The sequence below is a fragment of the Mesorhizobium sp. LEGMi-168a genome, assembly GCF_058312955.1.
Window position 1 is genome coordinate 1 of sequence record NZ_JBZEGV010000024.1, and the last position, 104,103, is coordinate 104,103.

General features: G+C 60.3%; 100 protein-coding genes. 66 read left to right on the top strand and 34 right to left on the bottom strand.

What is annotated here, in order from left to right; translation table 11 throughout:
- Window positions 1-614, top strand: a 614-nt coding sequence (locus AC4FWB_RS25405; RefSeq protein WP_491028980.1) for an SDR family NAD(P)-dependent oxidoreductase, incomplete at its 5' end; no start/stop codon positions are given.
- A 932-nt stretch (window positions 615-1,546) separates the two neighbouring features.
- The gene (locus AC4FWB_RS25410; protein WP_491028981.1) at window positions 1,547-1,876 is read left to right on the top strand and encodes a hypothetical protein; all 330 of its coding nucleotides are present in this window, start codon (window positions 1,547-1,549) and stop codon (window positions 1,874-1,876) included.
- A 269-nt stretch (window positions 1,877-2,145) separates the two neighbouring features.
- On the opposite strand, the gene AC4FWB_RS25415 is transcribed toward AC4FWB_RS25410, so the two are convergent.
- On the bottom strand, window positions 2,146-2,484 hold the full coding sequence (locus tag AC4FWB_RS25415; protein ID WP_491028982.1) for an exopolysaccharide production repressor protein: 339 nt from the start codon (window positions 2,482-2,484) through the stop codon (window positions 2,146-2,148).
- Window positions 2,463-2,819 carry an SAM-dependent methyltransferase gene (locus AC4FWB_RS25420; protein WP_491028983.1) on the bottom strand — a complete coding sequence of 119 codons (357 nt, stop codon included), beginning with the start codon at window positions 2,817-2,819 and terminating at the stop codon, window positions 2,463-2,465. The genes AC4FWB_RS25415 and AC4FWB_RS25420 overlap by 22 nt, the downstream gene beginning before the upstream one ends.
- 987 nt (window positions 2,820-3,806) lie before the next feature.
- Between AC4FWB_RS25420 and AC4FWB_RS25425 the strand changes: the two genes are divergently transcribed.
- The 8 genes from AC4FWB_RS25425 (at window position 3,807) to AC4FWB_RS25460 (ending at window position 9,712) form a co-directional block, all read left to right on the top strand.
- A complete protein-coding gene (locus AC4FWB_RS25425; protein WP_491028984.1) occupies window positions 3,807-4,769 on the top strand; it encodes an ArdC family protein in 963 nt (320 codons plus the stop codon).
- Window positions 4,766-4,969 carry a hypothetical protein gene (locus AC4FWB_RS25430; RefSeq protein WP_491028985.1) on the top strand — a complete coding sequence of 68 codons (204 nt, stop codon included), beginning with the start codon at window positions 4,766-4,768 and terminating at the stop codon, window positions 4,967-4,969. Before AC4FWB_RS25425 ends, AC4FWB_RS25430 begins: the two co-directional genes overlap by 4 nt.
- A gap of 36 nt (window positions 4,970-5,005) precedes the next feature.
- Window positions 5,006-5,404, top strand: a complete 399-nt coding sequence (locus AC4FWB_RS25435; RefSeq protein WP_491028986.1) for a DUF2958 domain-containing protein — start codon at window positions 5,006-5,008, stop codon at window positions 5,402-5,404.
- A gap of 102 nt (window positions 5,405-5,506) precedes the next feature.
- Window positions 5,507-7,237, top strand: a complete 1,731-nt coding sequence (locus AC4FWB_RS25440; protein ID WP_491028987.1) for a ParB/RepB/Spo0J family partition protein — start codon at window positions 5,507-5,509, stop codon at window positions 7,235-7,237.
- Between the two features lie 538 nt (window positions 7,238-7,775).
- On the top strand, window positions 7,776-8,099 hold the full coding sequence (locus AC4FWB_RS25445) for a DUF736 domain-containing protein (RefSeq protein WP_491028988.1): 324 nt from the start codon (window positions 7,776-7,778) through the stop codon (window positions 8,097-8,099).
- Window positions 8,100-8,247: 148 nt separating this feature from the next.
- Window positions 8,248-8,493 carry a helix-turn-helix transcriptional regulator gene (locus tag AC4FWB_RS25450; protein WP_491028989.1) on the top strand — a complete coding sequence of 82 codons (246 nt, stop codon included), beginning with the start codon at window positions 8,248-8,250 and terminating at the stop codon, window positions 8,491-8,493.
- Window positions 8,490-9,038, top strand: a complete 549-nt coding sequence (locus AC4FWB_RS25455) for a S26 family signal peptidase (RefSeq protein ID WP_491028990.1) — start codon at window positions 8,490-8,492, stop codon at window positions 9,036-9,038. Before AC4FWB_RS25450 ends, AC4FWB_RS25455 begins: the two co-directional genes overlap by 4 nt.
- Complete coding sequence (locus AC4FWB_RS25460; RefSeq protein WP_491028991.1) at window positions 9,026-9,712, top strand: lytic transglycosylase domain-containing protein; 687 nt, start codon at window positions 9,026-9,028, stop codon at window positions 9,710-9,712. The genes AC4FWB_RS25455 and AC4FWB_RS25460 overlap by 13 nt, the downstream gene beginning before the upstream one ends.
- A gap of 45 nt (window positions 9,713-9,757) precedes the next feature.
- Here the strand turns inward: AC4FWB_RS25460 and AC4FWB_RS25465 are convergent, their stop codons facing one another.
- On the bottom strand, window positions 9,758-9,967 hold the full coding sequence (locus tag AC4FWB_RS25465) for a hypothetical protein (RefSeq protein WP_491028992.1): 210 nt from the start codon (window positions 9,965-9,967) through the stop codon (window positions 9,758-9,760).
- A gap of 307 nt (window positions 9,968-10,274) precedes the next feature.
- Here AC4FWB_RS25465 and rlxS point away from each other — a divergent pair, with 307 nt between their 5' ends.
- The 8 genes from rlxS (at window position 10,275) to AC4FWB_RS25505 (ending at window position 17,483) form a co-directional block, all read left to right on the top strand.
- Complete coding sequence (gene rlxS / locus AC4FWB_RS25470) at window positions 10,275-12,245, top strand: relaxase/mobilization nuclease RlxS (protein ID WP_491028993.1); 1,971 nt, start codon at window positions 10,275-10,277, stop codon at window positions 12,243-12,245.
- Between the two features lie 266 nt (window positions 12,246-12,511).
- Window positions 12,512-12,748: a multiubiquitin domain-containing protein gene (locus tag AC4FWB_RS25475; protein ID WP_491028994.1), complete on the top strand. Its 237-nt coding sequence runs from the start codon at window positions 12,512-12,514 to the stop codon at window positions 12,746-12,748.
- Entirely contained in the window at window positions 12,748-13,125 is a 378-nt protein-coding gene (locus tag AC4FWB_RS25480) for an E2/UBC family protein (RefSeq protein ID WP_491028995.1), read from the top strand. The genes AC4FWB_RS25475 and AC4FWB_RS25480 overlap by 1 nt, the downstream gene beginning before the upstream one ends.
- Window positions 13,122-14,477 (top strand): HesA/MoeB/ThiF family protein, encoded by a 1,356-nt coding sequence (locus AC4FWB_RS25485; protein ID WP_491028996.1) that lies wholly within the window; start codon window positions 13,122-13,124, stop codon window positions 14,475-14,477. Before AC4FWB_RS25480 ends, AC4FWB_RS25485 begins: the two co-directional genes overlap by 4 nt.
- Window positions 14,467-15,969, top strand: a complete 1,503-nt coding sequence (locus AC4FWB_RS25490) for a hypothetical protein (RefSeq protein ID WP_491028997.1) — start codon at window positions 14,467-14,469, stop codon at window positions 15,967-15,969. Before AC4FWB_RS25485 ends, AC4FWB_RS25490 begins: the two co-directional genes overlap by 11 nt.
- Window positions 15,970-15,986: 17 nt before the next feature.
- On the top strand, window positions 15,987-16,526 hold the full coding sequence (locus AC4FWB_RS25495; RefSeq protein ID WP_491029076.1) for a ubiquitination-like system serine protease family protein: 540 nt from the start codon (window positions 15,987-15,989) through the stop codon (window positions 16,524-16,526).
- Window positions 16,527-16,851: 325 nt separating this feature from the next.
- Window positions 16,852-17,007 carry a hypothetical protein gene (locus AC4FWB_RS25500; protein ID WP_491028998.1) on the top strand — a complete coding sequence of 52 codons (156 nt, stop codon included), beginning with the start codon at window positions 16,852-16,854 and terminating at the stop codon, window positions 17,005-17,007.
- Window positions 17,008-17,120: 113 nt separating this feature from the next.
- Window positions 17,121-17,483: a DUF433 domain-containing protein gene (locus tag AC4FWB_RS25505; RefSeq protein ID WP_491028999.1), complete on the top strand. Its 363-nt coding sequence runs from the start codon at window positions 17,121-17,123 to the stop codon at window positions 17,481-17,483.
- Between the two features lie 149 nt (window positions 17,484-17,632).
- On the opposite strand, the gene AC4FWB_RS25510 is transcribed toward AC4FWB_RS25505, so the two are convergent.
- The gene (locus AC4FWB_RS25510) at window positions 17,633-17,764 is read right to left on the bottom strand and encodes a hypothetical protein (RefSeq protein WP_491029000.1); all 132 of its coding nucleotides are present in this window, start codon (window positions 17,762-17,764) and stop codon (window positions 17,633-17,635) included.
- An 819-nt stretch (window positions 17,765-18,583) separates the two neighbouring features.
- On the opposite strand from AC4FWB_RS25510, the gene AC4FWB_RS25515 reads away from it, so the two are divergent.
- The 5 genes from AC4FWB_RS25515 to AC4FWB_RS25535 all read left to right on the top strand — a co-directional run bounded on the left by AC4FWB_RS25515 (window position 18,584) and on the right by AC4FWB_RS25535 (window position 24,403).
- Window positions 18,584-20,026 (top strand): hypothetical protein, encoded by a 1,443-nt coding sequence (locus tag AC4FWB_RS25515; protein ID WP_491029001.1) that lies wholly within the window; start codon window positions 18,584-18,586, stop codon window positions 20,024-20,026.
- A 61-nt stretch (window positions 20,027-20,087) separates the two neighbouring features.
- Window positions 20,088-20,837, top strand: a complete 750-nt coding sequence (locus tag AC4FWB_RS25520; protein ID WP_491029002.1) for a hypothetical protein — start codon at window positions 20,088-20,090, stop codon at window positions 20,835-20,837.
- Window positions 20,837-22,150 carry a hypothetical protein gene (locus AC4FWB_RS25525; RefSeq protein WP_491029003.1) on the top strand — a complete coding sequence of 438 codons (1,314 nt, stop codon included), beginning with the start codon at window positions 20,837-20,839 and terminating at the stop codon, window positions 22,148-22,150. The genes AC4FWB_RS25520 and AC4FWB_RS25525 overlap by 1 nt, the downstream gene beginning before the upstream one ends.
- A complete protein-coding gene (locus AC4FWB_RS25530) occupies window positions 22,147-23,193 on the top strand; it encodes an OmpA family protein (RefSeq protein ID WP_491029004.1) in 1,047 nt (348 codons plus the stop codon). Before AC4FWB_RS25525 ends, AC4FWB_RS25530 begins: the two co-directional genes overlap by 4 nt.
- A gap of 58 nt (window positions 23,194-23,251) precedes the next feature.
- Entirely contained in the window at window positions 23,252-24,403 is a 1,152-nt protein-coding gene (locus tag AC4FWB_RS25535; protein ID WP_491029005.1) for a DUF4236 domain-containing protein, read from the top strand.
- Window positions 24,404-24,474: 71 nt separating this feature from the next.
- Here AC4FWB_RS25535 and AC4FWB_RS25540 read toward each other — a convergent pair whose 3' ends face one another.
- The gene (locus tag AC4FWB_RS25540; protein WP_491029006.1) at window positions 24,475-25,068 is read right to left on the bottom strand and encodes a thermonuclease family protein; all 594 of its coding nucleotides are present in this window, start codon (window positions 25,066-25,068) and stop codon (window positions 24,475-24,477) included.
- A 261-nt stretch (window positions 25,069-25,329) separates the two neighbouring features.
- On the opposite strand from AC4FWB_RS25540, the gene AC4FWB_RS25545 reads away from it, so the two are divergent.
- From AC4FWB_RS25545 to AC4FWB_RS25615, 15 genes are all read left to right on the top strand, one after another.
- Window positions 25,330-25,608, top strand: coding sequence for a hypothetical protein (locus AC4FWB_RS25545; RefSeq protein WP_491029007.1), 279 nt, complete (start codon window positions 25,330-25,332; stop codon window positions 25,606-25,608).
- A 230-nt stretch (window positions 25,609-25,838) separates the two neighbouring features.
- The gene (locus AC4FWB_RS25550; RefSeq protein ID WP_491029008.1) at window positions 25,839-27,053 is read left to right on the top strand and encodes a hypothetical protein; all 1,215 of its coding nucleotides are present in this window, start codon (window positions 25,839-25,841) and stop codon (window positions 27,051-27,053) included.
- On the top strand, window positions 27,050-27,496 hold the full coding sequence (locus tag AC4FWB_RS25555; protein WP_491029009.1) for a three component ABC system middle component: 447 nt from the start codon (window positions 27,050-27,052) through the stop codon (window positions 27,494-27,496). The genes AC4FWB_RS25550 and AC4FWB_RS25555 overlap by 4 nt, the downstream gene beginning before the upstream one ends.
- Window positions 27,493-29,352, top strand: a complete 1,860-nt coding sequence (locus AC4FWB_RS25560; protein ID WP_491029010.1) for a DUF3732 domain-containing protein — start codon at window positions 27,493-27,495, stop codon at window positions 29,350-29,352. Before AC4FWB_RS25555 ends, AC4FWB_RS25560 begins: the two co-directional genes overlap by 4 nt.
- A gap of 226 nt (window positions 29,353-29,578) precedes the next feature.
- The gene (locus AC4FWB_RS25565; protein WP_491029011.1) at window positions 29,579-31,609 is read left to right on the top strand and encodes a conjugal transfer protein TraG; all 2,031 of its coding nucleotides are present in this window, start codon (window positions 29,579-29,581) and stop codon (window positions 31,607-31,609) included.
- 118 nt (window positions 31,610-31,727) lie between these two features.
- Entirely contained in the window at window positions 31,728-32,141 is a 414-nt protein-coding gene (locus AC4FWB_RS25570) for a CopG family transcriptional regulator (protein ID WP_491029012.1), read from the top strand.
- Window positions 32,138-33,106 carry a P-type conjugative transfer ATPase TrbB gene (gene trbB / locus AC4FWB_RS25575; protein WP_491029013.1) on the top strand — a complete coding sequence of 323 codons (969 nt, stop codon included), beginning with the start codon at window positions 32,138-32,140 and terminating at the stop codon, window positions 33,104-33,106. The genes AC4FWB_RS25570 and trbB overlap by 4 nt, the downstream gene beginning before the upstream one ends.
- Before the next feature lie 12 nt (window positions 33,107-33,118).
- The gene (locus tag AC4FWB_RS25580; RefSeq protein ID WP_491029014.1) at window positions 33,119-33,430 is read left to right on the top strand and encodes a TrbC/VirB2 family type IV secretion system protein; all 312 of its coding nucleotides are present in this window, start codon (window positions 33,119-33,121) and stop codon (window positions 33,428-33,430) included.
- Window positions 33,427-33,699: a VirB3 family type IV secretion system protein gene (locus tag AC4FWB_RS25585; protein WP_491029015.1), complete on the top strand. Its 273-nt coding sequence runs from the start codon at window positions 33,427-33,429 to the stop codon at window positions 33,697-33,699. The genes AC4FWB_RS25580 and AC4FWB_RS25585 overlap by 4 nt, the downstream gene beginning before the upstream one ends.
- Window positions 33,693-36,143, top strand: coding sequence for a conjugal transfer protein TrbE (gene trbE / locus AC4FWB_RS25590; protein WP_491029016.1), 2,451 nt, complete (start codon window positions 33,693-33,695; stop codon window positions 36,141-36,143). Before AC4FWB_RS25585 ends, trbE begins: the two co-directional genes overlap by 7 nt.
- Complete coding sequence (gene trbJ / locus AC4FWB_RS25595) at window positions 36,140-36,865, top strand: P-type conjugative transfer protein TrbJ (RefSeq protein WP_491029017.1); 726 nt, start codon at window positions 36,140-36,142, stop codon at window positions 36,863-36,865. Before trbE ends, trbJ begins: the two co-directional genes overlap by 4 nt.
- A 35-nt stretch (window positions 36,866-36,900) precedes the next feature.
- Complete coding sequence (trbL, locus tag AC4FWB_RS25600) at window positions 36,901-38,223, top strand: P-type conjugative transfer protein TrbL (RefSeq protein WP_491029018.1); 1,323 nt, start codon at window positions 36,901-36,903, stop codon at window positions 38,221-38,223.
- Window positions 38,224-38,955 carry a conjugal transfer protein TrbF gene (gene trbF / locus AC4FWB_RS25605; protein ID WP_491029019.1) on the top strand — a complete coding sequence of 244 codons (732 nt, stop codon included), beginning with the start codon at window positions 38,224-38,226 and terminating at the stop codon, window positions 38,953-38,955.
- Window positions 38,945-39,973: a P-type conjugative transfer protein TrbG gene (gene trbG, locus AC4FWB_RS25610; RefSeq protein ID WP_491029020.1), complete on the top strand. Its 1,029-nt coding sequence runs from the start codon at window positions 38,945-38,947 to the stop codon at window positions 39,971-39,973. Before trbF ends, trbG begins: the two co-directional genes overlap by 11 nt.
- Before the next feature lie 11 nt (window positions 39,974-39,984).
- Window positions 39,985-41,190, top strand: a complete 1,206-nt coding sequence (locus AC4FWB_RS25615) for a TraB/TrbI/VirB10 family type IV secretion system protein (protein ID WP_491029021.1) — start codon at window positions 39,985-39,987, stop codon at window positions 41,188-41,190.
- 121 nt (window positions 41,191-41,311) lie between these two features.
- On the opposite strand, the gene AC4FWB_RS25620 is transcribed toward AC4FWB_RS25615, so the two are convergent.
- Genes AC4FWB_RS25620 through AC4FWB_RS25630 form a run of 3 tightly spaced genes read right to left on the bottom strand, consistent with a single transcriptional unit; the run spans window position 41,312 to window position 44,483 of the window.
- Entirely contained in the window at window positions 41,312-42,313 is a 1,002-nt protein-coding gene (locus AC4FWB_RS25620; protein ID WP_491029022.1) for a tyrosine-type recombinase/integrase, read from the bottom strand.
- Entirely contained in the window at window positions 42,310-43,245 is a 936-nt protein-coding gene (locus tag AC4FWB_RS25625; protein WP_491029023.1) for a tyrosine-type recombinase/integrase, read from the bottom strand. Before AC4FWB_RS25625 ends, AC4FWB_RS25620 begins: the two co-directional genes overlap by 4 nt.
- Complete coding sequence (locus tag AC4FWB_RS25630; protein ID WP_491029024.1) at window positions 43,242-44,483, bottom strand: tyrosine-type recombinase/integrase; 1,242 nt, start codon at window positions 44,481-44,483, stop codon at window positions 43,242-43,244. Before AC4FWB_RS25630 ends, AC4FWB_RS25625 begins: the two co-directional genes overlap by 4 nt.
- Window positions 44,484-44,645: 162 nt before the next feature.
- On the opposite strand from AC4FWB_RS25630, the gene AC4FWB_RS25635 reads away from it, so the two are divergent.
- Complete coding sequence (locus tag AC4FWB_RS25635; protein WP_491029025.1) at window positions 44,646-44,924, top strand: DUF2274 domain-containing protein; 279 nt, start codon at window positions 44,646-44,648, stop codon at window positions 44,922-44,924.
- An 82-nt stretch (window positions 44,925-45,006) separates the two neighbouring features.
- Here AC4FWB_RS25635 and AC4FWB_RS25640 read toward each other — a convergent pair whose 3' ends face one another.
- Entirely contained in the window at window positions 45,007-45,444 is a 438-nt protein-coding gene (locus AC4FWB_RS25640; protein ID WP_491029026.1) for a Ros/MucR family transcriptional regulator, read from the bottom strand.
- Window positions 45,445-45,921: 477 nt separating this feature from the next.
- Here AC4FWB_RS25640 and AC4FWB_RS25645 point away from each other — a divergent pair, with 477 nt between their 5' ends.
- From AC4FWB_RS25645 to AC4FWB_RS25685, 9 genes are all read left to right on the top strand, one after another.
- Window positions 45,922-46,644 (top strand): LuxR family transcriptional regulator, encoded by a 723-nt coding sequence (locus AC4FWB_RS25645; protein ID WP_491029027.1) that lies wholly within the window; start codon window positions 45,922-45,924, stop codon window positions 46,642-46,644.
- Between the two features lie 83 nt (window positions 46,645-46,727).
- A complete protein-coding gene (locus AC4FWB_RS25650; protein WP_491029028.1) occupies window positions 46,728-47,396 on the top strand; it encodes an acyl-homoserine-lactone synthase in 669 nt (222 codons plus the stop codon).
- A gap of 249 nt (window positions 47,397-47,645) precedes the next feature.
- Window positions 47,646-49,328 (top strand): M4 family metallopeptidase, encoded by a 1,683-nt coding sequence (locus AC4FWB_RS25655; protein ID WP_491029029.1) that lies wholly within the window; start codon window positions 47,646-47,648, stop codon window positions 49,326-49,328.
- A gap of 302 nt (window positions 49,329-49,630) precedes the next feature.
- On the top strand, window positions 49,631-51,109 hold the full coding sequence (locus AC4FWB_RS25660; protein ID WP_491029030.1) for a tyrosinase family protein: 1,479 nt from the start codon (window positions 49,631-49,633) through the stop codon (window positions 51,107-51,109).
- A gap of 227 nt (window positions 51,110-51,336) precedes the next feature.
- Complete coding sequence (locus tag AC4FWB_RS25665; protein WP_491029077.1) at window positions 51,337-51,882, top strand: copper chaperone; 546 nt, start codon at window positions 51,337-51,339, stop codon at window positions 51,880-51,882.
- A gap of 134 nt (window positions 51,883-52,016) precedes the next feature.
- Complete coding sequence (locus AC4FWB_RS25670) at window positions 52,017-52,394, top strand: hypothetical protein (protein WP_491029031.1); 378 nt, start codon at window positions 52,017-52,019, stop codon at window positions 52,392-52,394.
- On the top strand, window positions 52,394-55,057 hold the full coding sequence (locus AC4FWB_RS25675; RefSeq protein WP_491029032.1) for a caspase family protein: 2,664 nt from the start codon (window positions 52,394-52,396) through the stop codon (window positions 55,055-55,057). The genes AC4FWB_RS25670 and AC4FWB_RS25675 overlap by 1 nt, the downstream gene beginning before the upstream one ends.
- Before the next feature lie 114 nt (window positions 55,058-55,171).
- Window positions 55,172-55,852: a hypothetical protein gene (locus tag AC4FWB_RS25680; RefSeq protein ID WP_491029033.1), complete on the top strand. Its 681-nt coding sequence runs from the start codon at window positions 55,172-55,174 to the stop codon at window positions 55,850-55,852.
- Between the two features lie 434 nt (window positions 55,853-56,286).
- On the top strand, window positions 56,287-57,900 hold the full coding sequence (locus AC4FWB_RS25685) for a WD40/YVTN/BNR-like repeat-containing protein (RefSeq protein WP_491029034.1): 1,614 nt from the start codon (window positions 56,287-56,289) through the stop codon (window positions 57,898-57,900).
- Between the two features lie 174 nt (window positions 57,901-58,074).
- On the opposite strand, the gene AC4FWB_RS25690 is transcribed toward AC4FWB_RS25685, so the two are convergent.
- Together AC4FWB_RS25690 and AC4FWB_RS25695 are read right to left on the bottom strand one after the other, a co-directional pair.
- Window positions 58,075-59,802 carry a hypothetical protein gene (locus AC4FWB_RS25690; RefSeq protein ID WP_491029035.1) on the bottom strand — a complete coding sequence of 576 codons (1,728 nt, stop codon included), beginning with the start codon at window positions 59,800-59,802 and terminating at the stop codon, window positions 58,075-58,077.
- A 136-nt stretch (window positions 59,803-59,938) separates the two neighbouring features.
- Window positions 59,939-60,397: a hypothetical protein gene (locus AC4FWB_RS25695; protein ID WP_491029036.1), complete on the bottom strand. Its 459-nt coding sequence runs from the start codon at window positions 60,395-60,397 to the stop codon at window positions 59,939-59,941.
- A 497-nt stretch (window positions 60,398-60,894) separates the two neighbouring features.
- Here AC4FWB_RS25695 and AC4FWB_RS25700 point away from each other — a divergent pair, with 497 nt between their 5' ends.
- From AC4FWB_RS25700 to AC4FWB_RS25720, 5 genes are all read left to right on the top strand, one after another.
- Window positions 60,895-62,226, top strand: coding sequence for a ferritin-like domain-containing protein (locus AC4FWB_RS25700; protein ID WP_491029037.1), 1,332 nt, complete (start codon window positions 60,895-60,897; stop codon window positions 62,224-62,226).
- Window positions 62,227-62,282: 56 nt separating this feature from the next.
- Window positions 62,283-63,776: a LodA/GoxA family CTQ-dependent oxidase gene (locus AC4FWB_RS25705; protein WP_491029038.1), complete on the top strand. Its 1,494-nt coding sequence runs from the start codon at window positions 62,283-62,285 to the stop codon at window positions 63,774-63,776.
- Window positions 63,777-63,806: 30 nt separating this feature from the next.
- The gene (locus AC4FWB_RS25710) at window positions 63,807-64,889 is read left to right on the top strand and encodes an NAD(P)/FAD-dependent oxidoreductase (RefSeq protein ID WP_491029039.1); all 1,083 of its coding nucleotides are present in this window, start codon (window positions 63,807-63,809) and stop codon (window positions 64,887-64,889) included.
- A gap of 342 nt (window positions 64,890-65,231) precedes the next feature.
- Window positions 65,232-65,408 (top strand): ubiquitination-like system serine protease family protein, encoded by a 177-nt coding sequence (locus AC4FWB_RS25715; protein ID WP_491029040.1) that lies wholly within the window; start codon window positions 65,232-65,234, stop codon window positions 65,406-65,408.
- A gap of 1,089 nt (window positions 65,409-66,497) precedes the next feature.
- Window positions 66,498-67,454 (top strand): glycosyltransferase family 2 protein, encoded by a 957-nt coding sequence (locus AC4FWB_RS25720; protein ID WP_491029041.1) that lies wholly within the window; start codon window positions 66,498-66,500, stop codon window positions 67,452-67,454.
- A 651-nt stretch (window positions 67,455-68,105) separates the two neighbouring features.
- Here AC4FWB_RS25720 and AC4FWB_RS25725 read toward each other — a convergent pair.
- From AC4FWB_RS25725 to AC4FWB_RS25750, 6 genes are all read right to left on the bottom strand, one after another.
- Complete coding sequence (locus AC4FWB_RS25725) at window positions 68,106-68,441, bottom strand: 4a-hydroxytetrahydrobiopterin dehydratase (protein WP_491029042.1); 336 nt, start codon at window positions 68,439-68,441, stop codon at window positions 68,106-68,108.
- A 45-nt stretch (window positions 68,442-68,486) separates the two neighbouring features.
- Window positions 68,487-68,642, bottom strand: coding sequence for a hypothetical protein (locus tag AC4FWB_RS25730; protein WP_491029043.1), 156 nt, complete (start codon window positions 68,640-68,642; stop codon window positions 68,487-68,489).
- A 38-nt stretch (window positions 68,643-68,680) separates the two neighbouring features.
- Window positions 68,681-69,409: an SAM hydrolase/SAM-dependent halogenase family protein gene (locus tag AC4FWB_RS25735; protein ID WP_491029044.1), complete on the bottom strand. Its 729-nt coding sequence runs from the start codon at window positions 69,407-69,409 to the stop codon at window positions 68,681-68,683.
- Window positions 69,406-70,341 carry an oxygenase MpaB family protein gene (locus AC4FWB_RS25740; RefSeq protein WP_491029045.1) on the bottom strand — a complete coding sequence of 312 codons (936 nt, stop codon included), beginning with the start codon at window positions 70,339-70,341 and terminating at the stop codon, window positions 69,406-69,408. The genes AC4FWB_RS25735 and AC4FWB_RS25740 overlap by 4 nt, the downstream gene beginning before the upstream one ends.
- A gap of 141 nt (window positions 70,342-70,482) precedes the next feature.
- Window positions 70,483-71,574, bottom strand: a complete 1,092-nt coding sequence (locus AC4FWB_RS25745) for a CapA family protein (protein ID WP_491029046.1) — start codon at window positions 71,572-71,574, stop codon at window positions 70,483-70,485.
- A gap of 92 nt (window positions 71,575-71,666) precedes the next feature.
- Window positions 71,667-72,125, bottom strand: a complete 459-nt coding sequence (locus AC4FWB_RS25750; protein WP_491029047.1) for a YbhB/YbcL family Raf kinase inhibitor-like protein — start codon at window positions 72,123-72,125, stop codon at window positions 71,667-71,669.
- A 365-nt stretch (window positions 72,126-72,490) separates the two neighbouring features.
- Between AC4FWB_RS25750 and nuoH the strand changes: the two genes are divergently transcribed.
- Genes nuoH through AC4FWB_RS25765 form a run of 3 tightly spaced genes read left to right on the top strand, consistent with a single transcriptional unit; the run spans window position 72,491 to window position 74,549 of the window.
- Entirely contained in the window at window positions 72,491-73,477 is a 987-nt protein-coding gene (gene nuoH / locus AC4FWB_RS25755; protein WP_491029048.1) for an NADH-quinone oxidoreductase subunit NuoH, read from the top strand.
- A gap of 19 nt (window positions 73,478-73,496) precedes the next feature.
- A complete protein-coding gene (locus AC4FWB_RS25760) occupies window positions 73,497-74,063 on the top strand; it encodes an NADH-quinone oxidoreductase subunit I (protein WP_491029049.1) in 567 nt (188 codons plus the stop codon).
- 45 nt (window positions 74,064-74,108) lie between these two features.
- Complete coding sequence (locus AC4FWB_RS25765) at window positions 74,109-74,549, top strand: CBS domain-containing protein (protein WP_491029050.1); 441 nt, start codon at window positions 74,109-74,111, stop codon at window positions 74,547-74,549.
- Window positions 74,550-74,609: 60 nt separating this feature from the next.
- Here AC4FWB_RS25765 and nuoG read toward each other — a convergent pair whose 3' ends face one another.
- From nuoG to AC4FWB_RS25845, 16 genes are all read right to left on the bottom strand, one after another.
- Window positions 74,610-77,198 carry an NADH-quinone oxidoreductase subunit NuoG gene (gene nuoG, locus AC4FWB_RS25770; protein ID WP_491029051.1) on the bottom strand — a complete coding sequence of 863 codons (2,589 nt, stop codon included), beginning with the start codon at window positions 77,196-77,198 and terminating at the stop codon, window positions 74,610-74,612.
- 33 nt (window positions 77,199-77,231) lie between these two features.
- The gene (gene nuoF, locus AC4FWB_RS25775) at window positions 77,232-78,497 is read right to left on the bottom strand and encodes an NADH-quinone oxidoreductase subunit NuoF (protein WP_491029052.1); all 1,266 of its coding nucleotides are present in this window, start codon (window positions 78,495-78,497) and stop codon (window positions 77,232-77,234) included.
- A gap of 4 nt (window positions 78,498-78,501) precedes the next feature.
- Window positions 78,502-79,014 carry an NADH-quinone oxidoreductase subunit NuoE gene (gene nuoE, locus AC4FWB_RS25780; RefSeq protein ID WP_491029053.1) on the bottom strand — a complete coding sequence of 171 codons (513 nt, stop codon included), beginning with the start codon at window positions 79,012-79,014 and terminating at the stop codon, window positions 78,502-78,504.
- Between the two features lie 16 nt (window positions 79,015-79,030).
- Window positions 79,031-80,245: an NADH dehydrogenase (quinone) subunit D gene (gene nuoD / locus AC4FWB_RS25785; protein WP_491029054.1), complete on the bottom strand. Its 1,215-nt coding sequence runs from the start codon at window positions 80,243-80,245 to the stop codon at window positions 79,031-79,033.
- A gap of 27 nt (window positions 80,246-80,272) precedes the next feature.
- Window positions 80,273-80,809, bottom strand: coding sequence for an NADH-quinone oxidoreductase subunit C (locus tag AC4FWB_RS25790; protein ID WP_491029055.1), 537 nt, complete (start codon window positions 80,807-80,809; stop codon window positions 80,273-80,275).
- Window positions 80,806-81,309, bottom strand: a complete 504-nt coding sequence (locus tag AC4FWB_RS25795; RefSeq protein WP_491029056.1) for a NuoB/complex I 20 kDa subunit family protein — start codon at window positions 81,307-81,309, stop codon at window positions 80,806-80,808. Before AC4FWB_RS25795 ends, AC4FWB_RS25790 begins: the two co-directional genes overlap by 4 nt.
- Window positions 81,297-81,662 (bottom strand): NADH-quinone oxidoreductase subunit A, encoded by a 366-nt coding sequence (locus AC4FWB_RS25800; protein WP_491029057.1) that lies wholly within the window; start codon window positions 81,660-81,662, stop codon window positions 81,297-81,299. The genes AC4FWB_RS25795 and AC4FWB_RS25800 overlap by 13 nt, the downstream gene beginning before the upstream one ends.
- 154 nt (window positions 81,663-81,816) lie before the next feature.
- Window positions 81,817-83,256 carry an NADH-quinone oxidoreductase subunit N gene (locus AC4FWB_RS25805; protein ID WP_491029058.1) on the bottom strand — a complete coding sequence of 480 codons (1,440 nt, stop codon included), beginning with the start codon at window positions 83,254-83,256 and terminating at the stop codon, window positions 81,817-81,819.
- On the bottom strand, window positions 83,253-84,728 hold the full coding sequence (locus tag AC4FWB_RS25810; protein ID WP_491029059.1) for an NADH-quinone oxidoreductase subunit M: 1,476 nt from the start codon (window positions 84,726-84,728) through the stop codon (window positions 83,253-83,255). Before AC4FWB_RS25810 ends, AC4FWB_RS25805 begins: the two co-directional genes overlap by 4 nt.
- An 8-nt stretch (window positions 84,729-84,736) precedes the next feature.
- Window positions 84,737-86,497, bottom strand: a complete 1,761-nt coding sequence (locus AC4FWB_RS25815) for a Na(+)/H(+) antiporter subunit D (RefSeq protein ID WP_491029060.1) — start codon at window positions 86,495-86,497, stop codon at window positions 84,737-84,739.
- A complete protein-coding gene (locus AC4FWB_RS25820) occupies window positions 86,490-86,744 on the bottom strand; it encodes a hypothetical protein (RefSeq protein ID WP_491029061.1) in 255 nt (84 codons plus the stop codon). Before AC4FWB_RS25820 ends, AC4FWB_RS25815 begins: the two co-directional genes overlap by 8 nt.
- Window positions 86,741-88,195 (bottom strand): monovalent cation/H+ antiporter subunit D family protein, encoded by a 1,455-nt coding sequence (locus AC4FWB_RS25825; RefSeq protein WP_491029062.1) that lies wholly within the window; start codon window positions 88,193-88,195, stop codon window positions 86,741-86,743. The genes AC4FWB_RS25820 and AC4FWB_RS25825 overlap by 4 nt, the downstream gene beginning before the upstream one ends.
- Before the next feature lie 3 nt (window positions 88,196-88,198).
- Window positions 88,199-88,501, bottom strand: a complete 303-nt coding sequence (nuoK, locus tag AC4FWB_RS25830) for an NADH-quinone oxidoreductase subunit NuoK (RefSeq protein ID WP_292109789.1) — start codon at window positions 88,499-88,501, stop codon at window positions 88,199-88,201.
- The gene (locus AC4FWB_RS25835; RefSeq protein ID WP_491029063.1) at window positions 88,501-89,001 is read right to left on the bottom strand and encodes an NADH-quinone oxidoreductase subunit J; all 501 of its coding nucleotides are present in this window, start codon (window positions 88,999-89,001) and stop codon (window positions 88,501-88,503) included. The genes nuoK and AC4FWB_RS25835 overlap by 1 nt, the downstream gene beginning before the upstream one ends.
- Window positions 89,002-90,010: 1,009 nt before the next feature.
- Complete coding sequence (locus AC4FWB_RS25840) at window positions 90,011-90,658, bottom strand: TetR/AcrR family transcriptional regulator (protein ID WP_491029064.1); 648 nt, start codon at window positions 90,656-90,658, stop codon at window positions 90,011-90,013.
- 84 nt (window positions 90,659-90,742) lie between these two features.
- Complete coding sequence (locus AC4FWB_RS25845; RefSeq protein WP_491029065.1) at window positions 90,743-90,901, bottom strand: hypothetical protein; 159 nt, start codon at window positions 90,899-90,901, stop codon at window positions 90,743-90,745.
- Between the two features lie 37 nt (window positions 90,902-90,938).
- Between AC4FWB_RS25845 and AC4FWB_RS25850 the strand changes: the two genes are divergently transcribed.
- The 10 genes from AC4FWB_RS25850 to AC4FWB_RS25895 all read left to right on the top strand — a co-directional run bounded on the left by AC4FWB_RS25850 (window position 90,939) and on the right by AC4FWB_RS25895 (window position 103,003).
- Entirely contained in the window at window positions 90,939-91,832 is an 894-nt protein-coding gene (locus AC4FWB_RS25850; RefSeq protein ID WP_491029066.1) for an NAD(P)/FAD-dependent oxidoreductase, read from the top strand.
- Between the two features lie 499 nt (window positions 91,833-92,331).
- Window positions 92,332-93,006: a helix-turn-helix domain-containing protein gene (locus tag AC4FWB_RS25855; RefSeq protein ID WP_491029078.1), complete on the top strand. Its 675-nt coding sequence runs from the start codon at window positions 92,332-92,334 to the stop codon at window positions 93,004-93,006.
- Between the two features lie 286 nt (window positions 93,007-93,292).
- A complete protein-coding gene (locus tag AC4FWB_RS25860; protein ID WP_491029067.1) occupies window positions 93,293-94,189 on the top strand; it encodes a class II glutamine amidotransferase in 897 nt (298 codons plus the stop codon).
- Window positions 94,190-94,194: 5 nt separating this feature from the next.
- Complete coding sequence (locus AC4FWB_RS25865) at window positions 94,195-94,932, top strand: GltB/FmdC/FwdC-like GXGXG domain-containing protein (RefSeq protein ID WP_491029068.1); 738 nt, start codon at window positions 94,195-94,197, stop codon at window positions 94,930-94,932.
- Window positions 94,933-94,940: 8 nt separating this feature from the next.
- Window positions 94,941-96,269 (top strand): FMN-binding glutamate synthase family protein, encoded by a 1,329-nt coding sequence (locus AC4FWB_RS25870; protein ID WP_491029069.1) that lies wholly within the window; start codon window positions 94,941-94,943, stop codon window positions 96,267-96,269.
- Between the two features lie 25 nt (window positions 96,270-96,294).
- Window positions 96,295-97,638: a type III glutamate--ammonia ligase gene (glnT, locus tag AC4FWB_RS25875; RefSeq protein WP_491029070.1), complete on the top strand. Its 1,344-nt coding sequence runs from the start codon at window positions 96,295-96,297 to the stop codon at window positions 97,636-97,638.
- 105 nt (window positions 97,639-97,743) lie between these two features.
- Entirely contained in the window at window positions 97,744-98,997 is a 1,254-nt protein-coding gene (locus AC4FWB_RS25880; protein WP_491029071.1) for a sarcosine oxidase subunit beta family protein, read from the top strand.
- Window positions 98,998-99,013: 16 nt separating this feature from the next.
- Complete coding sequence (locus AC4FWB_RS25885; protein ID WP_491029072.1) at window positions 99,014-99,322, top strand: sarcosine oxidase subunit delta; 309 nt, start codon at window positions 99,014-99,016, stop codon at window positions 99,320-99,322.
- Window positions 99,319-102,381: a sarcosine oxidase subunit alpha gene (locus AC4FWB_RS25890; protein WP_491029073.1), complete on the top strand. Its 3,063-nt coding sequence runs from the start codon at window positions 99,319-99,321 to the stop codon at window positions 102,379-102,381. Before AC4FWB_RS25885 ends, AC4FWB_RS25890 begins: the two co-directional genes overlap by 4 nt.
- Window positions 102,374-103,003 carry a sarcosine oxidase subunit gamma gene (locus AC4FWB_RS25895; protein ID WP_491029074.1) on the top strand — a complete coding sequence of 210 codons (630 nt, stop codon included), beginning with the start codon at window positions 102,374-102,376 and terminating at the stop codon, window positions 103,001-103,003. The genes AC4FWB_RS25890 and AC4FWB_RS25895 overlap by 8 nt, the downstream gene beginning before the upstream one ends.
- Window positions 103,004-103,257: 254 nt before the next feature.
- On the opposite strand, the gene AC4FWB_RS25900 is transcribed toward AC4FWB_RS25895, so the two are convergent.
- Window positions 103,258-104,103: formate--tetrahydrofolate ligase (locus tag AC4FWB_RS25900; protein ID WP_491029075.1), on the bottom strand; the 846-nt coding region annotated here is incomplete at its 5' end.

Below are 104,103 nucleotides of genomic sequence, written 5' to 3' on the forward strand. Positions count from 1 at the left end.
CGAAGCAAAGTATCGGAAATGGCGCCGACGCGATCCGCAGCGATATTTCCAAAATGTCGGACATCGAAGCGCTTCGTGACCATGTCGAGAAAAAGCATGGCCGCGTCGATGTCCTCTTTGCCAATGCAGGCGGGGCGCGACCAAACATGTTTGAATACATGTCGGAGGAAGAATTCGATTTCACGATCGTCAACACGTTCAAAGGGACTTATTTTACAGTGCAGAAGCTCCTGCCGCTCATGACGTCCGGCGGCTCGATCATCCTGAACACCTCGACCCTGAGCAGACAGGGCCGTCCCTATGTCAGCGTCTATTCGGCGGGGAAAGCGGCAATCCGCTCGCTGGCACGATCGCTCGCCGTGGAACTGACCGGGAAGGGCGTTCGAGTGAATGCCATGGCACCCGGCTACATCGACACGGATCAGGCGCGTAAAGCGGGAATGAGCGAGGAGGTGATCGAGCAGACGAAGACCCAGGTGCATGCCCAAATTCCGATGCATCGCAGCGGCACCGTCGATGAGATCGCAAAGGCCGTCCTGTTCCTGGCCTCTAATGACTCGTCATACCTGACCGGCAGCGAACTGTGCGTCGATGGTGGCTGGGCCCAGGTCTGATCGCACTCTCCGGCGCTCTTCGTGGGCGCCGGTTGACGCCATTCGCCGCAATGGCGACCCCACCGGCCCGATGCTGTGGGCGCCGGTGGTCTGCCGGACTGCATGATTGTTGCGGCCTGGCTTTGTGGTGCGGGCGGAGATGCCCGATGAACCCGGCAGAACTTGAAGCCGACCGTCCGCACCTGCGCAATGAATGATCCTATGATTACACCCTTGATCTGACGCGGCGCGGCTGGGATGGGCAGTCTTCGGTGCAATCCGACGTTCCAGCATCATCTGGCGCGCGCATTGGCCAACACCAAATGCCTGAAACGGGCAAAGCGCACTGCAATCTTTAGCCGCCTCACGCTCAGGGAAAGGGAACGAGGCCCCATCATCGCGCCCGTCTCGACGGGCATCCTTTCCACGTCACGCGGACGGATGGGCTTGGGTAATGCCTGCAAAGCACGGCTGCTGGCAACGTCTCCCACTCTGACAATGTCAACTGGTTCACTCCTGGCGTTTCTGGCGCGTCATGACCGGTGATGATGGGAACTACGTTTACGCTATAGCTCTGCCTTGAACTCGCCGCCCGATGGGCGCTCTCCGCTACGCGGTTTGGGCACATCCGCGTGACGATCCTCTCGCGTGCGCCGTGCCGCCGGTGCGGAATCGCAGCCGTTGACGTGGTGGGAAGGCGCAGGACCGGCTGGTCGCCGGATACGGACACGGCCCCGACCGGGGCCGTGGGCTATCTCTCTCTGACTGCCCATTGTGGCACCGCCTCTCCGGCGTCAAGGACGAGCGGTCCCCCCAATTTTGCCGCCGGACGCTGAAGCGCCCGCCGACAAAATCGGCTCCCCCGCACGCCGCGTAGCGGTCGCTAAAGCGATCCTTGACCCCTCGATGCGCCGGTGCGGGCTCCTTCCGTCAGAGAACGAAAGGAGATTTCCATGACACATCGCAACATCGTCACCATCGACGGCGGCAGCGCAGAATACTGGCGGCAGCGCAAGCAGGGCTTCCGGCTCATCCGCGAGGCGGAGTGGGCGCTTTCGCGCCTGGAGCGGGCGCCGATGTATCTCCACGGCGGCTATGACGAGAACGGCGACGTCATCCCCATCGAAAACCTCAGGCCGTATGCCGACATGGAGGACGCGATCCGGGCGATCGAGGCGAACGAGACGGCTGTCGGCATCCTGGTCGCGCAACGCCGCACCAAGATCGGCGACTGGAAGGTCAAAGCGGTGATCCGGGAGCTTAAGGATCCGGACCGCGAATAAAGTCAAGACGAGAGGCGGCATCCGCCGCCTCTTGTCCTATATCGCCACCGCGGTGGCGGTCGATCCGCTCTCGGCCCAGCCGATGAACGCCATGCTGTCGGCCCGCTCGGCGCTATGGCGAGAAATATTGCCGGCTGCACGATCTTACAGGACGACAGCACCAAACGTCGCGGGCACGTTAGATCCTGGAGCGCTAGCTCCGGGTCCAGTCAGGTAAAGGTCGGCGCAGCTTCCATCACTCACGATCGTGCAGCCGAACTGCTCCGGTATCAGGGATGATCTCCAAATTCGAGCATTGTCTCGGTGCGCGGGCTACACTTGGCGCGCTCGTCTTTGCTATGACCGTCCAGGTCCGCGGGCTCGAAGGTACTGTGCCCACTGAGGCGGTCCCACCGAGCCAGTGGGGTGTCTGGATCGTGGTTTACCGCCCCAAGCCCTCGCTTCCAGACAAGACAAAGCACAGCCACCGAGTACACGATCTGCACAAGCAAAGTGCACAGAGCCGCCTGCACCAGGACTGCAGTGAATGAGCCGGTCAGATAGTATGTGGCAATCGCGAAAACGGCTAAAGTCCCGATCATGCCGGTCAAAAAGCGAGCCGCGTGCATTGATCAATCCCCCGCATTACCTTGACGGACTTGCCAGCCAGCTGAGCCGGGAATTTTGAAGAGTGCGAGCAAACAGTCTTCGTGGCCGAGTCTCTCTGACAACGCACGCGCACGACCTGAGACAACTTCTCTCCCAAGATGTCGATTGCCCTTTCCGCGCCAGCGGCACGGCCCCAGCGCCCGCAATTTGAATCGCGCGTCGATCCGAAAACGAGATGGCCGTCTGGCGAAGAGAAGAGGCCCGAGATTGTGTCCCACCACTTCCAGGATAGAACTCCGTCGCACCTGAGAGCACACGAAAAAGGACCCCTCTCTCCGCTATCTTTTCGAAGCACGGATACGCGACAACGCTCCTTAGTGCGCTGGCCGCAATGCCTGATATCCGTCTTCTAATGGAGGAGCACGCCATCGGGATAATGGATTGTGTGGATGTCAGCCATCGATGCCGCGGATGAATGTCTGTGTCAGCCAGGACCGCAGTTGACGAATCATGTTGAACTCGCTGCACACTTTCAAAAAGGGCCTGGCGACCTCACAACGGATGCGAAATCGCCTCAAGTGCTGACCGGCAATGGGCGCGTCGAGGGTCGATCGCAGCGATCGTCGCGGCTGCCGGGCACCGCCACCGCGGCTGCGCGGGCCGCGTGCTCGCGCTCGTGCGCACTCGCTGATGCGTCAGCTGGCGAACAGCTCCTTATAGCCGCTCGTCACCATCCAATTCGCCCGGTCGAGGTGGCTGCGAGCCGCGTTGAGGGCGCGTTCCGGTTCGCACTCTGGATCGATACGAGGATGGACTGCGCCATGTCCTCGCGGCGTCCAGCAACCGCATGTAGGTCGTGAAATGTTGCTTGTCGCAGGTCGTGAGTTGCGAACTGAACAGTGATCAGGCATTCAATCTTTGGGTCTGTTGTCTCAGCTGATGTCTGGCACTCCAGTTGCGACCTAAGTGGCGCCTGCGCGCCTGAAGGCGCGCACCGGGTGCTCGTGAACCGAGCCCGCTTTTCTTCGCTTGGCTCAGGCGGTCTCGGCCATTCGGCTTTGCCCCCTGGCGCGGCAGCCCTTGCGGGCTGTGCCGGTCGCCGCCCTTTCGGGCGGCGCTGTCTTTTTTTGCTTGGCCTTCCCGGCGGCGCGGTGTGGGCGGCTCTCCCTTCTAGGCCCGCCGCGGCGGCCCGCAACCCTTCGCGTTCCGCTCAGGGTCCTCCACTGGCGTTGCGGTCCTGCGGATGCAGGCCACCTCTGACGGCGGGCCTTTCCGGTCGTTTTCGCCGCCCACCCCGCTTCCGGGGAAGGGCGCGGCGAGATTGGCGAGCGGAGGTCAAGTCATGCGCAGAACCGGCGAACGCAGCGCTAGCGGAAAAGTGCTAGCCAAGAGGAGCGAGGCGCAAAGGGCGAGCCTCTATTCCGAGATCACAGACCGCATCATCGCCGATCTGGAGCGGGGTTGCGTGCCTTGGGTCAAGCCTTGGGGCAGCGCGAAAGCCGCCCTTGGATTACCGAAGAACGCCGCCACCAGCCGCAGCTACTCCGGGATAAACATCCTGATCCTTTGGGGCGCGGTGATCGAGCACGGCTATCCCGGCCAGAATTGGCTCACCTTCCGGCAAGCGCTTTCGCTTGGCGGCAATGTCCGCAAAGGCGAGCACGGCACGACCATCGCGCATGCCGATCGTTTCATCCCGAAGGACGAGAAGGAACGCGCCAAGGCCGAGGACACCGAGCCGCAGGCGGTGCCTTTCCTCAAGCGCTTCACCGTCTTCAACGTCGCGCAATGCGAGGGCTTGCACGACGAGCTTTACAGCCAGCCCGAGTCGCTGCCCGAACGCGAAATCATTCCCCAAGCCGAGGCGCTTATTCGCGCTTCCCGCGCCGATATCCGCATCGGCGGCGACCGCGCCTTCTACATGCCGAGCGCCGATTACGTGCAGCTGCCGCCGCAACCGGCATTCTTCGAACAGGTCAATTATTACCGCACCGCTTTGCACGAGTTGGGCCACTGGACGGGGCACCCGAGCCGCCTCGCGCGTGACCTTTCCGGCTCGTTCGGCACCAAACCTTACGCGCGTGAGGAACTCACCGCCGAGATCACGGCGGCCTTTGTCTGCTCGTCGCTCGGCATCGAGCCGACCGTGCGCCACGCCGATTACATCGCCTCGTGGCTCGCCGTGCTGCGCGAAGACAACCGCGCCATTTTCCGCGCCGCCAGCCTCGCCTCGAAAGCCGCCGATTTCCTGCTGGCTTTTCAGGCCGATGCCGAAAGCGAGCTAAAGCAAGGCATCGCGGCATGACCGCGCGCGGTCCTGTAGCCGCTGAAACCGAGCCGACCCCGGAAGGCGAGCAGATGCTTGTTCCCGGCGTTCGCCCGGTCACCACGCGCGACCGGCTTCAGCTTGCCATGGCCGCGCCGATGCGCCCGCGCGCGGCTCAAAAGCCGCTCGATATCGGCCTCTTCGGTGAGGCCAAACGCAACCAGCTCGACCTGTTCTGACCCAGATCGACCAGTTTCTCACAAGGAAGTTTTGCCATGATCCTGATCACCGACGAATTGCGCGCTCGCCTGCTCGCCAACGGCGCGGCGCAAGTCGAAACCGACCATGTTCCGGTCGTCAAACTATTCAACCCGACAGGCGCGGCGACGTGGCTGCTGACCGAGCTCGACGCCGATGGCGACACGTTGTTCGGCCTTTGCGATCTCGGCTTCGGTTTCCCAGAACTCGGCAGCGTCAGCCTTGCCGAACTTAAAAGCGTCAAGGGACCGCTTGGGCTCGGCATCGAGCGCGATCTCTATTTTCACGCACGCTTTCCGCTGTCTGTCTATGCCGAAGCCGCGCGGATTGCCGGTCACATCACCGAGGCCGAGCAGCTTTTGCGGCAAGCCGCCGCCGCGCTTTCGATTTCCCTTCCCGAGCTTCCGTCCGACTAGGGCGGAATGACAGCGCCGAGAGGCGCGAAAAGGAGCTCGCGCCGCTCGGCCTTCGGCCTCGCGGCGGGGGCAAAATCCCCCCGAAAAAACAGGAGAAAGACCATGCAGCTTGCCCATGTTTTGCTCGATCAATTGAGCGTCTCGGCGCTCAACATGCGCCATGCCAAACGCGCGCCCGACATTTCCGACATCCTGCCGTCGGTTCGGGCGCGTGGCGTGCTTGTGCCGCTTCTGGTGCGGCCGAACGGCACGCCCGACACCTTCGAAATCGTCGCCGGACGGCGACGCTATTTCGCGGCCAAAGCGATAGCCGACGAGCGCGGAGAGGCCGAGCCGCTTCCCTGCGCCATCATGGATGACGGCGACGATGCCGATGCGCTTGAAGCCTCGCTCATCGAAAACATCGCGCGTGACGATCCCGACGAGGTCGCGCAATGGGAAACGTTCACCCGCCTGATCAAGGAGGGGCGCGCCGTTGCCGACATTGCCGCCACCTTCGGCCTCACCGAGCCTCAGGTGAAGCGGGTACTGGCGCTTGGCGATCTGTTGCCCAAAATCCGCGAGGCCTATCGCCGCGAGGAGATCGACACCGAGACGGTGCGCCATCTCACCATGGCCTCCAAGGCGCAGCAGAAGGACTGGCTGGCGCTCTTTTCCGATCCCGAGCAACACGCACCGCGCGGCTGGCAGTTGAAGCAATGGCTGTTCGGCGGCCAGTCGATCTCGACCAAGGTCGCGCTGTTTCCAATCGAGGAGTATGGCGGCCTGATCGTCTCCGACCTGTTCGGCGAGGAGAGCTATTTCGCCGATGCGGACCTCTTCTGGCAAAAGCAGAACGAGGCCATTGCCGCCAAGCGCGACGCGTATATTGAGTCCGGTTGGACCGAGGTGACAGTGCTCGAACCCGGCCAGTATTTCCACTCATGGGATTACGAAAAGACGCCGAAGAAGAAGGGTGGCAAGATCGTGGTCACCGTCTCGCAACGCGGCGAGGTCGAGTGCCACGAAGGCTATCTGTCGCGCAAGGAAGCCCGCCGCGCCCGCTCGAACGGCGAGACCGGCGAGGACGCCGAAGCGCCGACAAAACCGTCGCGCCCGGAGCTTTCCGGCCCGCTGCAGAACTATGTCGATCTGCACCGTCACGCCGCGGTGCGCATCGCCTTGCTTGATCACCCGGGTGCAGCACTCCGCTTGATGGTGGCGCATGCGATTGCCGGTTCGCCGCTCTGGACGGTGCGCGTCGAGGACCAGCGCGCGGCCAACGCGGCGATTGCCGAAAGCGTTGCGGCAAGCAGCGCCGAGGCCGCTTTCGCCACAAAGCGCTGCGAGGTTTTGGCGCTGCTCGGCTCGGTGGACGAGGATGGCCCAGTCGCGGGCGGCCACGGCGACGACTTCGCTCTCGCCAGCGTCTTCGCCCGCCTGCTGGTGCTGTCCGATGACGATGTCGCGCGTGTTCTGGCGCTCGTCATGGCGGAGACTCTTTGCGCGGGCAGCGCCATCATCGAGGCGCTCGGCAATCATCTTGGCCTCGACATGCGCGGCTACTGGCAGCCGGACGATGCCTTCTTCGACTTGCTGCGTGACAGGGAAATCGCCAATCGATTGCTCGCCGATGTCGGCGGTGGCCATGTCGCAGAGGGCAATTCATCGGAGAAGGTGAAGACGCAGAAAAAGATCATCCGCGACTTCCTTTCCGGCGAAAACGGCAGGCAAAAAGTCGACGGCTGGTTGCCGCGCTGGATGGCGTTCCCGGTGTCCAGCTACACGGATCGGGGCGGCTTCCGCACCGCCGATCAGTGGGCGAAGGTCCAGCCGCTGTTCGTGTCCGAGTGATCCTTTCCACGGCGGGCGGCGGCGATTGGAACGCTGCCGCTCACCGCCTGCCGGGGCTGCATCGACAGCTCGGCATTCCAAGCGCGATAGCCTTCGCGCCGCCCCGGTTTTCAGCTGCGCGCACCACACTGACCTTTGAACGCACCCGGCCAGGGTCGCAATTCGGCTCCTGCTGACTGGGCACGATTGCGGTGGCACGGCACCGGAACGTCTCCATTCCCGTCCTCGCCTTGACCTCTGCTTGGCTGCAGCGACCGCGTCTTCAGCCTGTCTCCTTTTTTGCTCTCGCCAAGGACCATTCCCCTGCCGCTGGCTTGATGACCTATGGGCGGATCCGGCCCGCCCGAAACCCTCGGCCGTCAGCTTTTTTCCCCGCCGCCTGCGGCGGCTCCTCGCGCCGCTTCGCTTCAAAAAAGCTGCCCGCTCGGGTCCTCCGCTGCCGCTTCGGCCCTTCGGGTTCGGGCGGGCCGGACGCGCCCATCACGGTCCGCCATCGCAGGGGAATGGTCCCCGGCGAGGAGAAAAAGGAGACTTCGAAATGACCGCGATCGGATACGTCACCAAGCAGGATAACGGCGGCTACAAGGGCCAGTTGAAGACGCTCAGCGTCCGCGCCGACATCGCCATCGTGCCCAATCAGTCGAAGAGCGCCGACACCCATCCCGACTTCAGGGTGCTGACGCAAGGCGTCGAGGTGGGCGCCGGCTGGATCAGGACCGGCGAGGCTTCCGGCAAGGATTATGTCAGCCTGTCGATCGCCGCCCCCGAGTTCGGCCCGCGCAAACTCTACGCCAATCTCGGCCGCGCCGCCGGCCAGGATGACGACGACACCTTCGCCATCATCTGGAACCCGGCCGACTGATCGGCCGAACCGAAACCCCCGCGCCGCACCCGGCGCGGGGCCTCTTCAAGGGGCGGCGAAAACTCCCAAGCGACTCTTCGCCCGTCCCGCAGACGCTCCCGCTCGCCGATCCTCGCATCTCCCTTCCTGAACCGATGCGAGGACCACCATGGACGACGAAAACGAACGCGCCGCCCGCGCCAAGAAGGGCAGCCCGTTCCTAAACACCGCGCAGGCCGCCTTCTATGTCGGACTGTCGCAGCGCACGCTCGAAAAGATGCGGCTCAAGGGTGGCGGCCCGCAATTCAGAAAGCACGGCCGCTTCGTCCGCTACCACATCGACGAGCTCGACGCCTGGTCGAAAGGCCGGCCGCACGCCTCCGAGTCCGAGAAAAATAGCGGAGGCCGGTCATGATCGCGCGGCCTTCGCTTCATCTGATCGGCAGCCGCTTGCGGCGCATCCGCGCCGGCAAGACGCTCGCCGCCACGGCCGCCGGCCTTGCCCTGATCGGCTTCACAGCATTCGCTAGCCCGACGCCCTTGCTGGTGTGGAATGCCTCGGCCAGCGCGCCAATCGGGCTCTATGGCCTCGGCCTCGGTGCGGTTCGCAGCGGCGATTTCGTGCTTGTCCGCTTGCCGAAAATGGTCGCCGCACTTGCCGACCAACGCGGCTATCTGCCTCGCAACGTGCCGCTGCTGAAGCGCATCGCAGCACTGCCTGGCCAGCATGTCTGCGCCTTCAACGACGTCATCATCATCGGCGGCGAGATCGTCGCGCGCCGCGTTCCAACCGACGCGCAAGGCCGAACCTTGCCGTGGTGGAACGAATGCCGCGCGCTTGGGCCTGACGAGGTGTTCCTGATCAATGGCGAGGCTCCCGGCTCCTTCGACAGCCGGTATTTCGGGCCGGTGCCGGCCGCAAACATCGTCGGGAGGCTCGTGCCGCTATGGACCGAGTAACCCTCCTGATCTTGGGCATGGTGTCGTTCGCACCATGCGCCTGTTCCGCCGCGACCGGCGCACAGCCGGCCGTTATCTCCCAAGGTCCGCAACTGGCAAGATGGCAGCAGCACGTGGCCGAGGCAAGCCGGCGCTTCAGCATTCCCGAGGCCTGGATTTACGCCGTGATGGACGCCGAAAGCGATGGCCGGACCATGCTGAAGGGGCGTCCCACTACCTCCCGCGCGGGCGCCATTGGCCTCATGCAGGTCATGCCTGGCACCTACGCGGAGCTGCGTGGTGAGCTCGGTCTGGGTGCTGATCCGCACGACCCGCGCGACAATATCCTGGCCGGCACCGCCTATCTTCGCGCCATGTATGACCGCTTCGGCTTTCCGGGCCTGTTCGCCGCCTACAACGCCGGACCGGAGCGCTACGAAGCGCATTTGCAGCGAAAAAAGCCGCTGCCCAAAGAGACGGTTTTGTATCTCAAGCAGCTTAAGGCTGCCGGGGTTTCGGCGGCCGATATGGATGCGTTCCGGGGCAAAATCCATCGCCAGAACGCGCCGAAAATCCGCTCCGGGCGTGAGTTGTTTTTCCCGCGGGATGGCATTTTGACCGGCGGTTCGACCGGCGGAATTCTGGTGCCGCTTGGGTCAGGACAATCGCGATCGTCGCAGGCGGATGGCCGGTGAGGGCAGGGGCGCGAGAGGCAGGAGCCCCGACGTCCTCGCTGTGGCTCAGACTTCAGAAGCGTCCGCCTTGGCGATCACAGCTTCGGCACGCGCTATCGCGGCACGCAGTTCATCGCTCTGCCATGTTTCAACCGAAAGGCCATCATCGAATGATCGATCGCTGCCTTCCTTGGCGCGCGAAACGAGCTCACGAAGCGCGGCAATGGCCTCGGAAAGAAGGCTGGCATCTGCTTCGCTTCGGGAAGATCTCATCATCTCTTATGTCCTTGTCAGCTCGTGATCATGGACCGGGAGGCATCATCGCTGCAACCGCCATCGTTGCCCCGCCAACCTTTGCTGAGGTGCTGGCAGCGCCGGCTCCGCCCGCTCTCGGCGGAAGTTCCTCCAGGCGGCGCTCGCGGGATGAGAGGAGGGGACGACCGGAAGGCAAGATAAAGACACCGCCTCCGAGAGGCGGGCAAGTCTTTGTCTGCACATCGTTTTTCCAGGAGGCTGTCTCCTGTTCCAGCGGAGTTGATCAGCGCAAGTCGCTGATTTAGCTCAAGATTAGCCGGAGGCTATCGTGCAAGATGACGAATTCAGGCCGAGGCTCGGTAAAATCGGCTCGCGCGGCTCCAAGGCAGGCAAGCGCTTCGCCGGCCAGCTCCGCGCCGCAATCAACCGCGCCGGCGGCAGACAGCTGCGCGGCGGCCGCTTCACTGGGAGCCGCATAGGGCGCGGCGGGGCCGCTGCCGCGGTGCTGAGAGCGCGCGATCGTCATGCCGCGTTCCGTCAGCGGCGGGTGATGGTCAAGGCACGGGTTGTGAAGCTGGCCGGCAAGGGCGTTGACGGGGCGCGTGCGCACCTCCGTTATTTGGAGCGCGACGGCGTCACCCGCGAAGGCGAGCCCGGCGCGCTTTATGGCGCCGACAGCGACCGCGTCGACGGCAAGGGCTTCCTCCATCGTGCGGATGGCGACCGGCATCAATTCCGCTTTATCATCGCGCCTGAAGATGGCATCGAGTATGACGACCTCAAGCCGCTGACGCGCCGCCTCATGGCACAGATGGAAGAGGATCTCGGCACGAAACTCGACTGGGTTGCCGTCGACCATTTCAACACTGGTCATCCGCACACGCATATCATCGTCCGCGGCAGGGACGATCGCGGCGAGAATCTCGTCATCGCGCGAGACTACATCTCTTCTGGCCTGCGCGAGCGCGCGGCCGAGCTGGTCAGTCTCGATCTTGGCCCGCGTACCGATCGCGAGATCGAGCAACGCTTGCGCCAGGAAATGGAGCAGGAGCGCTTCACGAGCATCGACCGGCAGCTGCTGCGCATGCGCGACGACGACGGACATGTCGCGCCGGACGGCCGCGACACCTTTCGCCAGACGCTGCACCAGGGGCGCCTTAGGAAGCTCGAGCGCATGGGGCTGGCCGAGGAGGTGGGCTCAGGGACTTGGCGGCTGGATGACGAACTCGAAGCGACCCTACGCCGCGTCGGCGAGCGCGGAGATATCATCAAGACCATGCATCGCGAGCTCACCGGCAAAGGGCTCGCCCGCAGTGCCGCCGACTATGTTGTGGATGATCGATCCGCAGAGAATGTCCAAACTGTCGTCGGCCGCGTTGTCGCTCGCGGCCTTGCTGACGAAATCAACGACCGGCATTACCTCATCGCCGACGGCGTGGATGGGAAAAGCCACTACGTCGATATCGGCAGGGGCGAAGCGATCGAGCCGACACCCGAAGGCTGCATCGTGCGGATCACGCCGAGGAATACCGAGCCGAGGCAGGTCGACCGCACAATCGCCGAGATCGCCGCCGCTAACGAAGGCCGCTACAGCATCGACATCCATCTGAAGCACGACCGTTCCGCCACCCAACCGTTTGTCGAAACCCATATCCGGCGGCTCGAGGCGATCCGCCGCACGACCAGCGGCGTAGAGCGTGAGCCGGACGGCACCTGGATCATCAAGCCGGACCATCTCGAGCGTGTCGCCGACCATGAGCGTCAGCGCGCCAGAGCCGAGCCAGTTGTGGTCGACAAGCTCTCATCAATGCCGCTGGAGCGGCAGGTCGGTTTTGACGGCGCCACCTGGATCGACCGGGAGCTGGTCTCCGACACGCCGGAGATCTTGCGCGACTCCGGCTTCGGCCGCGAGGTGCGGGAGGCGCAGATCAGCCGGCGCCAATGGCTGATCGCGCAAGGCCTCGCGCATGAAGAGCAGGACCGGATCGTCTATCGCGCCAACATGATTTCGATCCTCCGCCAGCGCGAGCTGAACCGCGTCGCCGGCCAGCTGTCGGATGAGCTCGGACTATCGTATTCCGAAGCCAAGCCTGGAAGTCGGGTAGAAGGGACGCTGCGTCGATCGGTCGAGCTCGCCAGCGGCAAATACGCGGTCGTCGAGAAGTCGCGCGAGTTCACCCTCGTGCCATGGCGGCCGGTGCTCGAGCGGCATGTCGGCAAGAACGTCTCAGGGATCGTGCAAGGAGAGGGGATTTCCTGGACGATCGGGCGGCAGAGGAGCGGGCCGAGCGTTTCTTAAGGCGGCGGCTCCGGCTAGGTCGTTCGCATAGGATCCTCCATACAAGCGCCATCAACAGCTTTGACAGCAACTCGCAGGTGGTTGGGGGTGAAAAAATCTGCGTCTGACCCTACATAGGATGTTGTATCGATGGGGGGTGCTTGTCGGACAGGCGGGGGAACTTGATTTCCTGCTTCTGCGGCTACTCCTTTCACGATAAATACGAGGCGACGCTCTGATTCTCTTTGAAGAGCCGAGGCTTTTTGTAGACATTTGCAGAGGGAATAATGGCCAAAGAAGATCATCCGAAATTTTCCATCAATATCGATGGTGCCCACTTCGAAGCGACGAGCGAAAGCATGACCGGCGCAGAGCTGAAGCAGCTTGCCGGCAAGGACCAGCAGTATCAGTTGTTCCTGGAAGGCCACGGCCACGATCCCGATCGGCAGATTGGTGACAACGAAGCTGTTACCCTGAAGAACGGCATGCACTTCTACACTGTCCCACCGGCAACGTTTGGCTAATGTCCATCCTCGAACGGCACTTCCAGGACTTCAGTAAAAAGCACCCCAACTCCACCCTAGAACCCCAGCCCGGGGGAGCGGCGGTCGTTAGCCTGCCGACGGTGCAACTGCCAAAGGGCTGGAATCGCTCCGAGGTAGGGGTGAAATTCGTGGTGCCGGCCGGCTATCCGCAGGCCGCACCCGACTGCTTCTGGGTGGAGCCGGCGCTTGCCCTTGAACACGGTGGAGTTCCGCAGAACACCGGCCAACAGGCTACTCCGGGAATTCCCGCAGGGTGGCTGTGGTTTTCTTGGCATCCCTCTACCTGGCAACCCAACAGCGATAATCTGCTCACCTATTTGAATGTGATCCGGCGGCGGCTGGGCGAGGCGCGATGAACCGTCTGATCTTCCGAGAGGGTGAATGGGCCGCTCTCCGCGATGACCTCCTCGCACATGCTCCGCTTGAGACGGCCGCTGCGCTTATAGTTGCGGGTGGCCGTTTCGATGGCGGTACGCGGTTGATTGTTAGAGAGATCATCCGCCCGGTTGCGGAGGACTACATCGCCCGCAGCCCGGTAGAGGCCTCACTGACGCCTGTCTTCCTGGCGCGCGTGCTCAAAAGTGCGCGTCTGAAGCGAGCAGGCGTCATCCTCGCCCATTCGCATCCTGAGCAACGCAGACTCGCGTTCTCATCTGTCGATGACGCGGCGCAGCAGTTGCTGGCTCCGGTGCAGCATTTTCGGTGCCCGCAGGGGCCGCATGGATTCTTGATCGCCGGGCCGACCGGATTTCGTGGCCGCCTCTTCGATATCAATGGCGAGACCACATTCACCATCGATCGGATACAGGAAATCGGGCGCAGTGTTCGATCTTACTCGGCGGACACCGACGCGGGGGACCAGGCGCCATTTCCGGAAGTCTACGACCGCAATGTGAGAGCATTCGGCGCTGAGGGGCAGCGGATCCTCAACGATTTTGCCGTCGCCGTGGTCGGCGTAGGCGGTACCGGTTCCGTCGTTGTTGAGGAACTGGCTCGGCTGGGAGTTGGCCGGCTGCACTTGGTTGATCCTGAACAGGTCGAGCGAACGAATCTCAACCGCTTGGTGGGAGCAGAGCAGAAGGACGTTGACAGATTAAAGGTAGCAGTCGCCGCCGAAGCGTCGCAGCGCGCCAAACGCGACATCGAGGTTATGACCCTGCCGGTATCCGTTATTGACGAGCCCGCAGCCAGGACCTTGCTCGACTGCGATTTTGTCATGTGTTGCACGGATTCGCACGGCAGCCGCGCAGTCCTCAACCAGCTCGCCTATCAATACCGTTTGCCAATGATCGACGTTGGAGTGCGCATCGACGCCCGCGACGGTGTCGTCGCTGCGATGTCGACTAGGGTTCAGATGCTTGCGGAGTCACTCGCCTGTCTTAACTGTTATCCGCTTCTCGATCCCGCTGCGGTGAGACGTGATCTTCTCGCCGATTCACGCAGCGACCCCTATTTCGTCGGCCATTTCGAGCCGCAGCCCGCGGTCATCTCCCTTAACGCGACGACCTCCTCCATGGCCGTCACAATGTTCCTTTCGGCGGTGACCGGATTCCCTGGGGAGGCGCGGCATCTTGTTGGTCGGCCAATCGAAGGATCGGTACGGGCGATCAGTTCAACGTCAGATCCGACCTGCATAGTATGTGCCCAAGACAACGCCCTGGCCAAAGGAGACAGTTGGCCAATGATCTGGCGCCAGTATGAAAGCTGAAGAGCGCACGACGATCCTGGTTGACGGCGGTTCGGTGAACCCGCGACCATTTTCCGCCCGTCAACTTTCTGTGAAGCCCCTCGTTTCCCTCTCTGACCTTGATGACGGCGGCGCCCGGGCGCTGATCGTACTCGCTGGTGCCCTGCCGTCGGATGAGGGCCGGTTGGATTTAGTCAGACGCCTTCGCCGACTTGCCTCTCCGGCGGCACAGCGCGGCGTCCTCATTATAGTCGTTCCGACACAAGGCGAGGAAGCGATTGCACAAGCTGTGGCGCGTTCAGGGGCAGGAGTGTTGGCGCAGTGGAAGGAGCAGGCTGGAGTCGTGCTACGGCAGCTCGTCGTGCTTCCTGACACGGATTGGGACAATATCGCCGAGACTTGCGCGCGCAGCCACTGCGGCCCCTCCCTGAATGGCAGCCTGACGATCCGCGACAAAAAGGGCAATGGTCTGCCTACGCCGCTGCATCCTGAAATCGAGCTTCTGTTTCGTCGCGCGTTTCATGACTACTCGGGTATCCGAATTTCCCAAGAGACTGGTGGCAAGTCCTCGGCATCTGTCTGGAAGATTGAGACTGAAGGCTTGGAGCAGCACACACCCTTCATCGTCAAATCAGGCCCGGCGGCCGTGATGGAAGAGCACATCAATACCTATAGGGATGTGGTCGCTGACCGGGTGCCATATCGCGGATGCGCCCCTTTGTGCCTGGATCGTTGCGTTGTAGGTGCTGAGCATCAGCTTGCGGTCTCGCGCTTCGTCGAGAATGCTGTCCGCCTCGACAAGGTTGTGACCCACCGGGATGTAAGGCAAGTCGTCCAGGCGATCTATCAAACTGTGTTAGGGCGTTGGCGGCAGAATCCCGAAAGGAAAAAGCTCCTGCTTCTGCAAGAGTTTCTGCCCTCCGCACGTCACGCCGCGTATCTGAAGGGCCTCGAGCGCACCTATGAGCGGTTGACCAAAAGTGGATACGCTGGCCCGTCGCCACAGAGCTTTTTTGTCCGTCTGACTGGATTGGAGATAGGCGATCATCCCGTTTGTCGTGCTCACGATGACCTTAATTTGCGCAACGTGTTTGTCTGTGGCGGGGAGGCGGAAGCGGTTCTAATCGACTTCACCAGGGCAGCTCGCCGCCCACTGTCCCACGACATCGCCCGATTGGAAATTGGACTGGCCTTCGACCCCGATCTTCAGGCCGCGCAGCCCTTACCCGAAAATGTGCTCAAAGATTTTTATACCGGTGATCTCTTCGCGATGTCGCTTGGGCATCTGCTGGAAGGCAAAAAGGCCGAGCATCGCCTCAACGCCATCGTGGCATTGCGTACGATCATCCTGGATGAAGGCAACTCCCATTCATTCGATCCCAGGCGCGAGTACACGGTCGCGATCTGCGTGGGACTGCTTTACTATGCCAAGGGCAATGGGTCGGAAGCGGACACGGCATATAGGTGCGCGGCTGACCTTCTGGATCGCGTGACGAATCCTTCGCTTTGGTAAGGCCGGGAGTTCAGTTGGTGCTCAGCAAAACGCATGTGGTCCAGTTCAAGGGCACGGTCGAACGTCAGTCCGAGGCCATCGAGCAGGTCAAGCATCCGGGGGACGTTGCGCTAGTGGAGCGCGGCGTGCCGAGATCCATCGTGATGAAATGCCCTGATGGATGCGGGGACGTACTTACCGTCAATCTCGACCGTCGAGCAGGCCCGGCCTGGCGCATCTTTCAGCGTGAAGAGGGACTAACCCTGTTTCCCTCGGTTTGGCGGGACACGGGCTGCGGCGCGCATTTCATCGTCTGGGACAATGTAATTCATTGGACCAATGATACATGGGTTCTCCGACGTAATTCATTGCTCGAAAGGGCGGTCGAAGCCCGTCTCACTCCCGAGTTGGTAAGCTTTGTCGATATTGCGGCGGCGCTGGATGAAGTGCCCTGGTCGGTGCTCGACGCATGCCGATCTTTGGTTATCGCGGGCATAGCGATTGAGGGCAGCGGGGCCCAGCGCTCTAGCTTCCGATTGGCGAGTGATGGCGCACGGATGAAGACGAGGTACTGGTAACTGGACACCGATCCACCGCAGGTGCGCCGTGGCCACTGCGATCTGACAGGCGGAGACTAGAGATCGGGAAACTTGATCTTGTCCTCGTCGAAGGCTTGAATGTCAGAAAAAGAGGTCCTTTTCACGCATTGCGGAAGTAACTGGGTCTTCACGCCTCAGTGATTTCCTGAGCCGCGCAGCAGTCGATCAAGCGCTCTCACGCCCTCCCACTGTGTCGGGATGCTGCCACAACCAGTTCGACGACCCGCGCCGCGCCTCCCTTTCAAGCTATATCCCTTACTCAGGGTAGATCGCGGCTTATATATTCTCTCAAAGGAGAATGATTATGAATGCCGCCGCCCGCGTTTATATCCCGGCTGAAGCCGCCGCCGTGAGCCAGATCGGTATCAAGGCGGTTCACAACGCGTTCGACAAGAAGATCGTCGATACTGTCAGTGGAGACCCCCCGCTCCTGCAAAGAGTATTCGGCGCCGCGCGCTGACGGGGGAGGGCCTGCTGCGCCTCAAGCTCTGGTATGGCGTCGGTTCCACCCTTGCGGCGGAGCGACGTCAGCGGCTGTTCGAGGCGATCAAGGCCCAACCTGACGCCAGGACAGTGAGAGCTGACGATCTGCTGATCGTCGACGTTGCCGAAGCCCAAAAGCAGGTGAATGCCCGCATACGCGATCTCGACGAGGCCGAAGCCATGATTGGCCGGGTGAAGGGGGTGATGGGCGGCGAGCCCGTATTCAAAGGGACACGCATCCCCGTTCGCACGATTGCGTCGATGCTCGCGCAGGGTGCAGATGAGAAAGATCTCCTCGAGGGCTATCCAAGCCTCACCGCGCGAATGATCGAGCTGGCCAGAATATGGGCTACGGCACATCCAACTCGCGGTAGGCCGAAGAAGCTCTCGGATCAGGGTTTGAAGGTCACGTCTTCGAAACGCGCGACGTTGAAGGGTGACCCTCAGCTTTGAATGAGGAAGGCCCGCGTTTCGGCGTGAAGTTCCTCGTCGACGAACGCCTGCACACGTCCCTTGTTGCGGTAGTAGAGGCGCGCGGCCATGAGGCGAGACACGTCAACTGGGTCGGACTGAGCTGAGAGGACCGATTGGGATCTGATGCCTCACATCATCGCCGAGGGCTTCACCTTCGTCACCAACATGCTGGCGATTTCAGGAGACTCTATGCACGCGAGGAAGTTCATGCCGGTTTGCTCATCATCGTTCCCCAGGTAGCACCCGACAAGCAGCGACAATTATTCGAAACTCTCCTGGAGGAACTCGGCATCGACGCGGTCGTCGTGAATGAAGTTACAGAGATCGAACTCGAAGACGGCTGGCAATCATCACCCGTTACGACTTACCGGCCGCGGCCGACTAGGCGAATGCGGCCGAAGATGGGGAACCGGTTACTTCGCTCCAAAAGTATCCGTTCCCTCCGCCCAGCTGATCCATAGCCTGTGGCAGTCTTCTGCTCGTCTGTCCCGGGCAAATACGTCTTATCCAGTTTGTTTTTTCGCAATTTTGCAGCGATCATCGCCGCAGATTGCCGTCTTTGTAAATCGATGGCCTTCTCTCCGCGTTATGCTCGGCAAGCGGGGGTTGTGGAGTTGCGTCACGCATCTCCTAAACATCTGATCGCGCCGGGCAGCGCCGCTGGCACCGTTATTCCGGCATTGCAGCATCTGGGTCCTGTGCGTGCGCGGCGACGCCCTGCAGGTGGGCGCCAGCCAACTATCCGCGAACGACAAGAAGGCACTTTTCGCGGACGCCCCTTAGTCACCTGCATGGATGCGGGAGACGCTCGTCGCCATCGGCAACATCGCAAGCGGCGCCCGTGCTGGATAGGCTTGCTTTCTTGCCTCAGGCGCCGAACGAGACGAGCACAATCGGGCTTCGAGCTTGGCAACTATGGTCCGCCGCAGTCATCAATTTGTCCTCTATCACTCGACTGCTGATGCGGAATCCATCTGTGTGTCGTCCGCTGGATTCTATTTGTCGTAGTTGCCTTTGCTTCCGGCTGTGCATAGAACGCGGTGGGATTGGGTGCCGATAGTTGGGTTGCGGGGCGGTTCGTGGGGTCGAAATTCGAGAAACTGAACAGGCTGCGCGAGTCTTTGCGCGAGTCTAACCATGATTTCCGAGCAAGCACCCAGCTGTTCAGCAGTTTGGACGTCGCGAAGATCGATCGCGATATGGATCTCGCTGGCCGCGGAAAGCAGCGCGGCGAGGCGAACCAGCCTCCAAAGGTCGCTAAGACTCTGGACGATGTCGAACATGCTATCGTCGAACGCGTCGAGGACGAGAAGAAGTCGGCACATCATACTCTAGAGGACAGCCTCCAGCTCCTCAGTGGGCGCCTTGCGAGCCTCGATTTCGAAGAGCAGTTCGGCCTAATCCGTCAGGCAAATGCGGCCAGTGTCTCGGACTTCAAGGCTTCGGTCGCCGTCGGCCTGGATGAACTCCACGGATTGAGGAGGGCTCTTAACGACGCCGAGAAAGAGAACGTCTGGTTTAAGGAGAAGCACGGCCTGGTTCGCGCGGCGCGGGTGCAGCACGGCGCAGCTCACATTTTCCGCGTGTCGTTGCTGCTGTTCCTGTTTCTCATCGAGACCGCGATGAACGGCAACTTCCTTGCCAAGGGTAATGAGCAGGGGTTCTTTGGGGGTATCCTAGAGGCCGCAGCTTTCTCTTTCATCAACATCGGCGCCGCTTTGCTCCTGGCGCTATTCTGTGCTCGCCTGGTCACCCATCGGTCTTTTTTCGTGAAGCTGGTCGGGATTCTCTCGATCCTAATCTATGTCGGCCTGGCCGTGACCATCAACCTGGCGCTGGCCCATTACCGCGAGGTAAGCGGCTCACTCGCAGACGGGGCCGGTGCAGAGGTGATCCGCAATATGATCGCCAATCCAGCAGGCCTCATGGACGTGAAGTCGTGGCTGCTGTTTGCGATGGGTCTTATGTTTTCGATTTTCGCGTTTATCGACGGCTGGTTCGTGCTCGACCCTTATCCAGGTTACGCGGGCGTTGAAAATCGATTGGTTGCTAGGCGAGAGGATTACATCGATCGCAAGAAGGAGTTGATCGAGGAGCTGCAAGACGTTCGCGACGACCACAACGAAAAGGTTGAGGAGATCGTCAAGGAGCTCGGCAGTCGCCGCAGGGAGCACCGCGCCATTGTCGAACACCGTTCGAGGCTCCTGGCACTCTTTATGCAGCATCAGGATCAATTGGAGAGGGCCTGTAACCAGTTGCTCTCCAAGTACAGGGAAGCCAACATCCAGGCCAGGACCGAGCCAGCGCCCAAGCATTTCGGGGCGCCCTACAAGCTGGATCGTATCAGACCCCATGTCTCGAGCGATGGTGAGTGGAGCGAGGGAGACGTTGGCGCATCGATCCGTCAGGCTCAGGAAGAACTCAACGCTCAGGTTCGGCTGATTGGCCAGGAATGCGAGCGAGGGATCGAACAGTACCGCGATCTAGACAAGCTTCATCCCGACAGTGTCAGCAATGGCTAGGCGATCTCGTAGGAGGAGGAAAGGCCAAGCCGGCACGATCGTCGCGGCTGTCGCTCTCGGCATGCTTTCAATCGCGATGTTGGGCGGCTTTGCCTGGATGTGGTCAAAATCTGGAAAGGGTCAGATCGACGCTAACACGAATTGCCCGCTGGACGGCCCTGTCAGCCTGACGGCGGTTCTGGTCGATGCCACAGATCCGATTTCTGCGACGACGATGGCCGATCTGAAGAACGAGTTCCACAAGACCATCGGACGTGTCGAGCCCGGCGGCTATGTGAGAATTTATACGCTGAATTCGGCTCCCGGCGATCTGACCGTAATGTTCGATGGATGCAATCCGGGCGATGGTTCGACCGTGGACAGTTGGACAAACAATCCAGCGCGGCGCCAAAAGAAGTGGGAGAACGCCTTCGGCGATCCCTTGAGCAAGCTCCCGGACGAAATTCCGAATGCGGACCCCGCGAGCCAGTCTCCCATCATGGCGGGCATCCAGAAGATCAAACTGTCGCTCTTCGATAGCAGCTTGGCCAAACAGGGTAGCCGAAAGCATTTGGTGGTCGCCTCGGATATGATCGAGCATACGGCGCTCTATTCGCAGTACCGATCTGGTCTCGATTACAAAAAATATCTCAACAGCGCCGCCGATCGGACCTACGGCACCTCGCTTGAGGGGGTGGACGTCACAATTCTATATATCGACCGGGCAAAGAAGCCATTTCAGTCGCTCGACCACGCCGAGTTCTGGACGCAATGGGTCCAGAACCATCATGGCGAGTTCGAAAAGCTGGTTGGCTTGGAGGGGTTAAACTGATGGCCAGGAAGCGCGACAATTCCCTGCTGGGCCACCCGGGCCTTCCCTTGGTAGTTTTCGCGACGCTGACCCTTGGCGGCTGTGTGTTCATCGCGGTCGCCAAGCTGTCAGGTGTGAACTCTATTGTCGCGGCAGGCATACCGGTATCCCTGATGTTCCTTTATTTGGGCGCGTCGGCCTTCACGGGAAAGCTAAAGCTCCACGATGAACAGACCGGCGACAATCTCTACTACATGGGCTTCCTGTTCACGCTGACGAGTCTCGGGGTGTCGTTGTTTCAGTTCGGCTCGGAAGGCTCGACTGAGACCATCGTCAGGAATTTTGGTATTGCGGTTACGTCGACGATCACCGGCATTGCGCTTCGAATTTTCTACAATCAGATGCGCCGCGATCCGGTGGATATTGAACGAACGGCCAGGCACGAACTCGCCGATATGACCCGGCGAGTTCGGGCCGAGATGGAGAGCGTAACCAGGGAGTTTGCCGACTTTCGCCGCGTCAGCCACCAAATGCTCGAAGAAGGCTTCGCTGAGATCGCTGCTCAGGCTAAGCGGAACGGTGAACACATCAGATCGGCACTTGACACGATAGCGATGGAATCGATCAAGCCAGTCCAGGAGGCGTCAGGCAAGCTCAGCGATGCATTGAAAGACAACTTCGGGCAAGTCGAAAGTCAGTTCTCGTCGATCGCGCAGCGTGTCGAGGCTGCGGCCGATTTGCTCGACAAGGCCAACGGCACGATGTCCTCGTCGGTAAGCAAGCTCGGCGCCCAAGCTGACACAGTGGCCACCAAGCTGGAGAAGGTGATCGTTCCTGATGAGGTGCTGAAAAACGATCTGGCGCCAATGGTCAAGCTCCTGGGCAGCGCCGTCGCGCAGTATGCGGTGAAAACCGAGACGGCGTCGCAGGAGCAGCAAGCTCGGATGTCTGGTCTGGCTGAAGCAGTGGCGAAGGTGGCGACAGGCGTTGAGCGGGCGGCGGCCGCTGCAGAGAAAACCGCAGGGACGGTTCATGCGCAGCAGCGCCTGACCGAAGCGCTTGCTGCGGTCGTGCAAAAGCAAAGCAAGGATACGGCCGAACTCGTTGCGACGCTTGCGCAAAAGAGTCTTCAGGTTTCGCCTGGGAACCATTCCGCGAACGGTTCAGTAGTGATCGAGCCGGGCGGCGCATTGACACCTACGGCCGGAGCCGGTGCAGCGGCGACGATCAAGATCTCCGACAACCCGCCAGGGGATTCCTTCCAAACTTTGAGCGGCACATCGCAGGCAGAGAAGCCTGAACCGCCTAGACGAACGAGCTGGTGGGGCAGGTGAGCGAGGTCGGGGGCACATCAGTCGCTTTTGAGCGAAAAGGTTATGGCCGTGGGCTGATACTTGGCCTGACGATGGCCGAGACAATGCTCCTTTTGGTCTTCTGCCTTCTGCTTGCTGCGGGGGCGATCATTGCCAAGAAACAGAAGGAGGCTGAGGAGGCAATCAAGCTTGCTCAATCCGTTCAGGACAAAGTTCGGAAGCTCGACGAGGAAAACAAGCGGCTGCTTGCTCAGCTAAATGCGTTTAAGCCCGCGACGGGACGCAATGTGCCCGACCAGGAATGGCGTGAACTGGTCTTGGCTAAGGAGACCGTCGAAACGATCAAAAAGGCTGGGCTTACGGTCGAGGAGGTGGTGAAGAGGGCGCCGATCACCAAGGTTCTTTCCGAAAACGATATCGACGTCACCCAAGCCAAGGTGATGATGGAGCACATGAAGGTGCTGAAGGAGTATGGCTATGTCGGCGCCGGCAAGACAGCGGAGGACCTCTCGGATGCCTTGAAGAAGGCAAACGAGACCAAGGTTGCCGCCAAGCCACACGATTGGCCACCCATCATAAGCCTCAGCGAACTTGACGGCTATAATTTTGAATCTGGAAGCGCCGAGCTTTCCCACGGCTTCAAGACGAAGCTGCGTGATCTGTCGAAGACCATTGCCAACATTGCGACCGCATACGGCGTCGACGTTATCGAGGTGATTGGCCACACGGACGAGCAGGCAATGTCCGGCGAGTCATCGAACATGGACAAGGGTCTTCAGCCGGTCCTGGCTCATAAGGTGGAGATCGGAACCCTTCATCCCGCGGACAACGCCGGTCTTGGACTGGCGCGGGCGATCTCGGTGACGAGCATACTTCGCGACATGCCCGAGCTGAAAGGTTTCACCATACTGCCAATGTCTGGGGGGCAGCTGATACTGCCCGGCGACCGGCTTACCGACGGAGAACAGGCCGGCGACGTGAAGGCAAGGCGACGGATTGAAATCAGGGTGAGGCAGCGGTCGCGCGAAACAGACGTTGCGCCGGCTGGGGGATCGAAGACATAGGTCGTGGCGGGTGCTGGTGAGCTAGGTGTGCACAGCATAGAGCTGGGGGGCTGAGGGGATGAGGTTTTACGTTCGCAAATCGGTTAGCGCCGGACCGTTCCGGTTCAACTTCTCATCGGGCGGAGTTGGCGTCTCTGTCGGCGTAAAGGGCCTTCGCATCGGGACGGGACCACGAGGCCACTACATCCATGCGGGCGCCGGCGGTCTCTACTATCGCGGCACGCTTGGAAAAGCCGGCACGAAAAAGGTTGTCCAGCAGCAGTCAGCTCACACGCGTCAAGCACAGCTGCAACCGTCGGCGCCAGAATACGTCACTGACGGCGTCGTGATGAGAGAGATCGAGTCCGGCGACGTGATGGATATGCGCGATGAAACGTTTGCCAATGTGCTCGACGAAATCAACGCCGCGCAATCGCGGACACGGCTCTCCGTAGGGCTCGCGATTTTAGCGGGGATAGCGGGCTTCCTTGTTGGGGCCAAGCTCGGAGGTGCTGCACCGTTGTTGGGCGTCGCCGCCTTTCTACCGGGCATGCTGATCGGCAGATGGTTTGACGGCTATCGCCGGGTGAGCGTGCTCTATTATGATCTCGAACAGGACGCCGAGGCTGCCTACGGGCGCCTTGTCAGTGCCTTTGAAACGCTCACGCGTTGCGCGGGAAGATGGCATGTGGCGGCCGGAGGCATGATTCAGGACCTGACAACTTGGAAACGCAACGCTGGGGCAAGCATGCTGGTCGACAAAAAGACCACGACACTTGAAAGCACGTTGCCCAAAGTTGTTCGTTCGAACGTGACGCCGCCTTCAATCCATGTTGGCCGGCAAGTGCTCTTTTTCATGCCGGACCTTGTCTTGGTTAAAGACGGAAATCGCTACGGCGCCGTCGGATATGGCGATCTTCAGACGCAATTTGCTCCGAGCAAACTTATTGAGACCGGCAAGGTTCCATCCGATGCTGAGGTCGTTGGGCACACCTGGGCCCACCCGAACAAGAGCGGTGGGCCGGACCGGCGCTTCAAAAACAACAGGCAGATCCCCGTGTGCCGCTACGAAGCTTTGCGGCTTTCAAGTGCCACCGGATTGAACGAACTGGTTGAATTCTCGAAAACGAATGTCAGCCAGCCGTTCTGTCAGGCGCTCTCTGCGCTCGCGCAGCTGCACCGAAGCTCAGATACCCGGACGATAACGATAGAAGCGCATCCAAATGCATAAGCTAGGCGGAGGCGGCCTAGTCCCTAGCTAAGCTACTGCCGCTCCGGCGCTAAAAGGTGGACCACGAACAATCAGCAGAGGCCTTCACAGGGGACTCCGTCCCCATCTCGATCGAGCTTGGGGCCCCAAGAGCAATTGTTGAGATACCAGTGCGCTTCCTCACACGACGAGACCTGGGAGCAATAGCGTCGGGGTTGGCATGAATAGCTCTGCGCTACTTGGCCGGGGTTGAGGAGTCTCAGTTGACGATGCGTTGCCGGCTGCGAATTGTCGGCATGCTCCGCGCGCCAGTCCCATGGTGCTTCGAAAGTGCCAACCCAGACTCCAACCTTAGCTGACTCGGCCGCGGTCTGTTGTTTCGCGTACACCCCGTGGCTGTACCGAGGCCAGTCGAGAGCCTGGCCCTGCTCCACCATCCAGGAAGCGACGCTCATCCCGTCCGCCCGGCGACAATCACCAACGAAGCGATGGTAACGATCCCACGTCACGAAAGTGCACTCGACCGGCCGAGAGGCGGACAGGAAACCGTCTAAAGCTTCGGCAGACCGACGCCCACAAGGATACTCCACGCCGTTTGCATCCCTGCAGAACTGGCGGCTTTCAGGTGCATCGATGCCGTTGAAGCGGATGCGCTGACCATGGATTTCGATTGTGTCCCCGTCCACAACAGAGGCTACGCCCGTAATCGCCGCTGGTTTCGAGGCGGTCCAGTTTGCTATGATTGCGCCAGTTTGGGCGTGGATGTACCCGAGCCTAGAATAGGTATAGACAGCGACTATTGCCAAAGCCGCGAGAGAGAGTGCAAGTATCCAGATCTGAGATCTGCGACTAGAGAAAACTGGCCGACCTTGCTTGGAGTGAGGCCGACGCCGGCGGGAGTGACTATTGCTCCTCAATTTCAACCCCTTGCGCGAGGAAGGCGAGCCATGGATATCAAGCCTTTCCTCTCGCTACTTGCTCCTTTTTTATGTCATAGCGTTTCGGCCGAGACATATGCAAGGGAGAAGCGTTCGGGACGAGTTTTCAAAGCTATGCTTTGTTACGTCGAAATTGCCAGCACGATTCGGTGCGCGCTTGACGCCTCCATTCCAGTCGTTGAGCACGTAGTGCTGGAATCCCAGAAGCCGACACGTATGCGCACCGCGGAGGAGGCTTCCATCGGCAGCGGCCGGACGTTCGACATCCTGGATCAGATCGAAGAATAACGACCTGGTGGTCATGGCCACGGAAGAAGCGAGGGGCGAAATCATCGAGGGCATCCGGCGCTAGGCTGGGCGAGCGTCGGAAGTGAGGCGAAGTCAGCGATTGAATCGGTTAAATTGATATGGGTCTTAGCTCCAAATTTCATTGTTAGTAAATTGAAATAGCGATGTGCAGCTGCTAGGTGTGGGGGTAATAACTAGGGGCGTGTTTTCTCGAATTCTGTTGGTAGGCCATGAGCGGAAGGTCGCGTGTCGATACGACTAGCGCAGAAGATAAATCAATTGGTTTCGACTACCAGTACTATTACTTTCTAAACGAGCTGCTAAATCTAAGAATCGGCCAAGTCGTGGGCTTGGAGGTTTTAGATGATGTCCATATCGAGCGCCCAGATGGCACTATTCTACTTGTTCAGCTGAAGCACACAGTTCAGATGAGCGCACAGGGCGTTCCTATCAACCTTACGACGATGGACAGTGATCTTTGGAAATCGATTTCGAACTGGTGCAAATTGATCGTCGACCCGGCGGATGGACGGGCGTCCGTGGTTTCTCAGCTTGCCTTCCTCAAAAAGACCAGCTTCCTGCTCGCATCCAACAAGTCACAAAACGACAAAAATGCCCTCCTGATATCCATTGAAGCCTTCAAAGCTACCACTAAGAGTCATGCTGAGCTTGTCGCTGACATCACGTCGCTAAAGGCGAAAAGCAAAGACCAGGTGATTCAAGGCTACATCGATGACGTGCTTTCACTCGACGTCGCCGTGTCAGAGACGTTTTTTGAGCACTTGTCGTTCGCTTTGGGGAAGGACGAAATCATCAACCTGTGCAGAGCGTCCATCGCGGAGAAGCAGATACACCAATCCCGTATTGACGACGTTTTTCACGCCATCGACTCAGAGGTACGGCAAAATTCCTACGCCACCGTCAAGGCAGGGCAGAAAATCACGATCAGCTTTGACGAATTCACCCAGAAATACCGACGGTATTTCGATAAAGCTCGGAGCGGCGGTCTGCTTTTCAGGAAATTTCCGCCTGTTTTGCCGGACAATCTCCTCGACCAGACGTTCATCAAGCAATTGGTAGATATCAATGACATCTCGGAGGATAACATTGAGTTTCATACGAAGTTCACCACCAGGCGGCTGCACTTTCGCGATAACGTGGAACGACTGGTCCAGGACGGGGATATCACCCAATCCGATATCGACGATTTGGAGGAAGAGGCTTCCGTCATGTGGGAAGGCAAGTTCCTCGAGGCCTACTCAGGCCAAAAGTCAACTGGTGACGAGGGTGCATCTGCCCGTGCGATTGTCGGAGATTTGCGGCAGAGAAAGCTGACGCTTGCTTCGCAGGAGCTTCCGATACCCATGAGCCATGGGGGGTTCTACGATCTCTCTGATCGACCGGTGATTGGCTGGTTGAGCGACTGGAAAGACCGCTATAAGTGAAATTCAGTTCATATTACAACAACATGGGGATCAATGCGTTCGCGATCTCATCTGTCCTGAAAGAAGCAGGGTTTCTAACTCTTCCCAAAATCTCGCTGATTTTGCCAGTTGTTGCGCATCGCCAGATGGTGACAACGCTTGCCCATGGCAGTTTCCGATTTGTTAGCTTTGAGCACTACCTAATTGATAACATCGAATTCTTCTACAATTTTAACGAGCGATACTTGGCGTCGCTTACTCCGACCGTCAATGCTATCCAATTTTTGTATGAGATTGGCGTCGTCCAATTGAAAGATGACGGTGCGGTGATTGCATCTGAATTACCCTTCGACGCCTCGATGGGCAAACGCGCCGAGCGTCTGAAGCGTGCTTCAGCCAACATAGCTGCCCTGGTCTCGGGCAATGCTGAAGTTTTTTACCTCAATGCGAGGATCGAGCTGTGAAATTCTACATTGAAAGCCTGCACCTTTGGCTCCGTAGTGGGCAAAGAAGGTCTGTAACCTTCTTACCCAACAAGGTGAATGTCATAACCGGTGAAAGCCACACCGGTAAGACTGCCATCCTGGACATCGTCGATTACTGTATCTTCGCAAGCAAGCATCGAATCTCTGAGAGCATTATCAACGAAAATGTCCTCTGGTACGGACTCCGCATTCACGTGAACGACAAAGTCTACACGCTGGCGAGACGAGCGCCGATCGGGACAAGCCCGTCGTCCGAATATTACTTTTCATCGGTGGGGGAGGTGCCAGAAGCCGCGCCGAGCCCGAACGTCAGCGAGAGCGTCTTGAAGAAGCAATTGAGCGCTGATTTCGGTATCGACCAAGACGTCAAAATTCCATTTGGTGGAAGAATGCTGCAGACCGGCTCTCGGGTGTCGCTGCGATATTTCCTGCTCTTCAACACGATATCGCAAGACATAATCACTCACAGCGATCAGTTTTTCGACAAACAGAACGAGCCTCGCTACCAAGAGGCGTTACCACGCATATTCGATATTGCTGTGGGGATCGACACGGTCGAAAACATACTGAAGCGAGAGAAGCGCGCGGAGTTGGAGCGAAACCTCGCCCGCCTGCAAAAACTGGCGGCGAAGACCCAGGAGAAGCGCGATCAGTTTAATGCGCAACTGGCGGAAACCGTCGCCCGAGCTAAAGGCTATGGACTAGTCGCCGACAATATGGACGCTGATGCTTCGGTCACCGCGTTGAAGCGAATGGTGACCGAGCGGGAAACCGGCTCCGCTCTGCATGTATCCGCGCAGTATGAGGAAATTTCTTCGCAGATATACCGAGTTTCTCGAAAAGTCAGGGGGCTTCGCAAATTCGCTTCGGAGTACGGAAATCATAAGGCTAGGCTCAAGGAGACAGCGGATAGCCTCCAGCCCGTTGAATATCTGATGAGGAACTACGAGGAGACGGTTCGGACCTCCGTATTCGACGACATCCTTAGGAACCTTTCCGGGGGTCTACAGCAGATTAAAGACGCTACTGCTCGAAAGACGCCGTTGGACAGCAACATCTCCGAAATTATCAAGGCATTGGAATCTCAGCGCCAGAAGCTCGAAAAAGACCTTCAAGCACTTCCCGCCGAGATGGAGAGCTTCGAGACCGACAAAGATAAGTATATCTTCATCGGCGAAACGAAGGCCAAGCTTGAGCTGTATGGCGACCCAGAGTCAGAAAAGGCTCCAGGCAACAGCGAGTTGATCGCAAAACTGGAAGCTGAAATCGAAGACCTCGCTGTGTCACCTGTCAACGACCGGCAAGAGCTGTTCACCAAGGCCCTTGATGAAGCAATCCAGGATTATATTTCTCTAACGAAGGCAGCGCTCGGGAACTATGGCGAATATCGTTCCGCCTTCAATTACTCGGAAAAGAAGCTTCATCTGCGCAAGCCCAGAACAGCATCGACCGAGAACGTCGGCAGCAGTTCCAACCACATGTTCCTTCACATGTTTCTGTTCCTTGGGCTGCATGAACTGATTATGCGGAACGACGGCATTCACGTGGCACCATTCCTGATTATTGATCAGTTCTCCAGGCCTTACTGGGGCGAGGATGATCAGAATGACGGGGAGGGCGAGAAGGACGTCGACCAGAGCGATGTCGCAAAGGTCAAGTTGGCACTAGAGCTTTTGGACCAGTTCATAACGACGGCAAATGAAATGGGAAAAGAGTTCCAGATAATCGTCTTCGAGCACATTAATCCGCGATATTGGGGCGGGCTCAAGAACGTGCACCTAGTTGAAATTTTCCGAGATGGAAACGCCCTGATCCCGGTTTCCCGGGTGGACTAGGGAGCATCGGGCACGAATGTCTACTAATGTGGACGGAACCGGACTGACAGCCCCCAGCGGCCCCCAACACGTCGTTCACTTGCCTCCCGCGCGATAACCAGCCTTCGCCCGCCCAATCGTTCCAGTCCGCAACGTTTGATCGCACGGGCGCGTATATTGGGGCTCTTCATTGCTCTGAAACATCACGCCATGCTGCTTCTGTCACCAAACTGCGGAGGCCGGGCCCATGACACCCACGAAGCTGCTAACCGGGCAGATCGCAGTTGTGTTCGCCATCGTCATTTTTGGCGTGTGGGCGGCAACGCAATGGTGCGCCCATATGCTGGACCATCAGCCTCCACTCGGCGGTCCGTGGTTTGTGGTGGCTGGCTGGCCGATCTACAAGCCGTGGAAACTGTTCGAATGGTGGTTTCATTTCGACGCCTATGCGCCTGAGGTCTTCGACCAGGCGGGTATTCTTGCAGGAGCCACTGGGCTCGTGGGCTGTGCCGCTGCGATTGCAGGCTCGCTTTGGCGCGCGCGGCAGCGCGGTTTGGTCACCACCTATGGCTCCTCGCGATGGGCAGCAGCCCGGGAGATGGGCAAGGCAGGGCTATTTCGACCTGCGGGTGTTTTCCTCGGCAAGCTCAAGGACCGCTATCTGCGCCATGACGGGCCGGAACACGTCATGGCCTTCGCCCCGACACGTTCGGGTAAGGGCGTTGGGCTGGTCGTCCCGACGCTTCTTTCCTGGACTGGCTCGGCTGTCATTCACGACATCAAAGGCGAGAATTGGCAGCTGACCTCCGGCTGGCGGTCGAAGTTCTCGTATTGCCTTTTGTTCAATCCAACCAATCCGAAGTCGGCGCGGTACAACCCGCTGCTGGAGGTACGGAAAGGCCCGAATGAGGTCCGCGATGTCCAAAACATCGCCGACGTCCTCGTCGACCCGGAAGGTGCGTTGGAGCGGCGCAATCATTGGGAGAAGACCAGCCACTCACTCCTGGTTGGTGCCATCCTGCATATACTCTATGCCGAAGAGGAAAAGACGCTCGCGCGCGTCGCCACGTTCCTGTCGGACCCGCAACGCTCCTTTGCCGCCACGCTGCAGCGGATGATGACCACAAACCATCTCGGCTCTGCGCAAAGGCCTCTGGTCCATCCGGTCGTGGCCTCAGCGGCGCGCGAGGTCCTGAACAAATCTGAGAACGAACGTTCAGGCGTTCTCTCGACGGCGATGTCGTTTCTCGGACTGTATCGGGATCCAACCGTGGCCGCGGCAACATCAGCCTGCGATTGGCGCATCGCCGACCTCATGGATGCTGAACGGCCGGTGTCGCTCTTCCTGGTCGTGCCGCCATCGGACATTTCCCGGACCAAGCCCCTGGTGCGCCTGGTCCTCAATCAGATCGGCAGGCGGCTGACAGAACGGCTCGAGGGCGACCCGAAGAAGAGCCGAAAGCATCAACTGCTCATGATGCTGGACGAGTTCCCGGCACTTGGACGGCTTGACTTTTTCGAAACGGCGCTCGCCTTCATGGCCGGCTACGGCATCCGGGCATATCTCATCGCGCAGTCTTTGAACCAGATCTCCAAAGCCTATGGCGAAAACAACGCCATTCTCGACAACTGCCATGTGCGCATTGCCTTTTCCTCCAACGATGACCGTACAGCCAAACGCATTTCGGACGCTCTCGGCACCGCGACGGAACTGAGGTCAATGCGCAACTATGCGGGCCATCGGCTGGCCCCTTGGCTTTCGCACGTCATGGTGAGCCGCCAAGAGACTGCCCGACCGCTGTTGACACCGGGCGAGGTGATGCAGCTGCCTCCCTCCGACGAACTGGTGTTGGTTTCGGGGTTGCCGCCGATCCGCGCTCAAAAGCTCCGCTACTACGAGGATCAGAATTTCGCCGAGCGGGTGCTGCCTGCGCCGGTGCTGCGCGACCGTCCCTACGCGGACTGTCCCGCGCCACGCGCCGATGACTGGGGCGGACAGGTGCGGGGGTTGGATCGTCGGCTTGCCGCCGAGGACGAAACTGCTGGCGGGCCGATCGAAGAGGAGGGTGGCGTCCAGCAGCAGCGTCATCCGGGTCTGCCCGAAGAGCACGTCGTCGCCTCTCAGGAACCTGCTCAGGACGACCCGGTCAAGTCGGCGGACGATGACAGCGAGGCGCCGGCTGACAAGCGAGTCATGGACCGGATTTCCACAGCGGCCCGCGCCTATGGCATCAACGAAGGAAGGGGCGAAGACAAGGACATCGTGCCCGGCTTCTGAGCGCGTTCGCAGCTCGGGCGTATCTCAGCGTAGATAACGCCCATAAAGGATTTCGGTGATCTCGACGATGTTCGTTCCGCCGCCGGCGCATCAGCGCCGATAAAACGGAACGCGCCGCATGAAGCCTCACCGAATTCGTCACCAGTTTCTGCTTGAGCCTGCGTTGAGCGAGAAGCTGGATAGACTCTGCCACGATCCCTCGACCACCAAATCGGCGATCGTGGCGAAAGCGGTAGAGGCATTCATCGAGCGGCGTGGCGAGAACGAGCTCGACAAACGCTATGGCAAAAGGCTCGACCGTCTTTCCCGCGATCTCGGCCATGTCAGGCGCGATGCGGAGATGATCCTGGAGAGCCTGGCGCTCTTCATCCGCTTTTCCATCACGCTTCATGCACACACGCCTGTGCCCGATAAGGCAACGCAGGCGATTGCGCAGGAGCGCTTCGACAAGCTCGTCGAACAAGTCGGCCGGCAGATCGCTTCTGGAAAACGTGCGCTTGGCAACGACGATCGCAAGGGAGGGGAAGGATGAGTTCTCATCCAGAGGCCGACCTTCGCCGCCGCGCCATGCTGCGCACCGCCATGGGCCCAGCGATCACCGAGGCTCTTGCCGATCCATTGGTCGTTGAGGTGATGGTCAATCCCGACGGGGCGCTGCGACTCGACCGGTTAGGCGAAGGCCGGGTCGAAACCGGCGTGCATATGCATCCCTCGGAGGCCGAGCGGATCATCCGGCTGGTCGCCTCCCATGTGCACGCCGAGGCGCATGCGGATAATCCGATTGTCAGTGCTGAGCTGCCGTCGGGCGAGCGGTTCGAGGGCCTGCTCCCGCCTGTTGTGCTGGCGCCATGTTTCGCCATCCGCAAGCCGGCTGCAAAACTCTACACCCTGGCCAACTATGTCGCCGACCGCATCATGCTGCCGCTGCAGGCCGATGCGCTGAAAAAGGCGGTCCGCGAGCGGCGCAACATCCTGGTCGCAGGCGGCACTTCGTCGGGCAAGACAACGCTTGCAAATGCGCTTCTTGCGGAAGTCGCCGAATGCGACGAGCGGGTGATTCTGATTGAGGACACGCGCGAACTGCAATGCTCCGCGAAGGACTGCGTTGCGTTGAGGACGAGGCGGGGCTCGGTAACGCTTGCCGATCTCGTTCGCTCGACACTGAGGCTCCGGCCCGATCGCATCATCGTCGGTGAGGTGAGGGGCGCGGAAGCCCTCGACATGCTGAAGGCATGGAACACAGGGCATCCCGGCGGCATCGCAACGGTTCACGCTAATTCGGCGCGCTCGGCTCTCTATCGCATTGAGCAGCTTGCCCAGGAAGCCGTTGTCACCGTTCCTCGCAGGCTCATCGCCGCTTCCGTCGACCTGATCGTGTTCATCGCCGGTCGCGGGTCCTCGCGCCGGATCGACACTATCGCCGAGGTCAACGGTCTGGACGGCAGCGGCGATTACGCCGTCACCCAACTTACGCTTCCGCAACTCCAGCAGCTTTGAAAGGTCTCCTTCATGCGCAAGAAGCTTCGCTTTCTTTCGTCCACCGCGCTCGCGTTTTGTCTCTGGGCCCCGGCTTATGCGGCCGGATCAGGCATGCCGTGGGAACAGCCGCTGCAGCAGATCCTGGAGTCGGTGCAAGGGCCGGTCGCCAAGATCGTCGCGGTGATCATCATCATCACCACCGGCCTGACGCTCGCCTTCGGCGACACCGCTGGCGGTTTCCGCCGACTGATCCAGATCGTCTTCGGCCTGTCGATCGCCTTCGCGGCATCGAGCTTCTTCCTTTCCTTCTTCTCCTTCGGTGGCGGGGCGCTTGTCGGATGAGCACCGGAGAGCAGCATATCGAAGGCTTCGAGGTTCTGGTCCATCGGGCGCTCACCGAACCGATCCTCCTCGGCGGCGCGCCCCGAGCCGTAGCAATCCTCAATGGGACGGTGGCCGCGGCCGTCGGCCTTGGCTTGCAGCAGTGGATTGCCGGACTGGTGCTCTGGATAGTCGGACAGACGCTTGCGGTCTTAGCCGCAAGGCGCGATCCGGATTTTGCCAGCGTGCTTGTCCGTCATCTTCGTCACAAGGGCTGGCTTGCATGCTGAAGCTTTCCGAATACCGCGGCAAGGCCGACCGACTTGCCGATCATTTGCCATGGACCGCATTGGTCGCGCCCGGAATCGTCCTCAACAAGGACGGCAGCTTTCAGCGGACGTTGCGGTTCCGTGGGCCCGATCTCGAAAGCGCGACGGAAGCTGAACTCATTGGCATCTGTGCACGGGCGAACAATGCTCTGAGACGGCTCGGCTCCGGCTGGGCTTTGTTCTTCGAGGCGGAGCGCGTCGAAGCGCTTGGCTATCCAAATTCGCGTTTTCCGGACGCAGCCTCATGGTTGGTCGACGAGGAACGGCGCGCGGCCTTCGAGGGCAAGGTCGCGCATTTCGAAAGCCGCTATCACCTGACCTTGGTGTTCCTGCCGCCGCCGGATAGACAGGCGCGGGCGGAAAGCGCGCTCGTCGACTCCCATAAATCGGGAAGTACAAGAGACTGGCGCGCGGAACTGGCGTGGTTTCGTGACGAGACTGACCGCGTTCTAGATCTGCTGTCGGGCTTCATGCCCGAGGTGCGCGCGCTCGATGATGCTGAGACGCTGACTTACCTGCACGGCACGATCTCGACCCGTCGTCATCCGGTCGCCGTGCCAGAAACACCAATGTATCTCGACGCTGTCTTGGTCGATGCGCCGCTCACCGGCGGCTTGGAGCCGATGCTGGGCGAACAGCATCTGCGAACCCTCACCATCCTCGGCTTTCCGAACGTCACGCGACCCGCGATCCTCGACACGTTTAATCACCAGGATTTCGCCTATCGCTGGGTGACACGCTTCATCCCGCTCGACAAGACGGAAGCGACCAAGACGCTGACGCGGCTGCGCAGGCAATGGTTTGCCAAGCGCAAATCGATTGTCGCCATCCTGCGTGAGGTTGTGAGCAACGAACCGGTGCCTCTTGTCGACAGCGATGCCGATAACAAGGCGCTCGATGCCGACGCAGCACTGCAGGCGTTGGGCGGTGATCATGTCGGCTTTGGCTACCTCACCACGACGGTGACGGTGTGGGACCAGAACCGTGAAGCCGCCGCGGAAAAACTTCGCGCCGTCGAGCGGATCGTTAATGGCCTGGGTTTCACCACGCTCCGTGAGAGCATCAACGCGGTCGAGGCATGGCTTGGCTCGCTGCCAGGTCATGTCTACGCCAACGTTCGCCAGCCGCTCGTTCACACGCTGAACCTTGCCCATCTGATGCCGCTGCCGTCCGTGTGGGCCGGCACGGCGGAAAACGAGCATCTTGCCGAGGTCACCGGTCATCACGCTCCGCCGCTTCTTTTCGCCGAGACCAGTGGCTCGACTCCATTCCGGCTTTCCACTCATATCGGCGATGTCGGTCACATGCTGGTCGTCGGCCCGACTGGCGCCGGCAAGTCGGTGCTGCTTGCGCTCATCGCCTTGCAGTTCCGACGCTATGCCGGCGCGCAGGTCTATGTCTTCGACAAGGGCAATTCGGCTCGCGCTGCAACGCTTGCCATGGCTGGCGAGCACCATGTGCTCGGCGCCGATGGTGCGCTTGTCTTCCAGCCGCTGCGCAACATCCACGACCACGCCACTCGCGGCTGGGCGGCCGAATGGATCGCCGGCCTCATTGCCCATGAGAATGTCACCGTCACGCCGGAGGTGAAGGATGCGATCTGGTCGGCGCTGACCAGCCTTGCGACCGCGCCGTTGCAGGAACGAACGCTGACCGGCCTGTCGGTCCTGCTCCAATCCAATGCGCTTAAGGCGGCACTGATGCCTTACACGCTCGATGGCCCGTTCGGGCGGCTGCTCGACGCCGATGACGATCGGCTGGCTTTGTCGGATGTGCAGTGTTTCGAAACCGAGGAGTTGATGCACAACCAAGGCGCCGTCCTGCCGGTTCTCACCTATCTGTTCCATCGGCTCGAGGCGCGGTTCGATGGGCGGCCGACGCTGCTCATGCTCGACGAAGCCTGGGTCTATCTCGACAACCCGCTCTTCGCCGCTCGTATCCGCGAATGGCTGAAGGTGCTGCGAAAGAAGAATGTGTCGGTGATCTTTGCGACGCAGTCGCTTGCCGACATCGCTGGTTCGTCGATCGCGCCGGCGATCATCGAGAGCTGCCCCCAGCGCATTTTTCTTCCCAACGATCGTGCGGTCGAACCACAGGCGCGGTCAGCCTACGAGCGCTTTGGCCTCAATGAGCGGCAGATCGAGATCATCGCCCGCGCCACGCCGAAGCGGCACTACTATCTGCAGTCGCGCCGCGGCAACCGGCTCTTCGAGCTGGGCTTGGGTCGCATCGCCCTCGCTCTTTGCGGCGCGTCCGATCCGACCTCGCAGACCCTCATCAACACGGTCCTGTCCGAAGACGGGCAGGGCAGTTTTGTCTCCCGCTTCCTCAAAGCGCGTGGCCTCGACTGGGCCGCCGAGCTTCTCCAGCAATTCCCTCAACCCGACACGGAGCAATCGTCATGATCGGACGCCGCCTTTTCACCAGCCTGATCACTATTTCCCTGATCGCCAAACCGCTGGCCGACTACATCCAGCCGGCCCAGGCCCTTATCGTGTTTGACCCTTCGAACTACACACAGAACGTGCTGTCGGCGGCCCGCGCATTGGAGCAGATCAACAACCAGATCCAGTCGCTGCAGAACCAGGCGACCATGCTGCAGAACATGGCCCGCAATCTTCAGCGTCTGGATTTTTCGTCCGTGGGTCAACTGACCGGTTCGCTCCAGCGGATCGACGGTCTGATCACCCAGGCGAGTGGCCTGAGCTTCGATCTCGACAAGCTCCAGGACCAGTGGCGTGAGCAATATCCGGAAACCTACGACGCCACGATCAAGGTCAGCGATGTCGCAAGCGCCGCGCGCGAACGCTGGCAAAACGCGATGCAGGCATTTCGCCAGACCATGGGCGTGCAGTCGCGGATCGTCGAGAACGTCCGCGCCGATGGCGACCTGCTCACCGATCTCGTCAACCGCAGCCAGGGCGCGGCCGGCGCGCTCGAGGCAAGCCAGGCCACAAACCAGCTGATCGCGCTTTCGACCAAGCAGCAGATGCAGATCCAGACGCTGATGGCGACACAATTCCGGGCTGAGGCCGAAGATGCCGCGCGCAAGGCGCAGTCAGAGGAAGCCGCTCGCGAGACAACGAAGCGCTTCCTTGGCACCGGAACAGCCTATCCGGGCAACTGATCAGCAACTCTCAAGACGATGAGGAAGGCGGCGACATGAACGACCTCGGGGTCATCGATCGCTTCATGGCGACCTTTACCCGATACATCGATAGCGGGTTCGGTCTGCTTTCGGGCGATGTCGCCTTTCTCACCACCATCCTGATCGGCATCGACATCACGCTTGCCGGCCTGGTCTGGGCATTCGGCGGCGAGCCCAACCTTCTTGGCCGGCTCATTCGCAAGGTGCTCTATGTCGGCGCCTTCGCCTTCATCCTGAACAATTTCAAAAACCTCGCCGACATTATCTACCGCTCCTTTGCAGGCTTGGGCATCAACGCTTCGGCCGGCAACTTATCCGCCGACGCTCTCCTGCGCCCCGGCCGTATCGCCGCGACCGGTTTCGAGGGTGCCTGGCCGCTGCTCGACCAGGCGAGCCAGCTTCTGGGCTTCCCCGAGATCTTCGGCAATGCACTCACCATCTTAGTGCTGCTTCTCGCCTGGTTCCTCGTTCTCATCGCCTTCTTCATTCTTTCCATTCAGCTCTTCATCACCATCCTGGAGTTCAAGCTGACCACACTGGCCGGCTTCGTCCTAGTGCCTTTCGCGCTCTGGAACCGTTCGGCGTTTCTGGCCGAGCGCGTGCTGGGCAATGTCATCTCGTCGGGCATCAAGGTGATGGTGCTCGCCGTCATCGTCGGCATCGGCTCGACGCTGTTCGGCGAGTTTGCCTCTGCGCTGCAAGGCAAGGAGCCAGACCTGGCTGCGGCGATGTCGCAGGTGCTCGGTGCACTGGCGCTACTCGGTCTCGGCATTTTTGGGCCGGGGATTGCCTCGGGTCTTGTTTCGGGCGCACCCCAGCTTGGCGCTGGCGCCGCGCTCGGAACCACCGCGGCAGCCGCCGGTTCGGCGCTCGTCGCCGGAGGTGCTGCCTTCGCCGGCGCGCGCATGGCGACAGGCGGCAGTCTCGCCGCTGTCCGTGCCGGCACGGCCATGGGATCGGCCGCCTCAACAGCCTGGCAGATGGGGCGTGCAACTTCGCCCGAGTCAGGCCCCTCCGGCGTAGCCGCCGGCCTGCAAGGTGTTGCCGGTGCCGCCGGCGGCGCGGCGATGCAGGGAATGCGATCCGCTGCGGAAAGCGTCCGGCGCAGCGCCGATGCCGGTCGCGATGTTGCTTGGGTCGCAACCGGCGGCACGCCGACCAGCGCGATGTCTGGAAGCCCTGCCACTGGGGTCCCCGCCGTCGCACCGCCCTGGGCTAGGCGCCTGCGTTCCGAACAGACCGCGCGTGCTCATCGCCATGCCGCCACGCAGGCCGTGCGCGACGGAGATCGGGGCGGAAGCGGCGCCAATCCCTCTCTCAACGACAAGGAAGACTAAATGCTCTTCAAGCGATCCGTTCAGCGTTACGGCAAAACGCCTGAGCCCGTAACGCCTTACCAGAAGGCCGGCCAGCTTTGGGACGAGCGCATCGGCGCAGCGCGCGTGCAGGCGAGAAACTGGCGCCTGATGGCCTTCGGCTGCCTGGCTCTGGCGACCGGGCTTTCCGGTGTCCTTGCATGGCAGTCAATGCAAAGCCGTGTCGTGCCTTATGTGGTCGAGGTCGACCGCTTTGGCGAAACCCGCGCCGTCGCACCGGCCATCCAAAACTACCAACCTGATGATGCCCAGATCGCCTGGCATCTCGGCCGCTTCATTCAGAATGTCCGATCGATCTCCACCGATCCAGTTCTGGTGCGGCAGAACTGGTTGTCGGCTTACGACTTTGCAACGGACCGCGCAGCACTCTTCCTCAACGAATACGCCAAGGCCAACGACCCGTTCGGTCAGATCGGTACGCGCAGCGTGTCGGTACAGGTAACCAGCGTGGTTAGAGCTTCGAATAGCTCGTTCCAGGTCAAATGGACTGAACAGGTCTTCGAACGCGGCAGCCTCGCCAGCACGACACGCTGGACCGGGATTCTCACCATCGTGATTCGCCCGCCGACGAACACCGATCAGCTGCGCAAGAACCCGCTCGGCGTGTTCATCAACGCCATCGACTGGTCGCGCGAGCTCGACAGCGCCGCGCCCACATCCGTTTCCCCTAAGGAGCCCGTCAATGACAAATAGAGTCCCCTCGCTCCGTGTCGTGCTGATCCTGTCGACGTCGGCTGCGGTTCTTTCCGCGTGCGCTTCGAAACCGGTGCCGCCGCCGCAGATTTCCTATGACGCGGCCGACTTCAAACCGGCGGCGATCGAGAAGGCGCCGGATAAGCCGGTCAAGGTCGTCGAGGTGCCGAAGCCTCTGCCGTTGCCCGGCCAGTTGCAGCCTGCGCCCGGCAAGCCTGTCCAAGATAAGAGCTTCCCTGAAGATCGGGTCGCTGATGCCAACAGAGCGGCGACGCAGCAGCCCACCAAGTTTGGCTATGTCAACGCGGTGCAGGTCTATCCCTTTGCCGACGGCGCGCTCTATCAGCTTTACGCAGCGCCGGAGCGCGTCAGCGATATCGCTCTGCAGCCGGGCGAGAAGCTGACGTCGGTGTCGGCCGGCGACACTGTGCGCTGGGTGATTGGCGATACGACCAGCGGCACCGGCGATGACCAGCGGACCCATGTGCTGGTCAAGCCGTTCGCGCCGGGACTTGCCACGAATCTAGTGATCACGACGGATCGGCGAAGCTATCACCTGCAGCTTCAAAGCACTGAGAAGACCTCAATGGCGGCGATCTCCTGGACATACAGCGAGGATCAGATCATCGCGCTGCGCCGCCGCGACGCGCAGGCCGAGGCGGCGACGCCGGTGGCATCGAACGTAGCGCTCGAAAACATCCGCTTCCGTTATTCGATCAGCGGCGACACGCCGCCCTGGAGGCCGAGGCGCGCCTTCGACGATGGCAGCAAGGTCTATATCGAATTCCCACGTCGTATCGATCAGGGCGAGGCGCCGCCACTCTTCATCGTCGGCGCCGATGGCGACAACCAGCTCGTCAATTACCGTATGCGCGGCAACTACTACATCGTCGATCGCCTCTTTGCTGCTGCCGAACTGCGGCTTGGCACCAAACAGCAACAAGTGGTGCGCATCACCAGAACCGACGGCCGGCAACCGGCGCGGCGGATGCCGTTGTTTTCGCGTTTTGGCAGATGACGGGAGGGATCATGATCGACACTTCCCATCCAAATACTCCGCCGAAACTCGATCCCGAGCAGCTGCAGCTGCGAGCCTCGCCCCGCCGTGCCGTGCGGTTTAAGCGCGGCATAATCGTCGCGATCGCAGCGGTTGGTTCCGGCACAATTTTCGGTATCACCATGATGGCGCTGCAAGGGCCGGCTCTGCGCCTCAAGCAGCAAGCCGAAGAGCTTTACAACACTGACCGCAAACCGACCGCGGAAGGACTCGACGGACTGCCGAAGGACTATTCGGGGATTAAGCAGAAGACTCCAATGCTCGGCCCGCCGCTGCCTGGCGATCTCGGTCGTCCCATCCTCGAGCACCAGCGCCAGCTTGGTATCGCGCCGGGGCAAGAGGTCTCCGCCGAGAAGCAGCGGCTTGCCCAGCAGGCGATCGAGGCGCGCGAGTCGCAAGTCCTTTTTCGGCTCGAAACTCGGCTCGTGGAAAGGGCTGATGCCGGTAGTGCGCAAGGAGCGCGTTCGTCGCTCGACGGAATGCTTCCCAAATCCGACGCTGCGAATGCGCCAGCTTCCGTAGCGCCGGCCGAGGGCGATCAGAACAACCAACAGCGCAAACTCAACTTTGTCGGTCAGCGCAACACGAGCGGGATCTACAATCCACATGCGCTACAAACGCCAGCTTCGCCCTATCAGCTGATGGCCGGAAGCGTGATCGCGGCAAGCCTCATCACCGGCATCAATTCCGATTTGCCCGGTCTCGTCGTTGCCCAGGTCACAGAGAATGTGCATGACACCGTCGCGGGCAGGATCCTTCTCATCCCGCAGGGCTCTCGCCTGATCGGCTCCTATGACAGCGTTGTCGCTTTCGGACAGAGGCGCGCGCTGCTGATCTGGCAGCGCATCGTCATGCCGGACGGCTCGTCGATCGAAATCGACAATCTGCCCGCCACGGACACTGCCGGCTATGCCGGGCTCGAGGACAAGGTGGATTTCCACACCTGGCAGCTCATCAAGGGCGTTGCGCTGGCCACGTTGCTTGGCGTCGGCACCGAATTGAGTCTCGGGGACAACGAAAGCGACCTGGTCAAGGCAATTCGAGAATCCGCCCAGCAGAACGTCAGTCGCGCCGGCCAGCGCATAACCGAAAAGAACCTAAACACCCAGCCAACCCTTACCGTGCGCCCAGGCTGGCCGCTCCGTGTGGTCGTCCACAAGGACCTCGTATTCCGCTAGCGGAATACGAGATCATATGCCGCCCTGTGGACTATCCCGAGTTGCGTGGGCGAGTGGTGATCGAAGGGGCATAAAAGTGGGGCAGTTGGAGTGCCGTATGTCGGCATAGTTTTTGGTCCTCCTAGAGCTGGTTGAGGAACGTCAGCAACCGGTTATCGGGTCGGAACTTTCCCGGCTTGCTGTCGAAGGGGATCGTCCTGGCGAGGATCTTTTCCTTCAGCGCCAGATCCGCATCGAGATAGATTTGGGTGGTTTCAATGGATTCATGCCCCAGCCAGAGTGCGATAACGGATTGCTCCACCCCGGCATGCAGCAGGTCCATTGCCGTCGTGTGGCGCAGGCAGTGGAATGTGATGTGCTTCTTCTTCAGCGAAGCACAGGCCTCGCTGGCGCCGGCGAGATGCTTGTTCAGCAGACGCTCCACAGCATCCGCGCTCAATCGCCCGCCGCGCAGGCTTGGGAACACGATGCCGTCCTGGGCGGCGCTTGTTTCATCGAGCCAAGCTTCGAGGACCTTGGCGACAGGTTTGCAAAGCGGAATGGCGCGCTGCTTTCGTCCCTTGCCGAGGACTTCGACATGAGCGCCGGTGCCGAGCGTAATATCCTGGCGTCTCAGGCCGGTCACTTCGGACAGGCGCAGGCCCGTCTGCAAGGTTATCAGAAGCAGCGCGTGATCCCGGCGACCGCTCCAGGTGCTCCTGTCTGGCGCGCTCAGGAGCGCCTCGACCTCTGGGCGCGTCATGAAGTCGATCAGCTTGCGATCAAAGCGCTTGGCCGGCATGGCGAGGACACGCTGGATTTGAGCGCTGTGGGTCGGCATCTCGTAGGCGGCGAAGCGGAAGAACGACCGAATGGCCGTGAGGCGAAGATTGCGGGTGCGCGCAGTGATGCCTCGCGTCTTCTCGAGTTCGTTCAAGAATGCGGAGATGAACGGGGCGTCGATCATTTCGAAGGTCAGGCGATCCGGAGACGTGCGCAACCGCTTCTGCCCGAAGCGCAGCAGAAGCCTGAACGTGTCCCGATACGATTTGATCGTATGCGCGCTGACCCGCTTCTGCTGCATCAGCCGCTGCATGAAGAAGCGTTGCAGGAGCGCCGGGAAGGTCGGCAGCGCGAGGGTCATATGGAGGCCTCCCAATAATGCTCAAGCCGCGTCACCGCCTGCTGCATGAGAGAAGGGTTCTGGTGCAGATACCAGTAGGTGTAGTTGAGATGACTGTGTCCCAGATAGGTGGACAGCGCCGGCAGGCGGCGCTCGGGATCCGCGCCGGCGCAATAGCATTGCCGCAAGACCTCGACGGCCATGGTGTGGCGCAGATCGTGCAAACGCGGCCCCGTCGCATCCGAGATGCCGCGCAATCCGAGTTTCCGGGACAGTCGGCGGAACGACAGTTCCAAAACCGAATGCGTAATGCGACGGCCGAGCGGCGAGATGAAGAATGGCCGGGCGCTGCGTCCCGCCAGGAACACACTGCGCTGTCCCAAGTACTGCTTAAGGACAGCGCAGGTCGTCGCATGGACCGGAACCAGGCGGGATTTTCCGAACTTCGTGTTGCGTATGGTCAGGACGCCGTTGTCGAGATCGACGTCCTCCAGATCAAGGTTCAGTGCCTCGCCGAGACGCATCCCGGTGACGCTCAGCAGGCCGAAGATCACATAACGCGACCAACGCGAGATCGGCTTGGCTCCCCGCCGTCGTTGCAGGCTGGCGGTGAGAACGCGGGCTATCTCTTCCTGGCCGAAGATATGAGCCTGGAAGGTGCTGCGTTGCCGCGGCAACAAATCCGTCGGGGGAATCTCGGTGCGCGGGTCTGTCAGGATGCGATGGCGCGCAAAACTGCGCACGGCGCGCAACCTTCCGGCGTGGTAGTTCGGGTCGGTCGATGCCGGCTGCTGTGCCCATTTCGCCGCCAGCTTTGCCGTGATGTACGCGGCATGACGCCGTTCCATGAACGCCGCAAAATCCCGAAGGTAAAGTTCATCCTTCTTCAGCTTGAAGCCAAGGGACCGGCGCAATTCCAGGTAATCGACAATGCCGTCGCGCAAGCTGTTCATGGCAAAGTCCCCGGCCATGGCAGGGCGACTTTGCGTAAGGCATCCAGATCGACCTTCGCATATCGCCGCGTGGCATCCGGGCTGCGGTGCCGCAGCATCTGCCCGATATCCGTCAGCGACAGCCCCTGGCGCAGCATGTCGACGGCAAGCGCATGACGAAGCTGATGCGACCCAGTGAGGCCGGACTTAATCCCGGCACGCCCGATCGCACGCGCGACGATCTGGCATATGTCGCTGTGCGACCTCAAACCGTCAAAGGGGGCGCGGGAGCGCAAGAACACTCTGCGGCTGGTCGTTTCCGGCCGCCCGTGCTCCAGATAGGCTGCAATCGCCTGTCCCACGTCATGAGGCAAGGGCAACGGCCGTTCCGCACGGCCCTTGCCATGCACGCTCAGCGAGCCTTCACTCCAATCGATATCGCCCAGTTCGAGCCGGACGACCTCGCCTGCGCGCAGCCCCAGCCGCGCGAGCAACAACAGGATGGCTCGATTGCGCAACCCGGCTGGCGTTCGCCATTCCTTGCTCGCATTCAGGAGAACCCGAACACAGTCGGCTGGCATCGCTCTCGGAATCGACGCCATCGACCATCCGGCGACGGATGGGACTGCCGCGGCAAGATCGGTATGGATGTAGTCGCGGTACCGCGCGAAGCGGAAGAACGACCGCAGTGCGGTGACGATGTGCTTCGCCGAAGCGAAGGTGCGGTCCTGCGGCGCCTTCCGCCGGATATAGTCCGCAATCTGGCTGGCATGCACGGCTCCAAGTTGCAGATCGTCTCCGCCCGATTTGTCAGTCAGAAAGCGCCTGACATATCCGGCGTAATTCTCGATGGTCGCCGGCGTCAGGCCGCGGTCTTCGTGCAGGTAAGAGCTGTATTCCTGCAAGACCAAGTCGACAGGAGATATCTCGACCGAAGCCGTGGCCCTGCTGTCGATGACGCCTTTTTCCCGAAGCCAGATCGTCACGCCAGACAGCGTGATGCGGTCGCCCCTCTTGAGACAGCGGTGTTGAGCCCGATCGCGCAGGAATGCTTCTTCATGGGCGGTCGTAATCTCCTCGACCGCGATGTCCGCCCGGCCAAGCCATCGGCTGAACTCATTGATGAGGAACGTTTTCTTCCAATAAGAAACCTGCGAGTACCCCTGACCGGCCAGATACTCGGCATAGGGCTCAAAATAAGGAGCCAGCGGACCCTCGACCAGGAGCCGAGAGCGCCTCTTTCGACTTGCTCTGTTCATCGTAAACACAGCGTCGGCTGGTTCTTGACGAACCAAACTATGCCGACTGATTCCATTAATATTACCATGGAAAGGAAGAACATGCGCACGCAACTCGGGATAGTCCACAGGGCGGCATATGATCTCGTGCTTCGGCCGTACCAAGGTTGAACAGGAGCATCCATGACCAACCTGAAACTCGGCAAACTTCCGGACCGCACACCGTCCAAGATCACCATCACAGTCAGCGCCGACCTCAGCCAAGCGCTGAATGATTATGCGGCGCTTTACCGTCAGACCTATGGCGAATCTGAAACTGTGGCTGAGCTCATCCCGTTCATGCTGATCGGATTTCTGGAAAGCGACCGAGCATTTGCCAAGGTTAGAAAGGAAGGCTTACTAGGTGTCAACGAGTTCGAGAAACCGCGAAGGCCATCGGCTCCAACAGCAAAAAGCGAATAGCGGTATTGATTTTCCGGAGCAAGACAGGCTCTTGATCCCGCTGCTTCGCCTCTGCTGCGGCTGCTCCACCGAGCCTTGCAGCTCACGCTTTCGCCTTACGCTTTGAGGCAGGTTTCTTTGCTGGAGCAGCCTTCCTTCCTAGGCCTAGCGATTTTGCCAGTGCTGATCGGGCGGCCGAATAGTTTGGGGCAACCATCGGGTAATCCTTCGCCAGCCCCCACTTCGCCCGGTATTCATCGGGCGTCATCCCGTGCCGAGTTGCGAGGTGACGCTTGAGCGACTTGTATTTCTGGCCGTCTTCAAGGCTGATGATGTAGTCCGGAAACACGGACCTTTTGGGATTAACCGCCGGCGTCGGACCCGGTTCTTCCGTCGGAGCTGCCTGTCCAATATTAGTCAATGCTGAATTTACGCTAGCGATCAAATCGGGCAATCCAGAGACCGGAACCGCGTTCTTCTGGACATAGGCGGAAACGATATCCGCAGTAAATTCGATTACATTATAGGCTTCTTCGGACATCTCATGCTCCTGGCTTAAAGACCAACAGGCTCATATCGCCCTATCCTCAGATGTGCAACAAACGTGTCCAGCCCACAATGACTAGCAGCGTACCAAAGCACGATACTGGAGGTTCTCAACTTTCCAGTCTCTCCGAAAAAGGCGACCACCGCAAAAGGCTAGACGTCGATCCGTTCCTTTAGGCTGTAGGTTGCGCATCCTACATGAATTCGAGGCTTCACGTTACGGTGCCGGTAGTTTCTGCGACACCCGTTTTTGCCTGCCATGCAGTAACTTGTGCTCGATTCGCCGCTGATCGGCTTATCCTGGATCGGTCTTGATCATTTTGGGGATGCCAATAAGGAACGGGATATTTGCAACGCTGTGGCGGCGTGCAGCAGTGCTTCATGAAAGTTGGCACGGCAGCTGCTTCGCAGTAAACTCCTTCCAGGCCTGGTTACGGGCAATTTTGGCGGCATAGAGGCGGGGGTCTCTGGCATGATCGACTCAGATGTGTTTGACTTCGTCGAGCGCTGCCGAAAACATTCCACCTCAGCGCAATTGCTCGCGGACCTCCTCGACACGGTTAGGGATCTCGGCTTCGAGCACCTAATCCTAAGCGGCGTTCCACTTGGCGGGCAGAAGCTTGCACCGATGGTCGAATTGAACGGCTGGCCCAGCGGTTGGTTCGACCGTTACATTGAAGCCGATCATGCCGCTGTTGATGGGGTCTGCATCTACTCAGCAAAGACGTTGAAGCCATTTCTCTGGGCAGATGTTCCGCCGAAATGGTCTAGCACAAAGGCCTCTCAACGGGTAGCAGGTGAAGCAACTGAGTTTGGCATTATGAGTGGTTTCGCAGTGCCAATGCTTAGCATTAGTCATTGGCAATCAGTGCTTTCATTTGCGTCTTCGGCCAGAGTCTGCTCGCTATCGCCTCGGCAAGAGGTTCAATTGGTGACGATGGCCGTTTACGCCGGAATGGCCATTCAGTCGCTTTCGCAGGGCGACGACAAAAACGAAGATCTACTTACCGATCGCGAAAAAGAAGTTCTTCTATGGGCCGCGGCGGGGAAAACCTCGTCAGAAACGTCTCAGATCCTCGGACTGACCGAACGGACTGCCAAATGGCATCTAACAAAAGCTCGGGAAGCCTTTGGAGTCGCGACTACCACGCAGGCCGTTGTCGAAGCAGTTCGCAAGCGCCTCATCCATCCATAACTTAAGTCAACTGTCCGATCGGACAGGTGACGTATTTTAGCGCGGCTGCAACTATCCTTCAGAGAAGGATAGGGGGTCGCGCTATGATAACTGCCCATGTCGTCAATGCGCTGAACAAGCACCTCTACGAGAACGAGTTCGACGAGTTCTTGCGCCGCCGGCACGATTTTTTCGTCCACCAAAAAGGTTGGCGGCCTCCGAGTCCCGATGGCCGTGAACGCGACCAATTTGATACGGACGCTGCAACCTATTTGCTTGGTATCGAAGAGGGACGCGTCGTTACCTCGGCTCGATTGATCCCGACGAGCGAACCGCACATGGTTTCGGAGGTCTTTCCTCACATGTGCGAGAGATCGGGTGTCCCTCGTCGACCCGACTGGGCGGAATGGACACGTACTTTCGTCGTTCCCGAAAAACGCTCGATCGGACTGCGTGGAACGCTCACTCAGCTATGTTGCGCAGTGATGGAATATGCCCTTGAGGAGGGCCTCGCCGCCGTTGGAGGTGTTCAGGAAACATACTTCATGCCGCATCACGGCGCCCTGAAATGGAGGGCAGAGCCGATGGGCATGGCGCGAGAAGAAAACGGCGAATGGTACATAGTTGCATACATCGACGTGAATGAAGACGCTCTCGCAAGCGTCCGGAAGATTCTGCGCGTTGACCATTCGCTGTTGGTAAGGCGGGGGACGCAAGTGCCCTTTGTCACCGGAATGCCGGCCCTTGAGAGCAAACGGCGCGCATATGCCTAGCAAGAAACAGATGGTGGGAGGATTAGATGGAAAAACCTGGTCTACCTATCTTCACAGCCGGGGCGTTAGCGGCGCTTACGTTCGGCGTTCACGGTGAGCGGGGACGCCGATACCCGCCAGCAGGGCACCTTGCTGAGGGCCGCAGAATGGAAGCCGACCCAGAGAAGATGTGCGATAACTCGCAGTAGGACCGCACGCAAACGGGTTATCAGTAACAAAGCAGAGTGAACGCACCTAAAGAGATATCCAATGGCGACCGCAGTTGTAGACCGTAGCGGAAACGGACTGAAGTCATTCTCTATGCACGCGCAAGACGAGCAGTCTCACGCGACATTCACCGCGCTTGCAAACGAGCAGGCAGCTCATCCGACGTTTGCCTTCCCGGCTGCAGCCACCGAATCGGTCGACCCTGAAACGGCAGCGAGGCGCTATATGAATCAAGCGCTCGAAAGCAACCTCACGCCCGAGTTTGTCGCCCCGGCGGCGGAGGGCGCCGAGAGCCAATTCAAAACTATCGGAACTGATACCGTGCCACTGACCGGCACGCGAACGGTTAAGTTCCGGCAAGCCTTTCATGATATCCCGGTGTACGGGTCGTTGGTGACCGTAGAACTCGACGAAAACAACCGATTGGTTAGCATCAACTCCGCGCTGGGCGAGCCAACGGGTGTGCAGCCACTAGCCAAAATTTCACCTGCGGAGGCAGCTAAGGCGGTCCTCGACAAGCCGCCCTACAAGAAAGACCTCACGGGCATCGCGCCGCGACTCAATTACTACTATGTCGCTTCGCGCGCCAAGTGGCACCTCGCATTCATCTTTGAGGACGTGCCCGTCACCCGTTCGAAACGAGCTCCGAAGAGCGCCGAAGCGATCGCGCCGCGCTATTTCGACTACGTGGTCGATGCGAAAACAGGACGGGTCATTGCTGAGCTTCCGCGCACGCCCAGCATGGCGTCGGAAGTGCAAAATGCGATCGATGCAAGGCAAATGCAGCGCAGCATTCGGGTTGAAACGATCGGCAATCGAAGCGTTCTGAGGGACACGAAGAACAACATCGAGACCTTCGATTTCCTGTTTGACGACCCAAATGTGAATGGTGCGGCTCTGCCCGGCCAGCAGGTGACGCCGGCTTGGCCCCCCGGTGCGGTGAGCGCGCATGCCAACGCTGAGGCGGTTGCAGATTTTCTTCGTACGGTCGTTCTGCGAAATAATATCGACAATCAAGGCGGCCCCATGAACGCCAGTGTCAACTGCGTTGTCGCAAGCGAGAGCCGTGACGGTAGGCAATGGTTCAACGCCTATTGGAACGGCCGGCAAATGGTGTACGGCCAGGTTATGAGCGGCGGACAACTCCTCACGTTGGCCGCCGCTTTGGACATTGTGGGCCATGAGATGTTCCATGGCGTAACGGACAACACTTCGCGTCTCGAATACGCGGGGCAGTCGGGAGCGCTGAATGAGTCATATTCCGACATATTTGGCATCCTCATTGCCAATCGAGGCCAGCCCGATCGGCGCCGTTGGGACTGGAAACTCGGCCAGGGTTTCGCGAACGGGGGAGGAGCATTCCGTGACATGTCGGACCCGGCTTCTCTTGGCCAGCCGGCGCATATGAATAGTTTTAAAGTATTGCCGAATACGCAACGGGGTGACTGGGGTGGGGTTCACACCAACAGTGGCATACATAACAAGGCTGCACACTTGATACTGACCGCTTCGGACAACAGCGGTTTCGTGTTCGAGGCGGACCAGGTCGCAGGAATTTTCTATATCGCCGTAACGCAGCAGCTATCGCGTACGTCGCAATTCACCGACAGCCGGAGAGGTGTGCTTAGCGCAGCACGGACATTGTTCAGAAATTTGCCCGCCGACCAATTAGCGCGCCGGGTGTCGGCGATCGAGGCTGCCTTCGACGCCGTTGGCATCCAGTGACGGTCAAGCACGCCGGCAACCTCGCTGCCTAGCCAGCAACGTCGATACGATCGTGGGAGGACAGCATGGTGAAAGTCGCCCCTCTCGGTCGCCACCGGCGCAGACATTTTGGGCGATATTCACGAGTAGTTGGAGCACAGGCTCCCGAGCTGTCGGATAACAAGCCGAGCTAGCACACAGCCAAGCGAGGAGGAGGTGTTGTCATGCCTCGAATGCGTCGGAATGTATGGAGTTTGCAACAGCCGTGGGACCCAACGTTGCTCTGGTATGCGCGAGGTGTCCAGGCCCTTCAGGCGCGCCCGATGTCAGATATTACCAGCTGGCGATATCTTGCCGCGATTCACGGTGTAGACGAAGAAATCTGGCGCGAGTTCGGCTGGCTGAAGCCGACAGAACAACTTCCACAGACTCCGGAATTCGAGACCCAAGACCAAGGCCAGTGTCAGCATCATGGCTGGTATTTCATCCCCTGGCATCGCGGTTATCTCGCTGCATTCGAGGCTATCGTCCGCACGGCCATCAAGGAGTTGCCCGGCGCTCCAACGGACTGGGCATTGCCATACTGGGACTATAATAGCCGCGCAGTTGCCAACCCGCGAAACCTTCCCGAGGCTTTTGCAACGAACACTTGGCCCGATGGTGGGGACAACCCTCTGTTCGACAAACGGCGCTATGGTCAAGGGGACGGCGTCGTCATCATCCGGCAGGCTGATGTTGATCTCACTGCCGCGTTGAACGATGAAGTGTTTGAGGGAATTCTACACGGCTCACCCGGATTTGGTGGCGTACGGACACCGTTCCAGCACCACGCGGACAGCGAGAACGAGGGCTTCCTGGAGCAGAAGCCGCATGATGTAGTTCATGGGTTGGTAGGCGGAGTCCAGTCGCACCAAGACCCTGACGATTGGCATTTCCATGGGCTCATGTCTATGCCTGACACGGCAGCCCTCGACCCCATCTTCTGGCTGCATCACGCAAATATCGATCGGTTATGGGAGGTCTGGCTCAAGCGCGACCAAACCCACAAGAATCCCGTGCTTGCCTCATGGCTGAAAGGTCCGACCGGTCGCCGTCAATTCATTCTTCCGCAGCCTGACGGAACTCGGAAGCGGTTCACGCCGAAAGATATGCTCGACATATCTGCGCCTGGGCTCGACTATGCCTGCGAGGACACCAGCGATCCGTTAGCTGGGCAGCTGCGGCTCAGCCTCAGGCTAGAGACGCTTAGTCGGCTTTCGAAAGGCGCTGAGTTGCCAATCCGTCCGGAGGCGGTCATGGCCAAGAAACCTGTGGTCGAGTTGCTCGGAGCCAACGCGAAGGCGATCACCATCTCAAACCGGCCGACCGCGACGACCGTGCGGGTAGACAAGCCAACAGCGCGTAGGGTGGCCCACTGTTTCAACGTTGAAGAGTTTTCGGCGCGTGCGGTACCAGAACCGGACCGCGTTTTTCTCAACCTCGAGAATATCACCAGCGACAACGATGCAGCAGTCTTCGACGTATATGTGGGGTTACCTGAAGGCGCTGACCCGTCAAATCACCCCGAAAATCGAGCAGGCGTGGTGTCGTTGTTCGGCGTGCGTGCCGCGAGCAGTTTGGCAAAGCCCCACGGGGGCGCGGGCATGACAAAAATTTTGGAGATCACCGACGCCATCGATCGTCTGCATTCGTCGGGCAACGCCGACCTGAGTAAATTGCCGGTGCTGTTTGTGCCTGTCAGCAATTTGGGCAAAGGCGGAATCTCGATCAAAAGAGTGAGCATCTATCGGCAATCGAGTTGATCATGCGGCAGTGGCTTTTGGAGCATGGCTTAGGCCCTTTGAGCTCTCTGCTTTGGGGCATCAGCCTATGCGCTTGGTTGATCATGCTATACGCCGAGCAGCCTCATGGGTCGTTGCCACTCCTGTGCACAGGGTCGCTCTCCTCTAGCTTTGCCCAAAGCGCTGACAGGATCGAATTCACGGTCGAAACCCTTGGTTGGCGGGTACTCGCCGGCAATGCCGCGCTCATGGTGTTGGCAATGATGACGCCGACGCTCGCAGGGCCACTTCTGCACTTATGGTACCGTTCCCTGACACGACATCGTTGGCAAGCGATCCTTGCATTCGTGGCTGGCTACCTATGCGTCTGGACTGCCGTTTGCGTGATCCTCAGGCTGTTGGCTCTTGCGCTTCGCGACCTGTTGGCGTCGGAATTGCTCCTGATCACTGCGGTCTCCTTGGTAGCGCTCATATGGCAGATCAGTCCTGCACGGGCGAGATGCGTGAGCCGATGTCACCTGCGCCCACGGCTCTCCGTATTCGGCACGGCCGCTCTCATGGATCCATTCCTATTTGGATCGAGCTTGGCCGGCTGGTGCATAGCAAGCTGCTGGACTCTGATGCTCCTGCCGCTGTGCGTGCCCAACGCGCACGTACCATTGATGGTTGGTATCACCGTTCTGGTGGCTTTCGAGCGAACCTCATGGCCGAAGCCGGTCCGAACTAGTGCGCTGGCTCGGCTGAGAAGGCGGTTCACGCTGTCATTTCATCTGGAGACCAGACATGCTCATTAGCATTCCCGTCTACGACTGGGCGGTCAATCTGAGAGATCCTGCGTGAGGCCGCGGCACCGCCGGGGGAAAGCGCGTTACGGGCTGCTGATATCAGTTGCGAGATGCTATGTCTTACCGCGCAGGTGGAGCGCGGAATGAAAGGGGCCGACATGAGTACGCCGTTACCAAATGATTTCTTCACCATCCAAAGCATGCTGACGTTGAGTGGGGCTACCGGTGCTACCTTCGTCATCTGTAACGGCCTGCAGCAGGCGTTTAACTTCAATCCCAGATGGCTTGGGTTGCTGGTCGCCCAACTCATCGTTGTTGCAGGTGTGACCGCATCCGGCGGCGATGGGCTCATTGCCTACCTCGTTGGCGCGATCAACGGCTTCTTGGTGTACTGCTCGGCGGCAGGCGCAACGAGCACACTCGGCCAAGGCGGTCCGCCGGCTATCGCACGCGGGGAGGTCGCGGCGCGCGATAGTCAAAGTTCCAGCAATCGGCGCCGTTTCCTTTCATCCTGGTTCTGATGCGTACGACGGCTGCCGAATTCGGCCGGACCATCCGAGTCATTTCGGTAGGCGTTGGTGCCGTTCCAGATAATTGGCTACCGAAGCTCGAGTCCCCCGAGAACGACGCAGAGGCGATTGCTCGATCTCTCAAGGACCCAGGTGGTTGTGCGGTGCCGGACGAGTTGGTCGACCCGCCACTGATCGGTATGGTCGCAACGAGCGGAGCCGTGCGCGATCGGCTGAAAGCCGTGATTGACCAGAGCGGACCAAGCGACACGATCCTCTTCTATTTCGCTGGTCACGGGGTGGAAACGGAGGACGACTTCTATCTTTGCACAACCGAGGCCGACCCGAATGATCTCAGCAGAACCGCGATTTCGGGGACAGACCTTGGGGGCCTGATTGATGCTGCAAACTGTCGCGGGGTGCTCGCAATACTAGACTGCTGCAACAGTGCCGCGGTGGTCGAGCATGCGCCTGCAGCATTCACGAAGCTGCGCACGGGGGAGTTTCGCATCCTGTTGTCCTCGGCGCGGGCCGGACAGAAATCTTGGGAAACAGCCGACGGAAAGGGAACCCTTTTTGGCCGCACGCTCGTCGAGATTCTTGATGGTGCCATAGTCGTCGGTCACGGGGATGGCGCGATCTATTTCTCAGACTTGATCCAAGGATTGGAAACTGGGATCGCTGAAAAGCGATTGGAGTTACCCGACCTCCCCCAACAGGATATGGTTTTCGCTGGATCGTACATCAGCGACCCGCTTGTCCTCGTGATGCGTGGCCAGACGCTTGACGCAGTTCGGTTTGCGACTGCCCGTTACTCCCCCCGACAATTGAGGCGCATGGTTCGCGCTAGTGCAGTGTCCATCGTGGGGGCAATTTGCTTTGTCTTGATAGCTTGGTATGGCTTACTCGACGCTACCCAATACGTGGTTGAGGAGGGCGGGCACCTCGTCGCGTACAGTGGACATCCACGCTTTTCTCTCCCCGGGTACCCCAACCCGCTCTGGAATTTTTCCTACGGTTCGGAACGCCTCGCCGGTGGAGCGAATAATCTGCCGATCATTACGCCGCTCGGAAAGCCTGTCACGCCTCTAGTAGAGGCGCACTTTGATCGGCTTCAACTGGCAGCGCAGAGCGCCGATGCGGGCGACCGGTCTGGGGCTCGCACATCAACGATGGATATTTTCAACGACCGCAAAGTTCCATTCGAGACCCGATTTGGAGCCCGGCTTCTCTTTACCGAGGTTGCTATCGTCGATGACGTCCCGCTGTTGAAGACATGGACCCACGACGACCGGTCCGAGATCCGCCTGGCTGCGTTGCGGGCGTTGTTACGCCTTTCACCAAAGGTTGGCGCAACCCTCGCATACCTCGACGTTCGAGGGCTCGGCACGGCATTTGCCCACGACGATGTTCTGCGCCGATTGGATGTGCCCTGCACCCCGGAAATTGAGAGCTATTTGAAAGCCCTTGCGGGCGCGAAAAAAGGACTGGCCTCCGTGTCGCTTGTTCTCGATGCTGCCGTCCGCACTGGCTGCCGGCTCGATGAGGGCGCCATAACCGCGATGGTCGGGAGGCTGCAACTGTCTGAGGCAAGCGCCTTGGCGGGGTTTATCCAATGGAGGAAGGCCCTCAAACCGGATGATGATCGGGGCGGCACCAAACAGCTGAAGCCGGATGATCCAAGCGACTGGCGCTGGATACTGCTCCAGGCCTATCTCCCCGACGCGCCATGCGATCCGCTTTGGGCTGATGTGCTAGCCCATCCTCAACCGCTATCCCTCGTCCCGGCATTACTGGCCACTGCTCGTCACTGCCCAGGCACGAATTTGATGATCAAGTGGAACAATATTCAGAGGTTCATACAGGTCGCGCTACAACAGGACGGGAAACCGTCTCAACAGTTCACAAATCTCTTTGGTGATGGACATGTCGATCTGGGGTCATTTTTGCCTCTCATCGCAATCGTCGTGAAGCCGGACCTCAAAAATGTGAGCGCTGTCGCTGCACTTACTGTCGATCCCCGTCAGCGAGCGGCTCTCTTGGATTTGCTGGTTGCTTGGGGTGACGACACTGAATTCTTTGGGAACCACCTCGATGCAAACGATATCGACCTGCGGCGCGCTTATGTTGAGCACGAGCGTCGGAGCAATGGCAAGATAGTAGCTGCTTTGGTTGATCGGATCGGCCGGAGCGATATCTTTTATACGAGCTTGCTTGGTAGGGTTCCACTTCAGACAGCGACGAAGGAACAGGTCGCCGCGATGTTGAAAGGGACCCCTGAGCAACGGCGAGCGGCAGCCTGTGTGCTTGCGATGCAGGCCCCGACCGCCGAGGTAATACCGCTACTAACAAGCGTCGAAGCCGACATCCGCTCGGACGCTGCGGACTGTGCCCCTTTTAACGCATCCATTGCCGAGATTGCAGCCACTCTCCCACAGAAGCATGATCAGTTTCCCATTGAAGGCTTCAGCTCAATCCAAGAGCAGGCCCGGCAAAAGGCAGCTTTCATAACTCAGCTCGCTGCGATCCCACCAAACCTGCGAGCTTGGCGAATTGAGCTTGCAGATGTCACCCCCGGGTTGTTTGGGCTTTGGGGCCGCGGCATGCGAGACTGGTTGGCAGAACAGCGTTTTCAGAGCAGGCTGGCAGCGGGACTTACGAGGCAGATACCCTAAGTCCGAGCGCGCACCCGTGGCCTTTCTCTCGACTCTGATAGTGCTGGATGATCAGGGCGATGGTCTACCACAGGTAACTTGGCTGACTGCGAGCGCATATGTTTTGATATGGTCATGGATCTAGAAAAGAAGGCGAGATTGGAGAGGCAACTTGGCCTGTTATTCGAAACCGCTAAACGCTCGCTCCTCGTCGTGGAAGAGCTTTCACTTCAGATCAAGCAAGAACTCCATGGCTTCGAGAGTGACATCAACGAAGGTAAAGATATCGGAAAGCGAGCAGTCGCTCCGCTAGTTCGTGCCGTTTCATTTGTCGACTTCTCCTATCGATTTCTCGAATGCTTTCGATTTATGCCATTCATCAGTAAGCGTGCTCCAGAGATGCGAGCGTTGGAGACTGCTCTGAAGACGGTCGAGCCGGCTCGCCACTATCTCGAGCACATGCGAGGAGAGTTCGCCGACAACGTTGAGATCGACTATCCACTCCTCGGCGCATTCAGTTGGGCCAATGGCATGACCGCCTACACCCTTTCGCTTAGCCAACCTGGCTCGCCTTCCGTGCCGACCATTGTTCTAGACACGTGCACCATGAAATGGGTGTCGGAACACGTCTTTATCGTGAAGCACGCCTATGTCGACCTTGATAGCATTCCGATAGCAATGCGATCAGCGATGGAGTGGCTCCTAACGCTCATTCAAGCCAGTGACCCAAGTCATATGGAATTGAAATGGGGAAACACCTTTGCTGTTCGCGCCGCGTTTTCGCTCACGATGCAGGAAGATCAAAAATCGGAATAAATACCGGAATGTGCTTAGCAACTCTGGTTCGTTCCGCCTCTTTCATGCTTTCAGACCCGGCGTGGCTATCCGCGAATGAATCGGCTGCAACATCTGCATCACCGGTTACAACACAATGTCACTCCCACGCTGCGCGCAGAATTCCATCGTCATGGGGGAATGGCACAAGGGCCGGCATCCCGAGCGCATACAGGCCAAGGGTAACTTGCAACGGGCTCAACGTTGCGATTGCGTCAACTGTCCGATTGGACAGGTGACGTATTTCAGGCGCGCTGCAACTATTCTGACAACAGCCGGGGGGATTGCGCATGATTGCCGCTCATGTCGTCCACGCAGCGCAAGAACAGCAACGCTGTCGTCAATCTCAGCGGACTCCGTTCCTTTCAACACAAAGCTGGAACCGATTAGGTAACCACTTTGCTCGGAGAAGATAAATGGCCTTTGATTGGCGTCCTACGAACGCTCCGCTCCAGACACGCTATGATGATATTTGGTTCATAACACCGGAGACCGGCTGGGGCGTGAACAGTGCGGGTCAAATCGTACATACCGAAGATGCCGGCGCGACTTGGACGGTTCAGCACACTGTCGACGCCGACACTTGGCTTCGTTGCATGAGCTTTACCAGCGCGACCGACGGTTGGGTAGGCTCAATCACGCGACGGCAGCGCTTGTGGAAGACAGAGGACGGTAAGACCTGGATCGATATGACCAATCGGCTACCGCCACTACCTAGCGCGATTTGTGGGATATCCTCGCCATCCAAGGGCGTGGTTTTTGCCTCCGGTACGCAATATCCAAATCGCGAGGCAGCAGTCATGCATACGACCGATGGCGGCCAGACTTGGAATTCGATCTCCATGGCAGCGCACGCCAACTTGCTGATCGATACCTATTTTGTCGACGATCTGCGCGGCTGGGTGGTCGGCGGCAAGGGGGGAACAACTTACGACCAGTTGAAGCCAGTAGTCATGTTCACCTCCGATGGTGGCAAGACGTGGGAAAACAAACTCGAGAATTCCGGAATCGACTTCCCAACGGGCGAATGGGGTTGGAAGATCCAGTTCCTCAATCCACAAGTCGGGTTCGTGTCACTTGAAAATGACGCCGCCGCGGCCATTTTGAAGACCACCGACGGTGGCGAGACCTGGAAGCGCATCACGATCAACGATCCACAGCGGAATGTTGAACTGGAGGGCATCGGCTTTTTTGATGACCAAGTGGGGTGGGTCGGCGGCTGGGGTCACGGGTTCATGTCGGGTAGCCCTGATGGGACGACAAGCGGAACGACAGACGGCGGCGCAACGTGGTTCGACGCCAACGGCGTGGGTCGATTTATCAACCGCTTTCGTTTCACCAAGACAAAGCCGATCGTTGCGTACGCGTCCGGGGGTACGATCTATCGATGTATGCTAAACGCAGATGCAGCAGCCCTGGCTGCCGCGCCGATGGTCGTCGAACCGGCTATCGCACAGGCTTGGGAAAGCCTGGATATTGCAGCCCAGATCCCTGAAGGTGCGAAGCAACTCACGGTCACCGTCTTCGATCCGCGGCAGACATTGGTGAAGGTGGTGGCCAACGAGCAATCACCAAAGCCAGGGTCGCGAACGGTTTCTTGGAATTTCAAAAATGACGACGGTGTAGATGCCGGAACAGGGCATTTTATGTACCGCATTTTCATTGATGGCCAGGTGACAACCGGTATGGCGGTTCGGCCGGCACGCGCCACCCCTGACGAACTCGGATTGCAAGTTCGAGATCTGATCAATCGTTTCGCCTCTCGCGCCAAACGTGCGCATGAGGATCTTGTGCTCCCTAACGAAAAAGGCGAACCCGTGAAGCTCAAGGCGCTGTTTGACTCTCCGGTGGAATTGATGGCGGCGCTTGTCCGTGGCGGCTGGGTCATTCCCGGCGAGCCGGACAGGAGCATGTTTTTGGTCGCGATCATTGGAACCGGCCCCATGCAAGGAGTGATTAGTCAGTCGGACATTCAACTGCTGTCGGATTGGATTACGGCGGGAGCTGCCGTTCCGCTGGCTACAAGCTAAGGCTTGCCACATTCGAGTCTTTATTGCCGAAGTTGGCGACAAGGGGGACTGCCCAAGTTTGGGGCACCAGGTCGGCATAGCCGGCGGCGGCCTAGCTGGAAAAGTGTGAGCGCCGGTCCGTTGGCGCCCACATCAAAACGTGCTTGGGGGTTCAACTGCCTACTTGATCTCAAGTCAGAATAAGGGATTCAACGCTTTGTACACGTGGCTTACTCCGGTCTGGTTGCTTCTATGGCAGGAGAAGCAGTTCGATCCCCTATCACCGGCACTTGTTCCTTGCTGGTAGGTTTCCATCGTGCTGTTGGCCAGCATGCTTGTACCCACCTGGTTCGTGGCCGTCGGCGAAGCACCGCCGATCGTCCACGTCGCACCGACGAAGACGTAGTTAGCGCGAACATCACCTGTAGCCAATTGGCTCTGCACGCTGTTGTTGATCGCGATGATCTCGGTGTTTGAGGCAGTGTCGGATCCGTCGATTGGGTTCGGAGAAACGCCGGACACCGCCCCCCAAGTTTTCCAGCGGATGGTGTTGCTCGGCGCAATGCCTGACGGATCATCCCCTGGAACGATATTTCCCGAATCAAATTGGGCCTTTAGGGCGTTGAAAACGTCAGCTGGATTGTCGGCGCTGAATTGCCATGGTCCTGAACTCGGCTGGGCCACGGATTTCGTGTTGCCGGCAGCGTCGAGGTACGTGTAAGCACCCGTCGGCACGTTGTCGATATGCTCAAAAGTCGCCCAGATCATCTCAGGATGGCCCTTTGCGCTGCCGACAATATGCATTCCGACCATGGCAAGCGGAACGGTCTTGTGACCGATCGGCTTCCATTTCTTCGGGTCGGACGTATCAAACGTCGGCACTGTCGCATCCATGGTAATGTATTTTTTTGCGTCGGGTATTGAACTTGCCTCGACCCATGACGTCTTAAGCTCGATGGCCAGCGTCTCTGGTGCGATAATGGTCTTCTGATTTGCTATGGCGAATGCCGCGATCTTGTCCAAATCGCCTTGCGTTACAGGAAATTGCGTTGGTGGTGGACTAATTCCGCCGTTTGCGGCTCCCGTTACCATGTAGGCGAACACGTCGTTGACGGTGGTTACGTAGTAGACCAGCGAATTGTTTTGCGAGATCAGGACACCGTCGCTATTGGCCTGACCAACTTCCGTCTGGATCACGTCGCCCGCGGCGTCAACCAACAAGTCCTTTCCGCCAATACTCAATTTTCGCGCAATGCCGACCTGCGCTCTGTCCACGGCGGGTCCGGCTGCAGCAGCGGGAAGGTTGGGAAACGCCTCGATTTCTTTGCCGCTCGTGTCGAACAAATTGGGCTTAGTTTGTCCGCCAACAACCTCCATGCGTGACAACTCGCTAACTTTACCGCTCAAATCCTGGATCAAAGGTCCTCCCTTTGGTCCTGCAGGTGGTGTGACCACTTCGAATAGATCGCCAGTGTTCGACATAACCACCGGTAGATCGTTGGGGCCATTTTGTGGGGTCCGAATGCTGGCAATGCTTAGGGGCGTCGAGGAGTGCGGGATGAAATTTCTGCGGTTGCCGCTATCGGGCGGCGAAACATCGAAGAATGCGGGCGATTCGAAGACCTTTGCAGTGCCGCCGAAGCGGGCTGTGGTCGGCGATGAGAGAAATAGAAACATCCGCTCAGACCATTGGTAAAAGCTGCAATTCGGCGTATCCGGAAAGTTGACGCTGTCAGCGGGCCCCACTGTGCCGTCAAGGCTAACAGAGCCGGAATCAAACCATGATTTGAACATCGCGGGATCGACGACGCATGTGGGCTTCGCGTCCGCCGGCAGAACCTGCGCGCGAGACTCTCCCAGCGGCAAGAGAGTCCCCACACAAAAGGAAAAAATAGCCGGCAACAAATGCAAGGTATGTCGCATGAGAGAACTCCTCCGGTTGGGCGGGGCTATCCCAAGATATTGTTTCACCAGCCGGCGCCGCCCCAACGTTCTGGCGAGTGCTAATAGGCATTCAATCGAACTCGGCTGTTTTGCAACCGAGTGCCTGGATCTTGAATTACGCGGGTGCTCCGTTCGTTATCCAGGTCGCTACGGTTGCGAGTTGGTCTTTGTTCGCCAGCGTTGCCAGCGGGTCGGAATCAATGTCGGGCATTTGGCTCTGAGCTGAACCGTCAAATGGCGGCTGGCCCGCTAAAGCCAGATACAAATTCGAGGTTTCCGGATGCCCCGGAGTGACAAGCACTCCAACCTGCCCCCAATGAGATGTGTCAAAGTTGACGAAGCCGCCGCGCGTGTCGGTCGGAGGCCTCCGCCAAAATCGTTTATGCGGCGCGCCATTTATGTTTACATCAATGGGGGGCACGAGAGTGTCGAGTAGGTTCTGAATATCGCCGAAGCTGGTCTGCGGCGCACCGGCCAAAAGCGCTTCTTTGGCCTTTGGCCCGGTTATCTTCTTGGTTGATTTGGCCTCTCCCTTGTCGGACTTGCTCGCAGTCTTTCTTGGCTTCTTGGTCATCGGTTGCCTCCTTACGATGGTCGGAATTCTGGTCGCTCAATCATCTGTTCAGCGGATATGCTGCTCTAAATAAGGCGTTGAGATCCCCGGAATTCGAGTGGAACTCGCCGCGGCACCTGGCAATGCAGTTAGTGCAAAGGGAACTTGCTGGATTCTCGCGTGGCATCGATCCCAGTCAACTGTCCGATCGGACAGGTGACGTATTTTAGCGAGCCTGCAACTATCCTTCAGAAGGATGGGGGGCTCGGTATGACAACTGCACGTGTCGTCAATGCGCGGAACAAACTCCTCTACGACTACCGACTGAATGAGGTCTTGCTCCGCCGCTTTGAGTTGCGCTGCCGTTATTTGGAAGCAGCAACGTGAAGCGAGGCAGGCTACGCGACATTAGTTGGGCTAGACATCAGGGTCCTCCCGGACTAAACGTCAAACCGCAACGTCGGCCCAAACATCGAGTTAGCCTGCCAGTTGAGCACGGGCCTGCAACACTCGCCTTTGTGACCGGTAGCCCACAACTTGACCCGCCACCCAGCAGTGCCGAAGAGGAGGCAATAGCGCTGTTGCGGGTTGCGGCGGAAGTTGAAGGGTCGTTGATGGTACAATACCTTTTCAGCGCGTCGTCCCTCCTTGCTGGTGTCGCAATAGAAGTTCCAGGTTTCGACCATCCTATTCAGACCGACGATTGGTACGACCTAATACGCACCATCGCAAAACAAGAAATGGGCCATTTAATCACGGTACAGAACTTGTTGTTAAGCCTGGGCGCCAGACCTCATGTCGACCGAGAAAACCTGCCACTGACTTCGCCGCTGTACCCTTTCCCCTTTAGTCTCCAACCAGTGCGTTTGGCGACCGTAGCAAAATATGTTTGTGCGGAAGCACCTCGCACGGTGGAAGCCGGCGACCAGGCCGTCTTCGATGAAGCTCTCCGTGATGCCGAGATTGCAATCGGCAGTGTTACCAGAGCAGGACTGATCTACGAGCGTTTGTACTATCTGTTTCAGGATGATGATCATCCGCAAGAACCGTGGCTGACGCTGGAGAACCCATTTCCAGACTGGCCGAAATGGCACGTTGACCCGAGCAAGATGGGCTTAAACCAAGACCGCCAAGCAAATCCAACGGAATGGCGTGGACAGGGCGGTGATGAACCTCCCGATACTGCCATATACGTGCTTCAGGTGCAGGATAAACCAACTGCCCGCCAAGCCATCTACTCTGTCGCGCTGCAGGGAGAGGGGCCCGTCGGGGATGCGGGGGTCACGCATTTTGAGAAATTTCTGCGCATATATCGCGAACTTAAAGCGGTGCTTGCCCAGCCCGGCGCGCCAGTCCTGGTACGCAATCAAGCTGATGACCCTCGCACGGGGTTAAGCGGGGTGGCGACAATTACCGAACCAAAAACCCTAGCTTGGGCAGAATTGGCGAACGTGCGTTACCAAATACTCTTGGTGGATATCGCCCAGTCCATGTCATTAGGATCGACCGGAAGCGCGCCGGGGACAACGGCGATGCGCAAAGACTTCTTTTCATGGGCGTTTCGCGAAATGCTGGCTTCCGTGAAGCCAATTTCCGAGGAACTGAGACAAATGCCACTTGGGAGCGATGAGGGAGAAGCTGGATTGATGGCCGGTTTCCCGTTCGAGCTGCCCGAGGAAGATCTGCCGGCGGATGTGAGCGGACAACTCCAGTTCCTTCGCCAGCGCATAGACCGATCTTCGGCAATAAGAGCTCAGATCGAAAGCGGCTTCAATCCAACACCCAAGCAAAAGGGCATTCTAACGGTGATCGGCGCGATAGATACCGCCGTCCACCAAAAGCTTGGATAGCGCCTTGGCGGAACGACCGCGAGCTAGACATTCGTTAGGTATGGGAGGCGAAAGCTATGGGTATAGTCTACAAAATTCATCCGGCTATCGGCGTCGCGCGAATTGGCAATCATCCTGATAAGTTTTTTGTGGGGCCGGAAATTCCAGGGGCTCCTGGCAAGGAGATTGGTGCCGACGGATTGGAAAGTCCCATTGCCCGGTACAAGGAAGGTGGCAGGATCAAAAGGCAGGCAGCGCGCTTCAGAGTGTTTCGATATCAGCAGGATCCCAGTGGCGCCCTGCAACTCGTTGGCGAGGTCACAGCGGACGAGGCGCAAATCGAGTGGCGTGTCGACCTTGTCAACCGAAAGGCTGCCCTCGACCACAACCCTAGTCCTACGCATCCGGCGATGCCGCGGAACACCGACATCACCGACCGCGACAGTCTTGTCATTCGCAATCCGCAACCAGTCAGCATTTCTGGTCGATCACAAGATGCGCAAGCGTTCAATGGGGGATTTTTAGGCGCACCCGTGTACTTGGGTGAGCTAAGAACTGATGGTTTGGGTCGCCTGATGGTGCTAGGAGGGCGGGGCACAAGTGCATCTGTGCCGCCCGGAGAAGATTTGCCGGATTTCGCGAATAATGATCGCTGGCATGATGATGTTTCCGATGGACCAGTCACTGCGGTTGTCACGTTACCCGGTCAGGAACCAGTTGCTGTCCACTATCCGTCGTGGGTCGTCGTTGCACCCCCCGATTTCGCACCTCTGATCAACTCGATAGTGACCCTCTATGACGTCGCATTCCAGGCCGCGGTCGACAAAGGCGCATTGAAACCAGCGCCAAAACCATCATTTCGGCGAAACATCAAGCCACTTATCGAGCGAGCCGCAGATTTGCGCTGGGTCAACCGCTTCAACCGCTGGAGCGATCTTGCTTCACCGGATTGGAGCGCACTTGCCAGCACCGGCGCCGCGTCTGCCGATCTTAGATCAAAGACAGGCAAGAGGCTGCAGGCTCCTGGCTTGAGAGATTTCGTGATGCCGACATTCATGGCCAAGCATGTCGCGCAATGGATTGAAGGCGACTTCATTTCGGATCTCAATGACCCGGATCCTCCCATCAGTTTGCCGGATGAACTCGATCGGGCGGCGCTCGATGCATGCGTTGGAAACAACTTCTTCCCGGGGATCGAGGGGAGTATCAACCTTCGGGACAAAGACATTTATGCCCGCCCGTTCCGATTGGATCCGACGAACCTTGGAAAAGTGTATCCAGGTTGCGTTACCGAAATCATGGCCGTGCCATGGCAAGCTGATTTTCGGGACTGCGACGGGGGTGTCTGGTGGCCGTCCCAACGACCAGACATCGCTATGATCAACGCCAACGACGTTCCGGCCAGCCAAGCCGCATGGGAAGATCCGATACCCGAGGGCGATCATCAAGGTATGGTCGATAACGTCCTGCGATTGGGCTTCATAGTTCCGGAGAAGGCTGGCGGATCGACGGTCTTTGTCGAGGCGGATCGAGATCCGCTTTTCCCTCGTAACCCCCAACTCGTGGGCTAGAACGTGGGCAAGCCGGGCCGCCCGTATCGTATGACGGGTCCGCAGAACCGCCGGCGCAAGATCTACGAGGCCATCGTCCTGGGAAGTGGCCCGGCGGGCGCGGCCACCAGTTTGGCGCTGGCCCGGCGAGGGCTTAATGTGGCGGTGCTGACCGGGCCTCGTCGCCTTGGGCCTTGGGTGGGAGAAACGGTTCCGCCGTCAATCAAGAGACCCCTGGCCCAACTAGACCTGTGGAATAGCTTTGTGGCTGCCAAGCACAGGCCGGCGCCAAGCACTGTGGTTGTTTGGGGCGATGCAAGGCCATATGAGAACGAATTCATCGTCGATCCCTACGGTATGGGCTGGCATCTTGACCGGCGGCGCTTTGACGAGATGGTGATTGAGGCAGCAGGGGTCGCTGGGGTCGAGGTGTATCGTGACGTCGTACCGAAAGGATCTCGCCGCAATAGCCAAGGCCTCTGGGAGATAAGCACCGGCCTGGATAGCGAACCCTTCGCGGCGACCTGGATTGTCGATGCAACAGGTAGGGCAAGTTGGTTTGCTCGGCAGCAAGGAGTAAAACGGCATTTGATTGATCGCATGATCGCGCTTGTCAAATTCGGAACTTTGCTGTCCGCTGATGATCGCACGTACATTGAGGCTTCCGAGTACGGTTGGTGGTATGCGGCCGGCTTGCCCGCCGGCCGACTTGTTCTAGCCTTCTTCACAGACGCAGACTTGGTGGCTCGTCGCCAGAGCGACTGGGAGAACGCGTTGCGTGAAACCAAACTGATATCAGGGTTGGCAGCGGCGGCGCACGACCTCTCACCCGTTCAGGTTATCGGAGCTTCAAGTGGACGGCTCACAAGAACCGTGGGACCAGGTTGGCTATCCGTTGGCGATGCAGCCCGTTGCTTTGATCCCTGCTCAGGACAAGGAATAACTACAGCGCTGGCCGCGGGTGTTGCGGCTGCCGAGGCAGTCCATGCAGAAGGTCTTATAGGCGGTGCGACCGCAGCCGAATATTCACGCCTCGTAGAAGCGGAATTTGAGAAGTTTCGAACCGCTCGGCTCGCTCAATACCGGCGCGAAAGTCGATGGAAAGATAGCGCGTTCTGGCGTCGACGTTCTTAAGACTGACCGCACTCGGCGGCGCAAACGCGCAAAAGCCAGTTTGGTACGCGCTAGACGAAAAAAACAACTTTGGGAGGATCAACATGTCAAACCGGAAACTTGATGGCCCCGACGGCCTGCCACCGATCACACCGTCAGCCACTCACTGCACCGTCTGGACAGGATCATTGCATCGATTACCTCGCGTGTGGATGAGGAGGAGTAGCAATCGCTTCCCGGTCCGAGTGTGCTTTTGGTTTAGCTGCTCGCATTGACACTTTATCCGTGTTGGGGCCGTTCCGAACTTCCGAATAGGCTAGGTCGCGCGATGTAGGTGGTTGGCAAGGACCGATATGGGCGATCTTGAAGTGCCTATGCGGTTGTGGTGACACGATAGACGTCAACCTTATGCGGTCCGGCAGCTCCGTGCGGGAGCTATCCGTGGACAACGGCAAGCCTACCCTTTATCCTTCTTTTAGGTTTCCAAAGACAAAGCAGTGCCCATCTTTGGATACTACGTGGAAGAATCGATTGGGCTGAGCCGCTGTCTCCGCGTCCCAGCGTTAACGCCGGCGCAAGTGCTGATGCATCGTCTGCCGAGCCTTTCCAGCCGCGGCTTTGCTGGCCTTCGGAATTTCAATCCTGACGGGCAGTTCCCACATTCCCGATACGCCTTCCCTGCAAAAGTAGAATGGTGGCAGAATCGACATTCGCGAAGATCGTCTCTACATAGCGCCTCCCATGGCATGGGCTGGGGCGCGTCTGCAAACTTGTGCTACATTTTGTGACACCTATTGTGATACAAACGACGCTGTCGAAATTGAAAAAAACAAGCAAAAACAATGATTTACGTAGACTAACGATCCCAGCCAACGGTACCAAGAATCCCTCGAACTGAACTGAATGAACAAAGCATTTTTTTCATCTAGATTCGGAACTTTCGCCCACAGGTTCGCCACCATACGAGATTCATACGAAAGATATGGGCTGGCTAACCATCCGCTAAGCCATTGGTTTTCCTTGGAAGCCTCACCCCCTACGGGACTCGAGGACAAGGTGCATTTCCATGCGTTGCAGCTCATCAGGGCGCTGCGGTGAACATTGCCGGGCGTCGGCACGGAATTGAGCCTCGGAGACGACGAGAGCAGCCTAGTCAAGGCAACCCGCTGCGCAACGCAACCGGGCCGGCCATCGCATCACCGAAAAGAAACCGAGCCCTCGCAAGATGAACCCTCGCCTGCCTTGACTACTCTGTTTTCCAATCAGGAGCTGAGCCCGATTGGTGCCGGGGGGCATTTTTCCTTCCTTTGACAAACGCTCAGTCGCTTTCGAGAAATTCCGCCAGCATGAGCGGAATGAATTCCGGTTCCGACTCGACTCACCATAAGTGTGATTGCAAAGCATTGGTTCGATGTCCCGCGTATCAGAAAAGGACGGGCTGCTCGCCGGACGCTTGTGACGGGCTCTTGATCATATAATGCATCTATAACGTGAATTGTTTATATCCAAACAATCAATTTTACGGATCGAAGCCGATCCGGCATTAAGTCCGGCACCCCCAATCGAAGAGGCGTTGCCAGGCCTTATTAGGAGGTTCAACCCACCCAGCTTGGGCTGCTGCATGGAACAATGCCCATCCATATGATTTGCAAGCAGGGAGACTTCGGTGCTTCGGTGCCCAGGCAATACCGCGCTGCCGTGACCGTGTCGAAAGCGCCTTTAATTTCTGTGATTGTGACGACCTACAATTGGCCAGAAGCGTTGTGCTTGACCTTGCAATCGCTCTCCAGCCAGACGGATCGTCGCTTCGAGATTATTGTTGCCGATGACGGATCCGGCCTAGCCACATCCGAAGTGATCGCGGCCTACGCTAGCTTGGCGCGGCTCCCAGTCATGCATGTATGGCAAGAGGATATTGGCTTCCGTCGTAGCGCAGTACTCAACAAGGCCATGGCTAAAGCGCGCGGTGTCTACCTAATTTTCGTCGACGGGGACTGCATCCTCCAACCGGACTTCGTTTCGCGGCATCGCGCTTTGGCCGAGTCTAATCGCCTAGTCACTGGAGGCCGCATTTTGCTTGGGCGCAAGCTTAGCAGGACGCTCCTGGTCAAGGGCGAGTGGAATTATCATGCCTTCCGCCGCAGCGTTCTGTGGTATCGGCTCACCGGTGAAATCTCCAAGCTCACCGCACTCTTCGTGCGCATGCCCTTGAGTCACCTGCGGGACTATCGGTCATTTGTTTCGCGGCGAATAAAAGGTTGCAATCTCGCCTGCTGGAAAGACGATGCAGTTGCGGTCGGCGGCTTCGACGAAGGCTTTGTAGGCTGGGGCTCAGAGGACATCGACTTCGTCTTTCGACTACAGGACAAGGGTGTAATCCGGCGGTCGGGCAGCTGGGCTACAGAAGTCCTGCATATTTGGCATGCGCCAGCAGATTCGAGCCGCGCCGAAGGGAACGAAAAAATCGTCCGTGACAGGATCAAAGCTGCACGGCACCGCGGACAGGGCCGTTCAGACGCCGAACTGAGCATTGAGCTTCGCTGGAGGCGAACCAGAAGGCGGGGAGGTGCGTCTCACATCACGTAGGGCCTCGTTCCAGAGATGCAGTGTGAGCGTCTCCTCGCTCAGTATCGACTCGATCGAACTGGCCGGCTCATAGAGCGCGCGCGCTTGGGTAAAGTGCAGCGGATTTGTGGTGGACCATCTCTCTGCGCGGCTCTGCGCGAGGCTGGCCTTAAACATGCTGGGCCCTCGCGGTATTACCGATCATCGCCAGGTCAGCGAACCTTATGCATTCATACGATGTAGTCAGAAAGATGCATGCGGCGACGGCGACTACATTGTTCGAACCATTTCAACAGCGTAGGAATCTGACGGTATGAATGACGGTATGAGAGCCTAGAGAGAAAATTTTTTGATAATAAAATCAGACAATTATCATTTGAGTTAATGATCGAGTGGGAGTAGGGAAAACGGCGGCAATAGCGTAGTTTCGGCGGCGATTTTCGCCGTCGTATAAACTGGTTTCGTGCCGGTATCCGACCTCCGCTGAGCTGGCATTCTCCATGTGGCAAGTCTGATCTGCGACCACGTCCCTCAGGAAGTAAAATCCTTTCAAATGGGGGAGGGCTATTGCGTAGAACAGCGTGCACAAAGGCGTCTGCTTCGCGCGCTGACCGGCCAATCATGACTGCGAACTTTTGGACCCGTTCCGGTTGTTGGGTACCGAGTGCCTCTCTACGAACCGGCGAGCAGGTTGATCTTCGCGGCCATGATGAAGTCGTTCTCGTGCAATCCCTTGATCTTGTGCGTCTGCAGCGAGATTGCCGCATAACCCCAGCCGAAGCAGATGTCGGGATGATGCCCTTCTTCTTCCGCCAATCGGGCAACTTTGTCGATGAAGCTGAGCGATTGACGGAAGTCCGCAAATTTGAATTTACGGCGCAGCAGGTGCGCCTCCTCCAGTTCCCAGCCAGGGGTCTGGGGCAGGTAGCCCTCGGCTGCCTCCTTGGTTAGCGGCGCGACGCCGCCGCGGCAGGGCGTACAGGTTTTCTGAGCAATACCATTGGTCATGACAACCTCCCTTCTTGCTCATTCCGGGCGTAGCGATTGCGTTTTTCACCTCACCCGGTATTTGCTCGCATAGTGCTTGGCCAGAACCTTGCGAATCTGCTCGGCAAGGCGCTTGTTGCCGGTCGTCGCCCGCGCCTTGTTATCACCCTTTTGCAGCTTCGGCAGATCGGCGCCCGGGCCTCGTTTCGCTGATTTGCGCATCGCAATAGATCAACGCTGTGACGAACAACCGGTTTCGTTCAAAGGACGATCTCCACGGGACTGCCGATCGCGAGACCGAGCTCGCCGTCGGCGCGCCCTTGATTGACGGCAATCTCGGCAAGCCCGTTCGAGTTCTCGTACCAAAAAGCCGAGCCTGGCGGCTGATCGCTGAAGGTCGTCGCGGCCTCCAGCACACGATCTGCTGCGCCGAGCCTCGCGCCTGCCGGCAGCTTGGCCGCCCTCAGGCCGGTCATGGCATTGCCGAAATGGTCGATATAGATGATCTCGGCAAGGTCCTCCGGCCAGTCTCTACGGCGATCTGCTTCATCCAGGCGCGGCCTGCCGGGCGGTCGCTCACCGCGTGCCAGCATGGCCGCGACCGGGGCAAACAGGTCACGCCCGTGGAAGCTGGCAGACAGGCGCTCCGGCTTCCAGTCGATATCCCAGCTGAGCGTGTCGGCCGCGCGGCGCTGGATCAGCTCGAACAGGCCGTTGCCGGGGCCGACATACCAGCGACCGTCGGCCTCGACGATGACGGACGGGCGCGTCCCTCCGACGCCTGGATCGACGACACAGAGAAAGACGGTTCCCGCAGGAAACCACTCCGCGTAGACCGCCAGCAGGTAGGCCGACGCCTTGGGATTGCCAACCGGCGCATCGGAGAAGAGGTCGATCGCGGGGATGCCCGGCGCCATTTGATGCAATACGGCCTTCATCTGACCCGTGTAGGGGCCGTGCAATCCGAAATCCGTGAACAAGACAATCATGGACGGGTGCCGACTGCGCTGCGATGGACATACAAATAGTCGGCCGGAAGGCGCATCCGCCGGCAGGCCTGAACGGCCGGGTTGGTTTCCATGACGAGGCGATCCGCCAAAGCCCCTGCCTGCCGCACTACCTGGGCTTCCCAAGTGTGCAAGCCGTGCCCAGTGAGCCTCAACTGCGCCTGCACCCGACAAGGCACCAGATCGACGGCCGCCGCTACCAGCAGGTGCTGTGCCGGCCTCAGCGGCAGCGGCAGGATAGGCGCCGAACGCATGATCGAGAGGAATTCGAACACGATGGCCGAGCGCTCCAGCCGTCCGGCTGTCGCATGGAACAGCGCTTCAAGCTCGGCTTCCGATACAGGTGCGCCTGTTGCGCCGAAAAGGCGCGCGGCCGGAACGCCCTCGGCATAACAGCGGTCGCGCTCCGATGCGGAGAGCTGCTGCACATAGACGTGATACGCTTGGACAAAGCCGTACGCCGCCGTGGCCTGAACCCAGTTCAGAAGGTCGGGGTCATTGGCGCAATACGTCTCGCCTGACAATGTCACGCCTTCAACCCGATCGTGTATCCGCCGAACGCCGGCGATCATGGCCTCGGCCATTGTGCGGGGACCGTAGACAGTTACCATTGCAGCGAGCCCCGTGCTGTGCAGCCGCCGAATTGGATCCAAGCGGAAAGACGTATGCTCCCATACGCCAGAGCGCACGCGCGGTTCTGCAAGCTCCAAGATCACGGCGGCGACACCGCCGATGAACAGCGAAAGCGGGTTCTTGAACACGCGCCACGACATGGAGTCCGGCGATACCAGTCCGGCCTCGCCGATCGGTCGCGAGAAATCGATGTGAGGCCGGTCGCCAGGTTGCAGCACCGCCCGCGTCACCGCCTCCAAGAGGCTTTGCAACGGCCAAGACAGGATGATCGGTGTGGTCATGGCAACGAGCGCCATCACAAGAAACGCGTGCTCCCAAGCAGCGAAGTTGGGCCGCTGGACGCACCTGGCGAAACTACGGCCACTTTCTGCGGAGCTCGATTGCGCAGCGTAGCTCAATTGGATGACCGTGCCCACCACAGTTCACATTGTCGGCCAGGACAGCGCAAGCCTCCCTCCCGGCGCAGTTCCAACGCGGGTGCCAAACTGGCGGCTTTCTCGATCCAGGGTCTGCTGCAACCAGGCAACGTCCCCGTTCGCTGCCTGGATGAGTTGGAAGCGGCGGATCTGGAGGGGCACCAGTTCGAGCGCGGCCAGATTCCTTCCAGGACCAAGGTCAGCGATATACATCAGGGCGAGGTCGGACCGGAATTCCCTGTGGCCTTTGATGCCTTCATAGTCATTCAGGAAGTCACCGCAGCCATAGAGAATAAGGCGGTTCTTATACACTTCGATGGATTTGGCATGATGCGATGAATGGCCATGAACGATGGATATGTCGGCCCTGTCGATCAGTTCGTGGGCGAACCACCTTTGCTCCTCGGCGATGTCATAGCCCCAGTTTGGTCCCCAATGAAGGGAGACCACGACCACATCATTTTCTCGTCGGACATCGGCCACCAGATCGGCGATCGCTGCGACGGTCGCATCGGAAAGCGCAGGTAGAAAGTTCACTCCGGCTCGATCATGCGTCGCCGCCCAATGTCGGGGGACGCCGCTTGTTTGCGAGGCGAACGAAAAGACAAGTACGCGCCCCGCACCGGTGTCTGCCAAAATCGCCGGGGCGCTCGCTTGGGCGGTATTGCGCCCCGCTCCCGCGGTCTTGATTCGCAAACGCTCGAGCGTCGCCAGGGTCTCCAGCAGCCCAGCGCGCCCCCAATCAAGAACGTGATTGTTAGCGAGCACGCAGCAGTCGACCCCCGCGGCGACGAGGCAGCCGGCGTTCTCTGGGCTCATCCTGTAGTTGATGCCTTTGGCGACATAGGCGTCGCAGCGCGTAATGCTGGTTTCGAGATTTATGATGCTGGCATCCGGCCGCGCCCGCTTCAATTCTTGCAGCGCTGCGCCCCAGATGTAGGGCAAGTCGACGGGCGTCGGTATCGGCTGGTTCGCCATCCGGACATAGTCGATGGCCGATTGCACATAGCGCTCATGAAGACGAGGGTCACACGGATATGGAAGCGCCTGGTCTATGCCTCGCCCTATCATCACGTCGCCACAGAGAAAGATCCGCATGACGCGTATCGGCCGGGGCCATTGCGATCAGTGATGTCGCTGATGACCCGCAGGCCTTCCTCAACTTGCCAGAGTTCATACGAGCGAAGACCTCATCGCTCATACACTCCGACGAGAACCGCCTCGGCGAGGAGATGCTTGCGCGCTTCTCGTTCGACCCCCTGACACGATAGGTCGTTGCCGAGCGGCAGGTGATCGATCGACAGCGCAAGCAGCCGGAAGTGATAGTGGTGTGGGCCGTGGCGATGCGGTGGGCAGGGACCCCCGTAGCCCGGTCGCCGGAAATCGTTGGTTGCCTGCTTGAAGCCTTGCTTGCCGGCGTGCTGGGCAGCGCCTTCGGCCAGCTCTACACAATCGGCCGCAATGTCATAGGCCGCCCAGTGATGCCAGATCCCCGCCGGAGCGTCAGGATCATCGCAGAGAAGGACAAAGCTGCGGGTTCCTGCCGGAACGCCGGACCAGCCGAGCGGCGGGGAAAGGTCCTGACCGTCGCAAGTGAAACGCCGCGGGATCGTCGTACCGTTCGCAAAGCTGTTTGAAGTGAGCTGCATGGATCGCCTCTGACGCTATTGCCGCGCCACGCAGCACTCGTCGCCAAACGCCAGATGCCAGTCAGAACTGGTAGCAGGCGCGGGCATCGCCTTGAGGCTGCATTCCGACGCGAGCTTCACCTTTGATCGAGCGTAAGGATAAGCGCTCCATCGAAAATGTACGAGACAATATTCAATTCCAGTTCCTCGCCCTGCCGTCCCGTTCAAGCGCCGAGCGGCACAGATCGTAGCCAGTGACGGTAAGGCTGTGATACCATTGCACAAGTTGCGCCGCCGTTGGCGATTGCCACGCCCGCGCAGCCTGACGACTGTGCAGTGCTAATCGGGTCGCGGGTCTCGTCCCGTTGAACGAGTGGCCTCGGATCATGGAACTTGTCGTTGCTCTCGGGCTGATCGTCTTCAAGGTCGCGTTGCTGATTGCGATCCTGCTGCTGCTGCCCTTGCCCCTGACCTGGCTGGAACGCAAGATCGCGGGGCACATCCAGCAGAGGATGGGGCCGATGCGTGTGGGATGGCATGGGCTGCTGCAGCCGGTGGCGGACGGGGTCAAGCTCTTGACCAAAGAAGACAACATCCCTGCCGAAGCCGACCGCTTCCTGTTCAAATTGGCGCCAATCCTGGCGCTCGCCCCGCCTTTCGTTGTGTTCGTCGCGGTCCCCTTCGGCGAAACCGTCTCGATCCGCGGTGCCGAGATCACCCTCTACGTCTCCAACATGAACGTTGCGCTCCTTTTCGTCTTTGCGGTGATCGGGATCGAGGTCTATGGCGTCATCTTCGGCGGCTGGGCGGCGAACAGCAAATACGCTGTCCTGGGCAGCCTCAGGACCTGCGCTCAGATGATCAGCTATGAGATCCCGATGGGGTTCGCGGTCATCGGCGTGGTGATGTTGGCGCAATCCATGAGCCTGCTCGAGATCGTGCGGGCGCAGGCCCATGTCTGGAACATCGTCTACCAACCGGTCGGGTTCTTCGTGTTCTTCGTCGCCGGCCTGGCCGAAGCGCAGCGCATTCCGTTCGACCTGGCGGAAGCGGAAGGCGACCTGGGGGCCGGGTTCCATACCGAATACAGCGGTATCCGTTTTGCGTTCTTCATGGTCAGTGAATACGCCATCATGCTTCTGACATCGGTCCTGGCGGTGATCCTGTTCTTCGGCGGCTGGAACGGCGTGCTGGTCCCGTTGCCGCCGCTCCTCTGGTTCGTGCTCAAGGTCGCGTTCTTCGTCTATGTGTTTATCTGGTTCCGCTTCACTTTCCCGCGCTACCGCTATGACCAGCTGATGGCGATCGGGTGGAAAGTCTTGCTTCCTCTGTCGATGGCGAACATAATCATAACCGGTGTTGCTTTCCTTTAGGGGCTGCAACGAGGCGACAATGTCGCGCGTACTGGACAGAACTGGAATATGGATCGGCTGGGCGTTCTTCGCCGATCTGTCGAACGCCTTGGCGCTGACCTTCGGCTACATGTTCTCCAGACCCGTGACCATGCAGTATCCCGATAAGGAAAAATGGTTGCCCTATTCGCGTTACCGCGGGCATCACTTCCTGAAGCGCGACGAAGAGGGCGAGATCAAATGCGTAGCCTGCGAACTCTGCGCGCGGATCTGTCCCTGCGACTGCATCGAAGTCGTCCCCTACGAGGACGAGAAGGGCAACCGGCACCCGGCAAAATTCGAGATCGACATGGCCCGGTGCCTATTCTGCGGGCTGTGTGAGGACGCCTGTCCGGCGGACGCGATCGCGCTTGGCCAACAGTACGAATTCTCGAGTTTTTCCTCGCGTGACCTGGTGATCGGCCGTGACGATCTGCTCGGCAAGCCGGGCAAGGCGACGACCGGGGGCGGCGTGGTCGCCGCACGCCTGAACACTGAACAGGACGTGCTGGTCGAGACGAGCGAGCCGCGGGGGTACAACTGGTGGCGGAATATTCGACGAACGTGAAGGCGCGCCGGCTGGCAAACCGGAGCGCGCAGACAGGAGGCTCATATGCTGGTCTGCCAAATCTTGAAGATTAAGGCACCTGAGGTCATTTCGGTCACTCCGGGTCAGACGATGGTGGAAGTGCTACGGCTGTTCCGGGAGAACAATATCGGCTTCGTGGTCGTCAGCCGTTTCCCCGGGGATTGCATAGGCACGCTGTCGGAACGGGACTGCTGCAACGCAGTTGCTGAACACGGGACCAAGGCGCCCATGATGCGGGTGGCTGAGATCATGAACCGCAGTGTGGCGACTTGTTCGACACAGGATTTGCTACCGTCGGTGATGGCGATCATGACCGAACGGCGCACGCGCCATGTGCTGGTCATGGACGGCGGTGCCCCTGTCGGCATCGTAAGCATCGGAGACGTGGTCAAGCATCGGCTCGACGAATTGATGAACAACGAGCAGGTGCTGTACGATTACATCGCCGGGACCGGTTATCACTGACGACGTCGGATCAACGCACAGAGTCAGGGGCAGGTTGCCGACGGGGAAGTTCGTAGGGCCTTAGCCCAGGTTCTCAGGCCGCGCCTCAACCCCGGCGACAGCGGCGATCTCGAAGGCCGCGTGCGCCATTTGAACGTCCACCGGACATGGGTATTCGCCCCGCCGCAGCAGGCTGTTGAGACGCAGGGATCTGTAGTTTTCGGGAACGAACACGAGGCCTGTGGGAAAACGCTTGTTGACCTTGAGCTTCGCCGTCAGTTCGCCTTGGGCGGATCGCACCACCACCCGATCGCCATCCGAAAGGCCAAGCTGCGCCGAATCCCGCGCGCTCATCTCGACATATGGGTCATCCGCGACCGTATTCAGGACCTCCGAGCGCTCGGAAAGATATCCGTTGTGGAACAGGCAGTTGCCGGTGACCAGCATGAGCCGGTCGGCTGCAATGGGGGCAGGCGGGAGGGCGAAGAACTCGCCAGCCGGTGGCGCAAGAGCCGCCTTCGTGAATGCTCCGTCGGCGCCAAGCCCGTCCTGCGTCAACCCCTGGTAGGCCGGAACCAGCCGGGCAACCTCGCTGAAGATTTCGCCTTGGATCGACGGCCGCAAGGCTTGGCCACGAAGCGCCGCAATGAAGTCGAATATCGCCAGATTGTCCCGCGCCTCGAGGGCGGGTTCGCGGAACTTGCAGACCTTCTGGGTCCGGCCTTCGTTGTTGGTGAACGTGCCGGATTCCTCGCCATAACTCGCCGCGGGCAGCACGACATCCGCCAGGCCCGCCGTATCCGTGAGGAACGCGTCCTGCACGATCAGGAGATCGGCGGCACGAAGCGATCGCTGCACAAATTTCCGGTCAGGATAGGACATCAGGGGGTCGCTTCCGGCGACATAGAGCGCACCCATTTGCTTCCTGTCACACAGCTCCAGCATGGCGCCGAAATCCGCGCCCGGTTCAGACGGAATTTCGGCGCCCCAGGCTCGTTCGAGAGTTGTGCGCGCCGCATCATTGGCGAGCGCGCGTAGCCCCGGCAGCGCCGTCGGCAGAACGCCCATGTCCCAGGCGCCCAGCTGGTTGGCACGGTCGAAGAGGAACTGCATCGCCAGGCCCTTGCCGAGTGCGCGGAGAACCTGCAAAAGGTTGTTGAGCTGCTGCAACGTCGCGCACGCTCGGGGCGATCTCAGGAGGTCGGCGCTGACAAGCACAGTGACGCTCCGGCATTCCAGCAGCGCTGCGGCCAGGCGGTTCGGACCGTCACTGTCGGTGCCCGCTGCTGGCCCGTCGGTTGTCGCGCCGATGTGCGCAAAAACGTCGCCCGGCAATGCCTGACCAGCCGCCCCCAGTCCGGCCACCACCTCGGCAAGGCCCTGAGCCTCACCGCCTGGCGGCACGCGAACGACTGCCCGCGCATCGGCGTCCAGACGGGATGGCCGCGCCGAGAGCATGAGCAACCTGGTCTGTCGCCGCCGCGCACCGTCTCGCAGCAAATATTCGGTGACCGGGTTCTCGTCGGTCACGTTGCCACCGACGACAAGCACACAGTCGTTGCCGATCACCTCTTCCAGCGGCGCGCGAGTGTAGAAGGCGGCCACCAACGGGCCAAGCGTCTCAAAGGGCGTGGACCAGCGCGACGAGCAGTCGATATTGTTGGTCCGGAATGCCGTCCGCATCAGCTTCTGGAACTGATAGAGCACCTCGTTCGGCAGGCGCGGCGAGGCTAGCCCGCCTGCGGCCTTGCCGGCGACGGTCGCCAGCCGCCGGCGGAGGTAGTCCCCGGCTTCGTCCCAGGAAACCGGAACCAGGACCCCGTCGCGACGGATCATCGGCCGCTTGATCCGGTCCTCGCTCCCGACGAAGTCGAGGCCGAAGCGCCCGCGCACGCATAGCGTTTCGCGGTTGACACCGTGCTCCACCTTCGAGCGGACCCGCATGAACTCGCCCTTGCGGGCGCCGACCGTCAGTTGGCAGCCGGTGCCGCAATGCGGGCAGACCGTGTCGGTCTCGACCAGGTCCCAGGGCCGCGCCTTGTAGCGATAGGGGAAGCTCATCAGCGCGCCGACCGGGCAGACCTCGACGCAATTGCCGCACTGATCGCAGCTCGCGAGACTGCCCTCGAAGCCGGTGACCGCGGTATCCATGCCTTTTTCAACGGTGCCCAAGGCGACCGCGCCGACGACTTCCTCGCACATCCGGACGCAGCGCTGGCACTGGATGCAGCGGTTGACGTTCATGATGATGACCGGGCTGAGACGGATGTCCTCGGAGTGGAACACGCGCTTGGCGTCGCGGAACCGGCTTGCGCGGGGCCCGTACGCCATCACCATGTCCTGAAGCTCGCACTCGCCACCCTTGTCGCAGATCGGGCAGTCGAGGGGGTGGTTGGCGAGCAGCATGTCGAGCATGGAAGAGCGCGTTTCGTCGATCAGCTGCGTGTTCGTCCGCACCACCATGCCGTTGGTGACCGCTGTGGCGCAAGCAGGCTGTAGCCGCCGCTGCCCCTCGATCTCCACCAAGCACATGCGGCAGGAGGCCAGCGCCGGCAGCCGCTTCAGATAGCAGAAGGTCGGGATGTCGATGCCCAAACGCTCGGCCGCCTGGAGCACCGTAGAGCCGGCCTCCACTTCCAGCGTTCGGTCATCGATTGTGACGCTTACCATGGCTTTCCTCGCGGTCCTCTTGCTGCGTCCTCCTCAGTGAAACGGGCACCTCCGCTCCTCGATATGGGCGACGAATTCATGCTCGAAATGCGCCAGTGCCGCCCGCAGGCCCATCGCCGCGCCGTCGCCGAGAGCGCAGAACGTGTTGCCGAAAATGCCTTTGCAGAGCGCCTCCAGCTGTTCCAGGTCGCCTGGCGCGCCCTGGCCCGCCTCGACCCGGCGCAGCACTTTCACGACCCAGTTCAGCCCTTCGCGGCAGGGGGTGCACTTGCCGCAGGACTCGTGGTGGAAGAACTCGATGATCCGGGTGGCGACTTTGACAATGCAGGTCGAGTCGTCGATCACGATCACCCCGGCCGAGCCGAGCATCGAGCCGGCGGCGGCCAGCGAGTCGAAGTCCATCCCGACGTCCAGTCCGCGCTCCGGGATTAGCGGCGCCGAGACCCCGCCTGGGATCACCGCCTTGAGCCTGCGCCCAGGTAGCGGTCCGCCGGCGCAGTCCTCGACCAGTTCGCGCAGCGGTATCCCCATCGGCAGCTCGTAAAGGCCAGGTTTCCGCACCTGTCCGCTGAGGCAATAGAGCTTCGGGCCGGGGCTCTTGTCCGGGCCGATGCCGCGGAACCAGTCCGGCCCTCTCGCCACAATATGCGGTACACAGGCCAGCGTCTCGACGTTGTTGATCACGGTCGGGCTGGCGTAGAGCCCTTCGACCGCCGGAAACGGCGGTTTCAGACGCGGCTGCGCCCGCTTGCCTTCGAGCGAGTCGAGCATCGCGGTCTCCTCGCCGCAGATATAGGCACCGGCGCCGCAATGGATGTGCATGACGAAGCTGAAATCCGAACCCAGGATACGTGGTCCCAGATAACCCTTCGCATGGGCCTCGGCGATCGCCCTTTCCAGCCGCCGGATCGCCAGCGTGTATTCCCCGCGGATATAGACATAGGCGGTTTCCGCTCCTATCGCGTAGGCGCTGATCGCCATGCCTTCGATCAACTGGTGCGGGTCACGCTCCATGATGATCCGGTCCTTGAATGTGCCCGGCTCGCCCTCGTCAGCGTTGCAGCACAGGTATTTCGGCTTGCCGGCACGCTTTGGCACGAAGCTCCATTTCAGCCCGGTTGGGAATCCGGCTCCGCCGCGCCCGCGCAGGTTGGATTTCTTGACGAGGTCGATGATCTCGTCGGGCGTGTGCTCCCGCAGCGCCTTGGCCAGCGCCTGGTAGCCGCCGCCGGCCTCATAGGTCGCGAGCAGATGGCCATCCGGCACGTCCACGTTCCTGAGCAGGACCGGTTCGAACATGGCGCTATTCTCCCGGCGGTCCTGCGGTGGCGAGATCGGCGCCGGTCGCCTGCCGCACCGTCGCGCGCAGCCTGTCCAGGAGCGCGTCGATCCGCGCGACGTCGAGGTCGCCGTGATAGTCGTCGCCGACCTGCATCACCGGCGCCATCTCGCAAGCGCCCAGGCATTCGACGGTCGAAAGCGTGAATAGCCCGTCCGGGGTCGTGCCGCCTTTCTTGATGCCGAGCACCTCTTCCAGGTGCCTCAGCAGGTCCTCGGATCGGCGCAGCATGCAGGAGACGTTGTCACAGAGCTGCAGGTGGAAAATGCCGACCGGCTCGGTATGGAAGAGGGTGTAGAAGGTCGCCAGTTCATAGACCCAGATTCGCTCGACGCCGAGGATGTCGGCGACCTCTTCCAGCACCGGGCCGGGCAGGTGGCCACGTTCTTTCTGCGCGATCAGAAGCGCAGGCATGATCGCCGAGCGCTGGTCGGGATATCGCGCCGCCGCCTCTTCGATCTTTTCGCGCATGGTCATCGCGTTCAAATCCCTGCTACTTGTCCACCTCCGCCATCACGGGGTCGAGGCTGCCGAGCACGGCGATCATGTCCGCCAGGTAGTGCGCGTTGGTGACCCCAAAGAGTGCCTGAAGGTTGACGAACGAGGGTGCCCGGACCTTCATGCGGAACGGTTTTGGCGACCCATCGCTGATGATGTAGAAGCCGAGTTCGCCCTTTGGCGCCTCGATCGCGGAGTAGACTTCGCCCTTTGGCACCTTGAACCCATAGGCCGACAGGTCGAAATGCTGGATCAGCGCCTCCATCGAGCAATGGACCCGATCCTTGTCCACCGGGAAGGCGATTGTCGGCATGTCGATCTGGAACGGCCCGTCGGGCATCTGGTCAAGGCATTGCTCGATGATCCGGACGCTCTCGCGCATTTCCTCGACGCGGCATCGCCAGCGTGCGTAGCAATCGCCTTCATCACGGGTAATGACGTTGAACGTGAGCCGGTCGTAGATCTCATAGGGCTCGTCGCGGCGGATGTCCCAGTCGACGCCCGAGGCGCGCAGGTTCGGGCCGCTCAGGCCGAGATCGATGCCGTCCGCGGCGGAGATCACGCCGATCCCCTGCGTGCGCTTCAGGAACACCCGGTTGTTGTCGACCAGCCGTTCATAGTCGCGGATCCGGTTCGGGAAGATGTCGCAGAACTCACGGATCTTGGGGAAGAACCCGTCGGGCAGATCCTCGCGCACACCGCCGACCCGGCAGAAGGAGGTGTGCATCCGCGCCCCGCTGATCATCTCCAATAGGTCCATGATCATTTCGCGCTCGCGCATGGCGTAAAGGAGCGCGGTCATGGCTCCCAGGTCCAACGGGAGGGCGCCAGTGATCAGGAGATGACCGGAGATCCGTGCCAGTTCGGCCATCAGCACGCGGATATATTGCGCGCGGATCGGCGCTTCGATGCCCAGGAGCTTCTCCACCGCCAGTGCGAAGGCCAAGTTGTTCGAGGGCGGGCAGAGGTAGTCGAGCCGGTCGGTCAGCGGAAAAATCTGGGTGTAGGTGAAGCTCTCGGCCAGTTTCTCGGTGCCGCGGTGGAGGTAGCCGATATGCGGGTCCACGCGTGCGACATATTCGCCGTCCAACTCAAGGACGAGCCGCAGCACCCCATGCGTGCTGGGATGTTGCGGGCCGAGGTTGAGAAGCACCTCCTTGGTGTGGGGCGCATCGGCTTCGGGCCAGCTCAGTTCCGTGACTTCGGTCATCTCAAGTCCCGGTGTGGAACGGCCTCCCTATGGAATGTCCTTGGTGGCAAGGTCGGGCTGCGTCGGTGGCGGGCCCTCGGCGCCAAACGGGTTCAGCTTGTCCCTGTAGCCCCGGAGCGGAAAGTCCTTGCGCTGCGGGAAGCCCCCGAACCCTTCCCACATATAGATCCGGCGCAGGTCGGGGTGGCCTTCGAACCTGATCCCGTACATGTCCCACGCCTCGCGCTCGTGCCAGTTGGCGGTGCGCCAGACCCCAGTCACCGACGGCACCCGCGGCGGATCGCCGAGGCGGCACTTGATCCGCACGCGCCATTTGTTGGGTAGCGAACAGAGGTGGTACACCGCCTCGTAGCGCGGTGCCTCGGGGTAGTGATCGACCCCGCAGATGTCGGACAGAAAATCGAACCGCAGCGCCGGGTGTTCCTTCAGGAACCGGCAAAGCTCGACGATCGTGTCAGGCGGAGCGGCGAAAGCGTGAATCCCATGCGAGAAGCCAAGCTCCTCGATTGCCTCGCCGAAACGTTCCGCGATCAGGGTGCGGATGAGGGACGTCTCCACGCTCATGGCACTGCGACCCGGTCCAGGGGCGTACCGGCCAGCGCCCTGGATTTCTTGATCTTCTCCTGAAGCAGAAGGAAGCCGTGCATCAGCGCCTCGGGCCGCGGCGGGCAGCCCGGCACGTGCACGTCCACCGGCACGAAGGTCTCCGCCCCCTGCACCACGGCATAGGTGTTGTAGACCCCGCCCGAGATGGCGCAGGTACCCATGGCGATGACCCAGCGCGGCTCCGGCATCTGGTCATAGAGCCGGCGCACCACGGGCGCGAATTTCCGCGTTATGGTGCCGGCGATGATCATCACGTCGGACTGGCGCGGCGAAGGCCGGAACACCACGCCGAAGCGGTCGAGATCGTAGCGGGCACACCCCGCCGAGATCATCTCGATGGCACAGCAGGCAATGCCGAAGGTTTCGGGCCACAGCGCCGACCTTCGACTCCAGCTGATCAGGCTGTCGGCGGTGGTGAACAGCACGCTGTCGCGGATCGCATTGTTCACGTCTCCCATTCCAGCGCCCCCTTCAGCCAGGCGTAGGCGAAGCCCACGAGAAGCAGCAAAATGAAGACGAACATCTCGACATAGCCGACCAACCCGATCTCTTTCAGGACAACGGCCCAGGGAAAGAGGAACATCGTCTCGACATCGAAGACGACAAACAGGATCGCGAGGATGAAGAATTGCACCCTGAAGCGGCCTCCGGCGGCTTCGCCCGCCGGGTCCATGCCGCATTCATAGGGCATGTTCTTCGCGGGATAGGGATTGGATTGGCGCAGTAGCGAGGAGATGAAAAGCGTAACCATCGCCACCAGAACAATTCCGGCGACCATGAAAAGAACCGGCAGGAACTCCATTCCGGTCACGTCGCGTAGCCCCGGTCACCCACCGAGGGCTTTGCTCAGGCCACTACCGACCTCTTTGGGACCGGTGATGCGGGCGCCCTGGGAAGCAACTTGGGCATTCCTTTCTTCCACAGCCAGAGTATTCCGTCGGCCGGATCATTGCAAATCCAATCGATCAGCCGCCAACTGCGGCATGTTGAGCAAGCCTCAGAAACCACGCCGGAAATAGGCCGATGCCGATGGTGCCGGCAGCGGTGAACGCGAGTGTGGCGCCGACCGCGGGCGTCAGCGCCGGGTCGAACGTGCTCTCCGGCTCGCGCATGTAGATCACCATCACGATGCGGATGTAGAAGTAGGCGGCAACGGCGCTCAGCAGCACCGCAATCACCGCCAGCATGACGAAACCCCGCTCGACGAGCGCGACCAGCACGTAGAACTTGGCGAAGAACCCGGCTGTCGGCGGAATGCCGGCCAACGAGAACAAATACAGCAGCATCAGAAGCGCCAGCCCGCGATGCGACTTGGCGAAACCGGCGTAGTCCTCGATGACCTCGCCCGAGAAATCGCCGTTCCGCATCATGATGACGGTGCCGAAGATGCCGAGGTTCATGAACGCATAGATCAGCAAATAGAGCATGACACTGGCGACCCCGTCCGCGCCGCCGGCCGCCACGCCGAACATGGCGAACCCGGCATGGGCGATGCTGGAATAGGCCAAAAGGCGCTTGAAATTGTCCTGCACCAGCGCCACGAAACTGCCGAGCGCCATCGTCACTGCTGCAATGACCGCGACGATGATCCAGACGTTCGAGGCTGCGACCAGTGGGTTGAGGAACACCCGCAGGATCACGGCGAACCCCGCTGCCTTGGGGCCCACCGACATGAAAGCGGTGATCGTCGTCGGTGCGCCTTCATAGACGTCCGGCACCCACATGTGGAACGGCACCGCGCCGACCTTGAATACCAGCCCCGCGACGATAAAGACCACAGCCAGGAGCAATCCGGGATCGAGCGGATCACCGGTCACTGCCGCAGCCATTCTGTCCAACTGCGTCGTGCCGGTGAGCCCGTAGATCAGCGAAACGCCGTAAAGGAAAATCCCGGTCGAGACGCCGCCAAGGATTACGTATTTCAGCGCAGCTTCGTTCGACCGTTGCTGCTGCCGCAGGAAGCCGGTCAGCACATAGGTGCAGAGCACCATCAATTCGAGGCCTACATAGATCGACAGGAGGTCGGTCGCCGAGGCCATGATCATCATTCCCGAAAGCGCCAAGAGCAGCAGCACATAGTATTCACTGCTCCCGATCCCTTCGATCTCGGCATATTTTCGCGAAAGAAGGAATGTCAGAACTGTGGCCAGGTAGAACACGACCTTGAAGAAGACCGCGAAGCGGTCGGCGATGAACATGCCCGAGTAGGCTGGCCGCACCTCGCCCGCCAGCATCAGTGTCCCCAAGGCGGCCATCAGCACGACCGCGACTGAAGCCCAGACCAGGAAATCTTGCTGCCTCTTCCGCACAAACTGCCCCAGGATCAGTAGGATGCAGGCCCCGGTAACCACGACGATCTCGGGCAGGCTCGCCAGAATCGACTGGAAAAGCGCGGCGGCGGTCATTGGGTGCCCCCCTTACCGTGCACCTGCGCCAGAAGATGCTTCACCGAAGCGTCGACGATCTCGAGAAAGGGCTTCGGATAGAGTCCGAGCCAAAGAACGAAAACCGCCAGCGGCAGGATCGCCGCTATCTCGCGGGCGTTCACGTCACGGATCTTGAACCGCAGGCCGATGCTGACCGGACCAAGCGCGACTTTCCTATACATGCCGAGTAGATAGGCCGCTCCCAGCAAGGCCCCCAGAACGGCTGCAGCGCCGACGGCCAGGTTGGCGGCGAACGCGCCTGACAGCACCAGCAACTCGCCCACGAACGAATTCGTTCCCGGCAGCGCCATCGACGACAGGGCGAATAGTGCAAGGAACGCCGTATAGACCGGCGCCGCCTTCATCAGCCCGCCATAGTCCGCGATGCTGCGGGTATGGGTCCGCTCGTAGATAAGGCCGACGGACAGGAACAATGCGCCTGTCGTCACGCCATGATTGAACATTTGCAGGATGCCGCCCTCGAGCCCACGGAGGTTCAGGGTGAAAATCCCCAGCGTCACCAAGCCCATGTGGCTGATGCTGGAATAGGCCACCAGCTTCTTCAGGTCGTCCTGCGCCAAGGCGAGCAACCCGCCGTAGACGATGGCAACCGCCGAAAGGACCTGCATGAGCGTCGAATAGTGCACCGTCGCCTCGGGCAGCATCGGCAGCGAGAACCGCAGGAACCCATAAGCGCCCATCTTCAGGAGCACGGCAGCGAGGATGATGCTGCCGGCCGTGGGTGCCTGCACATGGGCATCCGGCAGCCAGGTATGGACCGGAACCATCGGCACCTTGACCGCGAAGGCGATCAGGAAGGCGAAGAACAGCCATGACTGGACCTGGAACGGCAAATCCTGCGCCATCAGGGTGCGGATGTCGAAGGTCTCACCACCGTGGAAATACAGCACGATGACGCCGATCAGGAACATGAGGCTGCCTGCCAGCGTGTAGAGGAAGAACTTGAACGCTGCATAGACCCGGCCGTCGCCGCCCCAGACGCCGATGATCACGTACATCGGAATCAGCATTGCCTCCCAGAAGACGTAGAACAGGAACAGGTCCAGCGCGCAGAACACGCCCAGCATCAGCGCCTGCATGGCCAGCAGGCTGACCATGAACTCCTTCACCTTGCGGTCGATCGCAACCCACGAGGCAAGCACGCAGATCCAGCCCAACAGCGCGGTCAGGAATACGAAGGGTGCGCTGATCCCGTCGATGCCAAGTGCGTAAGTGATCCCTAGCGCGGGCACCCACGGGCGCGTCTCGGTGAACTGCATCTCGTGGGTAAAGGTGTCGAAGCCGCCAAGCATAGCGATGCAAAGCGCGAAATCGAGGACAGTGACACCCAGTGCCGTCCACCGCACCACATCGTCGTTGCGGATAAACATCAGCGCCGCTGCCCCGACGGCCGGCGTGAACACGATGAGGCTAAGCAGAGGGACCGCCATCGCGCCCCCTACCGCCACGCCACAGCGAATACGGCGATAGCCGCGATCACACCAGCGACCATTGCCAGCGCGTAATGGGTCACGACGCCGCTCTGGAGCCGCCGCAGCGCCAGGCCGCCGCGCAGGATCGAGCGGGCGACGCCGTTTACGAAGGCGTCCACGCCGTGCAGATCGATCCGCAGTCCTGCCCGCGCCATTCCGTGCAGAAAGGGCAGCGCCGCGGTCTCGGATACATCGCTCACCGCCTTCTCGTAGCGCGCCAGCGGTTTTTCGGCGAGCCACATAAAGCGCCGCGCGCCCATGCGGTAGAACCAGTCGGTATCGATGCTGATCGTATTCTCGGGGTCGAGCGCCCTTAGGAACATGACGAAGCCCAATGCCGTGAACATCAGCACGCCGAGGCTCTCGATGACATGGACGCCTGTGTAGGGTTCGAAGCCGACCGGATGGGGCAGAAGCGCGTAGAGCGTCTGGGGGAACACCCCGATCGCGATGCAGAGCACCGCAGCCATGCCCATCGCGACCAGCATGTTGCGCGGCGGTTCTCGCGCTTGCAGCCCTTGGTCCGTGCCGAAGAACATGTAGTACGGGAGCTTGAGCCCGGTGTGCAGGAACGTCCCTGACGACGCCATTGTCAGCGCCAGCACCACCAGCGCGCGATGATCCTGACCGGCGGCGGCCACCACCATCGACTTGGTGACGAAGCCTGAGAACAACGGGAATGCCGAGATCGCGAAGGCGCCAACCATGTACAGTGCAAGGGTTACCGGCATGGTTTTGTAGAGCCCTCCGAGTTCGGTGAGCTTGCGCCGCCCGGTGACATGGATCACCGCCCCCGCACCCATGAAGAGAAGCGCCTTGTAGAGGATATGCGCGAAGGCATGGCTGACGGCGCCGTTCACCGCCATCTCGGTCCCGATGCCGATGCCCGCCACCATGTAGCCCACCTGGCTGACGATGTGATAGGCCAAGAGCCGCCGGCAATCGTTCTCCAGCACCGCGTAGATCACGCCGTAAAGCGCCATCACAGTGCCGAGCCAGATGAGAAGATCGGTCCCCGGAAACGCCCGCGCCAGTACGTAGACGGCGGTCTTCGTGGTGAAGGCGCTCATGAACACGGCCCCGGTGACGGTGGCTTCCGGGTAGGCGTCTGTCAGCCAGGCGTTGAGTGGCGGCACCGCGGCGTTGAGCAGGAACCCGGCAAGGATCAGGCAGGAGGCGAGGCCCAGCCCGCCCTCGATCGGACCGAAGAGCAGCGAGCCGGCGGTGAACCCATGGAGAATGATGCCGCCGAGCAGGACAACGCCGCCGGTGATATGGACCATGAGGTAGCGGAACCCTGCGCGGATCGCCCGATCGCCGCGCTGGGCAAAGACCAGGTAGGCAGAGGCAAACGTCATACCCTCCCAGAACAGGAACAGGGTCAAGTAGTCGCCGGCGAACACCACCCCGAGCGCGCTGCCTGCATAGACGAACGCCGCCACATGCTGGCCTGCGTGCGTCAAATGCAACGCATAGACCATGCCGATCAATGCCATGATACTGAAGACGGTGGCGAAGAGGATGCTTAACTTGTCGACCTTCGCAATAATGATTTCCTGCCCGATGAACCGCGCCGCACCGTAGCCGCCGGGATGCATCGTGAGTACGGCCAGGATCGCCAGCGTTGGGATCAGCAGCACATAGGCCTTGCGGACAGACCCTTTTAGGAAGGGGATCGGAAGCGCGCCGAGAATGAACAGCAGGCCGGGATGAACGAAGTCAGTCATAATAGTCCTCGCGCCGCATCAGCCCGCACTGATGGCCAAGAAACTTGGACACGAAGATCAGCAGCACGCAGGAGCCGAAGCCGTAGAGGGCAGACCAGCCAGGCAGCCGCTCCCACAGGTATTCGGCGTGTTCGCGAAAGACCAGAAAGTCGGCGATGACGATCAGGATGAGCACCAGATAGAATAGCCGACGACGACTTTTCGCATGTCGCTCATCGCCAAAGAAATCGACGACGCGCTTGATCATCTGACGACTCTTTCCGCCAGGGCGAGGAAATAGTCCGGGAAGATACCCATCGCTACCGAGAGGATGGCGGTCGCGACCAGCGGGATCGTCAACATCGGAATTTCACGAACAGTCGCCGAGGGTTCCTGCGCCTCCGTCCCGAAGAAGGCGGCATAGCTGACCGGGAGGAAATAGGCGGCGTTCAGAACCGAACTTATCAAGAGCACGATAAGGAACGGGGTCTCCCCGGCCTCCACCGAGCCAAGCGCCAGATACCACTTGCTGATAAAGCCCGCAGCCGGCGGCACACCGATCATGCTGAGCGAGCCGACGAAGAACGCCCCCATCGTCCAAGGCAACCTGCGGCCGATGCCGGCCATTTCGCTGATGTTGCGCTTGCCAGAGGCGCAGTAGATCGATCCGGCACAGAAAAAGAGCGTGATCTTTGAGAATGCATGCGCCGCGATATGGATGATCCCGCCGACCATCGCGACGGGCGACAGCATAACCGCGCCCAGCACGATGTAGGAGAGCTGGCTGACCGTCGAATAGGCGAGCCGTGCCTTCAGGTCGTCCCGCGTCAGGGCGTAGATGGACGCCATCAGGATGGTGAACGAGACCACATAGGCCGTGGCGATGCCGAGCCCAAGCCCGCCCACCAGCCCTGCGCCGAAGACGTGGAACACCACGCGCAGCACGCAAAACACACCCATCTTGACGACGGCCACCGCATGCAAGAGCGCGCTAACCGGTGTCGGCGCCACCATCGCGGCCGGCAGCCAGGCGTGCATTGGCATCACCGCGGCCTTGGCGAAGCCGAAGAGATAGCAAAAATAGACGACGGTCAGCAGCGGCGCCGACGCGTCGGCCCTCGCCAGCAGCCCCCCCGCTACAAAGTCGAGCGACCCCGCAATTTGATAAGTCAACGCCAGCGCGGCCAGAAGCACGCTTTTCGACGCGCCCATCAAATAGACGAGGTATTTGCGGCTGCCCGTCCATCCCGCCTCGTCCTCGTGGTGGTAGACAAGCGGATAGGTAACGAGGCTGAGCACCTCGTAGAAGATCACCAAGGTGAACAGATTGGCGGCGAAGGCGCCCCCGACCGCCGCCGCGAGGCTGGTGGCAAAGCAGGCGTAGAACCGGGTCTGCGCATGCTCATTCAAGTGCCGCATGTAGCCGATGGAATAGATCGACGCCACGATCCACAACAGCGACGAGACGGTGGCAAACACCATGCCGAGCGCATCGACACGGAAAGCGAAGTCGATCCCCGGCAGAATCTCGAACAGGCGCAAATCGACTGTCCCGCCCGCCAGCACGGTGGGCGCCATCGAGGCGACAATTGCGAACATGGCGATCGCGGCCAACGGCGAGACGGCATCGCGAAGTTTCTCGCGCTTGTTTAGAAGAAGAACTGCAAGGGCCGCCAGAACTGCGACGGCAACGGCAAGCAGCGGCCGGATCGATATCACCGGCTATCCTTTCATCATAGTCACTTCGTCGACCTTGAGAGTGGACTTGTTCCTCGCGAGGGCGACCAGGATGCCAAGGGCCACGGCAACCTCCGCCGCAGTGATTGCGATGACGAAGATTGCAAAAATCTGCCCGCGGAAGTCGTCGTAGTAATGCCCGAAAGCGATGAAGTTGATGTTGACCGAGTTGAGCAGCAGCTCCAGCGACATCAGCACGACCAGGATATTGCGTCTGAGCAGTACGCCCGCCGCTCCGATCACGAACAGGACCACTCCAAGCACGACATACCACCAGAGCGGCACCATCACTGCGGCTCCTTCCGCGCCAGCACGATGGCGCCTACCAGCGCCGCCAGCAGGATGACGGAGGCGACTTCAAACGGCAGGAGATAGTCGGCGAAAAGCGTCGTGCTGAGTTGCCTGACCTCACCGCCGGTGCGCATTGCGACGGGCTCCGCGACCGAAAAGCGGTCACTCCTGAGCACCAGTACAAGCATCTCGACCCCAAGCAGGACGAGCAGCACCAGAACAGGCAGGTTGCTGCCGGGCAAGAACCGCTGCAACACCGCTTCGCGCACATCAATCATCATGATCACGAACAGGAACAGGACCATGATCGCGCCGACATAGACGAAAATCTGGATGACGGCGAGCAACGGCGCCTCCAGCAAGACGAAGATCGCCGATACCTGCAGGAAACACGCCATCAGCGCCAATGCGCTGTGAACTGGATTGCGCGCCAGGACCAAGGTCAGAGCCGCGACTACGGACGCCCCAGCGAACAGAAGAAAGAACCCCTGATCCATCGACGCCGCTCCTCCGACGCGAACTGTCGCTCGGCGCGACAGGGTCGGACTTGAGATAGCTGTCCACTTCCGCGCATAAATTGTGCCCTAGTATCGGATTTTTCTCAAGATTATCGCGGCTTGGCGCTGCCCTAAACTCACCCAACATATTCGGGAGCGCAGCGCATCAGCTCTATTTCTAGGCTACCTCGGAAGAGTTAGGTCGCCCAGGGTGCCGTCGCCGGGCAGGGTGGGTGCTTATCGCGCGAGCGGAGCACCTTCGTCGTTCAATCCGAAGGCCGTGAACCTCGCGAAAGCCTTCGCTTGCATTCGCACAAGTCGATTGCGGTGAGACCATGCGAAATAATGCGGGGAGTGAGAGAAACGGCGATGATAGGCGGCTTTAGCGTAGAATTTCCCAGAAAATACAATGATTTGCGGGCAGGGCAGACTGCTAGCCAGGGCACATTATCAATGGAATTGACAAACCTATCAAGTCATTGAAATCGTTAAGTTTATCGGAGAGCCTGGCTCGGCTCGCAGCTTGTAGCAGATCACTCTGACGGTACTTTTGACAGTGCTTTTCGTATCCGACAGAGCATTCTAAAAAGTACCGTCATTCGTTTTTAGGGTTTGACGGTACTTTTCTGTGTGTCAATGCTTTGAAATATATAACGAAAAGTGCCCGTAGCATAACATTTCCGCGCTGATGGTACTTTAGTTATCGACATACATAGTTTCAGCTTTGGCTGCGGTACCGATCGATGTTCCGGACCCGATCGCATATCGTCGGATGGCACCGTCGCATCACCTATCAAATGTTGTCCCGACTGCTGCCGGATCTGCAATGGAGAGAAGCGTCGACCGCATCCAGGCGGGAGCTTGGACCGCGGTAGATGCGAGCGTCTTTTTATCGTTGGGAGAGAGATGAGGTGCCGCGATCTGTGCAAGCTCGGCCGCGCGCGCCGGCCCAATATGACGAAGCGCCTTGACGACGGTCCCGGCCAAGCTGCCAGGAGCAATCAAATGCTTATCCGCCCGCGTGGTCGTTGCCACCGTGCGCGGCGATGAACATGGCGACGGCCGACCGGCAATAGGATTCGATTTCGTTGTCGTCCTCTGCTCTCGCCTCATCGAAGCGTGCGATAATCAGGAGATCGGATCCTTTGAAAAGCGCGGCAAACAAGCGGGCGGACCGGAGAGGATCGGGCACGTTCAGAACCGCCTTCGCGTGCAACTGACACAACAGGGCCTCGATTTGGGCGATGACATGGGCGGGGCCGGCTTCGTAATGGAGCTTGCTTAACGACTTTGGATTCGTCTTGTCGGCCATGACCATGGCTTCGACACTGCGGACGTCCGGGCTCAACAGCGTGCGAAGCAGGGATGATCCCGCCGCCATGAGCTGCTCTTCGGCCGAACCGTCGACGCCTTCAAAAAGGGCCTGTGGTGCAAACTGATGGCACCGGGCCGCGATGGCCGCGCTGAACAGCGCCTCCTTGTTCTCGAAGTGCCGATAGATGCTGAGCTTGGATATCTTCGCCCGCTGGGCGACCTTGTCCAATGTCGTCGCTTGAAAACCCAATTCCACAAAGAGTTCGTATGCGGCGTCGACTATCGTTTGGCCAAGCGCCTGGTTGGCGGGCCGGCCGCGCCGGCCCTGGCTGTTTTCGGTCACGACAATTCCAGTCCTTGACAGTATCCTAATTCTTGAATTACGATACCATACAGTTTCTAAAATGTGCAAGCCATTGGGTAGGTTTCAACCATGTTCTCCAAATCCGGGCCGCTCGGCGATATCGAATGCGGCATCGTCCGGCCGATCAACACAGTGATGGGCGACTTTCTCGCCGATGCCGAAGCCCTGCTCGCTGCCCGTTTCGAGCGCGTATCGCTGGACGATGTTGCGCGCCAGGCCCAACCCAACCTCCTCCAACCACAACACGGAGCCCATCACCATGGATGACGTCATCATCATCGGCGGCAGCTTTGCCGGTCTCGCCGCCGCCCTGCAGCTCGGCCGTGCCCGCCGCAAGGTCACCGTTCTCGATACCGGCCTGCCGCGCAATCGCTTCGCCGGCCACTCGCATGGCCTGCTCGGTCACGATCACAAGCCACCGCTGGACATCCTGGCCGAGGCGCGGCAGCAGCTGGCGCGTTATCCCACGATCAGGCTGGTCAGTGCCCGGGCCGACAGCGTCTCCGGCGCCATCGACGATTTCTCCGTCCTCACTGGCGATGGCGAAAACCTTGGGGCGCGCCGCCTGATCCTGAGCTATGGCGTCGCCGACCAGATGCCTGATGCTCCGGGCTTTGCCGAAAGCTGGGGCACGTCCATCGTGCCCTGTCCCTATTGCGACGGCTTTGAAGTCGCCGGCCAGCATTGGGGCCTTGTCTGGTCCGGCCCGCAGTCGCACAATTATGTCAGGCTGTACCACGATTGGACCGACACGTTGACGCTCTTCGCCGATGGTCACGACATTCCACCCGATATCCGGGCCGATCTGGCGCGCCGCAACATACCTGTCGTCGATGGCCGGATCGTCGAGATCGCCCATCACGGGGGCCATATCGCCACCGTCAATCTCGATACCGGCCGCAATGTCGCAGTCGACATCCTGTTCGCCCATCCGCGCAACAAGCCGTCCGCAAGCCTGCATGAATCACTGGGCCTCGCCACGGTGGATACGCCCCTCGGCATCGCCCTCAAGGTCGACGAGCGCCGCGAAGCCAGCATGCCCGGCATCTACGCCGCCGGCGACCTCGCCAACCCCCTCATGGCCTCGGTCACCACGGCATCATCGCACGGCGCGATGGCGGGTATCTTCGCCCAGCAGTCGATGCTGGTTTGAGAGCACAGATTCCCTTCTCCGGTTGCCGCGGGCCATCATATTATGAAGGTTGCGGGCCGGTGTCACGGAACGCGGGCCCCCTCTCCCCTGAGAGGCGTCTTTGGCCGGTCAGCCGTCTCTAGGCGGCTGGTCCACCTCCCAAAAGCAGACTTCATTTTGGATCGAAGATCTCCGGAGTTGATCCAAGCGGCCTTGGGGGAGAGATCCGCTCGAATGTCTCGATGAGATGACATCAGATGAAGCAGGCACTGATCTTTGTCGATCGGAGGCGGCCATACCTTCATCGCCGAGCCCTCATCACGGCAAGACATGAGGGGTCGGTGGCGCCCGGGCGCCGCTCCTTCTCGTCAATTATCCTGCGTTGTATCTCCAGCTGAAAATATTTACTGTTGGTAAAATGAATCAGCAAACGGCAGTAAACATGGCGACGGCTAAGGCGGGTAAAATGCAGGCGGTAAAGGCGGTGAAGAAGGGTGGAAAGGTGCTTACTCCGGTCAAAATGGCGGGACCGGTCATCGTCAGCCCGCCGCCATCGGCGCGCGGCAAGCCTCTCAGTCAGGATCCCCACGCTGTCCGCGACACTCGCGAAAACGTGCTCGAGGTTGCGATCGGCCACGAGGTTCGAGCCTTCCGCAAGAAACTGGGCATCACCGTTGCCGATCTCGCTGTCACTACGGGTCTTTCGGTCGGCATGCTGTCCAAGATCGAGAATGGCATCACCTCGCCGTCATTGACCACGTTGCAGGCGCTGTCGCGCGCGCTCGGCGTGCCGGTGACGGCATTTTTTCGCCGTTTTGAGGAAGAACGCAAGGCCGTCTTCGTCAAGGCGGGATCGGGCGTGGACGTCGAACGGCGCGGCACGCGCGCCGGGCACCAGTATACGTTGCTAGGGCATATCGGTTCGGATTCGAGCGGAGTCGTCGTCGAACCCTATCTCATCACACTGACCGAAGACTCCGACGTCTTCCCTACGTTCCAGCACGACGGCATGGAATTCCTCTACATGCTGGAGGGCGAGGTCGTTTACCGCCATAGCAGCAATCTTTACCGGATGACGCCAGGTGATAGTTTGTTTTTCGACGCCGACGCCCCGCACGGCCCCGAAGAATTGACGCATTTGCCGATACGATATTTGTCAATCATCTCTTATCCCCACGGGCGCGGAAACGGCTGACGTAATTCGCCATTCATTCTAACACTGGCCTTTACGAACGTGCGGGCTGCGCATGCCCGCTTGCGTGTGCGGCGTCGCGCGTCAACCATGCCGTCATTTGCCGCTCATTGTCCTTGCGGCAGACGTCGCGCGTCCCAGACCGGTGACATTCAACAAGGCCCTCGGAACTTTAGCCGGTTCCAACGGTCCCGTGTTTTTCTAGAGGAAAAAAAAATTCATGACAGTTGAATTGCGATAGGGAACCTGCTAGCCTCCATGTCAACTAACAACCACTGGAGGTGACGGGATGTGTGGGATCGTTGGACTGTTCCTGAAAGACAAATCGCTTGAACCGAAGTTAGGCGCGCTGCTGTCGGAAATGCTGGTGTCGTTGACCGACAGGGGGCCGGACAGCGCCGGCATAGCTATCTATGACGGTGGCGCGGCCAGGCACGGCAAGATCACCATCCAGTCATCAACCCCCAAGGCTGATTTCGAAGGGCTCGAAGCCGAACTCAGCAGGAAGATCGGGGCCAAGGTCTCGTCGATCGTGAAGTCGACCCATGCCGTCCTCGATGTCCCCGCCGACAAGATCGAGGAAGCCCGCGCTGCGATCGCCGAGTTGCGCCCAGACGTGCGCCTCATGGGCGTCGGCGAGGCGATCGAGATCTACAAGGAAGTCGGCCTGCCTGCCGACGTCGTCAAGCGGTTCGATCTGGCCAGGATGAGCGGTAGCCACGGCATCGGTCATACGCGCATGGCGACCGAGTCCGCAGTCACCACGCTGGGCGCGCATCCCTTCTCGACCGGCCCGGACCAGTGCTTGGTGCATAACGGCTCGCTCTCGAACCATAACAATCTTCGCCGCGAGCTTATCCGCGACGGAATGCGCTTCGAGACCGAAAACGACACCGAAGTCGCGGCTGCCTACCTGTCGTCCAAGATCGCTCACGGGCAGAATCTCGGCGAGGCGCTGCAGAGTAGCCTCGACGACCTCGACGGCTTCTTTACCTTCGTCGTCGGCACCAAGAACGGCTTCGGCGTGGTGCGCGACCCGATCGCCTGCAAGCCAGCCGTGATGGCCGAAACAGACCAGTACGTTGCCTTCGGTTCGGAATATCGCGCGCTGGCCAAGCTGCCTGGCATTGAGGAAGCCACGGTTTGGGAACCGGAGCCGTCCACCGTCTATTTCTGGGAGCACTGAGGATCATGAATATTTCGAATGTTGCCACGGCGCCATCGCGTGAAGTGAGCTTTGCGCGACGTGTCTTCGACCTAGGCGAAAATTCGCTGCGCGAGTTGAACCAGGCGCTGCACAGTCTCAGCCCCGGCTCCAACGAGACCGCCTGGGAAGTGCTCCATCCAAGAGGCAGCCATTCGGTCGCCGTCGGCGTCGACCAGCGGGTCAGCATCGATGTGCGCGGCAGCGTCGGTTATTACTGCGCCGGCATGAATGACGGCGCCGCCATCACCGTGCATGGCTCGGCCGGCCCGGGCGTCGGCGAGAATATGATGTCGGGCCAGATCGTGGTCAAAGGCGACGCCAGCCAGTATGCCGGCGCCACCGGCCGCGGCGGCCTGCTGGTCATCGAGGGCAATGCCTCGTCGCGCTGCGGCATCTCGATGAAGGGCATCGACATCGTCGTGCACGGCAATATCGGCCATATGTCGGCCTTCATGGCGCAGTCCGGCAATCTGGTCGTGCTGGGCGATGCCGGCGATGCGCTGGGCGATTCCATCTACGAGGCGCGGCTCTTCGTGCGCGGCAATGTCAAGAGCCTGGGCGCCGACTGCATCGCCAAGGAGATGCGCCCCGAGCATATCGCCCTGCTTCAGGACCTGCTCGACCGCGCCGGTATCAAGGATGCCAAGCCGGAAGAGTTCACCCGCTACGGCTCGGCCCGTACGCTGTACAACTTCAACATCGACAACGCCGACGCATACTGAGGACGACCATGAGCTACCACAATCCTCCAACGACGCCGCGCAAGTCAGCGACCTTCGACGACTATACGCTTTCTGAAATCCGCCGCGCGGCAGCGACCGGCATCTATGACATCCGCGGCGCCGGCGCCAAGCGCAAGGTTCCGCATTTCGACGACCTTTTGTTTCTCGGCGCCTCGATCTCGCGCTATCCGCTCGAAGGCTATCGCGAGCGTTGCGGCACCAATGTGGTGCTGGGGTCGCGCCATGCCAGGAAGCCGATCGAGCTCAAGATCCCGATCACCATCGCCGGCATGAGTTTTGGCTCGCTCTCCGGTCCGGCCAAGGAAGCGCTCGGCCGAGGCGCGACGCTCTCCGGCACCTCGACCACCACCGGCGACGGCGGCATGACCGAGGAAGAGCGCGGTCATTCGAAGACGCTGGTCTATCAGTACCTGCCCTCGCGCTACGGCATGAACCCGCGCGACCTGCGCCGGGCCGATGCCATCGAGGTCGTCGTCGGCCAGGGCGCCAAGCCCGGCGGCGGTGGCATGCTGCTTGGACAGAAGATTTCCGACCGCGTCGCCGAGATGCGCACGCTGCCCAAGGGCATCGACCAGCGCTCGGCCTCGCGCCATCCCGACTGGACCGGACCGGACGATCTCGAGATCAAGATCCTCGAATTGCGCGAGATCACCGACTGGGAAAAGCCGATCTACGTCAAGGTCGGCGGGGCGCGGCCCTATTACGACACCGCGCTTGCCGTGAAGGCCGGCGCCGACGTCGTCGTGGTCGACGGCATGCAGGGTGGCACCGCCGCCACGCAGGAAGTGTTCATCGAGAATGTCGGCCAGCCGACGCTCGCCTGCATCAGGCCGGCCGTGAAGGCGCTGCAGGACCTCGGCATGCACCGCAAGGTGCAGCTCATCGTCTCCGGCGGCATCCGCAACGGCGCCGATGTCGCGAAGGCGCTGGCGCTCGGCGCCGATGCGGTCTCGATCGGCACCGCCGCACTTGTCGCGCTCGGCGACAACGATCCGCACTGGGAGGAAGAATACCAAAAGCTCGGCGCCACCGCCGGCGCCTATGACGACTGGCATGAAGGCAAGGACCCCGCGGGCATCACCACGCAGGATCCCGAGCTGATGAAGCGTGTCGATCCGATCTTGGCCGGGCGGCGGCTCGCCAACTACCTGAAAGTGATGACGCTGGAGGCGCAGACGATCGCGCGCGCATGCGGCAAAAATCACGTGCACAATCTCGAGCCGGAAGATCTTTGCGCGCTTTCGATCGAAGCGGCGGCAATGGCCGGTGTGCCTCTCGCCGGGACGGGCTGGGTACCGGGGCAGGGTGGCTTCTAAAACCGAAGATTGGGAGGAGTAGACAATGAACAAGGCTTTTGATGCCAAAATCGATCAGTCGGAGGGGATTGATCTCCAGGAGTTCGCCAAGGCTCGCAACGTCAAGTACTTCATGGTGTCCTACACCGACCTGTTCGGCGGGCAGCGCGCCAAGCTGGTGCCGGCGCAAGCGATCGCCGACATGCAGAAGGACGGTGCCGGCTTTGCCGGCTTCGCAACCTGGCTTGATCTCACGCCGGCGCACCCTGACATGCTGGCGGTGCCAGATCCGGCTTCGGTGATCCAGCTGCCGTGGAAGCCGGAAGTCGCATGGCTTGCTTCCGATTGCCTGATGGAAGGCAAGGGTGTCGGTCAGGCGCCGCGCAACACCCTGAAGCGGCTCGTTGCCGAAGCCGCCAAGGAAGGCATGCGCGTGAAGACCGGGGTCGAGCCGGAATTCTTCCTCGTCACACCCGACGGCAAGCAGATCAGCGACGAGTACGACACGGCGTCGAAATCCTGCTACGACCAGCAGGCGGTGATGCGCCGCTATGACGTGATTGCCGAAATTTGCGATGCCATGCTCGATCTTGGCTGGCAGCCCTATCAGAACGACCATGAGGACGCGAACGGCCAGTTCGAAATGAATTGGCAATTCGACGACGTCCTGGCTACAGCCGACAAGCACTCCTTCTTCAAATTCATGGTCAGGTCGATCGCCGAAAAGCACGGCTTGCGAGCGACCTTCATGCCGAAGCCCTTCCAGGGCCTCACGGGCAGCGGTTGCCATGCTCATATCTCGGTATGGGATCTCGGCGGCAAGACCAATGCTTTCGCGGACAAGGAAATGGAGTTGGGTCTGTCGGAAAAGGGCCGGCACTTCCTCGGCGGCATCATGAAGCATGCCTCGGCACTGGCCGCGATCACCAATCCGACGGTGAACTCCTACAAGCGTATCAATGCGCCGCGTACCATCTCGGGCGCAACCTGGGCGCCGAACACGGTGACCTGGACCGGCAACAACCGCACCCACATGGTGCGCGTGCCCGGACCCGGGCGCTTCGAATTGCGCCTTCCTGATGGTGCCGCCAATCCCTACCTGATGCAGGCGGCCATCATCGCCGCTGGTCTCAGCGGCATCCGCATCGAGGCCGACCCAGGCCCGCGCAGCGACATCGACATGTACAAGGACGGACATACCGTCACGCACGGTTCCAAGCTGCCGCTCAACCTGCTCGATGCGCTTCGCGCCTATGACGCCGACGCCGAGTTGAAAGCGGCCATGGGCGAGGAGTTCTCCGCTGCCTACGTCAAGCTGAAGACGCAGGAGTGGAACTCCTACGCTTCTCACTTCACGCAATGGGAACGTGACCACACGTTGGACGTCTGAGTCCGCGTAGAAAATCGCTCCGCCGCTCGCCCCTTACTCCCGGCGGAGCGATTTTCGAAACGACCTGCGAAGTCGCTCCAAGACTAAAGGGCGGAATTTGACGCGATGAAATACTCGATCTTCTCGCTGGCGCGCGCCGCATTGTCCGGCCACAAGGGTTGGACGCGGGCATGGCGCGATCCGGCGCCCAAAAGCCGATATGATGTGGTGATCATAGGCGGCGGCGGCCATGGACTGGCGACGGCCTATTTCCTCGCCCGCGAATACGGGATCCGCAACGTCGCGGTGCTGGAGAAGGGCTGGATCGGCTCCGGCAATGCCGGCCGCAACACCACCATCATCCGCTCCAACTACGGCCTGCCCGGCAACACCGGCTTCTACGAATTGTCGATGAAGCTGTGGGAGCGTATGGAGCAGGACCTCAACTACAACACGATGGTCAGCCAGCGCGGCATCATCAACCTCTATCACTCCGATGCGCAGCGCGACGCCTTTGCGCGGCGCGGCAACACGATGCGCATCAACGGCATCGACGCCGAGCTCCTCGACACGGTGCAGATCCGCAAGCAGCTGCCGTTCCTGAACTATGACAATGCCCGCTTCCCGATCATGGGCGGTCTCTTGCAGCGCCGCGCCGGCACCGCCCGCCACGACGCGGTCGTCTGGGGCTATGCGCGTGCCGCCAATGAAGGCGGCGTCGACATCATCCAGAATTGCGAAGTCACCGGCTTTGTGCGCGACGCCAACGGCAGAGTGACCGGGGTCGAGACCTCGCGTGGCAGGATCGGCGCCGGCAAGGTCGGCATGGCGGTTGCTGGTTCTTCCTCGCGCGTCGCCGCGATGGCCGGACTGCGCCTGCCGATCGAAAGCCACGTGCTGCAGGCCTTCGTTTCCGAAGCGATCAAGCCCCTGATCCCGGGTGTCATCACTTTCGGCGCCGGCCACTTCTATGTCAGCCAGTCCGACAAGGGCGGCCTGGTCTTCGGTGGCGATCTCGACGGCTACAACTCCTACGCCCAGCGCGGCAACATGCCGGTGATGGAGGATGTCTGCGAGGGCGGCATGGCCATCATGCCGATGATCGGCCGCGTGCGCATGCTGCGGCAATGGGGCGGCATCATGGACATGTCGATGGACGGCTCGCCGATCATCGACAAGACCCCGGTCGACGGCCTCTATCTCAACGCCGGCTGGTGCTACGGCGGCTTCAAGGCGACACCGGCATCGGGTCTTGTCTTCGCCCACCTCCTGGCGCGCGACGAGGCGCATCCGGAGGCCGCGCTGCTCCGGCTCGACCGGTTCCGCCGCGGCGCGATGATTGATGAAAAGGGCCAAGGCGCCCAGCCGAACCTTCACTGAAAGCGAGACTGGTGGAATGCGTATTGCATGTCCTTTCTGCGGCGAACGCGAAAACGGCGAGTTCACCTATCTTGGCGATGCCGCGCCCAAGCGGCCCAACTTCGCATTCGATGGCGGGGAGAGTCCCGAGCGTATCGAGGATGCCTTCTACGACTACGTCTACCTGCGCGACAACGTAGCGGGTGTGATGCGTGAATACTGGTACCACGGCGGCGGCTGTCGCTCCTGGCTGGTGGCCGAGCGCAACACCGTCACCCATGAATTCATTGCCGTGACGGCGGCTCCGGGTGCGGGTGCTGCCTCGGCGGTGCGGGCAGGAGAATGACCATGTCTGGCTATTCGCAATCCGAGCCGCTCGCCAGGACTACGCCGATCGAGGCTAACGTCCGCAAAGGGGCTAAGCCCGCTAGCCAGTCGCACCGGCTGCCCAGTGACGGCATCATCGACCGCCGGTCGCCGCTCCAGTTTTCATTCGACGGCAAGACCATGACCGGGTTTGCCGGGGACACGCTGGCTTCCGCGCTCGTCGCCAACGGCGTCAAGCTCGTGGGGCGGTCGTTCAAGTATCACCGCCCGCGCGGCATCGTCACCGCCGGCTCGGAGGAGCCGAGCGCGCTCGTCGAGATGCGCACCGGCGCCCGACGCGAGCCCAACACGCGGGCGACCACACAGGAACTCTATGACGGATTGATCGCAAACAGCCAGAACCGCTGGCCGTCGCTGCGTCGCGACTTGATGTCGATCAACCAGTTGTTCGCCCCGATCTTCGTCGCGGGCTTCTACTACAAGACCTTCATGTGGCCGGCGAGGTTCTGGGAAGCGATCTACGAGCCGATGATCCGCCGCGCTGCAGGCCTCGGCAAGAGCGCCGAATTGCCGGACCCAGACCACTACGACAAGGCATGGGCTCACTGCGACGTGCTCGTGGTCGGTGCCGGTCCCGCCGGCCTGTCGGCGGCGCTTGCCGCCGGCCGGGCCGGGTCGCGCGTCATTCTCGTTGAAGAAGATTCCCTGATCGGTGGCCGTCTGCTCAGTGATGGCGGCGAGATCGATGGCCTGGATGCCAGAGAATGGCTGCGTCGCGCGACTCGCGAACTCGTTTCTTTGCCCAATGTGCGTATCATGACCAGGACTGCCCTGTTCGGCGTCTATGATAGTGGCACCTACGCCGCGCTCGAGCGCGTCAGCGACGACGTCGCTATGCCCGATCGTCATCAGGTGCGGCAGCGGATTTGGCGCATCGTTGCCACGCGCTCGGTGGTGACCGCCGGCGCGATTGAGCGGCCGATCGTTTTTTCTGGCAATGATCGGCCAGGCGTGATGATGGCATCCGCAGTCCGCACCTATGTCAACCGTTTTGCGGCTCTGCCGGGTAAGCGTGTGGCGTTGTTTACCAACAATGACGATGGCTGGCGCACGGTCGAGACCATCGAGCGGGCCGGTGCCCACGTCGTGGCGGTAATCGACCCTCGGCATGAGGTGCCCGTGCAATACCAGAGGCTTGTCGATACTTACGATCTGCGCGTGCTCGCCGGGGTCGTCTCCGACGTCAAGGGCGGCGTTGACGGTGTGCGCAGCATCGTCGTGAGCAACGACAAGAATGGCCTAACGCAGCGTATCGATACGGACTGCCTTGCTGTTTCGGGAGGGTGGAACCCGAATGTCGGTCTGTCCTGCTTCCATCGTGGCAAGCCGATCTGGCGCGAGGATATCGCGGCCTTCGTGCCGGGCGACGCGCCGAAGGGGATGGCCACGGCCGGTGCTGCCAATGGTGAGCTCTCGCTCGGCGCCTGCCTCCGCGATGGGCACAGCGCGGGTGCCAAGGCGGCGGCCGAATGCGGCGCTGCCGGGAAGCCGGGAGAGGCATCGAAAGCCGACGATGAGGCCTATTCCATAACGCCGCTCTGGCATGTCAAAGGCAAGGGCAAGGCGTTCGTCGATTTCCAGCACGACGTCACCGCATCCGATGTGACCTTGGCGCAGCGGGAAGGCTTTGAGAGCGTCGAGCACCTGAAGCGTTACACCACGCTCGGCATGGCGACCGACCAGGGCAAGACGTCCAATATCAACGGCCTTGCCATCATGGCGGAAGCAAGCGGCCGCACCATTCCCGACACCGGCACGACGATCTACCGTCCGCCATACGCGCCCGTCGCCATAGGGGCATTTGCCGGTCATCACCGCGACGAGAATTTTCATGCCACCCGGCTGACGCCCTCGCATCATTGGGCCGCCAGACAGGGCGCGGTGTTTGTGGACACCGGGCTGTGGAAACGCGCGCAATGGTATCCGCGCGCCGGCGAGAAGGACTGGCTGGAATCGGTGACCCGCGAAGTGCTAGCCGTGCGCAACGGTGTCGGCTTCTGCGACGTCTCCACGCTCGGCAAGGTCGACGTGCGCGGCGCGGACGCCGGCGCCTTCCTCGATCGGGTCTATATCAACGCCTTCTCCTCGCTCGCAGTGGGCAAGGCGCGCTACGGCCTGATGCTGCGCGAAGACGGCATCGTCATGGACGACGGCACGACCTCGCGCCTGGCCGAAGACCACTATTTCCTGACGACGACTACGGCCAAGGCCGGTCCGGTAATGCAGCATCTCGAATTCTGTCGGCAGGTGCTGTTCCCGGAACTCGACGTGCAGCTGACCAGCGCCACCGACCAGTGGGCGCAGTTCTCGATAGCCGGGCCAAACACGCGCAAACTGCTGCAGGCCCTGGTCGATCCGTCGGAAGATCTGACGAACGAGGGCTTCCCGTTCATGGGCGTCCGCGAAGTCAAGCTTCGCGGAGGCGTGACCGCTCGCCTGTTCCGCATCTCGTTCTCCGGCGAAATGGCCTTCGAGATTTCGGCTCCGGCCCGCTACGGCGCGGCGATGGCCGAGAACCTGATGATCGCTGGCAAGCCCTACGGGGTTACGCCCTACGGCACCGAAGCGCTCGGCGTCATGCGTATCGAGAAGGGGCATGTCGCCGGCCCCGAGCTCAATGGCACAACCACGGCCGATGATCTCGGTCTCGGCAAGATGATGTCCAAGAAGAAGGACTTCATCGGTCGCGTGATGGCTGGGCGCGAGGCATTGACGGCCCCGAACCGCCAGGTCGTCGTCGGGATAAAGCCGGTCGACCGGGCGCGCCGCTTGCGTTCCGGCGCCCACGTCATACCCAAAGGGGCGATTCCGGGTCCGCAAACAGACCAGGGCTACGTTACATCGGTCTGCTTCTCGCCGGTGCTCGACCAGTGGATCGGCCTTGGTCTGGTCGAACGCGGACGCGAGCGAACCGGAGAGATCGTCGGCATCCACGACCCGCTGCGGAGCGAGGACTACGAGGCCGAGATCTGCAGCCCCGTCTTCTACGATCCCGAAGGAGTGCGCCAGCGTGGCTGATTTTTCCTGGAACACCCAATCGCCGCTGGAGCGCGCGCTCGTCCCCGGTCACCATGGCGTGACCGGTACGCAAGTTGGCGTGATGCTGGAAGAGGTGCGCGACATCAGCCTGGTTCAGGTCATGGCCCGGCGCGGCAAAGTGGTCGAGACAGTTAAGGCAGCCAAGAAGGTGTTTGGCGTCGAGCCGCCGAGCACTCCGGGCACGGCGGCGGGTCGGCATGCTACCCTGATCTGGTCAGGCCCAGACCAGTTCATCGCCTTTTCTGCACGTTCGGAGCAGGATCACTTTTCCAAACTGTCAGATGCCTTTGCCGGCGTCGCGTCGCTCTCCGACCAGTCGGATGGGCGCTGCCTGATCCGGATTGGCGGACCGCGCGCACGTCAGGCGCTGGCGAAGTTTTGCTCGCTGGACCTGGATGACAGGGCGTTTCCTCCGGGCGCTGCGGCGACAACCTCGATCGATCACACGGCGACGAATATCTGGCGCGAGGTTGATGGCGCGGACGGGCACGCCGTCTTCCACATCCTCGTTTTCACCAGTTTCGCCGACAGCCTTTGGCATACGATCCAGGATGCCGCCCTTGAGTATGGCGTTCAGGCATCGTTAGCTCACGCCGCATAGTCCTGCGGAAGCCGCATCTCGGCTGAGACAAAACCCATTTCGACGAGGCTGTTCGCCGTTGCGCGTTGATCGCGCAGCGGCGTTGATTTGACTTGGAGCAATTCCAGGAAAAGTGCGTAGCGGTTTCAGTCTGGAATTGCGTCAAAGCAATGAGCGGACATCCTGGCAACGGTTCAAAAAGAAAAGTCTTGGCACATCGTGCCAAGACTTGAGGGACGCTCCGTGGTCCAGCGCCTTGGGGAGTACGGATTTTTCTAGAACAGACCCTCGATCTGGCCTTGCTCGTTGAGGAAGATCTTTTCCGAGGACGGCGCCTTGGGCAGGCCCGGCATGGTCATGATCTCGCCGCAGATAATGACGACGAAGCCGGCGCCGGCCGCAAGCCTGACCTCGCGCACCGGCACGGTGTGGCCGGTCGGCGCGCCGCGCAGGTTCGGGTCGGTCGAGAAGGAGTACTGGGTCTTGGCCATGCAGACCGGCAGGTTGCCGTAGCCGGCCTGCTCCCAGGCATGCAGCTGATCGCGGATCGACTTGTCGGCGATCGCCTCGTCGCCGCGATAGATGCGCTTGACGATGGTGTTGACCTTCTCGAACAGCGGCATCTCGTCCGGGTAGAGCGGCGAGAACTGCGAGGCGCCCGATTCGGCAAGCTTGACGACCCTGTGGGCCAGGTCCTCGATGCCGGCAGAGCCTTGCGCCCAGTGCTTGCACAGGATTGCATCTGCACCCATCGAGGCGACGAAATCCTTCATCGCCTGGATCTCGGCCTCGGTGTCGGTGGTGAAGTGGTTGATCGCCACCACCACCGGCACGCCGAACTGGTGCACATTCTCGATGTGGCGGCCGAGGTTGAGGCAGCCCTTCTTGACCGCCTCGATGTTTTCCTTGCCGAGGTCTTCCTTCTTGACGCCGCCGTTCATCTTCATGGCGCGCACGGTGGCGACGATGACGGCCGCCGCCGGCTTCAGGCCCGTCTTGCGGCACTTGATGTCGAAGAACTTCTCGGCACCGAGGTCGGCGCCGAAGCCGGCTTCGGTGACGACATAGTCGGCAAGCTTCAGCGCCGTCGTGGTGGCGTCGAACGAGTTGAAGCCATGTGC

Coding starts and splice junctions, on each gene's coding strand:
- AC4FWB_RS25685 (WP_491029034.1), top strand. CDS start 56,287: ATGGCCTTTGATTGGCGTCCTACGAACGCTCCGCTCCAGACACGCTAT.
- AC4FWB_RS25810 (WP_491029059.1), bottom strand. CDS start 84,728: ATGGCGGTCCCTCTGCTTAGCCTCATCGTGTTCACGCCGGCCGTCGGG.
- AC4FWB_RS25455 (WP_491028990.1), top strand. CDS start 8,490: ATGATCGCGCGGCCTTCGCTTCATCTGATCGGCAGCCGCTTGCGGCGC.
- AC4FWB_RS25580 (WP_491029014.1), top strand. CDS start 33,119: ATGCGCAAGAAGCTTCGCTTTCTTTCGTCCACCGCGCTCGCGTTTTGT.
- AC4FWB_RS25615 (WP_491029021.1), top strand. CDS start 39,985: ATGATCGACACTTCCCATCCAAATACTCCGCCGAAACTCGATCCCGAG.
- AC4FWB_RS25740 (WP_491029045.1), bottom strand. CDS start 70,341: ATGACCACACCGATCATCCTGTCTTGGCCGTTGCAAAGCCTCTTGGAG.
- AC4FWB_RS25815 (WP_491029060.1), bottom strand. CDS start 86,497: ATGACTGACTTCGTTCATCCCGGCCTGCTGTTCATTCTCGGCGCGCTT.
- AC4FWB_RS25625 (WP_491029023.1), bottom strand. CDS start 43,245: ATGAACAGCTTGCGCGACGGCATTGTCGATTACCTGGAATTGCGCCGG.
- AC4FWB_RS25445 (WP_491028988.1), top strand. CDS start 7,776: ATGACCGCGATCGGATACGTCACCAAGCAGGATAACGGCGGCTACAAG.
- AC4FWB_RS25585 (WP_491029015.1), top strand. CDS start 33,427: ATGAGCACCGGAGAGCAGCATATCGAAGGCTTCGAGGTTCTGGTCCAT.
- AC4FWB_RS25805 (WP_491029058.1), bottom strand. CDS start 83,256: ATGACCGCCGCCGCGCTTTTCCAGTCGATTCTGGCGAGCCTGCCCGAG.
- AC4FWB_RS25850 (WP_491029066.1), top strand. CDS start 90,939: ATGGATGACGTCATCATCATCGGCGGCAGCTTTGCCGGTCTCGCCGCC.
- AC4FWB_RS25855 (WP_491029078.1), top strand. CDS start 92,332: ATGGCGGGACCGGTCATCGTCAGCCCGCCGCCATCGGCGCGCGGCAAG.
- nuoE (WP_491029053.1), bottom strand. CDS start 79,014: ATGACCATGCGCGAAAAGATCGAAGAGGCGGCGGCGCGATATCCCGAC.
- AC4FWB_RS25735 (WP_491029044.1), bottom strand. CDS start 69,409: ATGATTGTCTTGTTCACGGATTTCGGATTGCACGGCCCCTACACGGGT.
- AC4FWB_RS25660 (WP_491029030.1), top strand. CDS start 49,631: ATGTCAGATATTACCAGCTGGCGATATCTTGCCGCGATTCACGGTGTA.
- AC4FWB_RS25890 (WP_491029073.1), top strand. CDS start 99,319: ATGACCATGTCTGGCTATTCGCAATCCGAGCCGCTCGCCAGGACTACG.
- AC4FWB_RS25670 (WP_491029031.1), top strand. CDS start 52,017: ATGAAAGGGGCCGACATGAGTACGCCGTTACCAAATGATTTCTTCACC.
- trbF (WP_491029019.1), top strand. CDS start 38,224: ATGCTCTTCAAGCGATCCGTTCAGCGTTACGGCAAAACGCCTGAGCCC.
- AC4FWB_RS25425 (WP_491028984.1), top strand. CDS start 3,807: ATGCGCAGAACCGGCGAACGCAGCGCTAGCGGAAAAGTGCTAGCCAAG.
- AC4FWB_RS25885 (WP_491029072.1), top strand. CDS start 99,014: ATGCGTATTGCATGTCCTTTCTGCGGCGAACGCGAAAACGGCGAGTTC.
- trbB (WP_491029013.1), top strand. CDS start 32,138: ATGAGTTCTCATCCAGAGGCCGACCTTCGCCGCCGCGCCATGCTGCGC.
- AC4FWB_RS25870 (WP_491029069.1), top strand. CDS start 94,941: ATGAGCTACCACAATCCTCCAACGACGCCGCGCAAGTCAGCGACCTTC.
- AC4FWB_RS25795 (WP_491029056.1), bottom strand. CDS start 81,309: ATGGGAGACGTGAACAATGCGATCCGCGACAGCGTGCTGTTCACCACC.
- AC4FWB_RS25450 (WP_491028989.1), top strand. CDS start 8,248: ATGGACGACGAAAACGAACGCGCCGCCCGCGCCAAGAAGGGCAGCCCG.
- AC4FWB_RS25665 (WP_491029077.1), top strand. CDS start 51,337: ATGGTGTTGGCAATGATGACGCCGACGCTCGCAGGGCCACTTCTGCAC.
- AC4FWB_RS25500 (WP_491028998.1), top strand. CDS start 16,852: ATGAATGCCGCCGCCCGCGTTTATATCCCGGCTGAAGCCGCCGCCGTG.
- nuoH (WP_491029048.1), top strand. CDS start 72,491: ATGGAACTTGTCGTTGCTCTCGGGCTGATCGTCTTCAAGGTCGCGTTG.
- nuoK (WP_292109789.1), bottom strand. CDS start 88,501: ATGGTGCCGCTCTGGTGGTATGTCGTGCTTGGAGTGGTCCTGTTCGTG.
- AC4FWB_RS25745 (WP_491029046.1), bottom strand. CDS start 71,574: ATGCGGATCTTTCTCTGTGGCGACGTGATGATAGGGCGAGGCATAGAC.
- AC4FWB_RS25465 (WP_491028992.1), bottom strand. CDS start 9,967: ATGATGAGATCTTCCCGAAGCGAAGCAGATGCCAGCCTTCTTTCCGAG.
- AC4FWB_RS25415 (WP_491028982.1), bottom strand. CDS start 2,484: ATGCACGCGGCTCGCTTTTTGACCGGCATGATCGGGACTTTAGCCGTT.
- AC4FWB_RS25430 (WP_491028985.1), top strand. CDS start 4,766: ATGACCGCGCGCGGTCCTGTAGCCGCTGAAACCGAGCCGACCCCGGAA.
- AC4FWB_RS25860 (WP_491029067.1), top strand. CDS start 93,293: ATGTGTGGGATCGTTGGACTGTTCCTGAAAGACAAATCGCTTGAACCG.
- AC4FWB_RS25750 (WP_491029047.1), bottom strand. CDS start 72,125: ATGCAGCTCACTTCAAACAGCTTTGCGAACGGTACGACGATCCCGCGG.
- trbG (WP_491029020.1), top strand. CDS start 38,945: ATGACAAATAGAGTCCCCTCGCTCCGTGTCGTGCTGATCCTGTCGACG.
- AC4FWB_RS25490 (WP_491028997.1), top strand. CDS start 14,467: ATGAAAGCTGAAGAGCGCACGACGATCCTGGTTGACGGCGGTTCGGTG.
- AC4FWB_RS25460 (WP_491028991.1), top strand. CDS start 9,026: ATGGACCGAGTAACCCTCCTGATCTTGGGCATGGTGTCGTTCGCACCA.
- AC4FWB_RS25435 (WP_491028986.1), top strand. CDS start 5,006: ATGATCCTGATCACCGACGAATTGCGCGCTCGCCTGCTCGCCAACGGC.
- AC4FWB_RS25520 (WP_491029002.1), top strand. CDS start 20,088: ATGCTTTCAATCGCGATGTTGGGCGGCTTTGCCTGGATGTGGTCAAAA.
- AC4FWB_RS25675 (WP_491029032.1), top strand. CDS start 52,394: ATGCGTACGACGGCTGCCGAATTCGGCCGGACCATCCGAGTCATTTCG.
- AC4FWB_RS25630 (WP_491029024.1), bottom strand. CDS start 44,483: ATGAACAGAGCAAGTCGAAAGAGGCGCTCTCGGCTCCTGGTCGAGGGT.
- AC4FWB_RS25525 (WP_491029003.1), top strand. CDS start 20,837: ATGGCCAGGAAGCGCGACAATTCCCTGCTGGGCCACCCGGGCCTTCCC.
- nuoF (WP_491029052.1), bottom strand. CDS start 78,497: ATGTTCGAACCGGTCCTGCTCAGGAACGTGGACGTGCCGGATGGCCAT.
- AC4FWB_RS25695 (WP_491029036.1), bottom strand. CDS start 60,397: ATGACCAAGAAGCCAAGAAAGACTGCGAGCAAGTCCGACAAGGGAGAG.
- AC4FWB_RS25760 (WP_491029049.1), top strand. CDS start 73,497: ATGTCGCGCGTACTGGACAGAACTGGAATATGGATCGGCTGGGCGTTC.
- AC4FWB_RS25645 (WP_491029027.1), top strand. CDS start 45,922: ATGATCGACTCAGATGTGTTTGACTTCGTCGAGCGCTGCCGAAAACAT.
- trbE (WP_491029016.1), top strand. CDS start 33,693: ATGCTGAAGCTTTCCGAATACCGCGGCAAGGCCGACCGACTTGCCGAT.
- AC4FWB_RS25550 (WP_491029008.1), top strand. CDS start 25,839: ATGAGCGGAAGGTCGCGTGTCGATACGACTAGCGCAGAAGATAAATCA.
- AC4FWB_RS25820 (WP_491029061.1), bottom strand. CDS start 86,744: ATGATCAAGCGCGTCGTCGATTTCTTTGGCGATGAGCGACATGCGAAA.
- AC4FWB_RS25535 (WP_491029005.1), top strand. CDS start 23,252: ATGAGGTTTTACGTTCGCAAATCGGTTAGCGCCGGACCGTTCCGGTTC.
- AC4FWB_RS25690 (WP_491029035.1), bottom strand. CDS start 59,802: ATGCGACATACCTTGCATTTGTTGCCGGCTATTTTTTCCTTTTGTGTG.
- AC4FWB_RS25640 (WP_491029026.1), bottom strand. CDS start 45,444: ATGTCCGAAGAAGCCTATAATGTAATCGAATTTACTGCGGATATCGTT.
- AC4FWB_RS25545 (WP_491029007.1), top strand. CDS start 25,330: ATGGATATCAAGCCTTTCCTCTCGCTACTTGCTCCTTTTTTATGTCAT.
- AC4FWB_RS25865 (WP_491029068.1), top strand. CDS start 94,195: ATGAATATTTCGAATGTTGCCACGGCGCCATCGCGTGAAGTGAGCTTT.
- AC4FWB_RS25570 (WP_491029012.1), top strand. CDS start 31,728: ATGAAGCCTCACCGAATTCGTCACCAGTTTCTGCTTGAGCCTGCGTTG.
- AC4FWB_RS25790 (WP_491029055.1), bottom strand. CDS start 80,809: ATGAGCGTGGAGACGTCCCTCATCCGCACCCTGATCGCGGAACGTTTC.
- AC4FWB_RS25440 (WP_491028987.1), top strand. CDS start 5,507: ATGCAGCTTGCCCATGTTTTGCTCGATCAATTGAGCGTCTCGGCGCTC.
- AC4FWB_RS25680 (WP_491029033.1), top strand. CDS start 55,172: ATGGATCTAGAAAAGAAGGCGAGATTGGAGAGGCAACTTGGCCTGTTA.
- AC4FWB_RS25720 (WP_491029041.1), top strand. CDS start 66,498: ATGCCCATCCATATGATTTGCAAGCAGGGAGACTTCGGTGCTTCGGTG.
- nuoG (WP_491029051.1), bottom strand. CDS start 77,198: ATGGTAAGCGTCACAATCGATGACCGAACGCTGGAAGTGGAGGCCGGC.
- AC4FWB_RS25835 (WP_491029063.1), bottom strand. CDS start 89,001: ATGGATCAGGGGTTCTTTCTTCTGTTCGCTGGGGCGTCCGTAGTCGCG.
- glnT (WP_491029070.1), top strand. CDS start 96,295: ATGAACAAGGCTTTTGATGCCAAAATCGATCAGTCGGAGGGGATTGAT.
- AC4FWB_RS25475 (WP_491028994.1), top strand. CDS start 12,512: ATGGCCAAAGAAGATCATCCGAAATTTTCCATCAATATCGATGGTGCC.
- AC4FWB_RS25620 (WP_491029022.1), bottom strand. CDS start 42,313: ATGACCCTCGCGCTGCCGACCTTCCCGGCGCTCCTGCAACGCTTCTTC.
- AC4FWB_RS25725 (WP_491029042.1), bottom strand. CDS start 68,441: ATGACCAATGGTATTGCTCAGAAAACCTGTACGCCCTGCCGCGGCGGC.
- AC4FWB_RS25410 (WP_491028981.1), top strand. CDS start 1,547: ATGACACATCGCAACATCGTCACCATCGACGGCGGCAGCGCAGAATAC.
- AC4FWB_RS25635 (WP_491029025.1), top strand. CDS start 44,646: ATGACCAACCTGAAACTCGGCAAACTTCCGGACCGCACACCGTCCAAG.
- AC4FWB_RS25655 (WP_491029029.1), top strand. CDS start 47,646: ATGGCGACCGCAGTTGTAGACCGTAGCGGAAACGGACTGAAGTCATTC.
- trbJ (WP_491029017.1), top strand. CDS start 36,140: ATGATCGGACGCCGCCTTTTCACCAGCCTGATCACTATTTCCCTGATC.
- AC4FWB_RS25730 (WP_491029043.1), bottom strand. CDS start 68,642: ATGCGCAAATCAGCGAAACGAGGCCCGGGCGCCGATCTGCCGAAGCTG.
- AC4FWB_RS25565 (WP_491029011.1), top strand. CDS start 29,579: ATGACACCCACGAAGCTGCTAACCGGGCAGATCGCAGTTGTGTTCGCC.
- AC4FWB_RS25880 (WP_491029071.1), top strand. CDS start 97,744: ATGAAATACTCGATCTTCTCGCTGGCGCGCGCCGCATTGTCCGGCCAC.
- AC4FWB_RS25765 (WP_491029050.1), top strand. CDS start 74,109: ATGCTGGTCTGCCAAATCTTGAAGATTAAGGCACCTGAGGTCATTTCG.
- trbL (WP_491029018.1), top strand. CDS start 36,901: ATGAACGACCTCGGGGTCATCGATCGCTTCATGGCGACCTTTACCCGA.
- nuoD (WP_491029054.1), bottom strand. CDS start 80,245: ATGACCGAAGTCACGGAACTGAGCTGGCCCGAAGCCGATGCGCCCCAC.
- AC4FWB_RS25650 (WP_491029028.1), top strand. CDS start 46,728: ATGATAACTGCCCATGTCGTCAATGCGCTGAACAAGCACCTCTACGAG.
- AC4FWB_RS25705 (WP_491029038.1), top strand. CDS start 62,283: ATGGGTATAGTCTACAAAATTCATCCGGCTATCGGCGTCGCGCGAATT.
- AC4FWB_RS25485 (WP_491028996.1), top strand. CDS start 13,122: ATGAACCGTCTGATCTTCCGAGAGGGTGAATGGGCCGCTCTCCGCGAT.
- AC4FWB_RS25710 (WP_491029039.1), top strand. CDS start 63,807: ATGACGGGTCCGCAGAACCGCCGGCGCAAGATCTACGAGGCCATCGTC.
- AC4FWB_RS25480 (WP_491028995.1), top strand. CDS start 12,748: ATGTCCATCCTCGAACGGCACTTCCAGGACTTCAGTAAAAAGCACCCC.